The following is a 115,343-nucleotide window of genomic DNA, read 5'->3' as shown; positions in this document are numbered from 1 at the left end:
TCGAGCAGCGCGCGGCTCGCCTGGGTATCGTCGGCGGCGGCGCGGGCCGATGCAAGTTGCGTCTGCGCCCGCGACACATCCATGCCGGACGCCAGGCCGCCGTTGTGACGGCTTACGGTCAGCTTCAGCGCACGCTTGTAGGTGTCGATGGTGTCGTTGAGCAGCTTGGCGCGCTGATCGAGGCCGCGCAGTTCGAAATAGGTCGACGCGAGGCTCGCCTGCAGGCTGAGGCGCAGCGACGCGAGATCGTCAGCGCTGGCTTCTTCCAGCGAGCGGCCCGCGCTCACCTGATTGCGCACCTTGCCCCACAAATCAAGGTCGTACCCTATGCCGACATCGGCCGTCGCCGAGTTGTAGGTCGTGGGCTGATCCGTGCCGCGCAACGGCCGGTTATCCGATTGCCGTTGCCGCGAGACATCGGATTCAGCGCCAATGGTTGGGAACAGTCCGGAGCGCGCTTCCTGAAGGTCCGCGCTCGCCTCATCATGCCGGGCAACCGCTGCTGCCACATTCGGATTGGCAGCAGCGATCTTTGCTTCGAGCGCGCTCAATACCGGATCGTGATACATGGTCCACCAGCCGTCACGCGGGATACGATCGGCGGGCTTTGCGAGCTGCCACGGGCCCGATTCCTTGAAAGCGGTGGGAATCGCCGTGGCAGGCACCTTGTAGGTGGGCGCAAACGAACACGCGTTCAGCGCGGCAACGCAGGCCACCGCGACCAGGAGACGACGCTTAACCATGCGCATGCTCCGGCTGTCCGGTCGCTGCGGCGGCTACCGCTGTCGTTGCACTGCGCACGAGTTCGCCTTCAGCAAGCGAGTCCGGCGGGTTGTTGATGATCCGGTCGCTCGCCGACAATCCCGATGCAATCAGGACATGAGTGCCGAGGTCCGTCGCAATCCTCACGTTCTTCAAATGCACGTGATTGTTTGGATCAATGACGGCAACCTGCATATTGTTGGTCCGGAAGATCAGCGCGCTCGCCGGCACCAGCAATGCGCTGCCCGTGTTCGGCAGTGCAAAGTGAACCTGAGTGTATTCACCGGGCAGCAAGAGGCCTGACGCATTGTCCACCGATAACTGCACTAGCAACGTGCCGGATGCGGGCGTGATGGCGTCGTCGGTATCGACGAGTTTTGCGTCGAAGGTCATGCCCTGTCGTTCCGGCACGGTCAGCTTCGCGGTGAGTCCCGGCTTGATCGCTGCGGCGTCGCTTTGCGGCACGTTCACATAGAGACGGAGGCGGCGCGCGTCGGAGACGGCGAACAACTCGGGGCCGGTGCCGCCGCCCGCATCGATCAACGCGCCAATATCGGTTTTGCGCGCAGTCACAATGCCGTCGAAAGGCGCTGTAATGCGTTTGAATGATTCGAGCGCTTCGAGGCGCGCGACGTTGGCGCGGCTGGCATCGACGGTCGCCTTCTTCGCGATCAGGTCGCTGGTCTTTTCATCGGCGTCCTGTTGCGAGACCGAGTCCTGCTTCAGCATCTGCGTCCAGCGTCGCGCAGTGGTCGCCGCGAGGTTTTCGTTCGCCACCGTATTGGCAAGATCGGCGCGTGCCTGTTGCAATTGCTGATCGAGATCGGGTGTATTGATCAGGCCAAGCAACTGCCCCGCTTTAACATGCGTGCCGATGTCGGCGTACCACGTTTGCAGATAGCCCGACACGCGGGCATAGATCGGTGCATTGACGAAGGCCGCGAGTTGCCCTGGTAGTTCCAGCGACTGCTCGGCTGCGGGCAACTGGGGTGTGACGGTCGCCACCGTTGGAACGGCCTGCGCGTCAGTCCAGGTCGTCAGGTCGCGCTCAGCGTGCGAGCGGCTGACGATACCGTCGGTCACCACCCCCGCGGCAATCAACGCGACGATCACGCTGACCAGCTTCAGATGCCGCAAGCGCTTGGGCGAATTGATTTCAATTTCAGTGGACATGCGATTCTCCTGATCCGGAAAGTTGGTGATCCTCTTGAATCTTGTCATTGCGATGCACGAGGCTGAACACGACGGGGACGAAAAGCAGCGTGGCGATCGTGGCGCACATCAGGCCGCCGATCACCGCACGCCCGAGCGGGGCGTTTTGTTCGCCGCCATCGCCAAGACCCAGCGCCATCGGCAACATGCCGATGATCATCGCGAGCGCGGTCATCAGCACCGGGCGAAACCGCGTGAAACCTGCTTCCATCGCGGCGACCAGTGCGTTGCCGGTAATGGCCAGCCGTTCGCGGGCGAAAGTGACGACCAGAATCGAATTCGCCGTGGCCACCCCCATGCAAAGGATCGCGCCCGTGAGTGCAGGAACGGACAGTGGCGTGTGCGTAATGAACAGCATCCATACAATGCCCGCGAGTGCCGCTGGCAACGCGGTCACGATCACAAACGCATCGCTCCAGGAATGGAAGTTCACCACGATCAGCAAGTAGATCAGCACGATAGCCGCGACCAGCCCGAGGCCCAGTCCCATGAACGCGCTGTTCATGGTTTGAACCTGGCCTCGCACGGTCACTTGCGAACCCTTCGGTATGTCCTTCGTGGTCTGGTGCACGATCGCGTTGATCCGCGCCGCAACCGCGCCAAGATCCCGGCCTTGCGTGGTCGCATAGATATCGAACAGGGGCTCGATGTTGTAGTGCGAGACGACCGCATCACCCACGCCACGTTTGATCGTCGCGATGCCACCGAGAATCTGCGCTTCGCCAGTCTTGCCGGTGACCATCAGGTTGCCAAGATCGTTGAGCGAGGACATGCGATATTCCGGCGTTTGCGCCACCACCGCGTACGACACGCCGTTGAGCGGGTTGAGCCAGTAAGTCGGCGCCACCTGGCTCGTGCCCGAGAGATTGGCCACGACCGAGTTGGTCACGTCGCCCTCAGTGATACCCAGTTCGTTGGCCCGTGTCCGGTCAACCGAGACAGTGAATTGCGGATAGGTTGTCGCCTGTTGAATACGCGTGTCGGCAATGCCCGGAATCAGTTGTACCTTGCGCAGAAGTTGCTGGGCATACGCGTAGTTGCCGGCTCGATTCGGACCCGCGACCTGAATATCGATTGGCGCCGGTGAACCGAAGTTGAGAATCTGCGAAATGATGTCGGCCGGCAGGAACGAGAAGGTCACACCCGGATAGGCACGCGGCAGCAGCTTGCGCAATGTCTTGACGTATTCGGCGGTTGGCGCGTGGTCCTCGTTAAGCGAGATGAGGATATCGCCGTCCGATGGTCCCATCGTGCCGCTGTTGTTATAGGTTATGTTGATGCCGCTGTTGGGCAAGCCGATATTGTCAATGACCGCCCGCAACTGGTTCGGCGGAATAGTCCGGCGAACCGTGTTTTCCACGTGATCGAAGAGGTCTGCGGTCTGCTCGATCCGCAAGCCGACCGGACCCCGCACATGCAACGCGATTTCACCCGAGTCGATGTCCGGAAAAAAGTTGCGCCCCAGATAAGGTGACAATAAAAAAGACGCTGCGACCACCGCGAGGAAGCCGATGATGAAAAGCTTGCGGCTGCTTAGCGCCATTCCCAGCAGGATGCGGTAGATGCCACGCAAGCGCCCGAACAGGTGTTCAAAACCGCGCTGGAACCGGACCAGTGGATTTTTCGAAGGCGCATGATGCGTCGTGCCGTGCGGGTCCATGCTCGCGGCAAGCTCACCGGACGCATGACCACCTGACACGTGCGGCCGCAGCAGGTACTGCGCCATCATTGGCACGAAGGTACGTGAGAGCACGAACGAGGCGATCATCGCGAAGATCACGGCCTCGGCCAGGGGCACGAACAGGAAACGTGCAATACCGTCGAGCAGCAGCATGGGTACGAACACAATGCAAATGCACAGCAGCGAGACCAGCGCGGGCGTCACGATCTGCGCGGCGCCGTCGAGGATGGCGTCCCTGACGGGCTTGCCCTGTTCCAGATGCCAGTTGATATTTTCAATGGTGACCGTCGCATCGTCGACGAGAATACCCACCGCTAGCGCGAGTCCTCCGAGGGTCATTACATTGAGCGTCTCGCCCATCGCGGACAGCGCTGCAATAGCGGCCAGCACGGCAAGCGGGATGGACGACGCAATGATCAGCGTGGAGCGCCAGCTTCCCAGGAACAACAGGATCATGAGCGACGTCAGGGCAGCGGCAATGATGCCTTCGCGCGCCACGCCGCTAACCGCGCCCTTCACGAATACGGACTGATCGCCCATGGTCTCGAGCTTGAGTCCGGGCGGCAAGGTCTCGCGGATCAGCGGCAGCTTCGCCTTGACGCCCGCGATAATGTCTAGTGTGGAAGCCGAACCGTTTTTAAGAATGCTCATCAGCACGGCGCGGTGACCGTCGAGACGCACGATATTGCTTTGCGGAGGATTGCCGTCGCGAACGTGGGCTATATCGCGGATATAAATGGTTGCGCCGTTGATCGTCTTGACGGGCAGGTTATTGAGTTCGTCAAGTGCAAGCGGGCTGTTGTTCAGCTTGATGTTGTATTGAAAGTTGCCGATCTTCTCGGTCCCCGCCGGCACGATCTGGTTCTGCTGCGCCAACGCGTTCGCCACGTCCGTGGCGGACAACCGGTCCGCCTGCAATGCGTTCGGATCGAGGTCGATCTGCACCTCGCGCGTCTTGCCGCCATACGGCGTCGGAATCGCCACGCCGGGTACGCTCAGCAGCGCAGGCCGAATGAAGTTGGTCGCGTAGTCGGCCAGCTTCTGCTCATCGAGCGTGTTGCTGGTGAGCGCGATCTGCAGGACCGGAACCGTCGACGCGTTGTAGTTCAGGATCTGAGGAGGCGTAATGCCTGGCGGCATTTGCTTGAGTACCGTCTGCGAGACGGAGGTGACCTGAGCAGTCGCCGTCCTGATGTCGACAGTCGGCTGGAAGAAGATTTTGACGATGCCATAACCGCTGAACGACTGCGATTCAATATGCTCGACATCGTTGACAGTGGTCCCAAGCGTACGTTCGTAGTACGTGACAATCCGGCCTGACATGTCGTCCGGCTGAAGCCCCGCGTAGTTCCAGATCACACTGATGACGGGAATGCGGATATCGGGGAAGATGTCCGTCGGCGTACGGAGTGCCGCGAGCGGACCGACCAACACGATCAGCATCGCCAGCACGATGAACGTATAGGGCCGAGTCAAAGCTAATCGGACAATTTTCAACATTGAGAACGGCTCCGTTCAGGGGCGCAGGGTTCGCGCTGACTGAGTGACTGAGTGACTTGATGGCGTAGGGACATCGGACTGATTGCCCGATGAAAGCGCCGGTGTCAGTCATTCTGGAAGGATCGGGTTAACACCCACGCGCGGGAAAAATGAAACTAGTTTTAGTTTCGGCAAGAGGGGAGGGAACGACAAAACTCGAGCACGGTCACGAGGCGTCAACTACCTCGTGACCGTGTTCGATGTTGAAGAAATTAGTCCAGCAAGTAGCCGGATCCGCGAATAGTGCGAATCGTTGGGCGGCCACTGGAGTCATCCACTTTCTTTCTCAGACGCCCCACGTGGACATCGATCAGGTTGGTGCCGGGATCGAAACGGCAGCCCCATACGCCTTCGAAGATCATGGTGCGTGTCAGCACTTGCCCAACGTGACGCATCATGAATTCGAGTACGCGAAACTCGGTCGGCTGCAGGTCGAGCACGCGACCGTGAAGCGTGGCGCGGCGACGCACGAGATTAAGTTCGAGACCATGCACGCGCAAGACTGTTTCGTCGGATGCGGGTCCGGCCTTGCGTCGAAGCAAGGCTTCCACGCGGGCGCGCATTTCATCGTGAGAGAACGGCTTGGTCAGATAGTCGTCACCACCGGCACGTAGTCCGCGCACGCGGTCATCCACGTGACTCATTGAACTGACGATCAACACAGGCGTGTCTATGCCGACACCTCGCATGGTCGTCACAATCGTGAGGCCATCCAGGTCCGGCAACATGCGATCAAGCGTGACGATGTCGTAACCACCGCCAATGGCCTTGGCGATACCGTCGCGGCCGGTGCGGGCAACCTGGACCGTATAGCCCGGCGCGGACAGCGCGCGCAAGACTTCCTGCGCCATCAGTTCGTCGTCTTCTATGGCAAGGACTTTCGGCATTACAACGCGTTCCAGAATGGGGGAGGCACGGAATCCACGGAGTGGACGCTAAGCGGCGGCACGCAGCCCCACCGTGTTATCGGGCGCACGATACTGACTCACCGAGAAGTCGATGAAATGCCGGACCTTCGCCGCGAGATAGTTGCGCCCCGTATAGAGAATGGACACTTGGCGCACACCACCTGCAATCTGAAACTGGCCGAGGATGGGGAGCAAGAGACCCTTCCCCAGATCGTCCTTCACGAGCGGTACTGGCAGTAATGCGATGCCCATGTCCGCCAGTGCCGCGGAGCGAACTGTTGCGCTGCTGGTTGCATGCAGCGCGTTACCCGTCGCCACGCGATACACGCCGTTCTGATCCGAGAATTCCCAATTGCGTGCGGAGCCGTCCGAGATCGACAGCAGATGATGATGCGCAAGCGCCGCAGGATTCACGGGCGTGCCGTGTTGAGAGAGGTAGCCGGGTGAGGCGACTGCGACCTCCTTGAACGCTGTCAAATGACGGCACACCAGTGACGAGTTGGGCAGGTTGCGATCCGCGGAAAAGCCAACATCGAAACCGCCTTCTATCAACTCTATCGGCGAGTCATAAGTCGTCACGTCGAAGCCAATGCGCGGATACGCTGCGCGATACGCCGCGAGCAAATTGCTCAAGCCACATGCGGCGTACGTGGTCGACGCCGCTACGCGTAGCGTTCCGCTGAGATCACGGGTTGAGCGTACGAGTCCTTCTTCAATCGTATCGAGTTGCTGAATGATCGTGCGGCAACCCTCCACATAGGCCTGTCCTGCTTCGGTCAGCGAAAGCCGGCGCGTGGAGCGGTTGAGGAGGCGCATGTTGAGGTGCGCTTCCAGCATGCTGATGCTGCGAGTGACGGCGGCCGCGGACATGCCGAGTTGCTTGGCGGCCAGGCTGAAGCTGGCGAGATCGACCACGCGGGTGAACACGCGCATTGCTTGTAGCTGATTCATGACGGGCAGCCTGTATCGATTTGACTGCACGCATGATCTGCTTGGCGACGTAACAAGGACACGCCCGCTTTATTAAGTCTTTTTTATCTTTGTCGGCTGTTCTTAATGTAACCACGGGACATCATCAATCAACGGCGTGGCGCATTCGATACACGCCAACCCATCGATGATGGAAATGCCACAGAACAAGAGTGTCGCGCGAACCTAGCGCACGTCTGCGTTCGCGCGCATTGCCAAAGCCTTGTCCACTGCGTGCTTGCGAAAACTGAAAATCAGTCATTCAGTTCGACCACGCTGGCTGGCGCCACTCGCTCCGTAGACTTCGGTGCTCCGAGGTCAGGGCCGCACTCAAGGTTGCATGTCCTCTCGCTCGCAGCGTGGTTCGCTCCGCTTAGGCGCCCGGCTTGTTGCAATGCCCAGGTCACGCAGCGCTGCAAACGGCCTCCTGGCCCGGAACCCGTTATCTATGTGGAGTTCAAGATGAAGAAAGTTCTGTTGGCTGCAACTGTTTCCGGCCTTTTCGCCGTAGCCGCTCATGCACAAAGCAGCGTCACGCTGTACGGCGTGATTGATGCCGGCCTGGTGTATGCGAACAATTCGCACACGCCGGGAGCGGCCTCGTCGGGTCAATCGTGGGGTGTGGGTAGCGGCAACGTCAGCAACACGCTGTGGGGCTTGAAAGGCAGCGAGGATCTGGGTGGCGGCATGCACGCCATCTTCAAGTTGGAAGATGGTTTTAATGTGAACAACGGTGCGTTCACGCAGTCGAATGAAATCTTCGGCCGTCAGGCGTATGTGGGTTTGCAATCCAATCAGTACGGGTCGGTGACGCTTGGCAAGCAATACGATTCCACGGTTGATTACCTGGCGCCGCTGTCGGAAGCCGGCCAGGGCCTGGGCAACAACCTTGCCGCGCATCCATTCGATAACGACAATCTCGACAACAGCTTCAGCATCAGCAACGCGGTGAAATTTTCGAGCGTTGATTACGCCGGTTTCAAGTTCGGCGGCTTGTACGGCTTTTCGAACAAGGCGGGCGCGTTCTCGGACAATCGCGCGTATAGCGCAGGCGCGTCTTACTCCAATGGCCCGTTGAGCATTGCTGCGTCGTATTTGCAGATCAACAATCCTGGCCAGGGCGATAACGCGAACGGCGCGGTGTCCGGCGCGAACAACACATCAACGTTTGTCGCTGCGCGGCAACGTACGTTCGGCGGCGGTGTCAACTACGCATTCGGTCCGGCCACGGTTGGCTTCGTATACACCCATACGAAGCTTGACGGGCTCGATGCAATCAACATGAACGACGGTTATACGGCGTTGTCGGGCAACAGCCTGCGTCTGGACAACTATGAAGTGAACATGCGCTACGCGTTGACACCGGCCATGAGTCTCGAAGGCGCTTACACGTTCACGAACGGCTCGTTCAACACGGCGGCCGGCGATGCCAAGCCGAAGTATCACCAGTTCTCGCTGCTTGCTGACTATGACCTGAGCAAACGCACGGACGTGTATGCGGAAGGTGTGTTTCAGCACGCATCGGGTGGCGATGGCACGGTGCTGGGCGACGCGGCGATCAACGGCCTGAGCCCGTCTTCGACGAACAAGCAAGTAGCAGTGACGGTTGGTATGCGTCACCGGTTCTAAGTTTCAAGGTTTGAGTTGGGCATGGGCGACGCCGCGTGGTTTCATGCGGCGTCGATTGTCTTTCATGGATGGATATGCGACGTGGATAGAAAAGCCTCAAGGCCAGCCGACAATAAAATCGGCCAGCCTTGAGGTTTTTCTATTGTGTGCGCACAGCAAACCTCCCGCCGGCACGCATGGTCAACTCGGTATCTGGCTCACCTCAAACCTCTGTGGCACAGGCTTGACGATAGCGTCCTGCAGCCGCTCGAGACTGGATTGAGGAATCGCGAACCCAGCCCAACCCAAGCCCGTATGACGCAATAGCAAAACGACCCCATCGAACAGCGGGTTCTTGTCGAGATACCAGCACGGATCAATTTCTATCACATAGTTATGCGTGCGCGACGGTTCTTGCGGCAAGGCCGGCAGCAGCCCCGAACGAATGTGGCCGAGCCGTTCGATCAGCAAGTCGATGTCCTGGACATCGAGGATTGCCGCGTTCGAGCCGATATCGAAGCGTATGGCCTGACGCCCGGAATCCTGGACCGCCTCGACTTGTAATGTTTGATACATCGCGAAACTCCCAATGTGTAATCGGTCCATTCATTATGGAATTCCGGGAGTCGTGAAGTCTGAAACAATGCTATCGAAGCATGAAATTTTATTTATGTTGGATCGTAGCGTGGATGTTCCGGGGGCAGCGGTCTGTTGATATATAGAGTAATGCGAACTAATTGGAAATCCAGAAGCTGAGCGAACTTCGAAACAATATGTTGCTGCTTAACGCCGCAAGGTGAGCGCCCAGTACACGGGCGCTCACCAGCGGCGTTACATCGGCGGGCAAAGTGACTTCGTTCCCCCATCCATCAACGCGCGGCACGGCAAAGCGAGGCGTGCCGCCTTGACCAGGAGTACCATCTAGGCCTCTCTTATGGTCAGCTCGGCTTTGATCGCGCTCGCCGGGTCTGCACGGTCCGTCGTCAACCCGAGCGCCTGACGTTCGAACAGCCGCCGATACAAACCGTTGTGAAGCTGGATCAGCTTTTCATGGCTGCCTTCCTCCGCAATCCTGCCCTTGTCGAGCACCAGCAGCCGGTCCAGCGCACGTACGGTTGAAAGCCGGTGAGCAACCACGAGCGTCGTGCGGCCGACCATCAACCGCTCCATGGCCTGCTGGATCAGCACCTCGCTTTCACTGTCGAGGCTCGACGTTGCTTCGTCGAGGATCAGGACGGGCGCATCGGCGAGGAACGCGCGAGCGATGGCCACTCGCTGGCGTTCACCACCCGACAGCTTGATGCCGCGCTCACCCACGAGCGTTTCATAACCCTGCGGCAGCGCCGCGATGAAATCGTGGGCGCTGGCCTGCCTTGCAGCCCGCTCGATTTCCGCGCGAGTTGCACCCGGCCGGGCGTACGCAATGTTCTCCGAAAGTGACCGATGAAACAGCACCGGCTCTTGCTGAACGATCGCTATCTGACCACGCAAGGACGCCTGAGTGACATCGGCAATGTTCTGCCCGTCGATCATGACCCTGCCACCCGAGACGTCATACAGCCGCTGGATCAGCTTGATCAGCGTCGTCTTGCCTGACCCGGAGTGCCCGATCAACCCGACGCGCTCTCCCGGCGCAATCCGCACCGAGAAGTCGCGATAAAGCGGCTTCGTGTGGCCGTCGTAACTGAAGGTCACATGCTCGAAGCGGATCTCGCCTTCACGAATAGCGATAGGGCCGGCGTCCGGTTTGTCTTCCACGCCCAGGGGCTGACCTTCAAGCGACACCAGCTCTTCCATGTCGTTGACCGAGCGCTGCAGATTACGCACGTGCATGCCGACTTCGCGCAGATAACCCTGCAACATGAAGAACATGGTCAGCGTGAACGTAATGTCGCCTACGCTGGCCTTATCGGCTTCCCACAGCAACAGCGCAGCACCCAGGATTGCCGCCTGCATGACCACCAGCATGCCGCCTTGCACACCGCCGTTGATCGTGCCGCGCGCCCACGTGCGCCGCGTCCGGTGGCGCCACTTGCCGATCACACGCGCAAGCCGCGCTTCCTCACGCGTTTCCGCACCGAAGGCCTTGACCACGGTGTTGCAGCTAACTGCGTCGGCCAGCGCGCCGCCCATGCGGGTATCCCATGCATTACCGAGGCGCGCAGCGGGCGCCACAAAGCCGAGCGACAGCGCCACTGTCACCCCAATGTAGAGCAGCGACCCGACGCCGACCACAACACCCATGACGGCCCAGTGCATGCCGAGCAGCACGGTCGCGCCGACCAGCATAACGAGTGACGGGAGCAGGGCGATGAGCAATGTGTCATTGAGCAGGTCGAGCGCCCACATGCCGCGCGTGATCTTCCGCACGGTCGAACCGGCGAAGCTGTTGCCGTGCCAGTCAGCGGAAAACCGTTGCACGCGATGAAACGCGTTGGCGGCAATTTCGCTCATCATCTTGAGTGTCAACACGATGATGTTCATGAACACGAGCTGACGCAGCAGCGTGCCGGCCAGCCCGAGACAAGCCAGGATGCCGAACGCCGTTGTAGCTGCGTGCCATGCCAGCTCCTTGCCGACGGCGCCGGCGGCGAGTGCATCCACGAGCCGGCCTGCGAAGAGCGGCGTAAGGACGTCGGCGAGTGCCGACATCAAGGCGAGCACGACAATGGCGACGATGCGCCAAGGCTGTTTGCCCCAGTGAACCACAATGAAACCGAGAACGTCTTTGAACGCCCGTCCGCCGAAGTCGAGTTTTTTTGTGTAAGCCATTTGCTACAGCCCGAGGCGCCAAGCGCGACGAAGCTTTTCCGGTCGAGAGACATGAGAGCGACAGTCAAAGCGCGCCTGCACGAGCGGGCGAACCGATAACGGACTGTCTGGAAGTTGCGCGGGCTGCTGTGCCTGCGCTGATGGCGACCTAAACTGGCCGGCGCATCGAGCAAGGGACGGCGCGTTTGAATGTGAGCATCTTTTCGCCTCCCTTTGAGAAATGAAACTTGAGTGGTGTGGGACCTGAAGCAGAACCTGAAGTGGTGCCGGGCGGCTATCCACGTCTGAATATTATCAGGCGCTTATGGCGCTTGCCAACCCTTTTCGGCCACGCACATGTTGTCGGGCCGATACAGCGCGAGCGAGCGCACTACAGCCGCCGCACGATCGGGCCCGATGCAGAATGTCCCTGCGCTGCAGGGACATTCACGCAAACACAGGACGCGTGCCGAGCCTTCAGGCTCAGGCGAATCCGCCGAAAACATCGTTTAATTGCTTGCCCGATGCAGCGCCCGCGAGGCCATCGAATGACCCCGCTTTCATTTGTTCGGCGGCCGTCAGCACGGCCTGCCACGCAACCCGCGCCAACCCTCCGCCAACACTGATTCGACGCACGCCAAGGTCAGTCAGTTCGGCGACGCTCAGGCCGGGCCGCATCATGAGTACGTTAAGCGGCTTGGGCGCCACGGCACGCACCATGACTGCTATATCGTCCTTGTCGACCACCCCCGGCGCGTATAAACAGTCGGCACCTTCGGCCGCAAAGGCCACGAGTTTGTCGATGGACTGACTGAGCGCACCCGGATCACTGAGCAGGATTTCGGTGCGTGCGACCAGGATGACATCGTCGCCGGACCGGTCGATCGCCGCACGGGCCGCGCGTACGCGCTCGACCGCAAGCGCGGTCTCGTAGAGTCCGAACGGGGCCTCCACGTCGCGGTCTTCAATCGACAAGCCAGCCACGCCCGTCTGGATCGCGAGGCTCACATTGGCCGCGAGGCTGGCCGGGTCGGAAGCGAAACCGGACTCGAAATCCGCGTTGACCGGCAGGTCCACGGCCTCGCAGAGGGCACTCAGATGTTGCAGGACGTCGGAACAATTCATCGCGTAGTCGGACCGGCCTGTCGACCACGCGAAGCCTGAACTGGTCGATGCCAGCGCGGCAAAACCGAGGTGCTGCAGCATCCGCGCGCTGCCGGCATCCCACGGGTTGGGCAACACGAAACAACCTTGCTGGTGAAGCGCGCGAAAGGCAGCGCGTTTTTCGGCGACAGTACGGGTCATCGGAACCTCATCGTGTGTGGGCGGATAAATTGGGGTTGAAAGAGCACGCGTCCGCTCAAGTCTTGAGTGCTGGAAACGTCGTGGGTCAGCGCTCGCGCATAGGCGATACGGACGCGACTACGAAAGCAAAACGTTGATACGCAAGCTCATACGGGTCTTTTCCATGTTCGTCATGCGCACCCAAGATCTCAAGCGGACCGCGCGTTAAATTCCCATTCCCGCAGCTTCCATCCCGGCAATGTCTGGCTGGGTCAGCACCGCTTCGCCGGCTACCGCGCGAGCAATCAGTGCATCGGGCGGCGCGACGGGAATTCCCTGCGCCTGGTACCAGGCATCGTCGTAATAGGTGTTGCTATAACGTTCACCGCTGTCGCACAGCAGGCTGACGATGGAACCCTGTTTGCCCGCCTGCTTCATGCGTTCGGCCAGATACAGCACACCGACGAAATTGGTCCCGGTCGAGCCGCCAACGCGACGCCCGAAGCGCCCGGCCAGATAGCGCATTGCAGCAAAGGACAACGCGTCGGGCACCTTGAGCATGGCATCGATACATGTCGGAATGAAGGAGCGCTCAACGCGCGGACGGCCGATCCCTTCGATCTTCGATCCGACATCGAGTGTCAGGCTGCTGTCGGGCGTGCCCGCCAACGTGCTTTTGAAGTAATCGAAAAATACCGAATTTTCGGGGTCGACGCAAAGAATGCGCGTGAGATGCCGCCGGTACGCGACGTAGCGGCCCAGCGTGGCCGTCGTGCCGCCGGTGCCGCCGCTGGACACGAGCCACGCTGGCACCGGGTATTCCTCGTCGTCCATCTGCTTGAAGATCGACTCGGCGATATTGTTATTGGCCCGCCAGTCGGTCGCACGTTCGGCGTACGTGAACTGGTCCATGAAATGACCGCCGGTTTCCGCCGCGAGCCGATGCGATTCCGCATAAATGTCGGCGGGATTCGCCACCAGATGGCAGCGCCCGCCGTAGAACTCGATCGCCTCGATTTTCATCCGGGAAGTGCCCGCAGGAATCACCGCGACAAACGGCAAGCCGAGCAACCGTGCGAAATACGCTTCGGAAATCGCGGTTGAACCGCTCGACGCTTCAACAATCGTGCTGTGCTCGCGCAGCCAGCCATTGCAAAGCGCATAAAGAAACAGGGAGCGCGCCAGACGATGTTTCAGGCTGCCGGTCGGATGACTGGATTCGTCCTTGAAATAGAAACGGATGTCCGGATAACCAGGCAGGTCGAGCGGAATCAGGTGGGTATCGGCGGAGCGGTTGAAGTCTGCTTCAATCTTGCGAATTGCTTCACGGGTCCAGTCGGAACGCGGCATGGAAATTCCCACCCAGTGGCGGCTAACAGCGGAGCGCCGCGCGACTCCGGCTCAAGCGCGTGGGCTATTGGATCGTGCTCGGGGCATGCGTTGCGTGTAACGCCCGGTTTGCCCCGGCTCGATATGAAGCCATCGTACACGAGAGCGGCAGCCCGGTTTTCACAATCGCGACTGACTGGTTTTTCGTGTGCTCTTGGTCGGCCGAGAGAGGCGGCAGCATGTCGATTGAGCGGAAACGCTGGACAGAAGACCTATTTGAGTCGCCCGTCGTTAACGGTGATCGTGAGACATTTCAGCAATGTGAAGCCTACTCGTTCGTCGATAAAGTGTTCGGGAGCGGCAGTCTCGTCCCACGCATTGACAGTGCGCTCAGCAGCAGCACCGCGCCCATCAGCATCGCCAGATATACCGCAACCATCGGCCAGTACAAGTCTGTCATTTCCTTCTCCTCGTCGTTGCACAGGACGTTTTTGCCTTGTTATTCACAATTACGGCACGCCGGCAAAAATCTTGACAAGACCGCTTGGGGGCGTTGCGTTGGTCGTGCGTTCACCATCGGCACGATGATTCGTATGAGGATCAGTGTGCGTGGATGGCTGGCTTGCAACGAACTTTCATTCGGAGACCGAGTTCGAAACGGCAATGCGTGTTCAGCAATTTCTCCAGGAACACACGATCGCCACACTGGCGAACTGATTCGTGAAGAAATACTCCGAAACGAGTAGGATGACGAAGTGTTATTGCCATCAGCTCACTCTTGCCGGATTAGAAAAATTGGTCTGTTTAGATCTTCAAGTTTCGATATCGAATTTGGTGCTACCGTGCGATCGTAAAAAACCTCGCGTCAACCGGCTAGCGCAAAGAGTACGATGATCGAGGGACGGGGCCGATCGAAACAGCCTCGCAAGGCGCGTCTCGTTTCTTCGAATAACGCCCTGATATCAAACGCAAAATTGCTGCAACTCCACATTCCACCAATTGGAATTGTGAAATCGCAATATTTCCATTGAGTGGATGGTCCACAATTCGCATACTGTCCTGCGAAGGGGCGCTCGAATCTCCCGGGCGTCGACCGCAGATCCAGGTTTGGAAACGAAACCCTGTAGCGACCACGTCATTCGCGTCAGTCATTGTTCATCGCACAGCCGGGCAGTATCGATACAAGTCCCGATACAAGTCCGATCGAGCCTTGGCGCAGTTTCAGATGTCGTCAAGTCCAGAACGCCTTTTATCAAGCTTGTTGCCTGTCGTTCAGTTGTTGTGACGCGGGGCAGCAGAATCGCACGGACAGCGCCCCCTGTATCAAAGCACGCACCTCGAATCAACGAACTATCTCAAGGACCACACCATGTACAAGACCTATGGCTATGCCGCGCATTCCGCCAAAGAGCCGTTTGCTCCCTTCGCCTTCGATCGCCGGGATACCGGTCCGCACGATGTCCGCATCGAGATCCTGTATTGCGGCGTGTGTCATTCGGACCTGCACACCGCGCGCGGCGAATGGGCGGGTACGGTGTACCCGAACGTGCCGGGACACGAAATTGTCGGCCGGGTGACCGAGGTTGGCTCTGAAGTCACGAAGTTCAAGGTCGGTGCGCTGGCGGGTGTCGGCTGCATGGTCGATTCGTGCCGGACATGCCCGTCGTGCCAGGAAGGCCTCGAGCAATATTGCGAAGGCAGCGGTTTTGTCGGCACCTACAATGCGCCCGACAAGCACACGGGTGGCGTGACCTACGGCGGTTATTCGAAGTCGATCGTCGTGGACGAAGCCTTCACGCTGCGTGTCCCCGAGAACCTTGAACTCGCCGCCGTGGCGCCGTTGTTGTGCGCGGGGATCACCACCTACTCGCCGCTGCGTCACTGGAATGTCCAGGCTGGGCAGAAGGTTGGTATCGTCGGCCTGGGCGGGCTCGGTCATATGGGCGTGAAGCTCGCGGCTGCATTCGGCGCGCACGTGGTGTTGTTCACCACATCGGCTAGCAAGATCGAGGACGCGAAGCGTCTGGGCGCGCATGAGGTCGTGATCTCGAAGGATCCTGAGCAGATGGCTAAACACGTCAACTCGTTCGATTTCATCCTCAACACCGTTGCTGCCTCGCATGACCTAGATCAGTTCACCGCACTGCTGAAGCGTGATGGAACGATGACGCTGGTCGGCGTGCCGGAGCATGCGCATCCGTCGCCGTCTGTCGGCAACCTGATTTTCAAGCGTCGTCAGCTGGCTGGTTCGCTGATTGGCGGCATTGCAGAAACACAGGAAATGCTCGATTTTTGCGGCAAGCACGGCATCACTTCTGACATCGAGATGATCCGCATGGACGAAATCGACAAGGCCTATGAGCGCATGGTTAAAAGCGATGTGAAATACCGCTTTGTGATCGACATGGCGTCGTTGAAAGAAGAGGCTTGAGCACGGTCTAGCTGAGTTAAAACTGAAACCAGCGGTTCTCAAACCGCCGGTTTTGGCGCTAGTCCTCATTTCTTGTCCTCAGAAATGAGGACGCGCAGTGCACGTTAATCAGTTAAGTTGTCGTCAAGAGCCGGGGGCTTCACGTCTACACCGAACTCCGATGGTCAAGCGAACGTGCCATAGAATGCCCGCGCGTTTCGCCATACGAAACTGAGAGACTAAGACCCGCCTTGTGCGGGTCTTTTTTTGGCTCGTCGCTTAGTTAAGTCCCCGTCTGCGGGTCTTAATGCCCGCCGTCGGCCTTGCGATTCTCGCTAGTCGACGCACCGCTGTAGTCATACGGAGGCGACATGTTGTCCAGCGGATTGTTCGGCACCACGCTGCCGCCCAAGCTGCGGATCACCGCGCACACCGCATTTATCCCCGTTTGCAGCGCGCCTTCCACCCATCCGCCGGTAAACGAGCAACTGTCTCCAGCGAGATAGATGAACGGGTCCGTCGCGGGTTGCAAGCAGTCCTGGAACTGGAAGAACAACTGCTGGCTCTGGGCATCGCCACCGGCAAAATTCAGCTTGAACGCGCCGTAATACCCTTGCTCCAGATCCCAGTCCACGGTCTTTACAAAGGTCTCATAGTCGTTATTGATCGGCACGACATGCTGCGCAAACGCGGCATTGGTCTGTGCCAGATCAGCCACAAGACGCTGCACGCGCTGCTGATTGTTTCCGAGCGCAAGCTGCTTGATCGCGTCGTCTTCCCACGCATAACTGAGCAGCACGACGCCCGGCGCATTGGGGTCGGCCGGCGCGTAATCGAGGCAATACACGCCCCGTACCAGCGTATCGGTCTGGATATTCGCGGGCAGGTTTTCATCGAGCCAGAATTTTCGCTGCGTCATCACAAACACTTTCGACGAGCTGGTCAGGTGCACATCATTCACCGCTGAGCACTGCTGCGCCGAGAGCGCCGACGCGGGCGCGGTCAATGCCATGTCGATCTGCATCGCGCGCGTGCTGGCCGTCACGATCACGCGGTCAGCGAACTGGACCGAGCCGTCCGCCAGCGTGAGCATCACGCCCTCGCTATTACGGGTCACGCGTGACACCGGCGTGTTCACGACACGCTGCGCAATCGAGTGACCTCCGAACGCTTGCGCGCCAAATGCGTCTGCCAGCGATTCAATGCCAGCCGGAATGAACAACTGATCGGTTTCGAGTTCATCGACCATCAGGCGGACGATTTCCAAAAAGGCGACCGGGTACATCGGCCCGAGTCCGCCCGATCCAACGCCAAGCGCGCCAAAGAGCTCGTAGTCGTCCGGATTGCGCCATGGCTTGCCGCCGGGAGGATTCGCGCCGCTAAAAAGGGTTTGCAGCGCGCTATAGAAGCTCTGGTTACCGAACATGTCGATATATGCCTGCCACGCGTTTCGTGCCGCCCCTAACTGGCCGTTGCGCAACAGTTCGGTGATGGCGACTGGCGCGAGCAAGGCCGGTCCGGAGGAGGGCGTGAAGCCGTCGCTGATGAACGCGCTCCAGCCGGCATGGACGGTCGCGAACATATCGGGCGGATTGCCTTGGGCCGGCCACGTGTAGGTCTGTCCTTGATAGCCGAGATTGGTCAGCACTTCGCCAGGATCGGGGAAATTCGAGTTTGCCTGGATGCCGAATCGATCGAGGTAATGGAACAGGCTGTATTCGCTGGGAGGGAAACGCATGGCGCCGAGTTCGGCCAGGAATGCCGGCGCCTGGTTCGTAAAGGGAATACTGTAAGCGCGCCCGCCAGTGCGCCCGGACGCTTCATACAACACGACGTTCGATGCACCGGCGCGCAGAAGTTCATACGCCGACACGAGGCCGCTGATACCCGCGCCAATAATCGCGATCGTCGGATTGCCGGCCCCCGGCAGTTTGCCCAGCGAATCTGGCGCCGCTGCCAGCAAAGCGCCATAGTCGAACAGGGTATCGATATAACCGAAAGTGGGTTGAGCGGCTGGAGTAGTTTCGCCGGCTGCAATAATCGGCTTGCGGCGGCGTAGATTCGGAATGATGGCCATGCGTTTCCCCGTTTAATAGACGTTGATAGACGTTTAGTCGATATTTAATAGACGTTTGGTGGAAGTACTTTCGCGTTGATATAAGCCGGAATCCCATGCCGGCGGCCTGATCTGGTTCTCTGCCGCCTCGTCATGCCTTCAAACAATTGGCCCGTCAGTTGAAATGACGGCGAACTATTTAACGGCACGGATAGAAGAGACTTGAATCGGAAATATCGTGCGTGTAGTCTGCGGGGCTAGATCAAAAAAAATATGGAGGCTTGCGCGTGGAGAAAACGTCTGCGAGCCATTGAACCGGGACCTACCAGCATGTCCGTGATATGTATTTGACGAGCCGAGAAACCGGCCTGGTTTCCGATATCTTCGCCGTGCTTGCCGATTCGCTTCCTGAGCAGTTAATGCGGCAGGAAGTGGGTGTTCGCATGCTCAGCTTGCTGCGCGCGGATCATCTCGGGTCATATGTCTGGGACGAGACGAAGAAGGAATTCGTCAACCGGGTCTCGTTCAACATGTCGGAAGACAATCTGTCCGAGTACGAGAAGTACTACCAGTATCGCGATACTGTGACCCCCCGGCTGCAGAATTTCCGGGCTGCCGTTCGTGTGACGAATGTGATTCCGCAAGGCGAATTAATGCGGACTGAGCTGTTCAACGACTTTCTGCGTCGTGACGGTTTGCACTGGGGCATGAATGTGTATGCGTGGACCGGCGATGAGAATATTGGCGACTTGCGTATCTGGCGCGGTAAACATCGGGAAGATTTCTCCGATCACGACCTTGCCATGGCTGAATTCATTCGCCCCGCTTTTACCGCTGCACTTGCGCGAGCACGCACCGCAGCCGGCATGACAGAGGCGTCTGGACCGCAAGCCAGGCTGATTTCAGAGGACGTGCTGAAGAACCTGACGGCGCGCGAGCGCGATGTAGTCGGCCTCGTGGTGGAAGGGTTGCTCGACAAGGAAATTGCATTCCGTCTGGGCATTTCTTATACGACGGTCCGTACGCATATTGACCGCTCTTTCCATAAGCTCGGTGTTGGAAGCCGCTCCAAACTGATTCGCGCCGTTCAGACAAACCGGCAGCAGTAGGGCGCGCGGGTGACAGGGTTTTTTATCAATGTCCTGTATTTTGAAATAATCTTCGCTTAGCGCTGCGCCAAGCCACGCGCTGCCTGAATGGGAGTGCGAAGACCGTTGAATGAAGGTTGAATGACGGTCAAATAAGCGCTTCAACAGAATCCCGTTCGTTTGCAATATTCCCCTTAGCCCAATAACGGACTCTTATTGCACTGGCCCGGTGCGCTTGTCCGTTCTCGTTTATCGTTTTTTCCTCAACACAATCAATAGACGTTATTGCCTGGCGTAAATCCTCAGAATTGAGGATTCGCCAGCGGCGAAGTCACGGTAATGTCGGCTACTTTGCTACTGGAGCGCGAGCCGTGAGCTTTGACCAGACCTTCCAAGCAGCCCCCCGACATCCATTATTGGTCGAGCAAGAGATCGCGCATCTGGAGCGGCTCGTTCCGCGCTGGAACGACGATGGCGGTATTTCGGTACTCGGCCAGGCGTATTGGCGCAAGCGTGTCGTTGATCTGGCGCGTGGTTCGGAGTTGACGCCAACCCAGCACGCGACCGTGCAGCGAATACTCGAATGCGTAAACACGGCAATTTGATCGTGACGCAGAGAATTGGGCAATGAGCTGTGCCGTAAGTTGAGTTGAACGCTTGAAGGATTGAAAGGGCCGTCGCACGCAAGCGTCAATTGCCGGGCTTTGGTTTTATGCCTTGGCTTGGTGATTCGCAGGCGTTGCGCATAGATACATCGATAACTAAAAAAATTCCTGATTGTTACTCCAGCTTCCATCGCATCAACCTAATGAGAGAGGGATGAATATGGAAATGCAATACCGAGGATCAACCATCCGACCCATGGTCGCCCCCGTCAAAGGCGCCTTCGATTCATTCGTGATCATCCGGGACGAGCATGGAAATCAACGCTCGCATGGCACGCTGGGCCGCTTCGCTTCGCATAATGCCGCGACGAACTTTGCGGTCGTCTGGGCAATAGCGAATGTGGATGGAGATGCAACACCGCGAGCGCCGTTCGAGATTACCTGACGACGTGGGCTGGTGTAATCCGAGTGTCGATACCGGCCCGGCTCTACGAACCCGCAGCCAAGCGACGCGTGCGGCCGCGTAAGTAAAGGTTGTTGAGAATCAGCGCCGCGCCCGTCATGCAAGCGCCCGCAATCTGCAGGTGAGTCGGGATTAATCCGCTCATCGCCGACACCACGAATGTTGTCACGGGCAGTACATCCATGAACAACACGCCATTGAGCGGGGTAAGAATCCTGTTGCCCATGTTCCAGAACAGGATGGCGATAAAACCCGCGACGGGTCCCATATAAAGCAGGTGCGGGACAATGTCGATCAGCATTGCCGTGGTCGGCACCGGCACGACGTGAAGCACGTATAACAGCCCGTTCAGCCCGATAATCGTAGTCAGGCCCAGCAGCGTGGTCATGGTCGTGTATTTGAGCGCGGACCATCTTTTGAAGGCCGACGCACTGAACGTATAGATCACCCAGCACAGCGCACCCACAACGATCAACGCGTTCGCCGAGTAGTGCTGAGGCTCGCTCAGGAGCACCGCAATGTCGCCTTTTGTCACGACCAGCGCCACCCCGGCAAACGACATCAGGATAAACAGGAACGAATACAGCGGCGGCAGGATCTTGCGCGCGATCGAATTCACGATCAAGCCCATCATCGGCTGGGTTGCCATCATGATCGATGCAGTGAGTGCGCCGTCGCTTCCGGCGAATTGCTGTCCGAGAAAAACAAAAGAACCGAATCCACAAAAGCCGATTGAACCCAGCAACCACGCGAGCGCAATAGGTTCGCCCTTGAACCGGAATGCGCTCGGGCCTTCTTTTACGCGCAACAGAACGAGAAACGCGCTGCCGGCGATCATGTAACGCAGCGACGTGAACGTGAATGGATCGACGTAGCGAAGTGCGCTTGTCATGACGGGAAACATGATGCCCATCAGGACTGTCGCGCACACGCAGAGCAACACACCTGTCATGTATCCGGGGCGCACAGCAACAACGGATTCGCTTTGCACGGCGGCCGGGCTAACCGCGATAGCCGCCTGATGCTCGATTAGTTTATTCATGACCTATCGTTCAAAAATTAGGGAAAAATTTTTAGAGCAGCGCGCGCAAGGTCATATCGACAATGCCGGCCAGCTTCTTTTCACTTGTTTCGACCTTGCCCAGCACCCGCATGCCTTGCACGATGCACAACAGATAAGTACCGGCAGCGTTTTCGTCGAGATCGGCGTTGAAGTCTCCCGATTGCTGGCCGCGCACCACGGCGGCGGTGAGTTGAGCACCAATGCGCTGGAGCGTGGTTTCGATATAAGGCCGCAATACGTCGTCTGCCGGAAGCAGTTCAAGTGCTGCATTGGTGATGAAACAGCCATGGCGTCCGGCCAGGTCGGCGCTGAGCCGGGTGTAATGAAGCAGCGCTTCGCGCAGGCATTCACGCGGCGGCAGATCGGCGGCCAGCCGCTCTTTGAGGCGGGCAACCGCACCGTCGGCATAACGTTCGAACGCAGCGATCAACAAGCCGTGCTTGTCGCCGAATGCGCCGTACAAGCTGCCTCGCAGCAGGCCCGTTGCATCGCATAAGGTGCCCACCGAGGTCGCGTGATAACCGCCTTCCCAGAACACGCGGCCAGCAGATTCGACGACTTCGTCGAGGTCGAACTCACGCGGGCGTCCACGTTCTTGCGAGCGATCGGCAGGTTGCGGCAGAGAGGAATTTTTTGTCATGCGTGGATATTATGACCTATCGTTCAATAAATCAAGGCAGCGTTTTTGTGGCTCAGGCTCGGACTCTCATCGCTGCAGGACTGCACAGACCGACCCGGCGAATTGCACGGTGACGGTCTGCTCGTTTCTCGTCTGCCGCTGGACGAGGCCGATTTCACGCGTGAAGGTCTCGTCGCCCAGCGACAACGCGCGCACGGTTTTGGGCATATGCAGCGCGGACGATTGCGGGATCAGCGCAACGCCCACCCCATGCGCCACGAGCCCGACGATTCCCTGCAGTTCATCCAACTCGACCACGTCCTGCACCGTGACGCGAATTCTTCTGAGAAAGCGGTCGACGAGACGGCCTCCAAACGAGCTTCGGTCGTATCGAATGAAAGGCTCGGACTTGAGCAGCGCGCGCCACGGCTGATCCGCCAGTTCGCGCGGGACCAGCAGGACGAAACTTTCAGTGAGCAGGGTGCGCCAGTGCAGTTCGGACGGCAACGCGAAAGGCGGTTTGATGATTACCGCGACGTCGATCTCGCCGGAGTCCACCTGCGCAAGCAAGTTGAGCGACACGCCGGGAATCATGCGGATTCGCCAGCCGGGAGACGTCTGCCGGAACAGGTCGATGGCGCTAACCAGAAACGACGCCTGCGCCGAAGCAATGGCCCCGACCCGCAGCAAACCGGACTGTTCCGCCGTGCCGCCGCGCGCCGCCAGGCGGGCGTAGACCGACAACAATTCCTCGGCGGACTCGACCGTCTGCTTGCCCGCGGCATTGAGCGTGGCCGAGCGCCCGGTCCGGTCGAACAACGGAAAACCCAGGTCTTCCTCCAGCCGCTGGATCTGTGCGCTGACAGCCGATTGCGTCAGCCCGATATGCGCTCCGGCGCTCGCGAACGTCCCGAAACGCACTACCGCCAGGAAGGTTTTTAGCTCTCGCATCATGATTTTATCGACCGCTTGAGTGGTGCTTTCGCAGGTTTTGATTAATCAATTTTATTGATGCTGAGCTAAAAAAACTATCGCTATTCAACTATTCTGGTTGATCCTAAACTGTGTTTCCCTGGCGCGACGTCCGGGACAAACCCTGTGCGCGTAGTCAACCACATTCCGTTCAACCGATATCCGAGCCTCCCATGAGCGACACCCCTGCTGCGATTTCCCCTTTTCATCTCGCCTTTCCGGTCCATGACATTGCGGCCGCTCGCGGGTTTTATGGCGACCTGCTCGGCTGCCCGGAAGGCCGTAGCTCCGCCGACTGGGTGGACTTTAATTTCTACGGGCATCAGATCGTCGCCCATCTTGCGCCGGACGAAATTGGTCATCGGAAGACGAGCAAGGTAGACGGCGATGCAGTCCCGGTCCGGCACTTCGGCGTAGTGCTGCCGATGGATCAGTGGCAAGCGACATCGGACAAACTCACGGCGGCAGGCGTGGAATTCATCATCGAGCCGCATGTGCGCTTCAAGGGCGAAGTCGGGGAGCAGGCGACCATGTTCTTCCTGGACCCGTCGGGCAACGCGCTCGAAATCAAGGCGTTTGCGAACATGGCTTCGCTGTTTGCGAAGTGATAGCGGCGGCCATGTCGGCACTTAGCGGACCCATGCACTGAAATGCAGGGTCGCACACAATGTACTGTGCGAAACGCCGCGCAGATTACTGAGGCTCGCAGACCACGTTGAACCTGACGAGTGTCGTCGATCCGAACGTGTTGCTCAAGGCGACATCTGCGGCATCACGGCCTCGGGCCATCAACACGCGTCCGGTGCGCGGCGCGTTGTTACGCGGATCGAATGTCTGCCACGTGTTGCCCAGGTACACCTCGATCCACGCGCAAAAATCCATGGGTGCGTAGGGCGGCGGCAGACCGATATCGCTGATATACCCCGTGCAGTAGCGGGCCGGAATATTCATCGCGCGGCATAACGCGACCGCCAGATGCGCAAAGTCCCGGCACACGCCTACTCCTTCCCGATACGCTTCGAACGCCGTCTTGGTCGGACGCGCGCAGTTGTAATCGAAGCGTATGTGCCGATGAACATAGTCGCAAATAGCCTGCACCCGCGCACGTCCAAGCGGGGTGTGGCCGAACATCTGCCAGGCGGCATCGGAGAGCAGATCGGTCTCGCAGTAGCGGCTGCCGAGAAGGAACTGCATGCACTCGTCGGGCAGTTCTTCAACGGCATGCTGATAACCGTTCGGCTCAACCAACTCCGGATACGGCGGCACATCGATCAATCCCTCGGTCGACAGCGTGAGCCACCCTGGCGGCGCCACCAGCCGGCTGCACAGATTGCCAAATGAGTCGTGATACTGCGAGTAGGGCACTGGCGGGTTGACCCTCAGGATGTCCGGCACAAGGATGCTCTGCGCGCGCGACGCGTGCATGTTCAGCATGAGCAGCATCGGTGTCGGCTGCACGCATTCGTAGACCAGTTCGTAACCAACGCGGAGCTTCATCGGACTGACCTTTTTTAGATTGGAGCGCTTGGGTTGAGGCGTGAACGGCCGGAGTCAAAACCATAAAGTTAAAATACATCGAACTCCTGATCAAACCATGATTAACCGGCTGCGGCCGCCGGCTGGTCCTGCGGGTCTTGCTTGATTTCCTGCTGCACCTCAGGCTTTGCCTGTTGCTGAGCGCCTGCATTCGCAATCACCTTATGGACGAAACGCAGCTTGGCGACGACCTTCGGCGAGAGCGTGAACGGGTACGCATCGGCGAGGCCGAGACTTCGGTTCAAGCTGTTCAATGCATACATCAATGGAAACCATTGCTCCATCAGCGTATTGAAGCTGGTGTTCTCGACCGGCTCGATTTCAGTGAGCGACGGTTCGTTGTCGGACTTCGGATCGAGCTTGAATCCACAGGCCGCGGCGGTGTCCACTGTATCGACGATATGCAGGTAATGAGCCCACGTCTCAGCCCAGTCTTCCCACGGATGCGTGGTGGCGTAGGCGCTCACATAGGACTGGTCCCAGTCGGCGGGCGGTCCATTGTCGTAATGCGCTTGCAGTGATTGGGCGTAGTCGGCCCGTTCGTCGCCGAACATCTCGCGGAACGGCTCTTCCCACTGCGTATTCGCCACGAGCCGATCAAAATAGTAGTGGCCTATCTCATGCCGGAAATGCCCGAGCAGGGTCCGGTACGGCTCGTGCATATCGGCGCGCATGCGTTCACGCAACGCGTCGTCGGCTTCGGCTATGTTCATCGTAATGAGGCCGTTGTCGTGACCGGTCAGAACCTTCGCCCCCATGTTGCCGTCTTCGAGAAATTCGAACTGCAAACCGGTTTCGGGATTGGTCCGCCGTGAGTCGGTGTTCAGCCCGAGTGCCGAGAGCGCAAACAGCAAGCGCCGCTTGGCCGTCTCCAGTTTGTACCAGTAGACCCGGTTGTTTGGCTGCGTGAGATTGGGGATGGTCTGCGTCAGGCTGCACGCCGGGCACAGCACGTCCGGCGAGTCGGCCGGGATCATCCAGTTGCAGACATTCTCCAGCGCGTAGTTATTGCACTGCCGAAACAACGCGCCATTAGCCGATGGATTCAGCGCACGCCATAGCGGAATACCAGTCGTATCGCCGGCCGGCTCGAACGCGCAAACTTCGGACAATTCAGGCACGAAGCCCAGCAACGCCGCGCAGGATTCGCATCTCACGTTCTCGAAAAAAACGTGATGCTGGCAACGGCCGCAATGGAAAGTTTTCATATTGAAGAGATAGGCTGAAACACAGGGCGTGGTGGCTGGATGGACCGTATCAAGCAAGCCACGTGCCGCCGCAGGAACGGTCCGGCCCAGACGGAAAGGGCGTTTTGCGCGCTAGTTTGGTGCATCGACGGACACTTGAAATGGCTTAAAACGCAGTAATGCGTGCATGGAAGTTCCCAGCAGCCTTGCCCGATGGCGCGCGCAGCCAAACGGCATGGACCTTGCTTTTGAAGATTGCCAAAATTCGTCCAGGAGTCAGGTGTGTCAATCCGTGTCGCGTTGAACCATGTCACGCACTACCGTTATGACCGCCTAGTCGGCCTTTCACCGCAGGTCGTGCGCCTGCGGCCCGCGCCGCATTGCCGTACCCCGATCGTTTCCTATTCGATGCGGGTCGAGCCAGCCGAACACTTCATCAACTGGCAGCAGGACGCGTTCGCCAACTATCAGGCACGGCTTGTCTTCCCCGAGAAAACGCGGGAGTTCAAAATCACGGTCGACCTGGTCGCCGAGATGGCGGTGTACAACCCCTTCGACTTCTTCCTCGAGCCCTATGCCGAGAAATTCCCCTTTGCATACGAACCCGAACTCGCGGCAGAACTTGCGCCGTATCTGATCAAGCGCGAAGCAACGCCGCTGCTGGCCAAGCTCGTCGAGAGCATCGACAAAACGCCTCAAGCCACCGCCGATTTCCTGGTCGGGTTGAACCAGCGGTTGCAGCAGGACATTGGCTACGTGATTCGCATGGAACCCGGCGTTCAGACGCCGGAGGAGACGCTCGACAAGGCGCTGGGATCGTGTCGAGACACAGGCTGGCTGCTCGTCGAAACCTTGCGTCAGCTCGGGCTGGCGGCGCGTTTCGTGTCGGGTTACCTGATCCAGCTCGCCCCCGACCAGAAGTCCCTCGATGGCCCGAGCGGCACCGAAGTCGACTTCACCGACCTGCACGCGTGGTGCGAGGTCTTCCTGCCCGGCGCGGGATGGATCGGACTCGATCCGACCTCCGGGCTGCTGGCCGGCGAAGGCCATATCCCCGTTGCCTGTACGCCTGAGCCGGGGAGCGCCGCGCCTATCTCCGGCGCGGTCGATGAAAGCGAAGTCGAGTTCGAGCACATCATGCAGGTGCAGCGCGTGCTCGAAACGCCGCGCGTGACGAAGCCGTACACGGAAGAAGTGTGGGCCGCCGTGCAGAAGATGGGCGCGCAAGTCGACCAGGAACTCATCGACATGGACGTGCGCCTGACGATGGGCGGCGAGCCCACGTTCGTCGCCGTGACCGACCGCGATGCCGCGGAATGGAACACCGACGCACTGGGCCCGACGAAGCGCGGTTATGCCGTCTCGCTGATGGACAAGTTGCGTGCGCGTTATGGCTTGGGCGGCTTCCTGCATCTCGGGCAGGGCAAGTGGTATCCGGGCGAGCAGTTGCCGCGCTGGGCCATGTCGCTGTTCTGGCGCGCGGATGGCGAGCCGATCTGGGAAGACCCCAAGCTCTTCGCAGACGAACGCGATCCGGGCCGGTACACGGCCGAAGATGCACGGCGGTTTATCGAACATCTGGCGAACAAGGTCTCGCTTGATCCTTCGTATATCCAGCCCGGTTTCGAAGACACGTTCTATTACCTGTGGCGTGAACGCCGCTTGCCGGTGAACGTCGACCCGTTCGAATCCGAACTCGACGACGAGATGGAACGCATGCGCTTGCGTCGTGTGTTCGATGCGGGTTTGTCCGAGGTAACGGGCTACGTGCTGCCTATTGCACGCGAACGCGATGTCCCCATGCAAGCGCCAACGTGGGTCAGCGGCCCCTGGTTTTTCCGCGATGGCCGGATGTACCTGATTCCCGGCGACTCGCCGATGGGGTATCGGCTGCCGCTTGAATCGCTGCCTTGGGTGAGCGCGGGGGACTATCCGTATCAGCATCCGCACGATCCTTTCGGGCCGCCAGCGCCGTTGCGCCAGGCGATGGAATTGCGCATGCAATATCGCGGTGAGCCGGTGGCCGGGGATAGCGCAGAAGCAGGAGCGGGCACGGGTACGGGTACAAGTGCGGTTTCAGGCACCGGACGCGCGCCCACAAGCGGGCCCATAACCTCAACCCGCGAGCCATCGCGCGGCGAGTCCGCGTCGTGGATCCGCCGTACCGCGTTATGCGTCGAAGCACGTGATCCGGCGCGTGCGGCAGGACCTGACGTCGAAGCGAAATCGTTTGGCAGCGGCAAGAGCCTGCTGCATGTGTTCATGCCGCCGCTGACTGAACTCGATGACTACCTCGACCTGCTCGCGGCTATCGAAGCAACAGCCGCCGATCTGCGTATGAAGGTGGTGATCGAAGGGTATCCGCCGCCACGCGATGCCCGTCTCAAGATGCTGCAAGTGACGCCGGACCCGGGCGTGATCGAGGTGAACATTCATCCGGCGTCGAGCTGGGATCAACTCGTCGATCACACCGAGTTTCTGTATCAATCGGCGCACGAAAGTTATCTCAGCACCGAGAAGTTCATGACCGACGGCCGGCACACCGGCACGGGCGGCGGCAATCACTTCGTGCTGGGCGGCGCGACACCTGCCGACAGCCCGTTCCTGCGTCGCCCCGACTTGCTCGCCAGCCTGATTGCGTACTTCATCAACCATCCGTCGATGTCGTATCTGTTCTCGGGATTGTTCCTTGGACCGACGAGTCAGGCGCCGCGTGTCGACGAGGCGCGCAACGACCAGTTGTATGAATTGGAGATTGCGTTCAAGGAGATCGAACACCAGCTCGAACGTCTGGGCGGACGCGACAGCGCGTTACTGCCGCCGTGGCTGATCGACCGGACGTTGCGCAACCTGCTGATCGATGTAACCGGCAACACGCATCGCGCGGAATTTTGCATCGACAAGCTGTATTCCCCCGATGGCCCCACCGGCCGCCTCGGCCTGCTCGAACTTCGCGGCTTCGAAATGCCGCCGCACGCGCGCATGAGCCTCGTCCAGCAATTGCTCCTGCGAGCGCTGGTCGCGCGCTTCTGGGACAAACCCTACACCACCCGCCTCACGCGCTGGGGCACGGAACTGCATGACCGTTTCCTGCTCGGCACGTTTATCGAAATGGATTTCCACGATGTGATCGCGGACCTGAATGAAGCCGGTTATGCGTTCGAAACTGAATGGTTCGCGCCGCATTTCGAGTTCCGTTTCCCGCTGGTGGGCGCGGTCCAGACGAACGGTATCGACCTGACGGTGCGCAGCGCGCTGGAGCCGTGGCACGTGATGGGCGAGCAGGGGTCGCCGGGCGGGACGGTGCGCTACGTGGATTCGTCGGTGGAGCGCATGGAAGTGCGGGTGCTCGGTCTCAACGATAACCGCCATGTCGTGACGGTCAACGGCGTGCCGTTGCCGTTGCAACCTACCGGGCGGGTCAGCGAGCATGTCGCCGGCGTACGTTTTCGGGCATGGTCGCAGCCGACGGCGCTGCATCCGTCAATTGGCGTGGATGCACCGCTTACCTTTGACATTGTTGACACCTGGAGCAACCGGTCCATAGGCGGATGCCGGTATCATGTAGCCCATCCGGGTGGCCGCAATTACGTGACCTATCCGGTCAACGCATACGAGGCGGAAAGCCGGCGGCGCGCGCGCTTTTTCAGAATCGGCCATACGCCTGGGCGCATGGTCGTGGAAGAACCGAAACGCAGCCTGGAGTTTCCTTTCACACTCGATCTGCGCCGACGGTAACCTCATCAACTTCAACGGTAGCTGCTCAATTTGGCCTTCCAATCAACGCTTCCGTTTGAAGCAATCGCGAACCGCGCGAGTGTGTCGTCACACCTTCGCGCGGTACCGGTCCGGGAGGGCCATTGGGACGAACTGCGCGACGCGGCGGGCCAGTTGCGCGCGCCGTGGCGGCAATTCTTCGAGCTGCTCGGCGACGACGGCATAGCCGGCCTCGACCGTGCCACCGCATCCATTGCGCAGCAAGTCCGCGATAACGACATCAGTTACAACGTCTACGCCGACGGCGGCGAGCCCCGGCCGTGGGCGCTGGACCTGCTGCCGTTTCTTATCGAAGAGGGCGAGTGGTCGGTGATCGAGCGCGCGGTGACCCAGCGCGCGAAGTTGCTCAACGCCATAGTCGCCGATATTTACGGGCCCCAGACGCTGCTTCACGATGGCCTGCTGCCGCCCGCGCTTGTGTATGGACATCCAGGATATCTACGCTCGGTGAAGGGGTTCGTGCCGCCCGGCGCGCAGTATCTGCAGCTTGTTGCGGTGGACCTGACGCGTGCCCCTAACGGCGCATGGACCGTGATGGCGCACCGGACGGAAGCGCCTTCCGGACTCGGCTATGCGCTGGAAAACCGGCTGATCGTCTCCGACGTATTCGCCGAGGCGTTCCGTTCGATGAAGGTCCAAAGGCTCGCCCCGTTCTATTCGCAACTGATCGCGGCACTCGTCCAGGGCGGCCGGGCGATGATGTCGGGTGAAGGGTCGCCGCACATCGCGCTGCTGACCCCCGGGCCGTTCAGCGAAACCTTCTTCGAGCATGCGTTCCTCGCGCGTTATCTTGGCGTCACGCTGGTCGAGGGCAAGGACCTGACCGTACGCGACGACATGTTGTTCCTCAAGACATTCGCCGGACTGGAACGGGTTCATGTCTTGATGCGCCGTCTCGACGATGCATTCTGCGACCCGGTCGAATTGCGCGCTGATTCGACTATCGGCGTGCCGGGTCTGTTGCAGGTCATGCGGGCCGGCAACGTGATGGTATCCAACGTGCCGGGCTCGGGTTTTGTCGAATCGCCGGCGCTGCACGGTTTCCTGCCGGCCATCTCGCGGGCGCTGCTCAACGAGCCGCTGGAACTCGCCAGCGTACCCACGTGGTGGTGCGGTGAAGAGGCTGCGCGTGAAGCGGTGCTGGCACGTCTGGACAAGGCCTTCGTCATTCCCACCTGGCCGGGTTTGCCGCTCAACGGCGGCGGCCCGCGCGGGTTCGGTGACGGCCTGCAACCGCTGGCCGGCTGGCGCACGCGGATCGACGCCATGCCGGACGCGTTCACCATCCAGAATCTGTTCCCGAGTTCGCACGCGCCGCGTTATGAAGACAACACGCTGACGGGACGGCCATCGGTGTTGCGCGTTTATGCGATTGCGAATATCGATGGCGGCTGGTCCGTGATGCCGGGCGGATTCACGCGGCTTGGGGCGGAGCGGCAGCCGTCGGTATCGATGCAATTCGGCAGCAGCAGCGTCGACACCTGGGTGCTGTCGAGCAAGCCGGGTTCGACCTTCTCGCTGCTCCCCACGCCGATGAAACCAGCGGACCTTGCGCGCAAGCATCGGACGGTATCGAGCCGCGCGGCAGAAAACCTCTTCTGGGCCGGCCGATACGGAGAGCGCGCCGAGAACAACGTGCGCTTGCTGCGCGTGATCCTTTCGTCGATCGACAGCAACGACTCCGAGGGTATGCTGGAGACCTTGGTGGACCTGGCGTGGCAATGCGGCCTGCTACCCCCCGGCACGCCGCTGCAAGGGCACACGGCGCGTGGGCTCGAACGTTTGCTGGTCGCGAACATTGGAGAGAACGGCGCCGCGGCGAGTATCGGCCAGAACCTCGCAAGCCAGGTGCGCGCGAGCAGCGAGATTCGCGGACGTCTTTCAACCGATCACTGGCGCACGATCCTGGCCGCGCGCAACGATTTCCGCGATGCCATCCAGCAGTTCAAACCGGGGCCGGGCGTGGAGCGCTATGACCGCGTGAAGCTCACACGAACGCTTGAAACACTATCGACGCAATTGCTTGCCATCAGCGGCGCGCAGGGCGACCGCATGACGCGCGACGAAGCGTGGAAGCTGGTGTTCGCGGGACGGCATATCGAACGCGTATGGACCATGACCACCTTCCTGCGCGTGGCCGCCGAACACGGTCAGATGACAACGCCCGCCGGGTTCGACCTGCTGCTGCAATTGTTCGACAGCACGCTGACGTATCGATCGCTTTACCCCGGACGTTTCGAGGTCCCCGCATTGATCGACTTGCTGGTGGTCGAGCCGAGCAACCCGCGCGGTTTGTATGGCGTGTACTCGCGCCTATGCACGAAGCTCAACGAGATCTCGGTGGCGGCCGGCAACACAAACCACGGCGCATTCAGCGACGCAACGCTGTTGCTGAAGTCGCTGCGAGGGCTCGAGCAGCTCTGTACCACCGACGAAGACGGCAACTACGGCGAACTCATCCAGGCTTGCGAGGCGCTCGGCGATCACGTGAGCGCCGCTGCGCATGAAATCAGCGCGCGTTACTTCAGCCACGCGAATACGCAGGCATTGCAGGTGTCGTCGTGAAGATTCCGAAAACCGTGCTGTGGGTGTCGCACCGGACGACCTACCGCTATTCAACGTACGTGGAGACGGCTCAGCATCTCGCGACTATCCGGCCGCAGAACTGCGCATGGCAGCGGGTGATATCGCACACCGAAAGCATTGAGCCGAAGCCGCCGTACATCAATCATCGCGTGGATACCTTCGGTAACGACGTGCTGTATTTTTCGCTCGAGTCGCCGCACCGGTCGTTGCAGATGGTCAGTGAAACGACCGTTGAACTGACGCCGCGATGGGCGTCGCTCGATCCGGCGACCACGCCCGCATGGGACGAAGTCGCAGACGGTATGCGTTTCAGCGCTCATTCGCCGTTTCGCCCCGAGACCGAGTTTTGCTTTGCGTCGCCGAACGTCAGTCTCGGTCAGGATCTTCGGGATTACGCACTAAAAAGTTTTCCTGCGGGCAAGCCGCTGGCAGAAGGGGCGATCGACCTGATGCACCGGATTCATGCGGACTTCAAGTACAAGCCTTTGGCTACGTCTTATGACACGCCTGCTCATCGGGCGTTTGAAATGCGCCATGGCGTCTGTCAGGATTTTGCGCAGGTGATGATCGGATGCATGCGTTCTCTCGGATTGCCGGCGCGGTATGTCAGCGGGTATCTGCGTAACGATCCCGCGCCGGGGCAGGAGAAGCTGATCGGCGCGGATGCGTCGCATGCGTGGGTGTCGGTGTTTTGCCCCGGCAGCGGCTGGATCGATCTTGATCCGACCAACGATGTGCTCGCCGATCTGGAACACGTGACGCTTGCCACGGGCCGGGACTATAGCGACGTGTCGCTGTTGCGCGGGATGATTCTCGGCGGCGGGTCACATCGGATAGATGTGGGCGTGACCGTGCTGGCGCTGGACGCCGAGTCCGATTCGGACGCTGATTAAGCGACCTTGCGCGCTCGCATTAAACGTACTGCGAGCGCTCCTCTCATCAATGCCCAACCGTAAATAAGCGCACGGCGTCGTCGAGCACGTCCGCTCGTTCGGCCAGCCGCTGCGCAGTGGCCGCAGCCTGCTCGACCAGTGCGGCATTCTGCTGTGTCGAGCCGTCCAGATGCGCGACCGCCTGGTTCACTTGACGAATGCCCTCGGCCTGCTCACTGCTCGCATTCGCCACCTCGCCGATGATCGTCGCGACCCGCAGCACGGCGGCATCGATTGCGCGCATCTGGCTGGTCGTACGCGACACCAGGTCGGTCCCTTCCGCGATCTGCGCCACGCTCGTTTCCACCACCGCCTTGATCTCCTTCGCCGACGCCGCGCAGCGTTGCGCCAGGTTGCGCACTTCGGTGGCGACCACTGCGAACGAGCGGCCCGCTTCGCCTGCACGTGCTGCTTCCACCGCCGCGTTCAGCGCGAGGATATTCGTCTGGAACGCGATGCCGTCGATCACGCCGATGATGTCTGCAATGCGCTGCGAAGCCGTGTTGATGCCGGCCATGGTCTGCTCGACCTGGATAGCAATCTTGCCGCCGTCGCTGGCTGCGTCCTGGGCGTCCTTCACCAGATCCAGCGCGCGTACACTCGCGTCCGCGTTGCCTTTTACCGTGGTGGTCAGTTGATCCATGGTCGCGGCGGTTTGCTGCAGCGATGCCGCCTGCAACTCGGTCCGGCGCGACAGATCCATGTTGCCGCTCGAAATTTCGCGCGTGGCATCCATCATCCCGCCGATCTGCCCGCGTACATCGAGGACCATGGCCGACAGGTTCGCCTTGAGCTGGTTCAGTGCGCGCTGGACGTCGCCGAGGTCGTCGCGGGCGCCGGTTTCCATCGCTGCCGTCAGATCGCCGGCCGCCATGCGCGTCGCGAATCGGGACATGGTGCGCACGGGTGCGCCGACGTGATGTGAAACGGTCGCCCAGCCGATCGCGCTCACCAATGCGCTTACGCCGAAGGCGATCCACAAGGGCAGTGGTGGAAGTCCCCGGTACGCGATCGATCCAGTCGCGAGCACCGCCATGGGTCCCGCGGCATAGCCGATCGCAATGCGCGACGCGACCGGCATGCGCGCCAGTTCCGCGAGCTTGCCGGCCAGCCCGGTGCGTACAAGCGCGCCTTGTTTGAGACGCAGTGAACCCATTGCACCGGTGCGCATCCGCGCATACAAGGTAGATGACTCCGCCACTTCGTCGCGGCCCGGCTTCACGCGCACGCTGAGAAAACCGACCGTCTTGCCATGCTCGATAACCGGAGTCACGTTCGCGCGAACCCAGTAGAAGTCGCCATTCTTGCGGCGGTTCTTGACGAGGGCGGTCCAAGGGCGGCCTTGCTGGATCGTCGCCCACATGTCGCCGAACGCTTCGCGCGGCATATCAGGATGGCGGATCAGATTGTGCGGCTGGCCGATGAGTTCTTCTCTCGAATAGCCGGAGACTTCGATAAACGCAGGATTGCAGTACTTGATGTTGCCTGAAAGATCCGTGGCCGAAACGAGCATGTCCGAAGCCGGAAAGTCGTACTCCTGCTGCGAGACGGGCTGATTATTTCGCATTGATTGTGTCCTTTCTCCGATCTGGAACGTGACGCGAGAACGGTTGTCGCTTCTCGCGTTACAAGGACATAACGGCGGTTAACCACTTTTACTTTAGGGTTTTTACACTTAAAAGTGAGTACGGGTATTCATTCGCGGGGATAAACGCATTGTTATCGCCTATTCAGGCGGCGTGCCCTCGAACGCTGGCGTTTGCTCGGCGAAAACCGAGAACGCCCGTAGCTTGGGATAGTCCGCCTCGACAACTATCTTCGGCACCATCATCTGCGTAAATCTCCAGGCGACAGCGACCGTCACGCCGGCCTGTCCAAGCCGCCTTGCGTCGATAGGGAGGGTTGCCAAAGCCATCTCCGCTTCGAGCTCCGCGTATGCCGCGAACAACTGAGTCGTGACACGATCGATCCACGGCTCATGCTGTTTTTCAGGGGGACGCAGGTTGCGTTCATAGACAATCTGAACCGTTTTCTCACACGCCGCTAACGCAAGGCCCGTGAGTCTGGCTGCCCGCAAACGATCCTCCGCGCGGTCCGGCGCCGGCATGATCGATGGGTTGGCAATGCTTGATACATAGTCGAGGATCAGCGTGGAATCCATCAGGTTTTGACCATCATCGAGGATCAGGGTGGGCGCCTTGACGACCGGGTTGAGGTTGCGAAATTCCTCGAAATCACGGAACACGGAAACCGGGCGATGTTCGAAATCGAGCTCAAGCAGCTTGAGGCAAATAGCCACTCGACGCACGTATGGCGAGTCCAGCATTCCGATCAGTTTCATTGGCTTCCCGTTAGAATATCTATCACGTGGGTGTCTTCACGCATGCTGCTAATAGCGCCGGTACAAGGCGATAAGACAACCGTTTGCATCAGGTTATCCAGTTAACCAATGCATGAAAAGCGACATAAACAAACGTCTTCGGTAAGCAAAACTTACATGAACAATATCCCGCCTTTGACCGCGCTCCGATGTTTCGAAGCGGCTGCCAGGCTCGGCGGCGTCACGCTCGCTGCGCGTGAACTTCACGTGACACACTCGGCAGTCAGTCAGCAGATCAGGATTCTCGAAGACACCATGGGCGTTGCGCTCTTCGTACGTGAAGCGAGAGGATTGCGGCTGACGGAAGAGGGGCGTCTCTATGCGCTTGAGATACGCTTGGCGCTGCGCGACATTGCCAACGCAACGCTTTTGGCGCAGGCCCGGCCTCAAGAGAGCGAACTGGTCATCGCCACGCTGCCGTCGTTTGCGTTGCACTGGCTGCTGCCGCGCTTGACGAGTTTCCGCGAGCGCCATCCGTATTACCGAGTGCGCTTGCAGACGAGTCTTGAGATACAGGACATGCGGCACGGTCCCGCCGATGTCAGCATTCGAATGGGACAAGGCCACTGGCCCGGTCTCGCCCAGAAAGAGTTGTTCAGCGATGAACTGCTGGTCGTGGCTGCGCCGCATTTCAACGGCGGCCAGCTTCCTCGCTCGGCTGAAGAGGTTGTGGCGTGTCCATTGATACGAAGCACTGATGCACCCTGGACCGACTGGTGCCGGGCAGCCAATGTGCGTGAACCCGGCAACGTGAGCGGACTGTTCGCGAACGATTCGAACATCGTATTGGGGGCGGTGATGCTGGGGCAGGGCATTGCGCTTGAACGTCGCACGCTTGTTGCAGATGCGCTTGCTCGCGGCGAGCTCGTTCAGATCACCGGCATACACGTGCCGTACCCCTATCCGTATTGGCTCGTCTGGCAGCAGCGTGAAGCGTTGAGCGTGAAGCAGTCGCATTTCATGGAATGGATTGATGCCGAAGTGAAGCGCTATCTAAAGCTTGCCGCTTGATGTCGAACCGCGCGTTCCCGATACTCCGACAACCTCCATCGCAGACCTGAACGATGAAGAAAATCGAAACGATAGTCCTGGCAGCCGATCTTGCGGGCACAGCCGTGTTCGCCGCCGAAGGCGCAATCAGCGCCATGCAGAGTGGACTCGACCTGCTCGGCGTGATGGTGCTGTCGTTTGTCGTGGCGCTGGGCGGCGGCGTGATTCGTGACCTGCTGATCGGCGCGACGCCGCCTAATGCAGTTCGCGACTGGCGCTATCCGGCGCTTGCGTTCCTGACGGGCTTGCTGACGTTCATCTTTCATGGCAAGGCCCGCACGCTCTCGCCGAACTTGCTCATGGTGCTGGACGCCGCCGGGCTGTCGTTGTTCGCCGTCGCGGGCGCGCAGAAGGCGCTGAGCTACGGCATCGGGCCTTTCATATCGACGCTGATGGGTACGATCACCGGCGTGGGCGGTGGCGTCATACGCGACATCTTGCTGGCGCGCGTGCCCATGGTTCTAGTCGCCGATATCTACGCGAGCGCCGCGTTCGCGGGAGGGGTCGTCCTGGTCGTCGGCCGCCGCTTCGGACTTTCGCCGATAACCGCCGCGCTCCTGAGCGGCGCCGCGTGTTGCATCTTGCGCGTGGCGTCTGTCACGTATGGGTGGCAGTTGCCGAAAGTCGCACCTTGGTGAAGGCGCAAGACACGTCTTAGCTGTCTTGATCTTTACCCGCGATCATTGCGGGAATCTCGGCGACCAGTGCGTCAATAGCGCGGCGTGTCTTCGACGACAGGTAGCGTGTTTGCGGCCACACGGCGTGAATATCCTGCGGCTGCGTTCCACAGTTATTCATCACCGTCACCAGTTCACCTGTCTTCTCGTAACGCGACAGCAGCCAGCTTGGCAACCAAGCCAACCCAAAGCCTTCGATAGCCGCCGCAGCGATCGCCTGCACATCGTCCAGACTTACTTGCCGCCGAATGTTGACCTGCCGCACCTGGCCGTCAATATCCCGTAGCTGCCACGGCGACGTGGCGCCCGCGCGCGAGTAAGCAATGCCGGCATGCCCGTCCATTTCTTCAAGGCTTGCAGGCAACCCATGCCTCGCAACATACGACGGCGCCGCGCCGATGCTCGAGTACTGCACGCCCAGGCGGCGCGCGGCGAGGCTCACGCTGTCGCGTAACTCGCCGATGCGAATGGCGAGATCGAACCCTTCTTCCACCAGATCCACCGCGCGGTCAGTGAACGAAATGTCGATCTGCAATTGTGGATGCCTCGACGCGAGGCGCAGCAGCACCGGCGCCACGCAGAGATGACCGAAAGCGATGGGCACGCTGACGCGCAAACGGCCGCGCGGTTCGCGCCTCCCGCTTTCCAGGTCGGCCTCGGCTGCATCGAGTTCGGCCAGCGCCCGCACGCACCGATCGTAGTACGTCTGCCCATCTTCGGTCAGGCTCTGGCTGCGCGTGGTGCGATGAAGCAGGCGCACACCGAGACGCGATTCGAGCCGTGAGATCACCTTGCCGACGGCTGAGCGCGTCAGGTTCAACCGTTCGGCAGCCAGCGCAAAACTGCCGGAGTCAACCACCTGCACGAACGTGCTCACGCCGTGGAGCTTGTCACTCATACCTGACCTTTATTGGTTCCACCAAGGATTCATTAAGAGGAAAGCAATGAATCAATGACGACTTCGGTTCCCTCTATATTACCTTTTCACCCGCAAGCGCCATGCGTTGCCTGCATTGCTTTTAGCGCGGGTCCATTCAATCTTCCTGTCGGAATCAACATGCCGAGTTATCGAATCGATCTCAGTGGTTTATCCCGTGTGTATTGCAAGTCTGCACACCCACGTTTCACGTCGATATGCGGGAGGCGCGGGTAGCCGGTGCTTCTGGCTACCCCTTGATATTCATGACACTCACTCATCCCAACAAAAATTCCATCGCACTGGCTGGTATTTGCCTGGCTTCGCTTATGTTCGGTCTCGAAATATCCAGCGTGCCGGTGATATTGCCCACCCTTGAAACAGTATTGCGGGGCAGTTTCAAGGAAATGCAATGGATCATGAATGCGTACACCATCGCGTGCACGACAGTCCTGATGGCGACCGGGACGCTTGCAGACCGGTTTGGCAGGAAGCGCATTTTCATGATCGCCATTGTGCTGTTTGCGATCACCTCGCTGATTTGCGGGCTCGCGCAGAGTGTTTCCGTATTGATCGTGAGCCGCTTTCTTCAAGGCATGGCCGGCGGGGCAATGCTGATTTGCCAAGTGGCCGTGTTATCGCATCAGTTCCGGGCGGGACAGGCCCGTACCCGGGCCTTTGGCGCGTGGGGCATCATATTTGGCATCGGCCTCGGTTTTGGGCCGATTATGGGCGGAATCATTGTCGCGGTATCGGATTGGAAATGGGTGTTTCTCATTCACGTTCTGATCGCGATAGTGACGGTGATTCTTGTGTTCAAGGGGGTTCAGGAATCCAGCGACCCGCAGGCGAAAAAGCTGGACCTGTTGGGAATGATCACGCTTTCGCTATCGGTTTTCGGTCTGGCCTATTTCATCACGCAAGGGTCCGACCTTGGTTTTACGAGTATCAAGGGCATCGGGATCATTGCCGCATCTGCGGTCAGCCTTATCCTTTTCATAATCGCGGAAAAGAACAACGCTCATCCGATGTTCGATTTTTCCGTGTTCCGGATACGCAATTTTTCGGGCGCGCTATTTGGATCGATGGGCATGAATTTCAGTTTCTGGCCATTCATGATTTATCTGCCGATTTATTTCCAGAGCGCCCTCGGATATAACAGCGTGACTGCCGGTTCAGCATTGCTGGCTTATACGCTTCCCACGCTTGTCATACCGCCATTGGCCGAACGTCTTTCGCTTCGATATCGCCCGGGTGTCGTCATTCCACTTGGCCTGTTTACGATCGGTACCGGCTTTATCCTGATGCGGGCCGGTAGCGGCGCCGTGCATGCCAGTTGGCTGACCATGCTGCCCGGCTGCCTGCTGGCCGGCATTGGATTGGGGCTCACTAATACGCCCGTGACCAACACGACGACCAGCGCGGTGCCGAGCACGCGCGCAGGCATGGCGTCGGGCATCGACATGAGTGCAAGGCTCATCTCGCTGGCCGTCAATATCGCGTTGATGGGGTACATCCTGATTGAAGGCATCTTGTCGGACTTGAGGAGCACGTTTTCCGGGTCGCTCGATGGACGGCAGTTGAGATCGCTGGCCGAACGAATAGCCGCAGGCGATGCTGTGTCGCAAGCATCGCTGGATTCGTCAGGAACGGTTGTTCATGCGGCGCTTGTGCATGGGTTCGGACTGGTCATGCTGTATGGCTGGATCGGCGCATGGGTACTGGCCGTGGCCAGTTTCGTGATGTTCGGCCCGAGGAGACAGGCGCGGGAAACCAGTCCAGTGGTTTGATGAAAGGTCGGTGCTTCTTTGCTGACAGGCGAAGATAGCACCAAGAATTTTAAGCCCGGCCACTAACTCTTAAGTCTCTGTTTACCTATCATGTAGATGTGGGTGCAGAGGACGTGGGAGGGCATCATGGATCAGTTTGTGAATACGGTAATGGACATTATTGGAACCGCGTCTCGACTAACCCTGCACGGTTCTGCCATCGATTTGATCAACGTCCTGATCGGCCTCGGCGGCCTGGCGTTGGTGGCAATTATCCTGTTAATTAACGAGTCGAAGCGGCCCGGAGAAAAGCGCGAGAGCACAGGCGGTCATGTCCGGCATTGGTGGATGCATCATCGGCATTGAGCAGACCTTGCGCCGGTCGAGGAAGCGTTGGATTCGCCAAGTAAGCCGCCTGAAACAATACTCAGGATGCCTACTGTTGTTGAAAAAACGCGCGCGGCGCAAACGCCTTGTCGAGGGGCGATGCATGCCGCGCGCCGGCTCTTACGCGTCTAGTCAGTCAGCAGAAGCAAGCCAGAACGATCCTTCCATCACGCTGACGCATTTGCCGCCAATGCGGATCCTTGTCTTGCCGTCGTCAGCCTCCACAGTGGCGATCAAGACGCTCGGCCGCCCCATATCCACACCCTGACCCACTCGTAACACGAGATTCGACTGACCCCTGACCTTGGCCACGAGTGCCGCCATGGCCGCGGTTGCGCTGCCGGTCGCCGGGTCTTCCGTCATGCGGGGCGTGAACATGCGGGCTTGCAAATCGCAGCCGGTGCCTGTCTCGTCCGGGCCGGCATCGCGCGTATAGGCGTAGATCGATGTCGCGCCGTCGATGGGCAGAAAGCCTTTGTAAGCGATCGGGTTAGGTGCACATCGGCGGAGTGCATCCCGGGACGCAAGCTCGACCACGACAAACGGAAGGCCGACCGAGGCGACTTGGGGTGGGTGAGCGTTCGTGAGGATATCGGCGGAATCGAGGGAAAGACATTGCGCTACGCGATCCGGCGGCACTTGCGACAGCAGGCTTAGCGGCTCCGGCGTAACGAGTTCGGCGCCAATCAGCTTTCCGTTTTCTTTCAGTTGAGTGACCGGAACCAGGCCCGCGGCTTCCTCAAACACGAGTTGATCCGGCAGGGGTGCCTGACTCGACGCCGCCCTTGCAGCCAATACAAACGCCGTACCAATGTTCGGATGTCCGGCGAAAGGAATCTCGCGGTTCGGCGTAAAAATTCTTACCCATGCCGTGTTGGCGGGATCGCGGGGCGGCAAGACAAATGTGGTTTCGCTATACCCGAATTCGACCGTGATCGCCTGCATCTGCTCCTTCGATAAACCCTCGGCGTCCAGTACGACAGCGACCGGATTACCCGCGAATTTCTGGTCCGTGAATACATCTGCCGTGACGTAGCGACGGTTCATGAATGCCTCCCTCTTTGATGGCGCTGACCAATGGTGAATCACTATTATTGCGCGAGGGACTGTCCGTGCGCCCTGTACACATAGACGACGATGGACCGGCCAGTGGCGTGGACAGATGCATTCACTTTTGACCGCTCTTCAGATGCTCCAGCCGATCCACGATTTCCTTGGGCAAGCGTCTCGCTCGCGCAATGTCCACGGCATCGCGGCCTGCGGAATCCACTATCGACGGATCTGCGCCGGCTTTAATCAGGAGATCCAGCGTCTTCAGCCGCTTGAGCCGGGCGGCGTAGAAGATCGGCGTCTCACCATGCGCCCTGAGATTGAGTTCCGGTTTTGATTTAAGCAGGGCGCGACAGACAAGATCATCGCCGCGCCATACTGCCGCCCAAAGCGAATAGTTTGCGTTCGCCCCTCGCTGCAAGAGGAATTTGACCAACGGCAGGTTTTCGCCACGGGCGACGGCGTACCAAAGCGGCGTTGCCCGGAAATCACCTTCATCCTCGTTCATGGGTACTTCCCGTTCAAGCTTTGCGCCGGCGTCGAGAAGCGTTGTGACGGTTTCGATGCCGTCAGACTCGGCGAGTTCAGGGACGCTGTCGGGCTTGATTGCGCAAGCGCGATGGAGGGCCGTACGTCCTTGGGGATCGCTTGCCTCAACAAGCTCCGGCGCGAGGCCAAGGATCGCTGCGACGGTGGCGGCATCCCACATCGTAGCCGCAGCGAAAAGTGATGTCCTGGAAGGCTTGGCCATTGCCGAATCCTGTCGTTGACTGTCTTTCACTAACTTTGACTACTGTCTGCACGGCGCACCGCCATGCCGGCGAAGTAACTTTAGCCCCGCGAACTCGTGCCGGAGCGTGGCAATCCGCAAGCGAAGTCTACGCCTCGTAAAAACCCCCTTCATTCATTCCGCAGCAATCCCCGTTTGCGCAACATGGGCTCGGCGCGTGGGTCGTGGCCACGAAAAGCGCGGAACGCCGAACCCTGTTCGCGGCTGTCTCCCGCGCTATACACGTATCGATGCAGCTTGTCCGCTAACGCCGGATCGAATGCATTGCCGGCTTCTTCGAATGCGTCGAACGCATCGGCTTCCAGAACCTCCGCCCACATATAAACGTAATACCCGGCGGCGTAGTATTCGCCGCTGAAGATATGGCCAAAGTGAGGCAACCGGTGGCGCATGCCCACCTCATGCGGTACGCCGAGACGTTCCCGCTCGGCGAGCTCGAACTCGGCTATATCGATGCCCTCAGGATCGTTCCGCAGATGCAACGCCATATCGATCAAAGCCGACGATGCGTAGGCCACTGTCTGAAACCCCTGGTTGAAATTCTGCGAAGCCCGGATACGTTCGATCAGCGCAGCCGGGATAGGCTCGCCAGTGGTCACATGAAGCGCATGCTTCGCGAGCACTTCCGGCACCGTGGCCCAGTTTTCCATCAACTGGGAAGGCAGTTCCACATAGTCTTGCGGCACATTGGTACCCGACAGGCGACCATAGTTCACATCCGACAGCAAGCCATGCAAGCCGTGGCCGAACTCATGAAACAGCGTGCGGACATCGTCGAAACTCAGCAGCGTTGGACCATTGTCGGTGCGGGCGAAGTTGTTGTTGTTCACCACGACAGGTGTAACCGTGCCGCCATTACGCCTCTGCTTGCGATAAACATGCATCCACGCACCGCCCTGTTTATTGGGCCGGGCATAGTTGTCGCCAAGGAAGATTCCCACCAGTTCGCCCGCGCGGCGCACTTCCCACAGGCGCACGTCCGGGTGATAAAGCGGCGAGCTCATTTGTTCTTGGGTTTGCTCGACAAACTGCAGCCCGAACAAGCGGTCCGCGCAATCGAACATGGCGGCTAGCATCGCGTCCAGACTGAAGTACGGTTTCACTTGCGCGTCGTCGAGTGCATAGCGGGTGACGCGCACCTTCTCGGCAAGGTAATACCAGTCCCACGGTTCGATGTCGGTGGGCTCGCCCAGCGAAGCAGCCTGCGCGGCCAAAGCCTGACGCTCCTGTTCAACGCTGATCTTCGCGGGTTCCCATACTTGACTAAGCAGCGCGTGGACCGCAGACGCGTTACCCGCCATGCGATCGGCAAGCGCGTAGTCGGCGAAATTGGCGTAGCCCAGCAGACGTGCTTGCTCTTGCCGCAGCAAGAGTATCTCGCGAGCGATCGGCCGGTTATCGCGTGCAGGGTTTTCTCCGCGACTGGTCCACGCGCGCCATGCCGTCTCGCGCAAATCACGACGGGTGGACCATGTAAGAAAGGGCTGCACCAGCGACCGTGAGAGCGTGATTACGTGACCCTCCGCACCGCGTTCCTTCGCTGCGCCGCGTGCGGATTGGCGCAGGAAATCGGGCAATCCAGCCAGGTCCGCTTCCGATGTCAGCGGCAACTGATAACTGGATTCGTCCGCGAGTATGTTTTGCGCGAACTGTGTTTGCAGATTCGCGAGGCGCGTGGCGATGGCCGCGAAACGCTCGCGGCCGGACCCTTGCAGCGTGGCGCCCGTGCGGACAAAATCGGTGTGCATGCGTCGCAACAACCGCTGCTGCTCTTCACCAAGATCCAGCACGGCGGCTTGCTGATGGACTGCGTCCAGTCTCGCGAAGAAGCCGGCGTGCATGGCGACCTTGCTGTCGTGCGCGGCCAGCAGCGGGGCCATCTCGCGTTGCACGGCCTGCAACGCGGCCGGTGATTCGGAGGCGCACAGGTTTTCGAAAGCGAGGCGCACACGATCAAGCGTCGCGCCGGCTGCATCGAACGCGGCGACGGTGTTGTCGAATGTGGGCGTAGCCTGATTGTCAGCAAGCGCATCTATTTCCGCCAGATGCTGCTCGAAGAGCACGGCGAATGCGGGTGCGAAGTGCTCGGGCTGGATCTGCTGAAAGGGCGGCAATGCGTAAGGCGTTTGCCAGTCTCGTAGCAGCGGGTTGCCGTTGTCGGTCATGTCGGTCCGCCTTTCAAGTATTGATGGTCACGAAGTGAACATCCGAAGTGGTCATGATAAGACATCGCACCTCAAGGTATCAGCGCCGGGTGTTTGAAAATCCGGGCAGCGCGCACGGCTTAAAAGTTGGATCATGCATCCTGCGGCGTATCTCGTCGTATGGGACACCGCCTCGACCGCTTCCGCCGCGCGCGGGCTCGTGTCCGCGCAGGACGATCAGGCGGGAAAATAAGGCAGAAAGCAGCGAGTGCTACTTTGGATAATTGACAATGCAAACCATTATTGTGTCGAGCTGGCAGGAGTTCATGAGTCTCACCATCGAGCTCGAAGGCTGGGCGTTTCGCGGTCAGCAGGATGCGCGATGGCCGTTGCAAAGTTCGTTATCGCGCTACCTGTCCGCATTCGTGCCTGATCGCTCAGCGTGGCGGATTCAGGAGCAACGCGCCATTCGCATCTTCAGGCGCAAGGCGCATAACTATCTCTCCGATGTCCGCGCGCTGTCCGATGACTTGCGTTGCCTCGGGCTGATGCAGCACCACGGCGCGCCGACCAGACTGCTCGATTTCACCAAGTCGCCGTTCGTTGCCGCGTTCTTTGCGCTTGAGCGCGCCGTGACTGACGCGGCTGTTTTCGCAGTCAACACTCCGGCGTTATGGACGGATCGTGCCGTGCCTGTTTCAGCGCCGCATCTTGTACGAGAGATGATCGACCCGCGCTTGCCCGGAAATTTCGAAAAGTTTTATCTCAGCGATGAAAACCCGGTGATGTGGTTTGGCGAACCCGCCGAGATGGATCAACGGCTGATCGCGCAAGCCGGCACGTTCGTATTGCCCGGCCTGCTGCATCAGACACTCGACGTGATCCTCGATCAATACACCTGCAGCGACGAATTGCTGCGCAAGATCGTGTTGCCGTCGAAATTACGCGACGAAGCCATGCGTTCGTTGTACAGGATGAACATCACGAACGCATCGCTTTTCCCGGATCTTGAAGGACTGGCACGGTCCATTGCGCTGGAACTGGAGATCGTGTGGCCGGCGCAAGTGGTGAAGGCGCGTGATTGATTTCGACTCCATCGGGGGAGCGGAAATGTCTGTTTCACCTTGTATCCCGGCATTTTTGACACAGTAAATAAATTACGCAACGGAGAGGTTCACAAGCGAGCCGGTCGACTTCACGGGACATTCCCGCGAGCGTCAATTGATACCCGGCGATGACTCCAAGGTCGTAAGCACTTTCAAGCGCACGGACAATATCGGCCGGCTTCACAGCAACGCGGACGTCGGGCCATTTCGCGTCAAGTGCGAAGGGCCCGACGTGGAAACAATCCGTCGCGATCTTGTCCAGGCTGATAAGACGTTCGTCAATCAGAGCAGTCATTTTTCTCTCCCTCATTTTCATTTCATGCACGTCGATAATTCGATGAAAAGAACAGTAGTGTCGAAATATTAGGCACGAATGAGCGGCTCTCGATAACAACATCTCGGGACCATGTTGGTCATCTAATTCTGCGCTCATTTTTCGCTCGCATGATTCGTTCAACAGAAGGGCGGATTGGGTCGCAAAAGCACGCAGGCTGACAGCCGAACGCGCTGCGAGGCCGCCACCGAATCAGGGCGATGAACCGAAAAATGGACCAGTCATGACAAGTACCAGCGAAACAAAAGGGCGGCTTTATCTCGATGCATTACTCGACGAGCTGCATATGCGCTCTGATAAACCTGTGCTCCGTTATCTTCGTACCGACGTGACTGGCGGCGCGTTGCGTCGCTCTATCTTTCGCTATGCACGTGCCCTCAGGGGGCTCGGTATTTCCCGGGGCTCGTTGGTCGCATTGCTCGCGGCGAATTGTCCCGATGCACTCGCTATCCGCTACGCCGCGAATCTCCTTGGTGCCACGACACTGTTCATGCCTGCGCTCGCAAATAGCGAACAGCAGAGGGCGCTTATTGCCAGAATCCAGCCTACGATCCTGGTCGTGTTCGAACAAACTGTTCACTTCGTCCCTGAAGGCGTGACTGCGCGCATCGTGCCAGTGGATTTCGGCGCCGATACCTTGCGGCTCGATTGGCTCGCAACAGCACAGTCGGATTTTCCAATGCACAGCCTCGCCATGCCCGACGAGCTCGCGGTACTCGTATCGTCAGGCGGCACGACCGGCGTGCCTAAATGCAGCCGGCGGTCATTCGCCACGTACTCGGCAATGGTCACGGCGGAGCGGGCGGAAGACAAGCGGCAACTCATCAATGGAGCGCTCGTCTACATTTCACAAGTGCTCGTGGACTCGACCTTGATAGGCGGAGGTACGGTCGTGCTCGACCACCACTACGACCCTGCAGCGACGCTCGAGATGATCGAGTTGGAACGCATCACCGACTTGCTGCTCGTCGAGCCACAACTCTTCGAAACGATGGATCATCCGGACGCGTGCTGGCGCGACCTGTCGTCGTTGCGCTCGATTGCGCACGTCGGGGGCTCGGCGCCTGCGGTTCTGCGACATCGCGCAATGAAGCGTTTCGGCCCAGTGCTCAAGCATATGTACGGCGCAAGCGAGGCGGGTCTGGTGAGTGTTCTTGCTTCGGACATGTATGAGCAGACCGGCAATCTGCCGTTCAGCGCGGGACGCATTATCAATGGCGTCGAGGTGCGTATTCGCCGCGCGAATGGACTGCATGCGGATGTTGGAGAAATCGGCAGCATCGAGGTTAAATCGCGTTCCGTGGCGCAAGGCTATTACGGGCAACCGGAAGCGGAGCCGCTCAAGTTTTGCAACGGCTGGTGCCTGATGGGCGACATCGGCTGCATCGACGAGCAAGGCAATTTGCATGTCCTTGGTCGTGCGTCCGATGTCGCTGTGGTCGATGGTATTCGTGTCAGCCCGACCAAGATCGAAGAAATTCTCTGCTGGTTGCCTGATGTGCGCTATGCCGCCGCGTATGCGCCAGGAAACGGGTCAGCGGGACCCACATGGAACGCGTTAGTTGAGCCACGGGCAGGAAGGCGAGTGGACGTCACGCGGTGCGCAAGCATTCTGCAAACCGTGTTTGGCAGGTCCATTTCGAACCGGGTGCGCATTGTCGTAGTACATCGCGTGCCGCAAACCGAACAGGGCAAGGTGAACCGGGCGGCAGTCGAAGCCGTGCTCCAGGATGGCCCTCGCCATGGAACGAGCCCTATGGAATCCGATAGGGAATCGCGTCGACACGAAAACGTAGCGGACGCTTCTCTGTGAATTGCCGCGATGAGCGGGAACCGGTCAGCGATGGACCACGCGGTTTCCGGCGCTAAAGGATCCTCACTCCCAGTGAAGTAATTCAGCGCTAATTCTTCGACGTCACTATTGCATCCATGTACTCACCGGATACCACCATCATGAAACGTTTACAACTTGTGTGCGCGGCAACTCCCTTGTGCCTGGTTGCCCTGGCTTTGACCGGATGCGCTGTCATTCCGCCCTCCGGCCCGACCGTGGTCGCATTGCCGCCGAAAGGGGAGTCGCTGAGCACGTTCCAGCAACAAGATTACGCGTGCAGGGATTATGCATTCCGCTCTGACAATGCCCCTCAGTCATCGGCAGCGGCGGCCAACGACGGTGTACGCACCGGAGCAATAGGCACAGTAGGCGGCGCGGCAGCAGGCGCACTTTTCGGCGCGGCAGCAGGCGATGCCGGTATAGGTGCCGCCATTGGCGCGGGCGCTGGTCTGCTGCTTGGCGGCGCTGTGGGTGCTAACGGTGCTCAAGCCACATCGGCCAGTCTGCAAGCCCGCTACGACGCCGCCTATTCGCAATGCATGGCGTCCAAGGGAAATCAGATCACGCACCCGGCCGCCTATGCGACTGCACCCATGTATGCACCGCCGCCTGTCCTTGTGCCCGCGCAGCCCGTCTATGGCTATCCGCAACCTTTCGGCTACTGGTAATAGCGACACCAATGCGAAGTCCACTGTATGCGATCGATGGCGGCGACATAATTTCCCCCTAACTTACCGCCTATACGATGTATCCAGTCAACGTGGTATCAGCTCCGGGCAATCATCCTTGAACCCGGGATATTGATTTATCAACAAGCGGGACTCTACTGCCACGAAGGTGGCAAGAGCCGCGACACCATCTGGAGAATGTTATGAAGCGCCTTGTTATTGCGACTGCAGTTTTGGCCAGTCTTTGTGTATCCCCCTTTGCTCTTGCCCAAACCGCAAAGCCCATCACGCCCGCACAAATGAGCTGCGGAGATTTCCTCGCTGTAAATGACGCCTACAAGCCGGCGCTTGTCTACTGGGTCTCAGGCGTCGACAAGCTGGGCGTAAGCGAAACCGTCACATCGGTTGTCGATGTCGCCACCCCGGTAGCCGCGATCGTCGGCGAGTGCACGCAGACGCCGAAGGCATCGTTGGCGAGCAAAGTGAAAGACCTGTACAAGAGCGGCCGAATCGCGCTGTTCAAACACAGCTAAGCAACGGCTGCACTTAATTTTTCAGGCTCTTTTGAAAACGGTGTGGGTAACGGGGTTCAGCGAGCGTTTTCGTTGAAGCGGGAGAAGTCGAGTTTTCCAGCGACGAGGAAGAGGACTGTGCGCATGGTCTCAAAGCGCGCATATCCGCGAGCCTTGCGCTTTGCCGCTTGAAACAAACCATTGATGGCCTCGATATAACCGTTGGTCTGACGAGTCTGAGTCCAAGCAACGATTCCGTCGAAATGTCTGCGAATCAAGCTGACGACATCCTTCATAGGCTCGACCTTGGAGCGCATGACGTTGGTGCACCACTGATGCAGCATCTCGGAGACGACGTTGATTTGTTTGCGCTCGAGAATGTCGCGCAATTGTTCTCGGTAAAGCCAGGCTCGCGCGGTGCGATTGGTCGTATACTGACTAACCAACGCTTCAAGGTCGGTGAGTTGTGCGAGGTTCAGTTTGTCGGCGTCCTTGAGCAAAGTCCAACGCATGCCTTTAAGCTGAGGGTCGAGTTTCTGCTGCTGCCGACGGACTGTGTCGAGTGCCTTGGAAGCGTGTGCGACGACATGGAATTTGTCAAAGGTAACGCGCGCTTCGGGGAGATGTTCATTGACGCCCTTGATGAAAGCCGGCGACATGTCGATGCTCACCGAGCTCACTTGCTCGGGCGAGCCGCCGTGCTCGCTCAGATAAGTTGCAAAACGCTCTATCGTGCTGGCATCCTTGCCCATAGTGACGAACGCGACCCGCCGCGCCTGCATGTCGGCGACCAGCGTCAGATACTCATGACCGCGACGGTACGAAGTTTCGTCAATCGCCACCGCCGTCACATCCGACAGGTCGGCCGCCGCGAGTGCCAACTCTACATACCGCGAACAGATGGCATGTACTCGATGCCACGACAGGTTGACCGCGCGTGCAACGGCGGCGAACGGCATCTGCTGCGCGAGCATCAGCACGAGCGCCTCGAACAGCAGCGTGAAGCCGTTGAGCTGTCCGACCCAATCAGGTTCGACCAATCGTACCGAGCCATCGGGCAAACGCACACGCGGAACCCGCACTTCCAGAAAACACTCGTGCTGGAAGAAATTCAGATGCCGCAGACGCTTGCTTTGTGTATCGTGCACAGGATGCTCGCCTGCGATTCCGGCATAGGGAAATCGGCTGCCTGCAACGAAGTCAACGGCGATGTTGAGCTGCCGCTGAGCAGCATCGAAGTCAACACTTCGGACATACCAAGGAGCGGTGATACCGAGGGCGGATTCGAACAATTGATTCGTCATAGCAGATTGGCTTTACATGGGTGATTCCCGCATTCTGCCGCAATCACCCATGACTCATCTTACTGGGAGAGCGCACCTCAAGGGTTCGCTGCGCCGGGCTCACGCCCGCCCTTGACCCGCCAAACCCACCCACTACAAATTCAAAAGAGGCATTTTTCACCGCTTTATGTTTGTTGTGTCATTCCCATCAGGACGATAGACCATGAAGATAAGCTATCCTCATAAAGTTGAATTGATTAATGCATCGAAAATCGGCATTGAACATGTTGATATGGCAATCGAAAAATTGAAGGCGGAATGTCCCGATGCGTTCCATACGGACAGCACGCTGGGAAAGCGCAGATTCCATCATAGACCGGCATCGGACACGCCTTGTGTCGGTTTTGTCGCCGATCTGGATTCGTAAGTGGGTCGTGACGGGTAGCTGCTTGGTACCCGGACGCGCGGGAGCATTAACGCGCGCTTGCGGCCAATCACCGTATCTACGCTTGGCACCGCCCACATGCTGGGCGGCTTCGCTTTTCCACATTCCCACGCCTGAAGTGTCTTTTGGACCATCAGGTTCAACGCCTGTCAAACACGCCTGATCGGGCGCCATCAGGCTTAGTCTGTTGCGCCGCCGGTCACATAATCTTCAGCCTAATTGCCTGGATGGTTCGACGCGGGTGTCCGTAAGTGCATTTAGCCTTCACAACCGAACAAGGCCGTTTGCGCACGAATGCGGTCTATGGCCCAGATGTGGCTAATTTTGGCCCATGCACCACCATCGGGACGGGACCGCTCAGGTCCAATCGTTGGCAGAATAGTTCTGTCCTTTCTCACAGTTTTTCCAGAAGCGAAAGCGCCCCCATGAGTGTGCTGGATGGACATGGCCCAACAATGAGCCAACCATGACCCGAAATCCAGTCATCACTTCACCACCCGGCCTCGGCACAACGAATGCGAGTGAGACGCTGTCGGGCGCCGACATTATCCTGCGCGTACTCGCCGAGCAGGGCGTCGACACGCTGTTTGGATACAGCGGCGGCGCGATATTGCCGACCTATGACGCGGTGTTCCGTCATAACGAAAAGAACGCGGCACATGCCGAGCGACAAATCAAGTTTGTCGTCCCCGCCAATGAACAGGCCGCGGGTTTCATGGCCGCCGGTTATGCGCGGGCCAGCGGAAAAGTCCGCGTCTTCATGGTCACGTCAGGTCCCGGTGCGACCAACGCATTGACGCCGATCGCGACTGTTACGGCGATTCAATACCTGTCGTCCTCATTTGCGGACAGGTGCCGCGTGCTGCGATTGGCAGCGATGCATTCCGGGAAGCGCCCGTCTTCAACATCATGTCGGCGTACGCTAAGCACGTGTTTCTCGTCACCGACCCAACGAAGCTCGAGCAGACACTGCGAACCGCGTTCGAACTGGCCCGCACCGGCCGGCCGGGACCGGTTGTCGTGGATGTGCCGAAAGACGTTCAGAACTGGACGGGACCCTATCATGGGCGAGGGACGCTGCATTTTCGCGGCTACTCCGATCGACTCCGGATGGTGGCGAAAGATGCGCGTCTGGGCGGGGAAAAAATCGCGGCCTTCTTCGCTCTGTTACGGCAGAGCAAGCGGCCACTGCTCCATGTCGGTTACCGGATCGAGGCTGAGGCACATATCAATGGGAACGGGATCGAGTTGAACTGGGAACCGTCGGCCAATTCAACTGTTCCTGCAGCCGTTTTGCGTTACCGATCCGCACGCAAAAGAGTGTCATCATCGACAATGCCTTGCTGCACAATATGTTCGCTCAAGATAGCTACCTCACAAGCGGAGCGACTCGATCCCTGTTCTGCTTATGGCCAGCAGCGACGTCAGCAGCATTCCAAGCAGGCCAATGGCGAGGCGAAGTGGTAACTCGGGTTGTGTGATCGTTTGCGCTAAAGGAGCCTCTGCCTCGCGCGCAGGAACTTGCACCGCCGATCCGGCCGCCTTCGCTGCCTTGCGGTCTGGTGATGCGGGTGCTTGCGCCATCAATCTGCGGAATAAACGTGCCGTCTTGGCCGGTACTGCTGGTGTTAGTCCGTCTGCCCAACGCAATTATTCGTCGCCGGGAATTTCCAATATCGTTTTGCCACGGTCCGGCGAAGACCATGCGTTGAGGCGGAGTTTCCGTGGGAAGAGACGTTGCCGGGGTGATGCGTCCACGCGACTGCATCTGAAAATTTGCCCGGCTTCCGATCAATGCGGTTTGATTGCCACCTTGAGCACACCGTCACGCTGATTTGCAAAGAGGTCGTAAGCGGCGGCGATGTCGTCGAGTTTGTAGTGGTGGGTCACTAACTCTCCCAAGTCGACACGGCCAGACGCAACGACGTTCAACAAGCGGCGCATGCGCTCCTTGCCGCCCGGACATAGCGCCGTGTTGATCTTATGATCGCCGAGACCCGCTGCAAATGCCGACAACGGGATTTTCAGATCAGACGAGTACACGCCAAGGCTGGAGAGCGTGCCGCCCGGCTTCAGAATGCGCAGGGCCGATTCGAATGTTCCCTGCGTGCCTAGCGCTTCGATCGACGAGTCGACGCCGCGACCGTTGGTCAGTTTCATGATTTCATCGACGACATCGCAGCTCTTGAAATTCAGCGTGACGTCGGCGCCCATTTTCTTGGAGACCGCGAGCCGCTGCTCGTTGCCGTCCACCACGATGATCGTGCTGGCGCCGAGCAACCGCGCGCCTGCGGTGGCGCACAAGCCAATCGGGCCCTGCGCGAACACGGCGACGGTGTCGCCTATCCTGATGTTGGCGTTCTCCGCCCCCTTGAAGCCGGTCGACATGATGTCCGGGCACATCAACACCTGCTCGTCCGTCAGGCCGTCCGGAATTGGAGCGAGGTTGGCCTGGGCGTCGGGCACCAGCACATACTCGGCCTGCGTACCATCGATAAGGTTGCCGAAACGCCAGCCTGCCGTCGCCTTGTAGCCGTGGCATCCGCACAGCCCGCTGGCGACGAGGTAGCTGCCGTCTTGTGAGGGGTAGCCGTCCATCGCCGCGTACGAGTTGAAGTTGGGGCAGATCGCGCCGGCGATCACGCGCTGGCCCTCCTGGTAGCCGACCACTGCGCTGCCGAGCTTTTCGATAATGCCCACTGGTTCGTGACCAATCGTGAGCCCCTTGGCAACGGGATATTCGCCTTTGAGGATGTGGACGTCGGTGCCGCAGATGGTCGTAGTCGTGATGCGCATCAACGCGTCGTTAGGGCCAACATCGGGAATCCGCTTTTCAGTGACTTCGATACGGCCGGGTTGGACGAACACAGCTGCTTTCATCATGGAGGGCATGGCGTTTTCCATTTATTTATAAGGGAGTCGTACGCAAACAGGCGATACAACCAAGCAACTTATGCGCCAGTTGCTGGGCATTTTTGTGCTTCTTGCTGCCACGGTATGAAGCGCAAGGTCAGGTCACCCATCGACCGCAGATCGTCTCACTGATGGACGCTTTCACCTGTCGCAAAATCGGTCACATCATCCAGGTGCCGCCGCATCATCTGTTCCAAATTGGAACGCTTTCGGTAACCGGTAATCACCAGTTGATGATGGTGGCGTTCTTGTCTCAAAGCGCTGAAACAGCGAGCCGGGAGATGGCCAGCATGGTCGATTCTTTGCAGCGAACAACGCATATCCCGCTCACCAATTAAGAAGGATTCCATATGATCAACTGAGCCGAATGAAAGCGATCCGTTGGCAGCGGTCAGTGATCCCCGCCCTACGGACGGCTTTCCAGCGACCTCGGGGAATCGAACGAAACGTCGCGCGAGCGTTCCGAACAAACATAAGATTCCAATTTGGCATTACCTCCGTACTTTTCATCGCTTGTAGTGAACGCCTGTGAATCGCCATAATTTTTGTCATGGTCCGCTTGGGCCGCGGCATATCAAATGACGTTCACAGGAGTCGAAGCATGGTTCAACGGTATCAGCTGTTCATCAACAACGAGTGGGTCGACCCGGTATCGGGCACATGGTTCGACTCGCTTGACCCGTTCTCGGGCGAGCCTTGGGCCGAGATCCCGCGGGCAGACGAAGCCGATGTAAGCCGCGCGGTCGAGGCCGCTTCGGCCGCACTCGAAGGACCCTGGGGCCGCATTTCCGCCACGGACCGCGGCTTGCTGCTGCACAAGCTCGGCGCGCTGATCGAGAAACATGCTGACGTGCTGACCGAAGTTGAAAGCCGCGACAACGGCAAGCTGCGCAGTGAAGTTGGGGGACAAGTCCGCTACATGGCGAAGTATTTCTATTATTACGGCGGCCTGGCGGACAAGATCCAGGGCGCCGTGATCCCGATGGACAAGCCCAAGGTATTCAACTACACCCGCTACGAGCCGCTAGGTGTAGTCGCGACCATTACGCCCTGGAACTCGTCGCTGTTGTTGACCGCGTGGAAACTCGCGCCTGCGTTATGCGCCGGCAATACGGTGATCGCGAAGCCGTCCGAGTACACATCGGCATCGCTGTTCGAACTCGCGAAGCTGTTCGTTGAAGCCGGCTTCCCGCCGGGCGTCTTCAACGTGCTGACCGGTTTCGGCAAGGAAGTGGGCGAACCGCTTGTAATCCATCCGAAGGTCGCGCGGATCGCATTCACGGGCGGCGACGCCGGCGGGAAGGCCGTCAACGTGCTTGGTGCACAGCACTTCAAGCGCGTGTCGCTGGAGCTGGGCGGCAAGTCGCCCAACATCATCTTCGACGATGCCGACCTGACCCGCGCGGCCAACGGCGTGATCACCGGCATCTTCTCTGCCGGCGGCCAGACCTGCATGGCGGGTTCGCGCCTGTTGCTGCAGGAAAGCATTCACGACGAGTTTGTCGAACGCCTGATCGCGATCAGCAGCAAGGCGAAACTCGGCGACCCGTCTCTGCCTGACGTCCAGGTGGGACCGGTCGCGACCCGACCGCAATTCGACAAGGTCATGGAGTACATCGGCATTGCGAAGGCAGAGGGCGCGCGTTGCGTGTTCGGTGGCAACTCTCGCTCCGGAGAAGGATTCGGCGCGGGCCAGTTCGTGGAGCCGACCATTTTTGTCGATGTGACCAACGACATGCGCATTGCGCAGGAAGAAGTGTTCGGCCCGGTGCTCTCGGTGATCAAGTTCAAGGATGAAGAGGACGCGATCCGCATCGCCAATGACATCCGCTTCGGCCTCGCGTCGGGCGTGTGGACCCGCAGCTTGCATCGCGCCATGTTCATGTCTGAGCGCCTGAAGGCCGGCACCGTCTGGGTGAACAACTACCGCTCGACGAGTTTCACGACGCCGTTTGGCGGCTACAAGCATAGTGGCATCGGCCGCGAAGGCGGCATCGAAGCGGTCAAGGAATATCTCGAGACCAAGAGCGTGTGGATTTCAACCGATCTCGACATGCCGGATCCGTTCATCCGCAAGTATTAAGGCTGCGCAGAACGCGGCGCGGGATGATATGAAGAGACGTGAAACCTCGCGCCAACGAAGGACCCGAAGGAGACAGGAATGGAAATAACGAAAGGGCAACGACACTTCGACGTGCTGGTGATCGGCAGCGGCATCGCCGGGTTGTCGGCGGCGGTCGCAGCGGCGGCCGCAGGAGCGAAAGTCGCCATCATCGAACGCGCTAACGAAGAAGAATACGGCGGCAATACACGCTGGACCGAAGCATACTTTCGCATGAAGAGCGAAGCCGAAGTGAGCGACGACTTCGAGGAACGGCTTATCTCGAACGCTGGCGACAATCTCGATCCCAACATAGTGGAAGCCATGGGCGGCGAGTACGCGTCATGGCCGCCGTATGTCAAGGCGCACGGCATGCCGGACCCGGAACTGGTGTTCGCGCTGTCGAGCCACGCCGCGCCAACCGTCGCGTGGCTACGGACTTTCGGCATCCGTTTCGACACACTGCCGACGTACTTCGTCACCGCCGCGGCGCCGCGGCTGATGCCGGTCGGCGGCGGCCTTGCAATGATCGAAGCATTGCTCGTGCAGGCGAAGAAACTGAACGTCGAAGTGTTCTACGAGACCACCGCGCGACAACTCGCGCGCGCGAACAGTGAAGGTGATCTGAGTCTTCAGGCGACCGGACGAGATGGCGATGCGCTTGCCTTTGCTGCGTCTTCGGTGATCGTGGCGTCGGGCGGCTTCCAGGGCAATCCGGAAATGATGACGCGCTATCTGGGGCAGGCGGCGAAGTTCGTGCGGCCCGTTGCGCGCGGCGGCTACTACAACAAGGGCGAGGGCATCCAGATGGCGCTCGCGGCGGGCGCCGCGCCGGCCGGTGACTTCGGCTCTTATCATGCGGAACCGCTCGATCCGCGCTCGGGTGCGACCGAAGCGCTGGTGATGAATTTTTCTTACGGTGTGCTCGTCAATATGTTCGGCAAGCGGTTCGTCGATGAAGCGCCCGGCCCGGTCGATGTCCACTACGACCACATCTCGCGCGCGTTCGGCGAACAGCCGAAGGGCCGCGTATATGTCGTGTTCGACAAGAGTATCGACGACGTACCGAACTGGAAGCGCAGCATCCGCACGGATCAGCCGGCTATCCAGGCCGACACGCTCAAGGCGCTGGCAGAGGCCTGCGAGCTGCCGGTGGACGCATTCATGAAGACCATCGACGCGTACAACGCGGCTTGTCCCGAGGGCAGGTTTTCGCCGCTGGAAGTGGATGGACTCGCGACACAGGGTCTGGAGATACCGAAGTCGAACTGGTCGCGTCCGATCAAGACCGGACCGTTCTTCGCCTACCCGATCATCCCGGGCATCTGCTTCACCTATGGCGGCGTGAAGACCAACAAGAGCGCACAGGTGATCGATGCCGACGGCCGGCCGATTCCCGGCCTCTACGCGGCAGGCGAGGCCGCCGGGCTCTACTACCAGGTCTACACCGGCGCGACATCCGTGATGCGCGGCGCGGTGTTCGGCAAGATCGCCGGCGAGCACGCCGCGGCACGTGCCGCAGCCCGGCAGGCATGGAACAGCGACCTGAGCGCCGAATGAAGCACCGGAATGACGCCTTGCAAGGCGATGACAGCAACGGAGACGGAAATGAAAGTGGAAAGAACAATAGGGGCGTTAGCCGGAGCAGCACTGGCGCTGTTCAGCGCAGCTGCCATCGCGCAGCCGGGGATGTCGGGTGATGTGGTGAGGATTGGCGTGCTGACCGACATGAGCGGCACGTTCTCGGACTTTGCGGGCAAGGGCGCGGTTGAGGCCGTGAAAATGGCCGTGGAAGATTTTGGCGGCAAGGTGAACGGCAAGCCGATCGAGGTGATCTCGGCCGATCACCAGAACAAGGCCGACATTGCCGCGAGCACGGCGCGTGAGTGGATCGACGAGAAACACGTGGACATGCTCGCGGACAACTCGGGCTCGGCCACGGCGCTTGCCACCATCAAGATCGCCAACGACAAGAAGCGTATCGCGATCGTCACCGGTGCAGGCACGACGCGGATCACCAACGAGGATTGCACGCCTTATAGCCTGCATTACAACCACGACACTGCGTCGCTCGCGAACGTGTCGGGTAAGTACATCGTCAAGCAAGGAGGCGACACCTGGTTCTTCCTGACCGCCGACTATTCGTTCGGTTACTCGCTGCAAAGCGATACCTCGGCGGTTATCACGGCCAACGGCGGCAAGGTTGTCGGCTCGGTCAAGCATCCGTTCAACGCGTCGGACTTCTCGTCATTCATGGTGCAGGCACAGGCGAGCCACGCGAAGATCATCGGCCTGGCGAATGCGGGTTCCGACACGATCAACGCCATCAAGTCGGCGCGCGAGTTCGGCTTGCTGGGCGCAGGCAAGCAACAGCTTGCAGGGCTGCTGGTGCTCATCACCGACGTGCATGCGCTTGGCTTGCAGACCGCGCAGGGCCTCTACATCACGGAGGGCTGGTACTGGGACCTGAACGACGAAACCCGCAAGTGGTCGGCGCGTTATTACAAGCGCATGGGCAAGATGCCATCGGCGATCCAGGCGGCGGACTATTCGTCCACGCTTCACTATCTCGAGGCAATCAAGGCTACCGGCACCGACGACTCAGCGACGGTCATCAAGAAGATGGAAGACACGCCGGTCAACGACATGTACACGAAGAACGGCGTGATTCGCAAGGACGGCCTGCTGGTCCACGACATGTACCTGATGCAGGTGAAGACGCCGGCGGAGTCGAAGAAGCCCTGGGATTACTACAACGTGCGTGCGGTTGTTCCGGGCAACGAGGCTTATCCGTCGATCGCGAAGGGCAGCTGCACGTTTGCGAAGCAGTAGGCTCCCGCGCGCATCCAGCCCTCACGAACTTCACGAACCCCTATCGAGCGAGCGTGGCAATGCAGGATTTCATCCTGAAGACCGAGCGTCTGACGAAGGTCTTCAAAGGCTTTACGGCAGTTGAAGCGGTCGATCTTCATATCGAACGTGGTCACATCCATGCGCTGATCGGGCCGAACGGCGCGGGGAAAACTACCTGCTTCAATCTGCTGACGAAGTTCCTTGCACCCACCTCGGGACGAATCCTGTTCAATGGTCAGGACATCACCGCCGAGCCGGCGGCGCGGATCGCTCGCCGTGGCATTGTCCGCTCGTTTCAGATCTCGGCGGTGTTCCCGCACCTGAGTGTGCTCGCGAACGTGCGGATTGGTCTGCAACGCTCGCTTGGAACGTCGTATCACTTCTGGAAGAGCGGCCGCAGCCTTTCCCGTCTCAACGATCGTGCGATCGCGTTGCTCGACGAAGTGGACCTTGGAAGTTTCGTGGACACGGTTGCTGTGGACCTGCCTTATGGCCGCAGGCGTGCGCTTGAGATTGCCACTACGCTCGCGATGGAACCCGAGTTGATGCTGCTCGATGAGCCGACTCAAGGCATGGGCCACGAAGACGTCGACCGGGTGACGTCATTGATCAAGAAAGTATCGGCGGGCCGAACGATCCTGATGGTCGAGCACAACATGAAAGTGATCGCGGGTATTTGCGATCGCATCAGCGTGTTGCAGCGGGGCACGGTGCTCGCCGAAGGCAGTTACGACGAAGTGTCTTGCAACCCTCAGGTCATACAAGCGTACATGGGATCGGCAGTTGAGGCGCTTGAGGGAACGCAGTGATGAGCAGCGTGCAAGAGAGACCGGTCGCAGCCCGGATACACGAGGACGTACGAGCGGCCGACGAGGCTTTGTCGATCACCAGCCTGCATGCATGGTATGGCGAGTCGCACGTCCTCCACGACGTCAATCTCACGGTGAAGCGCGGCGAAGTCGTGACCTTGCTGGGGCGCAACGGCGCTGGCCGCACCACCACCCTGCGGGCAATCATGGGCCTGGTTGGCACGCGCCGCGGCTCGATTCGCATCGACGGCGAGGAGACAGTCAGCCTGCCGACCTACAGAATCGCGCGGCGCGGCGTGGGATATTGCCCCGAGGAGCGGGGTATTTTTTCGTCGTTGACGACCGAGGAAAATCTTCTGCTTCCGCCGGTTGTATCGACGAAGCACGGGAGCATGTCGCTCGACGAGATCTACGCGATGTTCCCCAACCTCGCGGAGCGCCGGCACAGTCAGGGCACGCGGCTCTCGGGCGGCGAGCAGCAGATGCTCGCGGTGGCGAGGATACTGCGCACCGGCGCGCGATTATTGCTGCTCGACGAGATATCGGAAGGCCTTGCTCCCGTGATTGTCCAGGCGCTCGCTCGGATGATCACCATGCTGAAAGCGCGCGGCTACACCATCGTGATGGTCGAGCAGAATTTCCGCTTTGCGGCGCCGCTCGCCGACCGCTTCTACGTGATGGAGCACGGCCAGATTGTGGAGTCGTTCGCCGCCGCCGAGCTCGATTCGAAAGCGCAAACCCTCAACGAACCGCTCAGCATCTGACCATGGAAATTTTCGGCTTACCCATTCAGGCGCTGATGAGCCAACTGCTGCTCGGCCTCGTGAACGGCTCGTTCTACGCCATGTTGTCACTCGGTCTTGCGGTGATCTTCGGCCTGCTCAACGTGATCAATTTTGCGCATGGCACGCTCTACATGCTTGGCGCTTTCCTCGCCTGGATGGGCCTCAATTACCTGGGCATCGGTTACTGGTGGATGCTCGTGCTGGCGCCAGTCGTCGTAGGTTTGTTTGGTGTTTTGATCGAGAAAACCATGTTGCGATGGCTCTACAAACTCGATCACTTGTACGGGCTCCTGCTGACCTTCGGGCTCACGCTGATGATCGAAGGATTGTTCCGCTCGGTCTTCGGCGTGTCGGGCCAGCCGTACCCGGTGCCCGACGCGCTCGACGGCGTCACCAACCTGGGCTTCATGATGCTGCCCAACTATCGCGCGTGGGTGGTGGCGGCATCGCTCGTGATCTGCTTCTCGACCTGGTTCGTGATCGAGAAGACGCGCCTTGGCTCGAGCCTGCGCGCCGGCACGGAGAACCCGAAGATGGTGGAAGCGTTCGGCATCAACGTGCCGCTGATGGTGACGGCAACCTATGGTTTCGGCGTGGCGCTGGCCGCCATTGCCGGCGTGCTGGCCGCGCCGGTGATACAGGTGTCGCCGTTGATGGGATCGAACGTCATCATCGTCGTGTTCGCGGTCGTGGTGATAGGCGGCATGGGGTCCATCCTTGGCTCGATCCTGACTGGTCTCGGGTTGGGTGTGATCGAGGGGTTGACGCGGGTGTTCTATCCGGAACTGTCGGCGACCGTGGTGTTCATCGTGATGGCGATCGTGTTGATCGTGCGTCCTGCCGGTCTGTTCGGTAAAGAGAAGTGAGGCGGGTGACATGAAGAAGCGTTGGGGTTATTGCCTGCTGCTCGCGGCGGCGTGCGTTGCGCCGACCGTGCTGTATCCGGTCCTGTTGATGAAGATTTTGTGCTTCGCGTTGTTCGCCTGCTCATTCAACTTGTTGGTGGGTTATGCCGGGCTGTTGTCGTTCGGTCACGCGGCGTTCTTTGGGGCGGCGGGCTATGTCGCAGGCTACGCGCTCAAGTCCTGGGGCGTATCAACAGAAGCCGGGCTCGCGCTGGGCACGTTGGCCGGCGCATTGATCGGGTTGGTGATGGGCGCACTCGCCATCCGGCGGCAGGGCATCTACTTCACGATGATCACGCTCGCGCTTGCGCAGATGCTGTACTTCGTATTCCTGCAGGCGCCGTTTGCAGGAGGCGAGGACGGCTTGCAAGGCATTCCTCGCGGCAGGCTCTTTGGCTTGGTCGACCTGTCGAATGATCTCGTTCTTTACTTCGTCATACTGGCGATCAGCGTGGGGGCCTTCGCGCTGATCATGCGCACGATCCACTCTCCCTTTGGCGAAGTGCTGCGCGCGATCCGGGAAAATGAGCCACGCGCGATCTCGCTTGGCTACCAGGTCGACCGCTACAAGATGCTTGCGTTTGTATTATCCGCGGCGTTGTCGGGCCTCGCCGGCGCGATGAAAGCCATGGTGCTCGGTTTCGAGACCCTGACCGACGCGCACTGGAGCATGTCCGGCCTCGTAGTGCTGATGACGCTCGTGGGTGGCCTGGGCACGCTGTTCGGTCCCATTGTGGGCGCGTTGATCATCGTCCTGCTGGAGGACAAGCTCGGTGATATCGGTAACTGGCTTGCCTCGGTGACTGGTGTAAACTGGTTCGGTACGTTGGGCGACTCGGTCACCATCGTCACGGGGTTTATCTTCATTGTCTGCGTGCTTGCCCTTCGCAAGGGTATCGTGGGCGAGATACTGGCGCTGTTCAAGCGTATTGAAACAGCGCGGCAGCGAGAAAAATTTCCCCGTCGGCGCAGCGATCATGCCCATCAATAAAGGTCGCTGGTGTCAAGCTTGGCGAGCTGCGAGGTGAAAGGCATTCCAATGCGCACCGCGCCGCGTATCGCGTTACGTACGGCAGCGGCCTTGTCTACGAGTCTATCGGGCAGGGAAGTGATGCGCAGAAAAATACCGAGTACCAGCATGCTGATCGCGTTCGAGTCCGCGGCGCGCCACCTGAGTTTTACCCATGCAGCAGAGGAGTTGTCCGTTACCGAAAGCGCGGTCAGCAAGAAGATCGCGTTGCTTGAAGAGTACCTTGCCACCCCGCTTTTTAGCCGCGTCAAGCGCCGCCTGCAACTGACCGATGCGGGCAGGACCTACAGCGCGCTCGTCCAGCAGAGTCTCGACAAGCTGGAGATGGATACCACGCTCGCAATGGGCTATGACGCCGGGCGCATCACGCTCGATCTTGCCGTGCTGCCCACGTTCGCCCTCAAGTGGCTGATGCCACGCTTGGGAGAGTTTGCGGCACTGCATCCCGACATCACGATCAACATCATCGCGCGTGAGGAGCCGTTTCTCTTTTCGGAGGAGGCGTTCGACGCAACGATTCATTTCGACCATCCCGTTTGGGCCAATGCGACCACAACGTATTTGTTCACGGAAGAACTCATCCCCGTTTGCAGCCCGGATCTCATTGGCGGGCTTCGTTGCGCGAAGGCGTCGGATCTCGCGGATTTCGTGCTCATGCACAAGACGGGGAGACCCGAGGCGTGGTCCCGTTGGTTCGAGCTGGCGGGCGCGCCCAATCCGAAAGCATTACGCGGTCCGCGTTTCAGCATGTATGCGTTGCTGATTGAAGCGGCACGCGCGAAGGCGGGTGTGGCGCTCGTGCCCCGCAGCTATGTGCAGAACGAGATCGCGTCGAAGGAATTGACCGTGCCTTGGGAGATGCTGGTGCCGGGCGCCAAGGACTACTACTTCGTGGTGCCGGAGCAAAAGGAATCATCGCCGGCTATTCGTGCCTTTCGCGACTGGCTTCTCGATGCTTCAAAGCAATATCGTGGCGAACTGAGCGAGCTTGCGAACGAAGCTTAACCACCGATATCGATTCCGCCCGCGGGAACGTACTGGCGCAGCTTGACGTGCGCGTTGACGCTACGGCGCAATGCCCGGCAGCGTTCACCTGACTGCGAATTTCTGGTTAAGGCACAAGCACAATTTTCCCCGGCGCGTGCTTTCGACCCTCGAGCATCTCATGGGCAACACGCGCCTGCGACAACGGGAAAATTTCTCCAACCCGTGTTCGGAGCGCTCCCGTTTCAAATAACTCTGAAAGTGCAAGGAGCGTTGAAGTCGTGACGCTAACCAGCATGAATTTCGCACGTATCTGAGCTGCCGCCGCGCGTTCAGCGTTCGGCTCGGCGGCCGCCGACACTACTTGTCCCCGAGGTTTGACGGCGTCAAAGGAACGATTAAGCGCGTCACTGCCGATCAGGTCGATCACGACATCAAACGAGTGCCGATATTCGTCGAATGATTGCTCGCGCACATCAATAACCTGATTGGTACCGAGAGCCATGACGTAGTCCGTATCTCGACGCGATGCACTGGCTAACACGAAGTCGCCGGTGCGGTGGGCGAGTTGAACGGCAAAAGCGCCGACGTTCCCGGCGCCGCCTAAGACGAGCGAAACGCAGGCGAGGGCGCTCGTCGAGCGACTCGGGCCGCGCGTCATAGCGGTCCAGGCCGATGTCACCGATGAAGCGTCGGTCGCACGTCTTTTCGACGAAGCTCAGGCGAAAAGCGGCCGCCCGGTGCATGCCGTGGTGAACAACGCACTCGCCAATTTCAGCTTCGATGGCGATGCGCGTCCGAAGATCGGCGATATCGAATGGGCGCGCTTTCAGCAGCAGATCGATGGTGCGCTCAAGGGCGCGCTCCACACGATTCAGGCCGCGTTGCCTGCGATGCGGGCTGCTGGTTTCGGCCGAATCGTCAATGTGGGGACCAATCTGTTCCAGAATCCCGTCGTGCCTTATCACGATTACACGGCGGCAAAAGCGGCGTTGCTTGCGCTGACGAGAACCGCATCGAACGATCTTGGACCCGATGGCATTACCGTGAACATGGTGTCGGGCGGCCTGCTGCGCACCACCGACGCCAGCAGCGCAACGCCCGAAGCCGTGTTCGATATGGTCGCGGGATTCACGCCGCTGCGCCGCGTCACGACGCCCGCCGAGTTCGCTGACGCGGTGCTGTTCTTCCTCTCGCCGTGGGCACGTGCGGTGACGGGCCAGAACCTGGTCGTCGACGGAGGACTGGTCAAGGGCTGAATCGCCAGTGTTTCCATGCAGCGACTCGGGTCTGCCGATTGCTTCCTTAGACGCGGCCCGACTCAGCTACAAAACGTTTCTGACTGCGACCTGCTTGATCCACTTGCTTCATGATGGCCTTTAAAAAATTCCTAGGTCCACCGAGCATTGATTCGCTCGGCTATTAGCGATACTCTTAAATCGGTCGTGATCGCTGAATGCTGGTCAACCCGGAGATAACCGTATCGTGAAGCGAGCATGGGCTTTCTCTTGCATCCTCGCCTTGAGCGCGATCCTCGACGGATGCGGCAAGGATGGATCGCGAAACGCTACTCAGGAACCGGCCTCATCCGCGAGTGAGGCGTCGGCGCCACTTGGGCAGGCCGCGAGCGCCACACCCGCCGCATCGGGAACATCGGCTGCGCTGGCCACCATCGCTAAGGCGCAGTTGCCGGCGGAAGCAGGCGAAACACTGCGTCTGATCAAGGCAGGCGGCCCTTTCCCTTATGGCGAGGACGGCGTGTTGTTCCGCAACAGCGCCGCAATGCTGCCGCAGCATCCGCGCGGCTATTACCACGCTTACACAGTTCGCACGCCTGGTGCGGCGGATCGCGGACTACGCCGCATCGTGTGTGGAGGACTGCGCAAGCAGACTGGCGACTGCTACTACACGGACGATTACTACGTCAGTTTCAAACGCATTGTAGGATAACTTAAGCTAATTAAAATCGCCCCGGGCCTCCTGCAGAGCATGCGCCGGGGCGTTGCGTTTTAGATAAGCGAGCTACAGGTGCCCTTGCCCAAGTAGTACCGAGTCACCCTTCTGAACGTACGCCTGCAGCAAATGATGCGCAATGGCAAACGGCTTGGGCGCCGACAGCCCGTCCGCATGCGTTCCCGCGAGCATCGCCGCAGCCTCCTGGCGCGAAAACCAGCGGGCGTCTTCGAGTTCGTTCGTATCGACGACAATGTCGGTATCGCTCGCCTGCGCAAAGCAACCAATCATCAGCGATGAAGGAAACGGCCACGGCTGCGTCGCGAAATAGACAACCTGCGCACACTTCACGCGAGCCTCCTCCAGCACTTCGCGGCGCACGGCTTCTTCTGCCGTCTCGCCCGGCTCGACGAAACCCGCAAGCGCCGAGTACATGCCCGCGGCGAATTGGCGCTGGCGTCCGAGCAGACACCGGTCGCCGTCTATCACCAGCATGATCACGACGGGATCCACCCGCGGAAAATGGCGTGCGTCGCAAACATCGCAGATGCGTTGCCAGCCCGCTGCCGTAATGCGGCTTGCAGCGCCACAGTTCGCACAGAAGGAATGGCGTCGATGCCAGTCGAGCATCGACTTCGCCTGGGCCATGATTCCAAGTACACCCGCATCGACCAGGTCTTGCAGCGCGAGCGAGCGAAGATCGATGCGGTCATAGCCCCGGGCAGGCGAAGCGTTGTCTGGGGCCGGGTCGAGTTTGATGCCTAGCGCGAAGCGTCCAGCGCCGTCGGTGTCTACTCCGAGGAATACGCTATGAAGCGGCAGGCCGAAGGCTGCGGTCTCGCTGGGGAGGAACCACGGGTCACGTTCGCCGCCTCGCTTAAGCAAGGGGATGTCGCCATCGAAGATGAGAAAGCGCGTGGCGGTGTCGCTGCGCAGTTGCTCGATAAAGGCAAGGTCGTCCCGCTTGTCGGAGCGGCGGTCGAGCGGATTGAAGTTAAAGCCGATGGACGCAGAAAGGGCGGTCATCACGGTCCACGTATGGGTGGGAGGAGCCGCAAGTATGGCACGGGGTTTGGTCCGTCGCTTGGGGCTCCCGTTGACGTCGACGGGCAGGACGCCAGCCATTTCCCAGCCACTGGCTGGAAGTGCACCGACGTTTAGCCACCCTGTCACCGCGGAGCACTTCGCCAGGCTGATGACAACGCGCTGTTTTGAATTTGCACCGACGTAGCTAGCCGAACTTAATGCCGTGTCGGTAGGCATCACGGCCGTACATCAAAATCTTGACGTGCCTTCTCTACCGCATCCAGATTGTTGGCCGCCCAGACCCAGACTCCACAAAACGCAGCGCCGAGTGTAATCCCGAGGTCAGTGAGTTTGTATTCGACCTTCGGCGGCACGACCGGATATACCGTGCGTATCACCAGGCCGTCACGCTCCATTGCGCGCAAGGTCTGCGTGAGCATCTTCTGACTGATTCCCTCGACCAGTTCGCTAAGCCGGCTAAAACGCAGCGGCGATTTCTCCGCGAGTACGTCGAGGATCAACATTGTCCATTTGTCGGCGACCCGGCCGATGAGATCCCTGACTAACGACACAATTCGAGGATCAAGATCGATTGGCGGTGTCAGGCTCGCGTAGTACTGCGCGGCGGCGATCTGTTCCTTGGTGAACTCCGGGACTCGCTCCATCTTTACACTCTCCATTTGGTAAGTATGCAACTTTCAGGTGCCTTCTTCCCAGTAGAGAGTATGCGGGTCAAACTACGCTCGTGTTCACCAAAAATAGGGAGTGACCTAATGAAAATGATCGGCAGAACCATATTGATTACGGGCGGGACGAGCGGGATCGGCATCGAGTTGGCGCGGCAGTTGATTGCTCTGGGCAATACGGTGTTGGTCACGGGTCGGGATCTCGACAGGCTGGAAGATGCACGGCGCGCCGTCCCCGGACTCCATACTTTTCAGAGCGACGTTAGCGATCCAGCGAGTATCGAGTTGCTGTACAAAACCGTGTGTGACCGGTTTCCTGCTTTGGACACGCTGGTGAACAACGCGGGAACCATGCGTAATATCAAACTGAATCGGCCGCATCAGTTGGGTGACCTGACTACTGAAGTCGATGGAAATCTGAAGGGACCCATCTGGATGGTCCAGGCTTTCCTGCCTTTGCTTTTGAAGCAAAAAAACAGCTTGATCGTGAATGTGTCTTCAGGTCTGGCGTTTATTCCTTTCCCCGCAGCTCCTATATACAGCGCGTCAAAAGCCGCGCTTCATGCCTATACGCAATGCCTGAGGGCGCAGTTAGCCGACACCTGCGTGTCCGTCGTCGAATTGGCGCCCCCGGGTACCGAAACACCGCTATTTAGGGGCGAGTTTGCAGAGGAAATGAAAGGCGAAAAAGGCATGAAGGTCAGCGTGCTCGCGAGCCGTGCCATTGCGGGTATCGAAGCAGGGAAAATCGAAATTCGCCCGGGCGTGAGCAATGTATTGAAAATCGCGAGCCGCGTTGCGCCGCACCTCATGTTCCAGCAAATGGTAAAGCTCGGGCGTCCGAAACCGTCGGGCGTTTGAGCACGTCAGCACGTTAAACCAGGGCGAAGGGTTTAACGGCCTAGCGATCGCCGACAGTTGCTCCAACGCGGCGCACGGGAGTATCGTGAATCAAACACGCCGCGCTCAAGGAGTCCACCATGAACGACACCCAACGACTCGCCGCCTTGCGCATCGTTTTGATCGTGGTGGGGCTGATCTGCGTGTTTGCAATCTGGCCGCTGATGATCTTGTGGCCCGCAGGTTGGACGTGGCACAGCGGGCATTCCGATTACCCGCTGATGATCGTCAGTATCTACGCGACGCTCGGCGTGTTCCTGCTGATCGCGTCGCGCGATCCGATGAAACATCTGAGCCTGATCTGGTTCACGGTGTGGTCGAGCGTCGTGCACGGCGTGATCATGGCCGTGCAGTCTTTCGGCGTCGAGATGGACGGGGCGAACCATGTCGGTCATTTATTCGGCGATGTTCCCGCGCTGTTTATCGTCGCGGCGGCACTGGCTTTCTTCACGCCGCGTGGCGACAAGGCGCGCTCGCTCGCATGACGTTGTAGCTCAGATCGGTCAGGTGGATACAGTTCCCACATAGCTATCGAATGCGGTCACGAGATGCTGGATCGCCTGTTCGAGGTCATCTGCCGGCGTTTCTGCAGACTGACCCAACTGCAGCGCTTTCCTCGACGTCAGGGCTTCCAGCAGTTTGGCGGTCATTTCATCGTATCGATTGGCGCGCTCCCGGTCATGTGCGTCCGGTTCTCCGCTCCGAAGGACTTCGATCACCGCGGCGGCGCCGCAAACCACCCGCACGGCGACAATCAGGTTCCGCAGTTGTTCGAGCCGTGCAGATCGCCGCTGGCCCTCCAGGAGCATGCGTTCTCTCGCCACTTCAAGCCGTGAGCTGGCCAAGCCGGCTTCGCGCTGCAGACGATCAAGGGTAGCGGTCGATCCTCCGGCCATCCGAAGGACAGCGGACGCGAATGCCATGTTGGCCGAAATCGCGGCTGAGATCACGGCATTCAGCGCGTTACTTTCCTTCGGCGGCCAGAAAAGAAAGCTTGCCGCCACGCCTACGCAGGCGCCGACGAATTCATTGGTAAGGCGAGCGACGATCAGCCCTTGCGCCGGATGGATGAAATCCGACATCAGCATGAACATCGGCGTGAGGAAGACGACGAACAGACCGTAGTTCACCAGCCTCAATGCAACGGTCGCCGCTGCAAGCGGCAAGATTGCCAATGTCACCGCGACCGGACCCAACAGACTCGCCAGAAGAACAGCGGCGATCGTTCCACCGATCAGGCTGCCGCATGCGCGCTCCAGCACACGCAACCATGTATTGGCGGAAACCGGTTGGGTCACGACGATGGCAGCGATTGCGCCCCAGTATGCAAACGTGACACTCAGCGATGTACCGATCATGTAAGCGATCACCGATGCCACAGCCACCCTCAGCGCATGCATCCACACCAGCCTTTCAATCTTGAGCGCGGGAGCGGCGGCAGGCGCAGGCGTCTCGGGATCGATTGCGAGCCTGTGCTGACGATCCGCGAGGCCGGCGATGGCCTTTGCCGCAAAGGCAACGGCCATCGCCGTCGGGTCCGTCCGCTCATCCGTCTGTCGCAACAACGCGTTCGCCTGCGCGATCAGCGCATCGGGAATGGGCAGTTCATGCCGTGCTCGCGCGGCCACGCTTTGCAGCAACCGTCGCAGGCCCTGGCGCAATTGCCGCGACTCGTCGTGGACGGTAATGGCTGCATTGCGCCGGGCATGACCGATAGCGATCAGCGCCGAAAACACCCTGCCGGCAGCGTCGACGCCCGGGCCCAGTTCGGGGCCGTTGCGAACATCATGCGCCGCCAATGCGCGCCCGCGCTCGATCGACATGCGCACTCCGCGCCGATAAACGCTATTGAATTCGGTCCAGCCCTCCGCATCCATTCCAGGCCGCGAATCCAGCGACTCCAGAAACCCGGCCATGTCCTCGAGCCTGCCGAAGATCGTCGCGAGCGCGAAGCCCGTGGACTGTGGGAACGGGACAGGCCAGAGGAAGATGCAGAACAGCATGGTCCAGCCTGACCCGAGCAAAAAATAGCCACCGTGAGCGAGTGCAGCGGCAAGCGGTTCGGGCGACGCAACGCCGATCACCACCGCGAGCGACGCAATCAGCCCTGCCTGCGCGGGCATGGGCCCGAGCGAGGGCTTGTAGGACCGTGTCAGTCCACACAGGAAGACCAGGATAAAGAGGGTGACAATGCTGACCGCGTAGCCCCAATGCGCGGCATAGGACGCCAGCGGCATGACGACAACGCCCATGGCCGTGAAGATGGCCATCGCCTTCAGGCGCTGTGATTTGGATCCTTGCGGATCGCAAAGACAGTTCCAGAATGCCGCGACGGCGCCGAAAGCGATATCGGAATGACCGAGAATCGCTGCGGCGCAGAGCATGGGCGCCATCGCAAGTGCTGCGTGTATGCCTTCCGCAATCCCGATGCGCTCGGGCGTGATGGCGAACACATGACCTTCCGTCCGCAGGGTCCGACGGCTTACCAGAGACACGAGCTTAGCTATTATCGTCATCGGACTTTTGCTGTTCACGAACGTTGATTGCTGAGGGACAAGGCCAAAATAGGAAGCCATTCGCGACCCAATGCACAGTGCTTGTCAAATTCCCACGCGGGTAAGAGTCCAACCTCTCGATAGCTCTCGATCAAGATATCAAAGAGCTTTATATCGGAACGGCTTCGGGCCATCAACTGCGCGCCTGAGACCGCGGCGAATGTGGCGCGGACCCGTTTCTGACCATTCCTGCTGCCACAAGCGTCCTTCCAAGCCACGCAACGTTGACCTCGACAAAGGCCTGGACCTCCTTCTGCACGACCTCCGGCAAATTGTCATATTCGGCGCATCCGGAGTCGATGACGACAACGCTTCCGGCGCCATGGGGCGCTGGCGTTCTGACTTGACCGGCGCATTTTTTCGAAATCGAGTCTAATTACGAAACGACCGGCAGTTACGCCCTCTGCTCATTCCGCACTTTCAACAGGAGTTGCACGATGGAATATGTGAAACTTGGCCGCACAGGCCTCGATGTATCGCGTCTATGTCTTGGCTGCATGAGTTATGGTGTGCCCGAACGCGGCCCGCACCCATGGTCACTGGACAACGATGCCGCACGCCCCTTTATCAAACAGGCGCTTGATCTCGGTATCAACTTCTTCGATACGGCCAACGTCTATTCGGACGGCACCAGCGAAGAGATCGTTGGCCGGGCGCTAAAGGATTTCGCGAAACGCGACGAGATCGTGCTCGCCACTAAAGTGAACAGCCGGATGCGTCCGGGGCCGAACGGCGCGGGGCTGTCGCGCAAGGCGATCATGGCGGAAGTGGACGCGAGCCTGAAGCGCCTCGGCACCGACTACATCGATCTGTATCAGATTCATCGCTGGGATGACACGACGCCGATCGAAGAAACAATGGAAGCGTTGCACGATGTCGTCAAGGCGGGTAAGGCACGTTATATCGGTGCATCGACCATGTATGCGTGGCAATTTTCCAAAGCGCTGCATGTTGCCGAACGCCACGGCTGGACTCGCTTTGTGACGATGCAGAACTACGTGAACCTGCTGTATCGCGAAGAAGAACGCGAGATGTTGCCGCTGTGCGAAAGCGAAGGCATCGGCGTCATACCGTGGAGCCCGCTCGCACGGGGCCGTCTGACGCGCGACTGGAACAGCAGCAGCGCACGCTCGGAGACCGACGAATTCGGCCGCACGCTGTATGCGGCCACCGAAGAGGCAGACCGTCAGATCGTCGAACGGGTGAGCGAAATTGCGACGAAGCGGGGCGTGCCGCGGGCGCAGGTCGCGCTTGCGTGGGTGCTGCAGAAAAAGCCGGTCACGGCGCCTATTGTCGGCGCGACGAAGCTGCATCATTTGAACGACGCGGTCGCAGCCCTTTCACTCAATCTGACAGCGGACGAAATCCAACTGCTCGAAGAACGGTACGTGCCGCATGCGGTGACGGGTTTTAGATAAATAGCGGCGCTTTTCGCTTTCCATCAGCTCGCTGCGAGAAGGGGCGTGGTGGCTTTCTCTGCTGGATTCGTGCCCGGCAGAGAAGCCACCAGCGGGTCACGCCTGTGTTCCCATCCAAGTTCAAAAATGGTGCGCCCGCACGATCAGCCGATGCATATCTTCCATGCGAAATATTGAAGCTGAGCGAAGGCTTCATCGCAGCATTGCCTTCATGGTTTGCGGGTAGGCCGGGCGTTCTTCCTTCGCCGATGGACGAGCACGCCGCAGCCGATCGCAACCAGTATTGCCGCCAGCACGCCGCCGCTCATGCCCGTCGTGCTGCGGGATTCGAGGGCGCTCGATGTCGCCGACGCCCCCGATGAAGCGGACGAGGCCACGGTCGCCGAGGCCTGACTTGCAACAGGCTGCGGCAGCGCAACGCCCGCGGCGCTTCCCCGCTGCACGACAGATGGATCCGATGTAGCCACTGCAGCGGACGAAGGCGTAGGTGTCGCATCAGGGTCGGGTCCAACGAGAGCTGACGCGTTCGTTGATGGAACATCGGGAGGCATTGCCGCAGCCGACGTTGTCCCGGCCGCCTGAACCAGGGTGTTCCACTGAGCAAATACTGTGTCAATACAGTGGACGTCGGTACAGGCATTGCGTGACTGTCTCCACCGCGATAGCTGGCCAGCCGAAAGTTTCCCGGCGCTTAGCAGGCTCTGCTGCTGCGAAACAATATGCTCGTATTCATTGTTCAGGATGGCATGGTCACAGATGGCACGCTCAGCCGGTTGCTGCGTGGTCGCACACGCAATATCGTTCGCCCGTGCTTCGGCTGCACTTAGCGCAAGCAGCGCCAGTAACCATGTCGAATGTCGCATTAGACGCACTGCTTCTCCCTAGTCATTCGTTATCGGCACTACTCGCCAGCTTGCGCACGCTAGCTAGATTTTAGGCAGGACTGCACGGATATGTGCAGCAAAAGCGGCGACTAATGCAGAAGGCCGAGCGCGATCAAAGGCGATAGTAATGCCAAGTGCAGGCAACATTGGCAACTTGTACTTTGGTCCGAGAATCCGCAAGTCAGTTGGGACGGCCGTGCGGGTCAGCACGGCAAGCGCCTGGCCCGATCTAACCACTGCCAGCAAACCGGTCAGGCTGCCGCTGGCATAGGCGATGCGATAGCGGCGGCCCGCCGCATCTAGGCCGCGCAGCGCGTTGATATGGTCCAGCCCGTCCGGATCCGAGAGCGCAAGCGGCAGCGGCTCAATCTTGAGGGTAGCGGCCGATTTTGCAATCCAGACCAGCGGCTCTATACGAATACTTTTTTCGTCTGTAGCACCTTCTATGATCGAGACCAGCGCAAGCTCGATTGCGTGCTTGTTTAGCCTCTCGTGCAACCGGGGAGTAGAGGCACAGACGACCTCGATCAGTACATTCGGATGATCGTTGACGAAATCACCGATCAGGTTCGAGAGAAAAGAAGACGCATATTCATCCGGGCAGCCGAACCGGATAACGCCAGAGAGGCCTTGTCCGGTCAAGTCGGTAATAGCCTCATCATGTCTGCTCAGGATCTCCTGCGCATGCGCCAGCAGCCTGTCACCTTCCTGCGTAAGCGTCACACCCCTGCCGCCGCGATTGAGCAATGGCTGGCCAATGATTTCCTCCAGCCGCTTGATTTGCATGCTGACAGCTGCTTGCGTACGACCAATGCGGGGCGCCGCCGAGTTCAGGGAGCCGGCGTGAGCAATCACGACGAAAGTGCGAAGAAGATCTATATCAAGCGTAGCCGGCACCGTATAAGCCCCATTAATACGTCGTATAAGAAGTATTAGTTTTGTTCAAAAAACGCGTCCACCTATTATGACCTGATCGACAGGGAAGAGGTCGATGGTACTCAAATTTCACTGCCCTGATTGTGGGAAAGAGGCCGGGCGCAACCGGGCGTTACGGCGGGGTATTTTCACGGCAGGATTCGACCGCGCTTCATGCAAATCGTCAAGGAGACGACAAGTGAAACAAACCACTCGCAATCGAGCTCTCATCGCTGTCGTGATGTCTGCGGCGCTATGGCGCGCAATCCCGGATAGCCAGGCGCAGACATCGGCGGCGAGCGCCGCCGAACCGGGAACAAGACTCGTGAAAATAGGGGTCGCCGGGCCGTTGACGGGAGGACTGGCGCATTTTGGCAAAGACAATGAAAACGGTGCGCGGTTAGCCCTTGAAGAGATCAACAAGACGGGACTGACCATCGGCGGACAGCGCATCACGCTGGTGCTCGACACGCAAGATGATGCGGCCGATCCTAAAACGGGAACCCAGGTTGCACAAAGGCTGGTCGACGACGGGGTTGTCGCAGTCGTCGGTCACTACAACTCCGGCGTTTCAATTCCTGCCTCCAGAATTTACAGCGACGCGGGTATAGCTCAGATATCTCCCTCATCGACGAATCCGGATTACACGTTGCAGGGCTTCAAGACGACGTTTCGGCTAGTTGCAACGGATGCTGCGCAGAGTCCTACGCTCGCCGCTTACGCGGTCAAGAACCTGGGTATCAAGCGCCTGGCCGTTGTGGACGATGCTACACAGGCAGGCAAGGGCCAGGCTGATGAATTTGCTAAGCCGGCAAAGGCCGCTGGCGTGAGCATTGTTGCACGGGAAGCCACGACTTCCACGGCGACCGATTTCAGGGCCATTCTCACGACCATCAAGGCGTCCCGGCCGGACACCATCTACTTCGGTGGCACGGACCAGGGCGCCGGTCCGTTTGCCAAGCAGGCGGTCAGTCTCGGCATCAAAGCGAGAATTCTTGGATCTGACGGCATCTGTACCGAAAAAATGGCTGAACTTGCCGGCGATGCCGCGCAGAACGTGGTGTGTTCAGAGGCCGGCATGCCGCTTTCAAGAATGAGTCAAGGCGCTGCCTTCAATGCGAAGTACCAGGCGCGTTTTGGTCAACCGCTCGTGCTCTACGCACCATTCACGTACGACGCTGTTTATATCATCGTGGATGCAATGAAACGCTCGAACTCAGTGGACCCGTCCAAGGTTCTCGACGCAATCCACAAGACTGACTATGCCGGAATTACGGGGCACGTCATGTTCGATGCAAAGGGCGATATCACGGAACCGGCTATCTCTATCTTTGACTTTAAAGATAACAAGAAGACGTTGCTGGATGTCGTCAAGATGTAGTGCGCATTGCAAGGCATGAGGTCACCAACGATGACGGATAACATACCCATACACTGGGACTGAACGGAGATTTTCATGGCCGCCTCACCGCTTCATCCCGCACCATCGCCTAAGTCCGCACCTTCCACGATCGCCCTGGAAAACCACAGCCCCACATGGGCCGAGGTTGACCTGGATGCGCTGACTCGCAACTATGATCGGCTGAAAACGTTGATTGGAGCCGGCAAGCAAATCATCGTACCCGTCAAGGCGAATGGCTACGGTCACGGTGCGACGCGTATCGCTGCATGCTTGGCAAGACGCGGCGCCTACGCTGTGCAAACGGCGTCGGTACGAGAGGCCGTGGCGATACGCCGATCGGGAAATGGGGTAAAGATCATTGCCTATCCTGTCAATCTCGCGGAGGACGTGCACGCATTACTGCAGAACGACATTGTGCCGACAGTGGTCGATATGGCAGGCGCCCGGATCGTATCGGCTGCGGCGACACGGCCAGTCGCCATATGCGTCAAGGTCGATGCCGGTCTCCAGCGACTTGGCGTGCCGCTGGACGAAGCCGAAGACATCATCATGAAAATGGCCGGACTGCCAAACGTAATGGTGGAGGGCGTCTATACCCATGTGCCTTTCGCTGACCTGTCGCAAGCGGACTGGGCAATAGGCCGTGTCCGCGCTTTTGAGGTGCTTGTTAAAAGGCTGCTGCAACGAGGTTTGGAATTGCGCGTCACGCAAGCCCGTGCAAGCGCGCACGTGATTGCGAATATCGAGGACAGTCTTACTGCGGTGTGTGCGGGACACTTCCTGTATGGCTTGCGCTCTTTTCCGGCGGACAGTGCGGTCAATCTTCCGTCGGAACCCGTCCTTCGCGCGATTAAAACGCGCTTGATCCAGGTGCGGCCAATTGGCGGCAGTCCAGCGAAAACTCATGGCGATCCGTACGGCGCCAATTTCGAGGGCGTCACACGAACTGGCGTGCTTTCGGTTGGCCGGGCCAATGGTATTCTGCGACCGCTTCATGACAAGGGTGCTTACGTCCTGGTCGCTGGTCGACCTTCTCGTGTTATTTCTGTCACCCTTGAATATACCGTTGTTGATCTGTCCGGCCATCCCGACGCCTTGTCGGGCGACACCGCGACCATCCTTGGCGACGACGGCGAAGCAGTGCTGACTATCGACGATGCAACCAGGGCTGCGGGCTGCTCACCCCTGGATTTCAGTATTGGGCTACGCGACATTGCATTGATTTATCGAGGAGGCGAGTGACCTCTTTCACCTTCCCCTCATGAAGGGCTAGGGCGCCAGACTCGGCGCCCCGGATGCACGGCGGCAGCTTAAGCAGTAGCTTCTCGTTTCGGCAGTTCGGACGTATCTGTCAGGCATCCATCGGTAAGCGCCGCGACAGGCGTGAAGTCTCGATGATGGATATGTTCTGGTCGCTTGTCCTTCGTGCAGCGATTGTCCACCGGATTCAGGATCAGCGAGAAGATGGCGCGCGTCCAGGGCGAGAGGTTTGGGGGCGAACCATGAATCAGACTGTCGCCGAAAATTAGCGCCGTGCCTGCCGGTCCTGTAGCTGAAACAAGATCCCGCTGCTCCCCCACATTCTTGACGATCTCGGACGGCACTACCCACAAGGGGTGGCTTGTCGTGGTGGTGTCGTAGAAAGCCTCCGAAGACCCGACACGATGTGAGCCCCTGATGAAGTACAGAGGCCCGTTGAATTCGTTGACGTCGTCAAGGAAGACGTGCAGGTTGAGCGCCAGTGGTTGTGGTACGCCGTCGTCGCGATGATGCGTGGCGAAATCCTGATGCCACTGCCACATTTCTCCAGTGATTGCTTCTTTGACGTTGATCTTCGATTGTTGGACATAGAGATTCGGGCCAGCAATCTGTTGAGCGGGTTCCACGAAGCGCGGGTGCCGGACGAGCTTCCCGAAAACTTCGTCGCGTAGATGAAGGCCAAACGCGGTGCGCACTACATCGCTACTTTTTTCCTTGACGTTCGCTGCGGTGTCCTGAAGAAACACGCGGTTCATGGCCGCACGCAACACCTCGACCTCGTCGACGGAAAATAGCTGCGGGAGAATAAGGAATCCATCCTCATTGAACTGTCTAAGTTGCTCTTGGGTTAACTGCATGGTTGACGCCCCTGAAGAAAACGGTAGTGGCAGGCGAGGCAGGCTTGTGACTTTTATCCTGGCGACGCTTCGATATGCAATCAGTTGATATGCATCGATTGGAGGATAGTCGCCGGGACGATTGAAGAGAAACTAATACTTCTTAACACGGCTATTAGTGGGAGTTATTGGCGGGTCGAATGGGAAGGTGTTTTCGTTCGCGCGCGGGGAATGGGCTTTTTAGGTTGGCGGTGGCGGGTAGTGCAGGGGTTGGATTTGACGACCAAACGAACGCGCAAGCGGGAGTTCCTCGACGAGATTCCGTGGACCGGACGGCGTTATCCGGTTTGATGGACCCGGATCGATTGCGCCCATCGTGCTCGCGAGTGGGCGCTTCGTGTTCGACGACGTTCTTCCCCTTATTGATCAACTATGAAGCCGTCAAAATGCGGCCGCATCGAAATCGGTTTGGATAATGGCGGCCGGATTCTCTGTGCGTCCGGCAGCAAGGCCATGCCGAGTCCGGGTCCGTTCGGGATATCGACAAAACCGTTGTTCGGCAACGGCACCTTGTCGACAATATTGCTGCCCAGATGTTCCGGCCGTGATTCGAAGATTCCAGCTTCGAAACCCGTCGCGTATTCCTGGATCGCGAAGTTGGGGATTGCGGCGTCGAGCTGGAGGCACGCGGCCAACCCGATAGGCGAGAGCGGGTTATGCGGAACGACCTGGATGTGGTGCGCCTCGGCCATCGCTGCAACCTTGCGGGCGCCGGTAATGCCGCCGCACAGACACAGGTCGACGCGCGCGTATTCCACTCCCCCTCGGGCCATGAGTGTCTGGAATTCGTAGATGCTGGAGAAGCGCTCTCCGGTCGCAATCGGAATATGAATTTTCTCAGCAACGCGCGCCATGCCATCGGGTCCTTCCGGACGGATCGGATCTTCGATGAACATCGGATGCGTGTCCTCGATACCGCGCGCGAACACAATCGCCTCGGCCGGCGTAAGTCGTCGATGCAGCTCGATGAGCAAGTCGACCCGATCGCCCACGACTTCGCGCATCTGATGCACATTACTGATCGCGTCGCGCATTTTTTTGATGTGCGTCTTGAAGTAAACCTGGTCATTGCCTTCATCGAGGAACGGATTCAGGTGGCCAAATGCATTGAAGCCGACTTCCATCTTCGCCTGGCACTCCACCAGGATCTTCTCGATGCTGCTTTCGTAAATGTGCCCGTAAATACGCGCTTTAGTGCGCACCGGACCACCCAGCAATTGATAGATCGGTACATTCAGCGCGCGACCCTTGATGTCCCAGAGCGCAATGTCGATGGCAGAAATCGCGGCGTTAATCGCCAGCCCCTGGAAGTAGCTGAAGCGATGCATCACGTTCCAGTGATGCTCGATCGCAAACGCGTCCTTGCCGACCAGATACTCGGCGAAACGGCGGATCGCCGCGCCCGACGCTTCAATATGTCCCCATGCGCCGGCCTCACCATAACCGGTAATGCCTTCGTCGGTATCGACGCGGACAAACATGAACTGGCCAACATGCAGTGGTTCGACTTTAGTGATCTTCATTGAAAACTCCTTCTTGGATTTTGGTTAGTACCGTGTCGCCTGCACTGTGGCGGCGTCGTTTTCAGAGGCTGCAGGATCAGCGCCTGCCGAAGGTTCATCGAGATTGCGGCCACGCGTTTCGGGTCCGAGGAACACAGACACGGCCGTGATCACGCCAAGTGCCACGACGTACCACGCGACCAGATGCGGGGAACCAGCGCCAGCGGAAAGGAGACCGACCGCGATCATCGGCGCGATGCCGCCCGAGATGGGTGAGGTGACCTCGCGGGCGAGCGAGAAGCCGGTGTACCTGACACGCGAGGGGAACATTTCGGCGAGCCACGGGCTTTGCGCCGAGGTCATCATCGTTTTTGCTACTGATGAAACCAGGAAGAGTCCCGCATAGATCCACACGATGTCTCCGCTCTGCAGCATGCGAAAGAACGGGAAGATCGCAAGCCCGGAGATCAGAGCACCGCCAATGTAGACCGGCTTGCGTCCCACCAGATCCGAGACCCAGCCAAAGAATGGCACGGTGACGAATTGCAGCGCGGTGCTGAACATCAGGGCCGTCACAATGACATCGCGTGACATATGCAGTTGCTGCGTGACATAGACGATCACGAACGATTCGTAGATATAAGCAAGCGAGTTGTCGCCAAGACGCGCTCCCCAGGCGCACAACATGGGCCGCAGTGACGTACGAAAAACTTCCCGGATCGGTGCCCTGACCACGGCATTGCGTTTCTGGAGGTCGAGGAACGCAGGGGTTTCCTTGAGCGAACTACGTAGTACAAGGCCGAGGATCACGACTACCGCGCTCAGCAGGAAGGGGACTCGCCAGCCCCATTCCTCGAACGCACCTTTCGACAAGCTCGACGAAATATGGAAGGTGGCAAGCGACATCAGCAGACCGAGTGCAACGCCCACATAGGGCAACGATCCATAGAGACCGCGCCGCTTGGGCGGCGCATATTCGATCACCATCAGCACGGCGCCGGCATACTCCGCGCCGGAGCCCAGGCCCTGCAATGCGCGCAGCACGCACAAGAGAAGCGGAGCCCAGACGCCGATCATCGCGTAGGTCGGCAGGAGGCCCATCAGCGTCGTCGAGCCGCCCATCAGAAGCAGAGTAATGATCAGCACTTTCTTGCGGCCAATCCTGTCGCCGAGCCGCCCGAAAATCACACTGCCGACAGGCCGGACGAAGAACCCGATCGCGAAGCTCGCGTACGCGAGGAGCGTCCCGGTCAGATGATCGTATGAAGGAAAGAACAGCTTGTTGAATAGCGTGGCGGCCGCCGTCGCGTAAAGGTAGTAGTCGTACCATTCAACGGCCGTTCCCACGATCGCGCTCAGGATGGCGTTGCGGACCGCGCGGCGTATTTCGGGCGACTGCCGGTGTGTGCTTTGCAAGGCAACCTCTATTCTTTTATCGAAGGCCGCGCACGGGGCGCAGCGTGTCTCCATCGGCCGCGAACCGTGCCGCTCGCAGTGTTTGGCGCTTTTTTCAGTGGCACACTGACGCGACCTCTCATGGGCCGGGCTTCAGTCAGTCTTTCGCAGCGCCACTTTTTGATACGCTTCGCGACTACGCCCGTTTGCTGCGTTCGCGACAGGGTTCCATCTTCCGAATTATCGTCTGGAAACGTTTCCGGAAACGTTTCCAGACGATAATTCGAGCAGTAAGAGGTTGTCAAGAATTGATTGGGGAAATTTCGAGATGAGCAACAAGACGGGGGAACCCGCCATCGTGAAGTCCGGCATCAAGGCGGTGGCCGAACTGGCGGGCGTGGGAATCGCGTCAGTGTCGCGGGTGCTTTCGGGACAACCCGGCTCGAGCCCGCAGATGACGCAGCGCGTGCTGGACGCGGCTCGCCAACTTGGCTACGCGCCCAACGTCCTCGCGCAAAGCCTGCGCCGGCGTGCGACGCATTCCGTGGGGTTTGTTGGCTCGGATATCAACAATCCCCTGGTTGCCTCCATCGTCAGCGGTGCGGAAAGCGTACTCAGCGTGGCCAAGTATTCGGTCCTTCTGACCAATTCAGGCGGCGACCCGGGCGTCGATGCGCAACGTATCGATGTATTGCTTCAACGTCAGGTCGACGGGCTGATCGTGTTGCCCGCGCTCGAAGACGACCCGGCTACGCTGGCTGCGTTGCGCGGCGCGCAAGGGCCGGTCGTGCTGATCGATCGCACCTTGCCTGCCGACATCGGCGCGCATTACGTGTTGTCGGATCACTTTCGGGGAATTGGCGATGCCAGCCGTTATCTGCTGCAGGCGGGTCACAGCAGGATCGGTCTGGTCGTGGGCCTCGACGTGCGGCCGACCCGCGAACGTATTCGCGCGGTGGAAGCCGCCTTCGATAGCCTTGGCATCGAGCGAAACCTGATCGTTCATCGAGGGCGTTTGTCACCGGAACACGGGGAGCAAGCCATGGATGAACTGCTTTCCGGCGATGCTCCGCCGAGCGCGGTGATTTTAGGCGGCAATCAATTGCTGGAAGGGGCGCTGCACGTGGTGCATCGGCGAGGGCTGACGCTGGGCGTGGATCTGTCGCTGGTCAGTTGCGACGATCTGCCATTGTGCCGGCTTCATCACCCGCCCATTGCGACGGTGATGCGGGATACGGCACTACTGGGCCGCCGTGCCGCCGAATTGCTGCTTGCTCAGCTTCGTGAGCCGGGCGTAACCGAACCTGTTCTGTTGCCCACGTGGTTCGAACCGCGGGAGAGTTGCGGACCCTTCGCGACGCCATCGATCAAGGTCGCTCAACTACGAGGCTTAAAAAAGCGCGCGAAGTAGGGGCCACGAAGAAGCCCGGATGGTGTGATTCAGCCTGATCTCCGCGCAATTCGGGGCTTGCGAGCGACTGCGCAGAGCGACGCACGGGAAGTTACTCGACCCACCGGGCTCGGGACAGCATATCGTCAAGCATTTCAATCCAATGCCGAACCGGAGTTTTCGATGCAGCGGCAAGATGGGAAATGCATCCAATGTTGGCAGAAACGATCAGTTCCGGTCCCGTCGCCTCGAGGGCAGCCACTTTGTCATTTCGTAGTTGCGAAGCCAGGGCGGGTTGCGAGATGGAGTAGGTCCCCGCGGAACCGCAGCAAAGATGCGCATCGGCAGGAACGCGTACGTCGATATCAAGCGAGCGCAGCAGGCCTTCCACAGCCCCCTTTATTTGCTGTCCGTGCTGCAGCGTGCAGGGCGGATGGAAGGTAACGCGGCGTCGTTCCGGTGAAGCGATCAAGGGCCGTAGCGTGTCCACATACCCTGGAAGCAGTTCAGCGAGATCTTTGGTAAGCGCGACGATCCGGTCGGCTTTTTCAGCATAGACCGGGTCGTCGCGCAACAGATGGCCGTATTCCTTCACCGTCGCACCGCAGCCGGACGCATTCATGACGATGGCTTCAATGCCCTGTTCGACGTAAGGCCACCACGCGTCAATGTTTCTGCGTATATCGTCAAGCCCGGAATCCGAATTGGAAAGATGCAGGCGTATGGCGCCGCAACAACCCGCGCTTGCCGGCGCGATCAGTTCTATGCCAAGCGCGTCGAGCACTCGACGGGTCGCAACATTGATGTTCGGGGACATCGCAGGTTGCACACAGCCCTCAAGAAAAAGCATTTTTCTTGCATGATGTCCGATCGGCGTGGGCCGTGGAACCTGACCGACAGGAATCTTTGCCTGAAGACTTGCACTCAAGAGCGGCCGGGCAAGGCGTCCAAGTTCCATGGCCGCAGCAAACAAACGACGCTCAGGTACGAAGTGAGCGAGCGAGTAGCGCAGCAAGCGCTCCTTCATGGGCCGCTCGACCTTGGTCTCGACGATACGCCGGCCGATATCGAGCAGGCGGCTGTATTGAACCCCCGATGGACACGTCGTTTCGCAGTTGCGGCATGTCAGACACCGGTCGAGATGCAATTGGGTCTTTCTCGTAACCGGTTGCCCTTCAACCATCTGCTTGATCAGGTAGATGCGCCCTCTGGGCCCATCGAGCTCGTCTCCGAGTAATTGATAGGTGGGGCAGGTGGCCGTGCAGAATCCGCAATGCACGCACTTCCCAATGATGGCCTGCGCATCGTCCCCGTCCCGTGTTCCAACCATGAAATCAGCCAGCTCGGTTTGCATACGATCACATCCCTACGAACATGCGTCCGTGGTTAAACACGCCCGCTGGATCAAACGCGGTCTTGAGACGTTTGTGAATGCCTGCCACGGGTGCGGACAGCGCGGTGAAAACATCGATACCGTTCTTCGCGTATCGAAACTGCGTTGCATGGCCGCCTGCAGCTACCGCGGCTTGACGCAAGGCGTCGTCATCGGCCGACGCAAAGAGCCAACGTTGGCTTCCGCCCCATTCGATGAGTTGGGAATCGGCATCGCGAAGTAAAGCGGGCTCGGTCGTGGAAGGAACGCAAAGCCGCCACAAAGCGGCGCCGGCCGGAGCCTTCTGGAAAAAAGCGGCGCTTTGTTCACGTAGCGATTGCCAGTACATTGCAGCCGCCGGATTTTGCATGGATTCACCGCCCAGGGTCGAGCAAGCTGTGCGCACTGCGGCCGTGGCTCCCTCCAGGCGAATCGTCAGCATTCCTGCGTGCCATGCACTGGCGGTGATGGGTAAAGGTTGACCAGCCCACTCGTTTAACTTGCGCACGGCGTTGCGTGCGCCCATCTCTTGTCTCAGCGTCGCGGATGCAGGAGGTATCGGCAATACCTTGACCGAGATGTCCAGCAACAATCCCAATGTGCCCAACGATCCAGCCATCAGCCGGGCCACATCGTAGCCCGCCACATTTTTCATGACCTGACCGCCGAATTGGAGAAACTCCCCTCGACCGGTGAGAATCGACGCACCCAGGAGGAAGTCACGTATTGCACCAACACTCATGCGTCGGGGTCCGGAAAGACCGGTTGCAATACAGCCGCCGAAGGTGGCGCCCGGTCCGAAATGAGGCGGTTCGAAGGCCAGCATCTGCTGACGTGCCGAGAGCAACTGTTCAATTTCCGCGAGCGGTGTGCCGCTTCTTGCAGTAATGACAAGCTCCGCCGGGTCATACGCGACAACACCACGATACGCACGGGTATCGAGCACTTCTCCAGTAGTGGCCGCGCCATACCAGTCTTTCGAGCCTCCGCCGCGGATGCATAGGCGATGGCCGTGTGCATAAGCGTCTTCGATTTTCTCCCTGAACTGTTCCTGGACGCCTGCAACCGGGACGTTAAGCGTCTCCGTCTTCGTGATCTTCACATCTGCGGTCACATCGTTCATCAAAACCTCGGGATCTCGGGATGAGGCAACAGGCCACCGCGCACGTGCAGCCGGCCGTATTCCGCGCATCGGGCCCGGGTGGGGATGCCCTTATCCGGGTTAAGAAGCCGTTGCGGGTCGAAGGCGTGTTTGACGGCGAAAAACATATCGCGCTCGCCGTCGGAAAACTGGACGCACATTGAGTTGATTTTCTCCACGCCAATGCCATGCTCGCCCGTGACGGTGCCACCGAGTTCAACGCACGTCTCCAGAATATCCGCGCCGAATTCCTCGGCGCGATGCCATTCATCGCGGTCATTGCCGTTGAACAAGATCAATGGATGCATGTTTCCGTCGCCCGCATGGAAGACGTTGATGCAACGCAGTTGGTAGCGCTTTTCCATCTCGCGGATACGCAGCAGGAGTGGGCCGATTGCGCGGCGAGGGACCGTCCCGTCCATGCAGTAGTAATCAGGCGAAAGCCGTCCCGCGGCAGGAAATGCGTTCTTACGCCCGGACCAGAAGCGAAGCCTTTCTGCTTCCGAAGTCGAAATTTCGATACGCGTAGCACCTTGCGCCTCGAGCAGTGTGGTGAGCCGTTCGATCTCCTCGGCGACTTCCTCTGGCGTTCCGTCCGACTCGCAAAGGAGGATTGCGGCCGCGCTCGTGTCATAGCCGGCATGCACGAACTCCTCTACAGCTTGCGCCGCGGCGCGATCGAGCATCTCAAGTCCTGCCGGGATGATCCCGCTTGCAATGATCGCCGCCACAGCCGCTCCCCCAACTTCGACATCATCGAAACTCGCCATTACGACCTGCGCGACCTGAGGCTTCGGGATCAAGCGGACGGTCACCTCGGTCACGATCGCGAACATGCCTTCGCTGCCAATTAGTACTGCCAGCAAATCGAGGCCCGGGGCGTCGGGAGCACGAGAACCGAACTCACAGATTTCACCGTCCATCGTAACGGCGCGAACGCGCACTACGTTGTTGACGGTGAGGCCGTACTTCAGGCAATGCACCCCGCCCGAGTTCTCCGCGATGTTGCCGCCGATGGTGCACGCGATCTGCGATGACGGATCAGGAGCGTAATACAGCCCGAACGGTGACGCTGCTTCGGAAATCGCGAGATTGCGCACCCCGGGCTGCAGGGTGGCCGTGCGGGCGTAAGGATCGACATTAATGATCTTGCGCATGCGCGCAAGCGAGAGCACGACGCCTTCGCGAAGCGGCATGGCGCCGCCCGACAACCCGGTGCCCGCGCCACGTGGCACTACCGGAATGCCGTGGTGCGCACACAGCCTGAGGACCGCCTGAACATGCGCCTCCGACTCAGCCAATACGACTCCCAGCGGTAACTGCCTGTACGCGGCGAGACCGTCGCATTCGTAAGGCGCGACATCCTCCTTGTCCGTCAACAAAGTACAGCCAGGCATCTCGCGTCTCAATTCCTGCGCAAACGCGTCGATGCGTCGAGCCCGGCGGCCAAGCGCCATTGATTCGCTGTCGTCCGGCGAAATACTTCTGTCAGGTAGATACCCTGGATCCGCTATCAATGGGGCCGCCCCGTAAGGAAAAGTGCTTGATAAACAAATGTCGCTTGACGTGCATCATCGACATCAGTCTAATATGTTAGTGGGATATAAGCAATATATGGAGTGGATATGGACGTTGCAGCGGTGGGAGAAGGCGCCGCGATTGTCGTGGCCGTGCATGGCATTCAGGGAACGCGATCTGTCTGGATGCCGATCGCCCGGGAATTGCACCAGGAGGCGATGTTCGTATTGCCCAATTTGAGGGGCAGAGGCCAAGCTGCACGCGGCTTGTCGGCTGAAGACTACGGTCTCGGCGCATTTGCCGATGATCTTTCAGACGCGATCGATTCCGAAGTTCGGGGACGGCCTTACTGGTTAGCGGGCTGGAGCATGGGTGTATCGGTTGCGCTTGAATACCTGTCGCGCTCAACCATGCGGCCGCCGGAGGGTGTCATTCTGGTTTCCGGAACGGCCGCGATACGCGAGGTCCGCTGGTTCAGGGCAGAGGACGAAGAGTCGCTGCTACAAGAGATTGCAGCGCGGGAACAGCGCCTTGAGTTGAAGGAGGCAGCAGACCACGACGCGGTCGCGTGGACCTGGCAGGCGATTCGATCAACTGATCAACGAGCCATTCTCGAACGGCTTGATCTCCCGGCGCTGATTTTGCACGGCGCCCAGGACACCGACTGTCCGGGTTCATGCGCGGATTCGCTCGCTCAACACATCCACGGTGCTCAACGGCAGATGTTTATCGATGCCGGGCACACCTTGCCCGTCACACACGCCGACCTGGTCGCGAAAGCCATACGCCGCTTCGTTGACCATTAATTTCTCCACGGAGTTCATATGCGAACAGAAGACCTCATTCATTTTTGCCCGCCCGGAAGGTTGATTATCGGTGCTGGCTCACGCGCGCAGCTTCCAGCCCTGGTCGCCCACCTTGGATACCGCAAAGGCGTGCTCGTGACCGACAGGTTCTTTGTGAATTCCACCCCGTGGGTAGACGAGTACGTGAAATCGGCTTCCCTGCTCGGAATCGAAACGATCGTATTCGATGGAGGCGAGCCGGACCCTACCACCACACTCTGCAACAGCGCCACGCAGTCGGTGCGGAAAGCCTTGAAGGGCGCGGCGCCCGATCACGTCATCGCGCTGGGTGGCGGGAGCAACATCGACCTTGCCAAGGCGCTCTGCATCACCCTGCCATCCGGAAGACCGGTGCGGGACTTTGTCGGCGGCCTGAGCTCGGCGGACAAGCCGATTCCATTGATCGCGCTTCCTACGACCGCCGGTACCGGTTCGGAAGCGACTCCCGGTGCGATTTTGCTCGATCCGAACAACGCCACCAAGGTGGCCGTCATGGACAACTCGCTGCGTCCGCACATTGCCCTCATCGACCCCGAGCTTACGTACACCTGTCCACCGCGCGTGACCGCAGACGCAGGGATCGATGCCTTGACGCATGCGATCGAGTCATATCTGACGCTGGACTCCGCGCAATACGATCGAAACGGTCATCCTGATCCCGGATACAGCGGTCGCTCGTCTCTGACCATGCTGTTCGCGCGCGAAGCCATCTCGCTGTGCGCGCGATTCCTGAAACGTTGCTATGACCACGGCGATGACGTCGAAGCACGTACCGGCATGTGTTACGCGAGCATCTATGCAGCCTTGTCGTATGGAAGTGCCGGCCTGAATGCCGTGCACGGCATTGCTTACGCAGTTGCCGGCCTGACGCATCGCTCGCACGGCACCACGAATGCGGTGGTCCTCCCGTACGCGATGGAAGCGCTTGGTCCACATCGCTTAGTGGAGATGGCTGAGATCGCGCAGATCTTCGGTATCTCCGGCGAAAACCCCGAGGACACGTCGCGCGAGTTATGTGAATTTTTACGCGACCTCGTCGCCGACCTGGGTATCCCTACAAATCTCAGAGACCTTGGAGTCGGAGAGGGTTCACTCGATGCGCTGACCCGCGACGGACTCGCCGTGACGCGTCTTGCGAAGTCATTTCCGGTGCCCGATGTCGCCCAGGCGTACAGCCGGATTGTACGAAACGCCTATCGCGGCGATCTAGGGAAATTCCCTATAAAAGCAGCTGATAAACTACTTGATCCAATCTCATATTCAACTAATATATCAGTACCGGCTAACGCAACAGGAGACAAATCATGATGACCGAGCGACAACGAAAATTCCGTGAGAACTACAAGGCAAATATCAGTCCGATGTACAACGGGCTCCTGCACATTTCGGTGATGTATTTGACCGGCGCTGCGGCGATCTACTACTGCCTGTCGCATCTGAACGCGGCGCGGTGGGAGTGGCTTCTCGTTATCCCGATTTTTCTTGCAGGCAACTTTGTCGAATGGGGCATGCATCGCTTCGTGATGCATCGTCGCATTGACGTTTTTGCCCTGCGGTCGATCTACGAGCGGCACACTCGTGAGCATCATCAGTACTTCTCGGACATTGAACCGACGATTGATACGACGCGCGAGTTTCGCATCGTGTTTTTCCCGTGGCGCGTCCTGATCACGCTTGGTGTTGGAGGTACGATCCTGGGTTTCGCGGCTTCCCGTCTGATTGACCTGAACGCGGGATACATCGTCTTTCTGACCATGGTCGGGCAGTATCTGGTGTATGAGACGTTCCACTACTGCTGTCACGTTCACGAGAACTGGTTCGTCCGGAATATGCCGTTTATCAACACGATCCGGCGCCACCATACTGCGCACCACAATATGGGGATCATGATGAAGTACAACATGAACCTCACCTTTCCCATTGCTGATTGGGTGCTGGGCTCAAGCGACTTGCGTCGCGGTTTGCTTGGGACGCTTTTCAATGGATATAGCGACAAACACGTCAAGGCAGAGCTGCGGCCAGTGATTGCCAAATTCAGAAATGACCACTCGCGTGTGACGCTCGACGGTCCTGATCTCTCCGAAAACGAACGTCAAGTCATGACAGCAATTTGAATAAGCGGCCTCGATAAGCGGACTCGTTTGCGGGGCCGCTTGTAGTACCTGCATCAACTGCTGAATGACCCTCGCTCGATAATGCGCGATTGGAAGCGGATGGCCAAATTATAAGTATAACGAATCAATTGATTCCACAAAAACCTGCTCGACAGGCTGGAGAGAGACAATGGAAATGCATAACCCTGCCGTAGTCAACGTGAGAGACGGCGTAGCCGCGCGGCTGGAAAGGTTGCCCCTCACGCAATATCAGAAGTTGATTTTCACTGTTATTGCGACCGCGTGGCTGTTCGATTCAATGGATCTCGGCATCATGACGTTCGTGCTGGGCTCGATCAAGGCGGAGTTCGGCCTGAGTGCGACACAGGCCGGGATGCTCGCCAGTTCCAGCTTCCTTGGCATGCTGATCGGCGCGGCGATCGCGGGTATGCTGGCGGACCGGTTCGGGCGCAAGCCGGTGTTCCAGGTCAGCATGATATTTTGGGGAGTAGGGAGTCTGCTGTGTGGCTTCGCACCAAGCGTCGGATGGCTGATGGTGTTCCGGGTACTGCTTGGATTCGGAATGGGAATGGAGTTTCCGATCGGTCTGTCGATTGTCTCGGAAATTGTCCCAGCCAAAAATCGCGGCAGGTATCTCGCTGTCCTCGAAGGGTTTTGGCCGATCGGGTTCATCACCGCAGGCATTGCCACTTATTTCCTGCTGCCCATGATTGGCTGGCGAGGCATCTTCATCGCGCTTGCCGTACCGGCGGTCTTCGTCTTCGTTGTCCGGCGTTATGTGCCGGAATCGCCGCGTTGGCTGGAAAGCGCGGGCCGGGTGGTGGAGGCCGATTCGGTGGTTGCAGGTATCGAGGCGAGTGTGAGGAAATGCTTGCGCGGAAAGAATCTGCCACCTGTTGCGCCCGTGTCGTCTGCAACTGTCTCCGAAGTTCCCCGTGCGGCACGATTCGTACAACTATGGACTGACGGATATGCACGCCGCACTATCATGACGTGGTCCCTGTGGTTTTTTGCGCTCCTCGGGTACTACGGCCTGACAACGTGGCTAGGCGCGCTGCTTCAGAGTGCAGGTTATGAAGTGACCAAGTCGGTGTTCTATACGATCATCATCTCCCTCGCAGGCATTCCTGGATTCATGTTTGCCGCGTGGCTACTGGAGGCGTGGGGCCGCAAACCGACGTGTGCGCTCACGTTATTAGGCAGCGCGGCGTTTGCGTATCTGTACGGGCAGGCGGCGGCCACGCATGCGCCGTTAATTCAGTTGATCGGCGCCGGCCTATGCATGCAGTTCTTCTTTTTCGGAATGTGGTCGGTGCTTTACGCCTACACACCGGAACTGTATCCAACGCGCATTCGGGCGACCGGATCTGGCTTTGCATCTTCGATCGGGCGCCTTGGCTCTTTGCTGGGCCCGTCCATCGTTGGAATGGTCTTGCCTTATACGGGTCAATCAGGTGTTTTCACCCTCGGTGCAATATCTTTCGTGATCGCGGCAGCCGTCGTGGTGATCCTGGGCGTGGAGACCAAAGGGCGGCCGCTCGAGGCTCTTTCGCAATAGCCGCATGCTCGCCACGCAAGAACACTGCGAAGCAACTGCTATACAATGCGGATATCTGATGAACGCATCTGCAGGTGTACCCATGGCTGAACAAATCGTTGCCCGAAAGGCCGCCGCTCAACCGAAAACGCTGCGTGCGCGGCCGTCGACGTCCGCACGCGCGCCCAAAGCGGGCAACAAGCGGCCCGGTGCCAAAGAGAGCTTGACTGAACAGGCTTATGCACAGATCGAGGAGGCCATAGTGACGCTGCAGCTTGCGCCGGGCTCTACGGTCTCCGAGCTCTCGCTCAGTGAAATGACGGGTATCGGCCGCACGCCAATTCGCGAGGCGATTCAGCGCCTGGCGCGGGAGCACCTGATCGTGATCATGCCCCAGCGCGGCCTGCTGGTTCCCGAGATAGACGTGAAAAAGCAGCTCAAGCTGCTCAGAACGCGCAGGGAAGTCGAGCGCTTGATTTGCCGAAGCGCTGCCAAGAGCGCCACGCCCCAGGAGCGCGACGTTTTCGCGCAATTGGCGGAAGAGTTCGAGGAAGCGTCGAAGGCGAATGATGATGTCAGCTTCGTGCGACTCGATCGCGAATTCAATGAGCTATGCTTGATCGCCGCGCGAAATGAATTCGCCGAGGCCGCAATGCGCCTGATGCACGGCTTGGCTAGACGGTTCTGGTATGTGCATTACAGGGAAGCGGCCGATCTTCCCGAGATGGCGCGTCTTCATGGCGCGGTTGCCAAGGCGATAGCCGAAGGCAACGTCGATGCGGCCGGGGACACACTCGACGCCTTGCTCGACAACATCGAGGCCTTTACGCGCGCGACGCTCGTGGAGTTTTAACGTTCGGTTGCCCTTCCGAGCCTCATCATGTTTAGGCGCCAGCTTGCCCCTATGCGCGATCCGTCGATCGGTGATCGAGTGACGGTTCGCTCTGATGCCTCGCTCAGCCAGAGCGCGTATGAGTTGCTCGAAGAGGCCATCGTCACACAACAGGTTGCGCCCGGTTCGAGCGTCTCCGAGGCACAGTTAAGTGAATTGATCGGCATGAGTCGCATGCCGACCCGGGAAGCTGTGCGCCGTCTCGCGCGTGAAAACCTTCTCGAAGTGCGACCCAAGTGCGGCATTACTATCCGGCTCATCGACCCGAACGTACAGTTGCGGCTTCTCGAGACGCGCCGTGAGGTTGAGCGCCTGATGGTGCGACTCATCGCACGAGAATGTGATGCAGCTGCAAAAGCCACGCTGCGGGCGTTGTCCGCCGACTTTGAGACCGCCGCTATACGTTCGGACGTCTTGCTTTTCGTTCATGCAGACAAGTCGTTTAACGAACTCTGTCTTTCCATCTGTGGAAATGAATTCGTTGTAGGCGCGATGCGGCTCATGCAGGGGCCGTCGCGCCGTTTCTGGTTCCAGCGCTCGCGAGACGCTGAGATTCTGGTTGAATCCGCCACGTTGCATGCGGCCCTTGCCGCGGCCATTGCAAGTGGTGACCCCGACGCCGCCGCTCACGCCAGTGATCGCTTGCTTGATAGCGCAGAGCGCTTCGCTCGACGCGCGACTGAAGAAACCGGCGACGCGCTTTCTGTCCGCTAATCAGTCTCCTTTGTGCTTCCAATTCTAGGGTAAACATCGTTTGACCGACGATGGGACTTAGGTACACTCGTTACTGATAAATATCAGTAACATATAAGTTGCTTAGCAGATGTGTGGCTGATTTTGCACAGCCGGTGCAGACGGAATGCCAAACCAAGGGAAAAGTCATGAAGCGGGATGTCCAAGGGCAGTGGAACCGGCTGGCTCTGAGCAAGTCGGCACGGCTCGAACGCGCCAGCACAGTCGTTGACGGGAAGCTGGTCGCGCCGGAGGCAATGGTGCGGCTCCTTGAGGCAGTGCTGGAACCTGAAGACCGGGTTTGCATTGAAGGCGACAATCAAAAGCACGCGGATTTTCTTTCGGCTTGCCTTGCAAAGGTGAATCCAGAAATCGTCCACGACCTCCACATCGTGCAGTCGAACATCGCGCTGCCACAGCACCTGGACGTGTTCGAGAAGGGCATCGCACGCAAGCTCGATTTCTCCTACTCGGGACCGCAAGGCGTGCGCATGGCGAACCTCGTGGAGCAGGGGAAGATCAAGATCGGCGCGATCCATACCTATCTCGAACTGTATGGCCGCTACTTTTGTGATCTGACGCCGCGTGTGAGTTTTATCGCTGCGCAGAGCGCCGATCGTCACGGCAACCTGTACACAGGACCCAACACGGAAGACACGCCGGCCATCGTTGAAGCAACGGCATTCAAGAACGGCATTGTCATTGCACAGGTTAACGAAATGGTCGACACGCTTCCGCGCGTCGATGTTCCAGCGGACTGGGTGAACTTCGTGGTGCGCTCGCCGAAGGCGCATTACATCGAACCCATCTTTACGCGGGATCCGGCCGCGATCACCGAGATCCAGATCCTGATGGCGATGATGGTCATCAAGGGCATCTACGCGCAGTACGGTGTGACCAGGCTGAACCACGGCATTGGCTTCGACACGGCTGCCATTGAGCTTCTTCTGCCTACCTATGCCGAGAGCCTTGGACTGCGCGGCAAGATTTGCAACTACATGTCGGTCAATCCATGCCCGACGTTGATTCCGGCGATTGAATCGGGCTTTATCCAGTCAATCCATTCGGCGGGCTCCGAACTGGGTATGGAAAACTATGTGGCTGCGCGACCGGATATTTTTTACACGGGTCCCGACGGAAGCTTGCGTTCGAATCGCATCTTCTGTCAGCTGGCGGGTCACTATTCCGACCTGTTCATCGGCTCTACGTTGCAGATAGATCTTCAAGGAAACAGTTCGACGGCGACCAAGAGCCGGATGACGGGCTTTGGCGGTGCACCGAATTTCGGCTGTGATTCCCGGGCGCGTCGTCATACCAGCGAAGCGTGGCTCAAGGCTGGCCGTGAAGCTTCCCGCGCGGGCGCCATGCCGCGCGGGCGCAAGCTGGTCGTGCAGATCGTCGAGACGTTTGGGGAGAAGATGCAGCCGACCTTCGTCGAGCGGCTCGACGCATGGGACCTGATGGATCGTTTCGGTATGGAACTGCCGCCTGTCATGGTCTATGGCGACGATGTCACGCACCTCGTGACCGAGGAAGGTATTGCCAACCTGTTGCTGTGTCGCAGCCCGCAAGAGCGCGAGCAAGCCATCCGTGGCGTAAGCGGCTTTACGCCGGTGGGTCTGGGCCGTGATCGTCAGGCAGTCGAGAACCTGCGGGATCGCGGCGTCATCCGGCGACCCGAGGACCTTGGCGTCAATCCGCTGCACGCAACGCGTGACCTCCTCGCGGCACGCTCGATCAAGGATCTCGTGCAATGGTCGAACGGGCTGTACGACCCGCCACGGCGCTTTCGAAACTGGTAAGCAGTCCGGAAAAACTATTGGAGTATCGAAATGGAGCAGTTGCGATTTGCTTATGACGGTCTGACGGCGGGCAACAGCGGCGCCTATGCCATTGCCGGGGTGGTGGCGTCGGGCGATCTGGAAGTCCTTGTGGAGCGTGAAGAGCTCGGCGGACGATGTGAGGTCATCATTCGCACGTCCGTTCAGGGCTTTGAGAAGACCTGGAGCGCCGTGGCGCAGAGCTTCGTCTCCGCCCGGGCCCTGGCCAACACGCGCATCACGATCAACGACAGCGGCGCGACGCCGGCGGTGGTGAACCTGCGACTCGCTCAGGCGGCGCGAACACTTGACGAGGGGAACGCATGAATGCCGACGACCTGTTCGCCGCCAGCGCATTGCGGCGGAGCTATCTCGAGTCGACGGCGCGGGCGCGCGCGCATGGCATGTGCGACGACGACAGTTTCATCGAATGGCTCGACCCGCGGGCGCGCCTGACAAGCCCGCATCTGGAGGCGCTCGATGTGCCGGTGTCTTTCGATGACGGCATTGTTATTGGAGAAGGGCGGCTGAAGGGCGAGCGGATCTTTGTCGCGGCACAGGAAGGGCGTTTCATGGGCGGCGCTGTCGGCGAGATTCATGGTGCGAAGCTGACGGGGATGCTCAAGCGTGCCGCGCTGGAAAAGCCTGCGGCGGTGCTGCTCCTGCTTGAAACAGGCGGCGTGCGGCTGCACGAAGCGAATGCCGGGCTTGTCGCGATTTCGGAAATCCAGCGCGCAGTGTTCGACGCGCGCCATGCCAGGGTTCCGGTAGTCGTGCTGATCGGCGGCGGTAACGGCTGCTATGGCGGCATGGGCATCGTCGCGCCCTGCTGTGATGCCATCGTCATGAGCGAACTGGCCCGTTTGTCAGTGTCGGGACCCGAAGTCATCGAAACAGCGCGCGGCGTGGAAGAGTTCGACGCGAAGGACCGCGCGCTGGTGTGGCGCACGATGGGAGGAAAGCACCGCTACCTGCTTGGCGAGATCGATCGGCTTGTCGACGACGACCTCCCTTCGTTCAAGGAAGCGGCGGCGGCATTCCTGCGGCGCCCCGTCGCGTTCGATCTTGACGCGGTCGTCGCGGAGCATGCGCGGTTGACCGAGCGCATCGAGCGATTTGGCGAATGCGAGGACGCGGTCGATATCTGGGCCGCGCTCGGTGTTGCGAACCCGGAAATGATTCCCTCACTCGAGCTCGAACAGTTCCAGGAAGCCGTTGCGCAATCACGCACTGGGAGCGCTCATGAAATTAGCTGACCTGTTGAACGCGCTTTTCCCCGCAGGACACGATGTGACGGTCAACGCGGATGTCGTCCAGGGCCTTGGCCGGTTGGACGGGCGAGACATCGCATTGATCGGTACGACCGGACACGCCGCGATTGGCGTGGAGACCGCGTTGAAGCTTGCCGCTCACGTGCTGCGTGTGATTCAGGAAAAGCCGGGCATGCCCATTCTCTTGCTCGTCGACAACGCTGGACAGCGCCTGTCGCGTCGGGACGAGTTGCTCGCGAACAATGGCTATCTCGCGCATCTCGCCAAATGCCTTGAGGTAGCGCGAGCGCGCGGTCATCAGGTGTTGAGCCTTGTCTACGATCAGGCGATTTCAGGTGGATTCCTGGCGGCCGGAATGATTGCCGACCGGACATACGCGTTACCTGAGGCGCTGATCTACGTGATGAACCTTCCCGCCATGAGCCGCATTACCCAGATTCCGCTGGAACGTTTGGAATCCTTGTGCACGACGTCGGCGGTCTTCGCGCCCGGTGTGCCGAGCTTCTTCAAGCTTGGCATTGTCGAAGGCGTTTGGGAGGGCGATTTGTCGGGCTCGCTTCGTGAAGCACTCATGGATCACTCCAAGGAGGATTTGAGGAGTGAAACCGGGTTCGCCCGCGGCGGCCGCACGCTCGCGGCGGGTGTGGCGAGACGAGTGCAGGAAGGACGCACATGAATCCTGCAGCCTCCATGTTGTCGAGATCGCCTGCGCGCCGGTTCACGCGGGTGCGTCAAGCCGGCGATGCCTTCGCGTGCGAAGTCGCGCGCGCTGCGATTCACGCGCTCTATGAGGAGGTCATGATCGGTCCCAAGCCGGGACTCGTCACGCGTATCGACAATGGCAGTCATCGCGACATGAATGCTTCGACCTTCGTACGCAGCCTGTTCTCGCTGCGGCACTATTTTGCGGATGTGACGAGCTGCGGCCAACAGCACGCGTCATTCCCTGTCTTGCAGAATTTCGGCGTGGCCGCCGAGCACCGGATGCTGAAAGCGACGCGCGGTGTCAACACGCATCGCGGGGCCATTTTCAGTCTCGGCTTGCTGGCGGCAGCGGCAGGCAGGCTTTATGCCGAAGGCACGGGTCTCGACGTGCAGGCGCTCTGCAATGTGATCAGCCGCTCCTACGGCGCCGATATTCTCGCGAGCGCGAATGTTGCGCCGCCGAGCCACGGAAAGCGGGCGGCGGCTCAATACGGTATTGAAGGTGCCCGGGAGGTGGCTGCGGGGGGTTACCAAATATTGGTTCGGATAGCTGTGCCAACTTTCGAGGAGTCCCTCGCGTCCGGCTGTCCGCGTTCTGTCGCCGCCGTACAGTCACTCTTCGCAGTGATGGCCGTGTTTGACGACACCAACGTGTTTCATCGAGGCGGCCGTGAAGGCATCGACTGCGTCAAGCGCATGAGCCGTGCGTTTCTGGACGAAGCCGGCGTATTTTCGCCTCATTGGCATCAGGACGCCATGGCGATCCACGCAAGATTTGTTGAGCGCAACCTAAGCCCCGGGGGCGCCGCCGACATCCTCGCCGCCACGCTCTTTGTGCACGCGTTACGGGGGCTTTGACGTCATGGGCCTCGCTATCCTCTGTTCCGGGCAAGGTGCACAGCATCCTGGCATGCTTGCGGCCTTCCGGGCGGAGACGCTCGCACGGGATGTCATCGACGAAGCCAGCGAGTTCATGGATATGGACCTCTGGGACCTGGATACGCAGCCCGCGAGCGAACGGCTTTTCCAGAATGCGCTGGCGCAACCGCTCATATGCGCGGCGGCGCTCGCCGCCTGGCGAGGACTTTCGACTCGCGTGCCGGAGCCGGTATTGTGCGCGGGTTACAGCATTGGCGAGCTGGCGGCCTACGGTTGCTCTGGCGCATTGTCGGTTGCCGAAACGATCGGGCTTGCCCGCGCGCGCGCCGTTTTGATGAACGGCTGCAAGGACGCGTGCGGCGGCATGTTGGCGGTACGAGGGCTCCTTGAATCGCAACTGGGCAGAATTTGTAGCCGCTTCGGCGCCGAGATCGCGATTGAAAATGGCGAGGATCATTTCGTCATCGGAGGCTCCCGTGCAGCACTCGGACAGATCGCCTTGCTCGCGGCCCAAGAGGGTGCGAACACCGTCCGCATGCTGCAAGTTTCAGTCAGTTCGCACACGTCCGTCATGGAGCCCGCCGCGGCCGCGTTCAAGGAGCGATTGCGCGGCGTTGATGCGAAGGCTCCAGCATTTCCGGTGATCGCGGGTGTCAGCGGCGCGGCAGTGACCAGTTGGGCTGCAGCGGTTGACTCTCTGGCCGATCAACTGAGCCGGCCGATCCGCTGGAGCATGTGCATGGAAGCCGCGGTCGAACGGGGTGCGACCGTGTTTCTCGAGCTAGGCCCCGGTGCGTCGCTGGTGCGCATGCTGCAAGAAAGCCATCCTGACCTTGACGCACGATCACTCAGTGATTTCCGCTCAATTGACGGTGCAGTGCGCTGGGTCGAACGAGCTCTGTTCTGATTTGTCGTCTGCATTCATGCCGGGCGGCCACGGTGGTACTTCGCAAAACTAAGTATGAGAGGAGACACTCATGTATCAAGCGAAGCTTCAAGAGCCCAAGGTGGCGCATGCCAGAACCCGGTGGCTGCAATTGCTGATTGGCGTACTTTGCATGGGCCTCATCGCCAACCTGCAATACAGCTGGACCCTTTTCGTCAGGCCGATGCACAACACGATGGGTTGGCCCGAACATAGCATCCAGATAGCGTTCACTATTTTCATCATCGTCGAAACCTGGCTTGGGCCGGTCGAGGGAATGTTGGTGGACAGATATGGGCCTCGTCCCGTGGTCGCAGGCGGAGCGATATTGATCTTTATCGCCTGGACGATGAACGCGTATGCCAATTCTCTGCCAATACTTTATATAGCCGCCGTAATCTCGGGTGTGGGTGCGGGATCCGTGTATGGCACGTGTGTCGGCAACGCATTGAAGTGGTTCCCTGAAAAGCGTGGTTTTGCGTCGGGACTCACCGCGACCGGGTTCGGAGTGGGGGCTGCGCTGACGGTGATTCCGATCGCCAATGCAATCAAGGCGCACGGTTACCAGAGTGCGTTCCTGACTTTTGCCGCGATCCTGGGCGGGTCGATTTTGGTCCTGTCCATGTTCCTGGTGCGGCCCGCGCCGCCTAGGCGTGGCAAAGCGGCGCCCAGCCGTTTCGTGGAAACTCGACACGATTTCACCACTGGCCAGATGCTGAGAACGCCGGTGTTCTGGTTGATGTATGTGATTTTTGCCGCAGTCAGTACGGGGGGGTTGATTGCAACGGCGCAACTGGGATCCATCGCGCGCGATTTCGGCATCGCGAGAGTACCCATCGCCATTCTTGGCACGACGATTCCTTTGCTCACGCTGACGCTTTCCATCGACAACCTCGTCAACGGTCTTACGCGTCCCCTTGGCGGATTTCTTTCAGATCGATTCGGGCGAGAGAACGTGATGCTCGCCATCTTTCTTGGCGTAGGCGTCGCACTTCTCGGGCTCGCGCAGTTTGGACATTCTCCGCTTGCTTTCTTGATCTTTGGGCCGCTGATCTTCCTCTGTTGGGGAGAGACCTATGCGATCTCATCAGCACTCGCTGGCGATACCTTCGGCAACGCCCATGTCACGGCGAACGCTGGAGCTTTATACACGACGAAGGGCGTTGCTGCACTGTTGGTACCGCTCGGCAGCGTGATCAAGGAAATGACCGGCGACTGGACAACGGTTCTCCTTTGCTGTGCGGCGGTAAGCATAGTGGCCGCGCTCGCATCGAAATGGCTACTGAGTCCTATGCGGCGCTCGTTTATCGAGCGTAGTAATTTGCTCGACGATCCGGGCCAGAAAGTTGACGACCCGCAATACGCAGACCAATCGGCCCGTGTGGACGCGGCGCATTAAATTTGGTGCCAACGGATTGCAAAAAAGACCTAAGCGGGAGACCTCATGACCATCGGCCTTGCGGCAATCAGCTTGCACGCATGCGCGGGCAATTCAGCCACTACGGGCATGCCAAGCGTGAGGCCGGGCGTTTCGCGCTGCGTCGTGGCGGCGGTTAATGTGAAACCTGCGCAGTCAATAGTCGCTTCCAGCGTCGCGCCGACATCACGGATAAACGTAACCGTACCTGAAAGATAGTTAGGACCGCTAGTGGTCGAGACATGCTTCACGCAAACATCTTCGGGACGAATCAGCAGGCGGATGTCGGCCGCAGAATTGGGCACCCATGCGCCATCAGCCACGACAATCGCCTGGCCGCCCGGCAGCCTCACGCCGCCGCGACCATCCTGCGTAACCGGCAGGATATTGCCGAGCCCGATGAAGTCCGCAACGAATTCACTGACCGGGTTGCGGTAGATATCGAGCGGCTTGCCGACCTGTGCAATGCGGCCTTTTTCCATCACGACAATTTCATCGGCCATCGTCATTGCTTCGCGCTGGTCGTGCGTAACCATGATCGTCGTGATGCCGAGGCGCTTCTGCAGCAAGCGGATTTCGACCTGCATCGATTCACGCAGCTTGGCGTCAAGCGCAGAGAGCGGCTCGTCGAGCAGCAACAGTTTCGGCGACGACGCTATCGCACGCGCGATCGCCACGCGTTGACGCTGCCCCCCGGACAGTTGCGTGACCGGCCGGTTCGCCATGTGCGGCAGCTGGATCAGTTCGAGCAGTTCGGCCACGCGTTCCCCTTGCGCAGCCTTGCCCATTTTTCGCAGCCGCAACGGGTACGCGATATTTTCAGCGACGCTCATGTGCGGAAACAGCGCCAGCGACTGGAACACCATGCCGAAGTCGCGCTGGTTGGCCGGCAAATGAGTGATATCGCGGCCGGCGAAAGTCACGCTGCCGGAACTCGGTGTTTCAAGCCCCGCAATCATGCGCAGCAAGGTCGTCTTGCCGCAACCGGACGGCCCGAGAAAGCAGACCAGCTTGCCGTCCGGAACGCTCAGGTCGACGTGGTCGACGGCGTACGCGGCGTTGAAGCGCTTGGTCACGGCCTGGAGTGTCAGATGAGTCATGAGGATTCCTTGGATGCTTGCGTACCTGGAGCGCTCATAGCGCAACACCTTCGTCGCCGATCAATTTTTCAAGCAGCCATATCAGCGCAAAGTCGATGGCAACAATAAACACCGCGAACGAAAACACGGTCGGGTCGAGCGACGACACCGTGCGGCTGTAGAGCCATACTGGCAATGTCATGGTGTTGATGCCGTACAAAAAGAACGTCACCGTGAACTCGTTGAACGAGATGATGAACGCGAACAGCATGCCGGCCAGGATGCCGGGGCGCATCAGCGGCAATACCACGTCGAACATCGCGCGGCGCGGGCTCGCACCCATCACGCAGGCGGCTTCCTCGAACTCCGGACCAATCGATGCCGCCGACGCCGCGCAGTTCTTCACCGTAAACGGCAGCGCGAGAATCACGTGCGCAATGATGAGCCGGAACACGCCGAGTTCAACGGGCAACACGTTGAAGACCAGCAGCAGCGACAGCCCGAGCATCACCAGCGGATAGACGAGCGGCAGCGCCACGAGCTGTTCGACGGCCGACTTGCCTCGAAAGCGGTATCGGCTTAACGCATACGCGGCGGGCACCGAGACGAGCGTCGCAATGACCATCGTCGATACGGCGACGATCAGGCTCGTCGTCAGCGCGGTGCCCATGGAAAGCACGTCGCTTGCATCGGGCGCGACGACACTGTGCCATGCCGCGCGATACCACTGGAGGCTGTAGCCGGGCGGCGGAAATTCCAGCGTGTCCGAGGCGCTGAACGACATCAGGATCATCGTGAGGATGGGCAGCGCGGCAAGGAACAGCACGATGGCCGCGAGCAGCGCCGCGGGCCTGCCAAGCCGGCCCGGCATGGTTGCGGGCAGGAGCCGCGCACGATTGACTGGAGTGCTCATGCGGACGGCTCCTTGAGACGTTGGGTGCGGCGCACGAGGCTCTGCGAGATCGCCATGACGGCGAGCGTGGCGACCATCAGCACGACGCCGGAGGCAGAGGCTGCCGGCCAGTTCAAGAGCGGCGAGACTTCGTCGTGCACCAGCACGGCGAGCATCGGCACGCGCCGTCCGCCCAGCAACAGCGGCACTGCGAACGCGCTGGCGTTGTAAGCGAACACGAGCAGGGCGCCTGAAACCAGCCCGGGCATCGCAAGCGGCAGCATGATGTGGCGCAGCGTCTGCCAGCGCGTGGCGCCGAGCGTGGCGGCGGCTTCCTCGTACGAGAGCGAGACGGCGCGCATTGCGCTCGACAGCGGCAGCACGGCGAGCGGAAACGCGGTCTGGATCAACCCAAGCAGCACACCATGCTCGCGATAAAGCCATTGCATCGGACGCTGGATCACGCCGCTAGCGAGCAATGCGTGATTGAGCAATCCAGCCGGGCCGAGGATCACGAGCCAGCCATAGCCTTGCAGCAGCAGATTGACGAGCAACGGCAACAGCACGCCCGCCAGCAACAAGCGCCGGGCGAGCCGCGACTCTATGCGCGCCATGGCAAGCGCGACCGGGATCGCCAGCAGCACCGCACACACCATGCTTTGGAACGCGAGGCGCAGTGTCAGCCACAGCGCCTTCAGGAAATACGAATCGGCGAGGTTCGCGTAGTTCTGCACCGTGAACCCGTGCCACTCGTCACCCTGTGTACCGAAGCTCATGCGCAGGACCACGAGGGCCGCCGCCCCGAGCACCGCGAGAAACGCGAGGATCGGGGCGAGCAGCAGCCACGGCCGCGCGCGGGCGAGCGCGGCTTCGGATCCGGGGGCAACCGGCTGGTCCGGGGCCCCGGGGCCGGCGCGCTGCGTAGAAAGCTCGGCCATCGTGGTCACGCCGAAAATATCTCGGTGTAGCGCTTGATCCACGCAGCCTGTACAACAGCAAGTGATTTGTCGTCGTGCAGGACGGATTTCTCCGCAATCTGCTTCGGGCTCGGCACGAACCGCAGGCTCTCGGCGGGAATGACCGCCTTCGAATTTACCGGGCCGTTCAGCACGTCGGCGGCCATCTTGCCTTGCACGCCGGCATCGAGCGAATGATTGATGAACGCGTGAATCAGGTCGAGATCGCCGGGATGCGATTTTGGAATCACCGTGAACATCAACTGCGTGGCGAAGCCTTCCTTCATGCCGTACGTCACGCCCATCTTGTATTCGGGCTTCCTGATCTGATCGGGAAAAAACGCGGGAGAATAAATGCCGCCAATGTCGAGCGAGCCCGTGCGAAACAGGTCGGCGACCTGGTTCGGATTCTCGCCGAGCGTCATCACCCGGTCCTTCAATTCCGCGAGCTTCTTGAAACCTGGATCGATATTCTGCTGCGAACCGCCCGACATTTTTGCGGCGATGATCGCCAGATCGACCGCCTCTGCAAACTCGGGTGGCGGCAGGAACAGGCGGCCGGCGTACTTCGGATCCCACAGCGCTTCATACGACGACGGCGGCGTCTTGATGGTCGACGTGTTGTAAATCAGGCCGTCGGACCACAACAGGTAGCCGACACCAAAACCGTCCGCGCCGGTTCTATACCGCGCCTCCACTTCTTTGAGATTTGGCAGCTTGTCGAGGTCGGGCTTGATGAGCAGGCCCGCATCGCCGAGACCTGAGGCGCCCACGCCCGCGAGCGTGATGACGTCGTAGGTGGGACGGTCGCCCGCGGCTTTCACCTTGGCGACCATGCCGGAAGTACCGTCAGCGCGATCCGCGATCACCTTCGCGCCGGTTTTTGCTGAGAAGGTCGCAGCGATGTTGTGCAGTGCGGCAGTGCCTGTATCGTCTGACCAGGTCAGGAGGCGTAGCGTCTTGCCGGAGAAGTTGTGTTCCTGAGCCCTGAGATTGAGGAACGGAGCCGGCAATGCGGACGCTGCGAGCGCTGCGCCGATCGTCTTGACGGCTTGCCGCCGTCCTGTGCTGAATTTTTTCATCGCCGACTCCGTGGATATTAAGTGAGATGTCCGACCTATGCGCCGGGCGAACGGTCGTACCCGTCCGGCTTTGTCCGCGCACGAAAATCTTAGGAGCGCAAAATGGCCATCACAACTGATATATCGTCATGTCTGCCATGATTGAAGCACATGGCTCAGATGGAGGGATGTGGCCGGCATACCGTTAGTATTCAACGTCTGCAACCGGAAACCGATAGGCCGTCAATAGCTGCTCGAACGTAACGGGTCGTCCCCACAGGAAGCCCTGTATCTCGTTACAGCCGGCCAGGCGCAAGATTTCCAGTTGCTCCTGCGTTTCAACGCCTTCAGCCGTCACGCTCAGGTTTAGTTGGTGCGCAAGCGAGATAACCGCTTCAACGATGGTCCTTGACGCAATGCTCAAAGCGATTTCATCGACAAACGATTTGTCCAGCTTCAGGATATTAGGCTGAAACCTGGCCAGGTATCCCAAGCTGGAATACCCGGCGCCGAAGTCGTCGATTGCGATTTTTATGCCCATCGCCTTGATGCGCTCAAGCATATCGCGCGCTCCGTCGAAGTCGCCAACCAAAGCCGATTCGGTGATTTCCAGCGTGAGCTTTCTTGGGTCTACATCGCTCGCTTCAAGCGCCTCGATCAGCGTGGGAATCAGTCGGTTATCGGCAAGCTGCTTGCCTGACACGTTGATGGACATCGACGTGTTCGTCATCCCGCCTTCACGGAAACGTCTAAGATCGGCAATCGCCTGCCTGATCACCCAGTGACCCGTATCGACAATCAATCCGCTCTCTTCAAGCAACGGAATAAACGCATTGGGAGGGATCAGCCCAGACCTGGGATGCTGCCATCGGATGAGCGCCTCGAAGCCCAGCATGGCCCCTGTTGAAGCGTCGAACTGCGGCTGATAATGCAGTACAAAAAGATTGCGCTGCACCGCATCGCGCAACTCTCCTTCGAAAAAGGCCCGGGACAGTTCCTGTTGCTCGCTTTCGCCATAAACTTGCGACGTATTTCGTCCCGCGCGCTTCGCGGAGTACATGGCAAGATCGGCGCTTGTATATAGCGCTTCAGGGGTATCGCCATGTTCGGGAAAGAGCGCGACGCCAATCGAATAAGTGATCGATATCGACTGGTTGCCCACCCTGACCGGCATCAGGCACGCGTCCTTCAGGCTTTGGCAAATTTGTTCCACCGCGTGCTCTTCGTGAAGCCCTGGAACAATGACGGTGAACTCATCACCCCCCGCGCGAGCAACAATACTGTCAGGGGCCAACACACCCAAGATCCGAGTCGCGATCGCCTGCAAAACCTTGTCCCCGACAGAGTGCCCGGCTATGTCGTTCACAGCCTTGAAGCGATCGACGTCGAGGAATACAAACGCAAAAGGTTGTCCGTCGTCACAGTGCGCCTTGAGCGCCGCCGTCATGGCACTGCGGTTTGCAAGTCCCGTCAGGCTATCGAAGTGAGCCATTGCGTGCAGTTGCATCAGCCGCTCACGCTCGCTCGTGGCATCGACGCAAACGCTGACCACTCTTTCCACAACTTCATTTTCAACGACCGGATAGATATCTGCCCTTACCCAACGTGTCCGTCCTCCCGACAGATGCAGGCGAAAATAGCTTTGCGTGGGTGCCATCGAACCCACTGCCTGCTTCATCTTCACTCTTAGTTCGACCAGGTCGCAAGGCTCGACGCGGCGCGACCAGATCGTATTGTCCTTCATGATCTCGGCTACGGGCATTTCCCACATGCGCTCGAACGCGGAACTCACGTGATGCAGATGCTTGAAATCCGGACTGGCAGACCAGAAGACGGCGTCTACATGTCCTTCCATATCTCGCTGAAGTTTGGCCGACGCGCTCAGTTCATTGATGAGCGAGGTCTCTGCTGTGATGTCACGCGATTTGCATAGGACTGCGACCACCTCGTGATTGCGTCCGAAGACAGGAGCAAACGCGGAAGTCCACCATTTCAAGTTTCCAGCGAGCGAGTTGCAGGGCCCCGAAAAAGTGACGGCCTCACCGCCCCGTGCTCGCGAAAAAGCAGCTCTGGCGTCAGGGCCTTCCCAAAATGCGAGCCAATCCTGACCGATAAGCACGTCGTCAGGAGAAGCCTCGACAAGCACCATGCCTACGTTTGAGATGAAGAGGATGCGCCCTTCCACATCAAGTAACTTGATGCAGTCCTCCGCCATGCCAAGAAGGTTGTGAGCGAGTTGCTGCGAGGAGGTTTCTGCCCGGCTCAATGCGCGCATGCGCCAAATCAAGGTACCAGCAAGCATGCACGCGACGAAACAGATGAAAGCGCCAATCTGGGGTGACGTAACGAGGGCAGTGGTTGCGGCGACCAGACTCACGGCAACGATCGGAATGGCTGCAAGAAGATCCTTCTTGCGGTCAACCGGATCAATGCGTTGCTTAAACTCCTTCAGCAACTCGATTGCAGGAATGTTCGCCATTTGTTCGCTCAGGTTTTTATTAAGCCTTTAGTCTGCAGCGCCGAGTGGTCCTTGCTGATGAAAGGCTCATCCGTCCAGAAAACACATCTTGATACGATCAATCAATCGCTTACTCTACGCTACTGAAATTATCGGATGCTGTCATTTCGGTTGAATTCTCGCGGTGCGCGGGGATTGACGTTGGCTAGCCTAAGCCGGCCGAAAGCGGACGTATCCCTATGTCGAGGACGATGATCCGGCCCGATTTTTAACCCGCGATGGCGAATCTAGATACAGATGAATCCGGCTGTGGGTGACTTAAGGCGTAGTTACATGGGGCTTACCGTCGCGCATATTCATTCCAGGAGGAGTCCATGTTCGAGCGATGCAAATGGTTGAACGAGCCCGGCGAGTGGGCTTTGAAAAGCGGTCGCTTGTGGGTCAAGACGGACCCGGAAACCGATTTTTGGCGCGAGACATACTACGATTTTATCCATGACTCGGGGCATTCATTCGGGATCCGAACCAAGGGTGATTTCTCGGCACAAATTCATGTGCGTGGAGACTTCGCGTCGCTTTATGACCAGGCTGGATTGCTGATTCGCGTTGACGAGCGCAACTTGGCGAAGGCCGGCGTGGAGCTTACGGATGGCGCTTTGATGATGAGCAGCGTCATCACGCTTGACCAGTCGGATTGGGCGTTGGGATCGCCGATCGCGACGGCCGACGGATTCTGGCTGCGCGCGACGGTCGAGCGGGGAGCCCTGAGAATACAGTTTTCTATCGATGGCATGACGTGGCCCATGTTACGGCTGGCGCCGTTTCCCAAAGCGGCGAGTTACTTCGTAGGAGCTGCTTGCTGCAGCCCGAAGCGCGGCGGTTTGACAGTCGAGTTTTCCGAATTCCTCCTGATGCCGCCGCAACAGAAGGATCTACATGATCTGACATAAACGCATTGATTTGGTCCGCAGGCTGGAGCTTAGCGGCCTCAGGCGCCACCCTGTCGCGTACGCAGTTCGACTGGACGATCCGGGCTCATTGCCTCCTCTGCGAGCCATGCGGCTACTTCGGCCATTGGCGCGTCGCTGCGAGCGCGTCGCGGTGACACCACATAGTAGTCGGAGCCTGTGCGCAAGACCTGCGGCACCACTTGCACCAGGCGGCCGGCGGCCAGGTCAAGCGCGACGAAGAACGGACTGGCGAGCGCGAACCCCTGGCCCGCGATCGCCGCATCGATCGCCAGGGCGGTCTGGTTGAACCGGATGCCCTTCGACGGAGAAAGCGTCACGCCTGCCTGCGCGAGAAACGCCGGCCACGAGTCGTGTGCGTCGTGTATCAGTGGACTGTTTGCCAGCTGTTCTGGCGCAATGGCCGCCGCTCCGGCAAGCAATGACGGACTACCCACCGCGATCAGGGTGTTCTCGAACAGCAGTTGCGTCTCGACGCCCGGACCAAACGGCGGGCGCCCATAACGGATCGACAGATCGACGCCGTCCGTGTGAAAAACGGACACGCGGTCCGTCGCCAGGACGCGCAAATCGATGTCGGGATGGCGCGCGGTGAAGCGAGGCAATCGCGGCAAGAGCCACTTCGCTGCGATCGTCGGAGCCACGCTGATCGTGACGTGCTGCTCGCCGGGACGAAGCAAGCGCGTGGCTTCGGCGATCTCTTCCAGCGCGCGTCGTACCCGGCCGGCGTAGGCACCACCGGCCTCGGTCAGCGCCAGGCCACGCGAATGCCGCTCGAATAGCTTGATGCGCAGATCGGCTTCGAGTGCGCGCATCAGCTGCGCCACGGCCCCTTGCGTCACATCGAGTTCGTCAGCGGCAAGCCGGAAATTCAGACACCGCGCCACGACCTCGAAGACGCGAAGCGCTTTCAGCGACGGAAGCCCGTGCAGGGGGATATTCATTAGCTGACTGTAGATTTTCTACTGAGTGGATGTAGGTGTTCGGGCTCGACTGATCGCCGTCTTGTGACTAGTCTATCAATCGACAAGCGCCAGTGCCATTTGGCATCAGCGCGGTACCAAAGGACAGAGAGGACATATCGTGACAGTAGAAAAGGTTGCCATCATCACGGCAGGAGGCAGCGGCATGGGCGCTGCTGCGGCGCGCCGGCTTTCGAAGGACGGCTACCGGGTCGCCGTGCTGTCTTCCTCGGGCAAGGGCGAAGCCCTCGGCCGCGAGCTGGGGGGAATCGGGGTCACCGGATCCAATCAATCAGAAGCGGATCTGCGAGGCCTCGTCGATCAGGTGCTGGCGCGTTGGGGACGCATCGACGTCTTGGTCAACAGCGCGGGGCATGGCCCTCGTGGCGAGGTGCTTGCAATGTCCGACGACGACTGGCACCGAGGCATGGACGTCTATTTCCTCAATGTCGTCCGTGCATCGCGGCTCGTGGTGGAGACGATGAAGCAGCAGAAGTCGGGCACGATCATCAACATCTCGACGGCGTGGGCCGTCGAACCCTCCGGCATGTTCCCGACCTCCGCCGTGTTCCGGGCGGGCCTGGCTGCCTTCACGAAGATTTTCGCGGACACCTACGCAGCGGACAACATCCGCATGAACAATATCCTCCCCGGCTGGATAGACAGCCTTCCCGAAACTGACGAACGCCGGGAAAGCGTGCCAATGCAGCGCTACGGCCGGAGCGACGAGATCGCTGCGACTGTCGCCTTCCTGGCTTCCGAGGGGGCGGGCTACATCACCGGTCAGAACCTGCGTGTCGATGGCGGCGTGACGAGATCCCTGTGAAGAAAATCACGTTTCGGCAGGACCATATGGGGTATCCATGCACGCTCTAGTCTTTCATCAATTCGGCGATGCCGACGTCCTCCGCTACGAAGCGGTGCCAGATCCCGTTCCGGGCTCCGGGCAGGCGCTGGTGCGCATGCGCGCCATCGGCCTGAACTTCGCTGATGTTTATCGGCGCAAGGGGAACTACCACCTTGCCGGGGCGCCGCCGTGGATCCTCGGCTACGAGGGCGCTGGCGAGGTCGTCACGGCGCCTCAGCGCAGCGGCCTGCAGCCCGGTCAGCGTGTGGGTTTCGCCGACAGCCCATTCGCCAACGCGGAACTCTGCGCGGTCGATGTGAGCCGCCTCGTCGCGTTGCCGGATGAAATTTCCTTCGAGATGGCCGCCGGCAGCCTGCTCCAGGGCCTGACCGCGCAGTACTTGTGCCGCGACAGCGTCGCGTTGCGCGCCGGGGATTGGGCCGTTGTGCACGCAGCGGCAGGAGGCGTGGGGCTGCTCCTCGTCCAGATCCTGCGGCACTTGGGGGCGCGCGTCATCGGCATCGCTTCGACGGAGGCCAAGCGGAAAGCCGTGCGCGATCTCGGCACGGAGTTTGTGATCCCCACCGAGGGTTGGCTTGAGGCCGTGAAGTCGCTCACGGGCGGGCGCGGCGCGGACGTGGTGTACGACTCGGTAGGCACGACGCTGCGCGAGAGCTTGGACGCCGCGCGCACCGGTGGCACGATCGTTTTCTACGGCATGGCGGCGGGCGATCCGGCGCCCGTGGACCCGCGGCTGCTCATGGACCGGTCGCTGGCGCTGGTCGGCGGTGACCTGTGGAACGTGCTCACCACGGCTGAAGAGCGCCAGACGCGCACCACGGAATTGTTCAACTGGATCCGGTCGGGCGACGTGACGCCGCGCGTTTCGCGAACGTACGCGTTGCGAGACGGCGCGCAGGCCCACCGGGAACTTGAAAGCCGCCAGAGCATCGGCAAGATCGTGTTGCTGCCTTGAAATCGGCGTGAGATGACACGTACTCATCTGGACGACGTGCTGAGTGGTCCAGTGCAATGCGGTGGAATTCGTTTTTAGGCAGAGATTGAATTCCTCCGCGCTCTACAGCCGGCTTGACGCGCTCCTCGACCAGACGGTCAGGCGGCGCTGGCGATCGGCGCCTCGAGAAGACAGCCAAACTCGCGGGCAAAGTCGACAGAGACGCGCGCATGGACTGCGCCCTGCTTATCAAAAAACCGCTGCGTCCCGCTAAGCGTGAACACACCTTCATGCCAGACGTTCGGGTGGATGTAGAGACCCTGCTGGCCATTGAAGCGAAAGCACACGAATTTCTCGGGTGTAATGTCGTCCCCGGGCAACGCGAGTGGAATGTAGAACGGACGATGGTCGAGAGGAAAGAAAAGTTGTCCGCCGTCGGGGTGATAGTTCGCATGCCAAAGTAACATGAGTTCCGGGGCATTGGCGTTGTCGTCGCGCGCTGCTTCAGGCTCCTTCGCGTATGCAAGGATGTAGTTCCCGCCCACGGCCTCGTTTCGGCCGTAGAGAATATCCCCGCGCCATTCGCTCACGAATGTCCCTTCGGTCGTGCCTGCCTCATCACCGGTTCCGGGGTCGATTGGCCTTGTCCCCACTGCCGGCCATTGCACGATCTCGATCGAGCACTCGCTCGGGTCTGTCACAAGCCTGCCGAATCCATCAAGTGTGGCGGGAGTCGCGTCGACCACAGGCATCGACACGCGTCGGAGGCCACGGGGAAGGGCGGGGTTGAGGTAGTCGATTTCATGGGTCATCGGTACAGTTTATACGAGTCGACAATTTGAACGAAGGTGGGGCATTGTTCGATTTTTTAAACGTCGCACGCGTCCCAAGGAAGCCGCTGGCGCCTGATCCAGCTTTGTCATGCCTCAACGAACAGCGTCACGCGGTCAGAATGGCCTTCGTGCCGTCCCGGCCCTCATAAGTCATCGCCGCGTCGATTTGCTCATAGACGAACGTTTCGCCAATCCGGGTCCGGTATAGCCGATCCTCGATCACCGGTTCGAGCGCCCGCAACGCGGCCCCGAGTCTTCCCCGGTCCTTGACGGTCGCGCTGTCGAAGTTGCTGAAACGCCGGATGACGAGGTTCTTCATCATGACCAGCGCGCTCGGGAACGACACTGGCGACGCCGCGTCCAGAAAACCGTAGCACCAGATTGTCGAATTCACCGGCAAGGCCGTTGCCACGTCGCTGAGCAACCGGCCGCCCACGCCGTCGAACACCGCCGTCGCTCCCAGTTTCGCTGAGAGTTCGGCGAGCGTCGCCGTGAACCCTTCATGGGTCACGATCACATGTTCGATACCCGCGGCATGCAACGCGTCGCGCGCTGCGTCCGTGCGAACGAGGAAAGCTGCCGGCAAGCCGCGTTCGCGGGCAAGCGCGGCGATCGCGTTGCCGGTCGCCGAATTCCCTGCCGTGACAAGGATGCCCCGATGCCCCGCCGCGATAATCTCATCGATAAACGCGTACGCCGTCATCACGTTGACCAGCGAGCCGCTGTAATCCAGGGCCGACACATGGTCCGGCAAGATCAGGCAGGTGGTGTAAGGCATCTGCGCCCGCTCCGACCATAGCCCTATGCTTTCCGCGCTGCGTCCAAGCGACCGGTAAATGGCGACCTGTCGACCGGCGTACCGCGATGGCACCCCGTCTCCGACCGCGATAACGGTACCCGCACCCGATGCCCCCCAAACGTCGTGCCGAACGGTAGGCAGCGCTACTCCCAACGACGCGGGCTGTTTGAGGAAAGTCTTGTCGCCGTGATTGATCGCGGATCCTGCCATTTCAATCAGCACATGGCCCGCTGCCGCCTCGGTGGGCGTCGGCACCTCGCGCACTTCCAGGTCTCGCGGGGCCGTTACACAAATCGCTTTCATCGTTTAACTCCTTGATTGGAAAGCGCTACCTTAAGCGTCCTGATCCATTGCGAAAACGGCTGTAACGGGCATACCATTGATTCCAATTCGGAATTGATGAAAGGGGAGCGGAACAAGTGGATCGACTCGACGCAATGCGGCTCTTCGTAAGGCTGGTCGAAAGTGGCAGCTTCACGGCCGTGGCGCGTGCCGAAGGGATGGGGCAGCCCGCCGTGAGCAAGCAGATCCGCGCGCTCGAACGCTATCTGGGCGCGCAACTGCTTGCACGCACGTCGCGCCAGGTGAGCGTTACCGAAGCGGGGCAAACGTTCTATTCCTCGGCGAAGACGCTGCTGGAAGATGTCGATCTCGCCGAGTCATCGGTGGGCGACAGGCAGCAATCGCCGCGCGGCTTGATCCGTCTGAGCGCGTCGCCCGCGCACGGACGCCTGTGTATTACGCCGCTGCTGCCCGAGTTCTTCCGACGTTATCCGGACGTGGAAATCCAGATGTCGGTCTCGGAGCGTCAGGTCGATCTGATCGGCGACGGGATCGATCTCGCGATCCGTCATGGCCGCATGCAGGATTCTTCGATGACCGCGAGGAAGCTTTGCGACTCGCCTTTCCTACTCGTCGCAAGCCGCACTTACCTCGCGACGCACGCGATGCCGACGTGTCTCGACGATCTCGATGCGCACGACTGCGTGGTCTTCGCCCATGGGCGGGAACGTCGTCCGTGGGTATTCGGGTCGGGTGACGAGACGGTCGCCTACACGCCGCGCGGACCGTTCATGACCGGCGACGCCGAGCAAATTCGCGCGGGCATATTGTGTGGACTTGGCATCGCGCAGGTACCAGCGTGGGTCGTCGCGCCGGAGATTGCCACAGGCGAAGTGCAGGTGCTCCTGCCGCAGCTCCAGCGTGAATCTGTTCCCACCTACCTGGTTCATCCCGCCGGCAGACGAGTGCCAGTGCGTGTCAAGCTGCTGATGGACTATCTTCAGGCGGCTTTTGCATTGGCCGTCTGAATTGACGACAAGAAAAGGGGCACAGGATATGCGTTACCGACTTGCGGCCGGGGGTCGTTTTTTGAATCAACGCGTGCCGACGTTATCCGGAAGAATCGGATCACTTGCCGCACTTCTTACAAGGAAAGGTTCATGCTAAAAATCCATCACCTTGGTCACTCACAGTCGGAACGGATCGTCTGGCTCTGTGAAGAACTCGAGGTTCCTTACGAGCTCGAAAAATACACGCGCGACCCGGTCACGCAGCTGTCACCGCCGGAACTCAAGGCGCTGCATCCGCTCGGCGCCGCACCGCTCATTGAAGCCGATGGGATCTTGCTTGCCGAGTCGGCCGCGATCGTCCAATTTGTTCTCGCCCGATACGGTCACGGACGCCTGCAGCATGGGCCCGATCATCCCGATTTCGCTGCCTATCTTTATTGGTTTCACTTCGCCAATGGCAATCTTCAGCCGGTAATGGGCCGATCGATGTTCATTGGGCGCTGCGGGCTGGCACGGGACCATCCGATCCTGACGTCGGCGCAGGGACGACTGGACAAGGTGCTCGCGCTGATCGAAGCGCAGCTTGCACAGAACGACTATCTTGCTGGCAGCGCGTTCACCGCGGCAGACATCATGAGTGTCTTTTCGCTGACCACGATGCGTCTGTTTCATCCGCTTGATCTGAAGCCATATCCTCACTTATTGGCGTATCTTCAGCGAATCGGCGAACGAGCCGGGTATCAGAGGGCGATGGCCAAAGGCGATCCGGACCTGACGCCGGTGCTGACATGACATGACATGACATGACAGCGCGGCGATTCGCTCTTCATTCAACTTACCTTTGCGAGCACTTATGCATCTTCTTCACGTAATTGGTTCGCCGCGCACAGGGCGCTCAGCGTCCCGGCAGGTCGCTAACGCCTTCATTGACGCATGGAAGGAGGGACATCCGGACCGGACCGTCGACGAACTGAACGTTTGGGAAATCGACCTGCCTGTTTTCGACGGGCCGGTGCTCGAAGCAAAATACGCGGGCATCGAGGGCCGGCCGCTCGATCCCGTGCAGGCTGACGCGTGGCGCGCCGTCAGTACGCTTGCTGAACGGTTCCGGCAGGCAAACGTCATTCTCTTCAGCGTACCGATGTGGAATTTCGGCATCCCGTATCGGCTCAAACATCTGATCGATGTCATCTCGCAAAAGGACGTGCTGTTTACATTCGACGAAAGAGGATTGAACGGCCTGCTTGGCGGAAGGACGGTCGTCACGATCGCGGCGCGAGGCGTTCAGCTTGGGGCGGATTTTCCACAGGATCAGTTCGACTTTCAGACCGCTTATCTCACCATGTGGTCGCGCATGGTTGGGATCACCGACGTACGTGTGATCAGCGTTGAAAAAACGTTGGCAGGCCCCGAGCAGGACCATGCGTCCCGCAATGAGGCCAGCGAAAAAGCTCGCGAGCTTGCCCGCGATTTGTAAGCAGGGAATTGCCGTACTTCTGTTCGCTTCAAGCATGCATGTCGTCATTAACGGCAATGAGCTTGAATTGGACTTTGACCCCAGGACGTCGCTTCTGGAGGACCCTCACACGCCAATGGGCGCGCGCGGCGTTGGCGAGATCGGAACCACGGAGCGGGCGCGGCCATCGCGAACGCGGTTTTTAATGCCACCGGCAAGCGAATTCGCGATCTTCCAATCACGTTGGATAAGGTGATTCGTTATCCGAAGAGGCGCAGCCGGTCGTCCGCGATTCGCCATGGCAGCTTCCGAACTGGAACTGCCACGGGGCTGACTCAGGCGGCGATCTTCTGCTCCCCGGCAGCCTGTTCACGGATGCGACGAGCTTCGTCGCGCAGGAACTGCTGGTAATCGTCGAGATCGCCGTCGAAGGGCTCGACGCCACCATCGGTGACGAGCCAGAACTCATCACAGACCGCGCGCAACAGGGACCGGTCGTGACTGACCAGCAACACCGTGCCTTCGAATTCGTTGAGTGCCATGCCCAGCGCTTCGCGTGTGGCCAGGTCGAGGTGGTTGGTCGGCTCATCGAGCAGCAGCAGGTTGGGGCGCTGCCACACGATCATGCACAACACGAGCCGCGCCTTTTCGCCGCCGCTCATCGTGCCGACCTTCTGATGGACCATGTCGCCACCGAAGCTGAAAGTGCCGAGGAAGGTGCGAAGCGATTGTTCGGTGCCACTCTGACCGGGGGCACGCATGTTCGGCGGCGTGTCCTTGGCAAGGCGGATCATGTGTTCCATCGGCGTGTCGAGTGGGCGCAGCACGTCGAGTTCCTGCTGTGCGAAGTAGCCGATGTTCAGCCCTTTGCCTTCGCTGATCTCGCCCGCAATCAGGGCCAGCTCGTGCGCCACCGTCTTCACCAGAGTGGACTTGCCTTGACCGTTGGCACCGAGAATGCCAATTCGCTGTCCGGCCAGCACGGATCGGTTGATGCCCCGCACGATGACCGTGGGCGGCGTGTCCGGCGGTGCGTCGGTCGGCGCCGGGTAGCCGAAGCTCGCGTCCAGCATCGACAACAGCGGGTTCGGAACGTTAAGCGGTTCCTTGAATTCGAAGGTGAACTCCGCGTCGGCAAGCACGGGGGCGATCTTCTCCATGCGTTCGAGCGCCTTGACCCGGCTCTGCGCCTGCTTCGCCTTTGAGGCCGTGGCCTTGAAACGGTCGATGAATTTCTGCAGGTGGGCGATCTTGTCCGCCTGCTTGGCCATAGAGGCCTGCTGCAACAGCATCTGCTCAGCGCGCATGTCTTCGAACTTGCTGTAGTTGCCGCCATAACGCACCAGCTTGGCGTTGTCGACGTGCACCGTCACCTGCGTCACCGCGTCGAGGAATTCGCGATCGTGACTGATCACGACCATGGTTCCTTGATAGCGCTTGAGCCACGCTTCGAGCCAGACCAGCGCGTCGAGGTCCAGGTGATTGGTCGGTTCGTCGAGCAACAGCAAGTCGGACGGGCACATGAGCGCGCGCGCCAGTTGCAGTCGCATGCGCCAGCCGCCGGAGAAACTGTTGACCGGCTGGCTAAGCTGCGCAGCGCTGAAGCCCAGGCCCTGGATCAGCGCCTGGGCACGTGCGGGCGCATCGTGTGCACCAGCGTCGTGCAGGGCCATGTAGGCGTGCGCCATGCGCATGCCATCGTCGCTGGCCTCGGCAGCGGCTACTTCGGCCTGCGCGGCCAGCATGACGGTATCACCCTCGATTACAAAGTCGGTCGCACTCTGCTCGGTCTCCGGCATGTCCTGCGCAACCTGGCCCATCTTCCACGCAGTGGGAATCGAGAACTCGCCGCTGTCTTCGTGCAGCGTGCCGTTAAGAAGGCCGAAGAAGGATGACTTGCCGGCGCCATTGCGGCCGACAAGGCCAATTTTTTCACCGGGGGTGAAGGTGACGGACGCGCTGTCGAGTACGACATTGACGCCGCGGCGCAGCGTGACATTACGGACGGAAATCATAGGGAGCTACTTCGAAGAGGACACGCATGATAGCCGACCGACGTACAGCGCTGTTTCTTTTCTGGCCGCACGACTGAAGAGCCGCTTGCGTTTTGCGGCGTCCCTTGGCCACAAAGTGAGGCGGGTACTGGCGCTCAGCGCCGTTCAGTTTGTGGGGCCAGAAGCAGACGGTGAGTGACGGCTTTTTGGGCGTGCGCCAGCCTTGGCAAGTGGCACCACTCAAGCCACTTCAACGGACTGGACTGAGGGGCAGATCACATTGGCAGTATCTCTGCAGCGATGTAACGCCCCGGGAGTTGTCCTCAATGTTCGCCGAAATAATGCGATAAACGCACTTGCGCTGTCGTAATTAAGCTTA

At 59.6% G+C, this 115,343-nt stretch carries 99 protein-coding genes and 3 pseudogenes (1 of these 102 running past the window's edge); 55 read left to right on the top strand and 47 right to left on the bottom strand.

What is annotated here, in order from left to right; genetic code table 11:
• The 5 genes from ACSQ83_RS22740 to ACSQ83_RS22720 all read right to left on the bottom strand — a co-directional run.
• Positions 1-743 carry the 5' portion of an efflux transporter outer membrane subunit gene (locus ACSQ83_RS22740; protein WP_436229694.1) on the bottom strand. It extends 673 nt beyond the left edge of the window, so 743 of the gene's 1,416 nt are visible here — the first part of the coding sequence; the start codon lies at positions 741-743; its stop codon lies beyond the left edge, outside the window.
• Positions 736-1,935 carry an efflux RND transporter periplasmic adaptor subunit gene (locus tag ACSQ83_RS22735; RefSeq protein ID WP_414967297.1) on the bottom strand — a complete coding sequence of 400 codons (1,200 nt, stop codon included), beginning with the start codon at positions 1,933-1,935 and terminating at the stop codon, positions 736-738. Before ACSQ83_RS22735 ends, ACSQ83_RS22740 begins: the two co-directional genes overlap by 8 nt.
• A complete protein-coding gene (locus ACSQ83_RS22730) occupies positions 1,925-5,155 on the bottom strand; it encodes an efflux RND transporter permease subunit (RefSeq protein WP_436229693.1) in 3,231 nt (1,076 codons plus the stop codon). Before ACSQ83_RS22730 ends, ACSQ83_RS22735 begins: the two co-directional genes overlap by 11 nt.
• A 251-nt stretch (positions 5,156-5,406) precedes the next feature.
• A complete protein-coding gene (locus ACSQ83_RS22725; protein WP_414952458.1) occupies positions 5,407-6,081 on the bottom strand; it encodes a response regulator transcription factor in 675 nt (224 codons plus the stop codon).
• Positions 6,082-6,129: 48 nt separating this feature from the next.
• Positions 6,130-7,053, bottom strand: coding sequence for a LysR family transcriptional regulator (locus tag ACSQ83_RS22720; RefSeq protein ID WP_414952459.1), 924 nt, complete (start codon positions 7,051-7,053; stop codon positions 6,130-6,132).
• A 480-nt stretch (positions 7,054-7,533) separates the two neighbouring features.
• On the opposite strand from ACSQ83_RS22720, the gene ACSQ83_RS22715 reads away from it, so the two are divergent.
• Positions 7,534-8,700 carry a porin gene (locus ACSQ83_RS22715; RefSeq protein WP_436229692.1) on the top strand — a complete coding sequence of 389 codons (1,167 nt, stop codon included), beginning with the start codon at positions 7,534-7,536 and terminating at the stop codon, positions 8,698-8,700.
• Positions 8,701-8,880: 180 nt separating this feature from the next.
• Here ACSQ83_RS22715 and ACSQ83_RS22710 read toward each other — a convergent pair whose 3' ends face one another.
• The 5 genes from ACSQ83_RS22710 to ACSQ83_RS22690 all read right to left on the bottom strand — a co-directional run bounded on the left by ACSQ83_RS22710 (position 8,881) and on the right by ACSQ83_RS22690 (position 14,503).
• Entirely contained in the window at positions 8,881-9,255 is a 375-nt protein-coding gene (locus ACSQ83_RS22710) for a hypothetical protein (RefSeq protein WP_414952461.1), read from the bottom strand.
• Between the two features lie 345 nt (positions 9,256-9,600).
• A complete protein-coding gene (locus ACSQ83_RS22705; RefSeq protein ID WP_436229691.1) occupies positions 9,601-11,451 on the bottom strand; it encodes an ABC transporter ATP-binding protein in 1,851 nt (616 codons plus the stop codon).
• Between the two features lie 462 nt (positions 11,452-11,913).
• Positions 11,914-12,735 carry an isocitrate lyase/PEP mutase family protein gene (locus tag ACSQ83_RS22700; protein WP_414952463.1) on the bottom strand — a complete coding sequence of 274 codons (822 nt, stop codon included), beginning with the start codon at positions 12,733-12,735 and terminating at the stop codon, positions 11,914-11,916.
• A gap of 204 nt (positions 12,736-12,939) precedes the next feature.
• Positions 12,940-14,064 (bottom strand): PLP-dependent cysteine synthase family protein, encoded by a 1,125-nt coding sequence (locus tag ACSQ83_RS22695; protein WP_436229690.1) that lies wholly within the window; start codon positions 14,062-14,064, stop codon positions 12,940-12,942.
• Between the two features lie 307 nt (positions 14,065-14,371).
• Positions 14,372-14,503 carry a hypothetical protein gene (locus ACSQ83_RS22690; protein WP_436229689.1) on the bottom strand — a complete coding sequence of 44 codons (132 nt, stop codon included), beginning with the start codon at positions 14,501-14,503 and terminating at the stop codon, positions 14,372-14,374.
• Positions 14,504-15,412: 909 nt separating this feature from the next.
• Between ACSQ83_RS22690 and ACSQ83_RS22685 the strand changes: the two genes are divergently transcribed.
• On the top strand, positions 15,413-16,474 hold the full coding sequence (locus ACSQ83_RS22685; protein WP_414952466.1) for an NAD(P)-dependent alcohol dehydrogenase: 1,062 nt from the start codon (positions 15,413-15,415) through the stop codon (positions 16,472-16,474).
• Between the two features lie 283 nt (positions 16,475-16,757).
• On the opposite strand, the gene ACSQ83_RS22680 is transcribed toward ACSQ83_RS22685, so the two are convergent.
• Positions 16,758-18,530 carry an FAD-dependent oxidoreductase gene (locus ACSQ83_RS22680; protein ID WP_436229688.1) on the bottom strand — a complete coding sequence of 591 codons (1,773 nt, stop codon included), beginning with the start codon at positions 18,528-18,530 and terminating at the stop codon, positions 16,758-16,760.
• A 320-nt stretch (positions 18,531-18,850) separates the two neighbouring features.
• Here ACSQ83_RS22680 and ACSQ83_RS22675 point away from each other — a divergent pair, with 320 nt between their 5' ends.
• From ACSQ83_RS22675 to ACSQ83_RS22665, 3 genes are all read left to right on the top strand, one after another.
• A complete protein-coding gene (locus ACSQ83_RS22675) occupies positions 18,851-19,618 on the top strand; it encodes a response regulator transcription factor (protein WP_436229687.1) in 768 nt (255 codons plus the stop codon).
• A gap of 350 nt (positions 19,619-19,968) precedes the next feature.
• Entirely contained in the window at positions 19,969-20,202 is a 234-nt protein-coding gene (locus ACSQ83_RS22670) for a hypothetical protein (RefSeq protein ID WP_436229686.1), read from the top strand.
• Positions 20,203-20,416: 214 nt separating this feature from the next.
• A complete protein-coding gene (locus tag ACSQ83_RS22665; RefSeq protein ID WP_414952470.1) occupies positions 20,417-20,647 on the top strand; it encodes a hypothetical protein in 231 nt (76 codons plus the stop codon).
• 43 nt (positions 20,648-20,690) lie between these two features.
• Here ACSQ83_RS22665 and ACSQ83_RS22660 read toward each other — a convergent pair whose 3' ends face one another.
• From ACSQ83_RS22660 to ACSQ83_RS22650, 3 genes are all read right to left on the bottom strand, one after another.
• Entirely contained in the window at positions 20,691-21,707 is a 1,017-nt protein-coding gene (locus ACSQ83_RS22660; RefSeq protein ID WP_436229685.1) for a DMT family transporter, read from the bottom strand.
• Positions 21,708-21,738: 31 nt separating this feature from the next.
• Positions 21,739-22,368, bottom strand: coding sequence for a TetR/AcrR family transcriptional regulator (locus tag ACSQ83_RS22655; protein ID WP_436229684.1), 630 nt, complete (start codon positions 22,366-22,368; stop codon positions 21,739-21,741).
• Positions 22,369-22,434: 66 nt separating this feature from the next.
• On the bottom strand, positions 22,435-23,301 hold the full coding sequence (locus ACSQ83_RS22650; RefSeq protein ID WP_436229683.1) for a LysR family transcriptional regulator: 867 nt from the start codon (positions 23,299-23,301) through the stop codon (positions 22,435-22,437).
• Positions 23,302-23,492: 191 nt separating this feature from the next.
• On the opposite strand from ACSQ83_RS22650, the gene ACSQ83_RS22645 reads away from it, so the two are divergent.
• The gene (locus tag ACSQ83_RS22645; protein ID WP_414952474.1) at positions 23,493-23,927 is read left to right on the top strand and encodes a VOC family protein; all 435 of its coding nucleotides are present in this window, start codon (positions 23,493-23,495) and stop codon (positions 23,925-23,927) included.
• 85 nt (positions 23,928-24,012) lie between these two features.
• On the opposite strand, the gene ACSQ83_RS22640 is transcribed toward ACSQ83_RS22645, so the two are convergent.
• Both ACSQ83_RS22640 and ACSQ83_RS22635 read right to left on the bottom strand, forming a co-directional pair.
• Positions 24,013-24,816, bottom strand: a complete 804-nt coding sequence (locus ACSQ83_RS22640) for a transglutaminase-like domain-containing protein (RefSeq protein ID WP_414952475.1) — start codon at positions 24,814-24,816, stop codon at positions 24,013-24,015.
• Positions 24,817-24,917: 101 nt separating this feature from the next.
• Positions 24,918-26,063, bottom strand: coding sequence for a zinc-binding metallopeptidase family protein (locus ACSQ83_RS22635; protein WP_436229682.1), 1,146 nt, complete (start codon positions 26,061-26,063; stop codon positions 24,918-24,920).
• Between the two features lie 261 nt (positions 26,064-26,324).
• On the opposite strand from ACSQ83_RS22635, the gene ACSQ83_RS22630 reads away from it, so the two are divergent.
• Genes ACSQ83_RS22630 through ACSQ83_RS22620 form a run of 3 tightly spaced genes read left to right on the top strand, consistent with a single transcriptional unit; the run spans position 26,325 to position 33,298 of the window.
• A complete protein-coding gene (locus ACSQ83_RS22630) occupies positions 26,325-29,780 on the top strand; it encodes a DUF2126 domain-containing protein (RefSeq protein ID WP_436229681.1) in 3,456 nt (1,151 codons plus the stop codon).
• A gap of 30 nt (positions 29,781-29,810) precedes the next feature.
• Positions 29,811-32,384, top strand: a complete 2,574-nt coding sequence (locus ACSQ83_RS22625; protein ID WP_414952478.1) for a circularly permuted type 2 ATP-grasp protein — start codon at positions 29,811-29,813, stop codon at positions 32,382-32,384.
• Positions 32,381-33,298 (top strand): transglutaminase family protein, encoded by a 918-nt coding sequence (locus tag ACSQ83_RS22620; RefSeq protein ID WP_414952479.1) that lies wholly within the window; start codon positions 32,381-32,383, stop codon positions 33,296-33,298. Before ACSQ83_RS22625 ends, ACSQ83_RS22620 begins: the two co-directional genes overlap by 4 nt.
• Positions 33,299-33,344: 46 nt before the next feature.
• On the opposite strand, the gene ACSQ83_RS22615 is transcribed toward ACSQ83_RS22620, so the two are convergent.
• Both ACSQ83_RS22615 and ACSQ83_RS22610 read right to left on the bottom strand, forming a co-directional pair.
• Entirely contained in the window at positions 33,345-34,904 is a 1,560-nt protein-coding gene (locus ACSQ83_RS22615; RefSeq protein WP_436229680.1) for a methyl-accepting chemotaxis protein, read from the bottom strand.
• A 159-nt stretch (positions 34,905-35,063) separates the two neighbouring features.
• Complete coding sequence (locus ACSQ83_RS22610; protein ID WP_436229679.1) at positions 35,064-35,678, bottom strand: glutathione S-transferase; 615 nt, start codon at positions 35,676-35,678, stop codon at positions 35,064-35,066.
• A gap of 156 nt (positions 35,679-35,834) precedes the next feature.
• Between ACSQ83_RS22610 and ACSQ83_RS22605 the strand changes: the two genes are divergently transcribed.
• Together ACSQ83_RS22605 and ACSQ83_RS22600 are read left to right on the top strand one after the other, a co-directional pair.
• The gene (locus ACSQ83_RS22605; RefSeq protein ID WP_436229678.1) at positions 35,835-36,728 is read left to right on the top strand and encodes a LysR substrate-binding domain-containing protein; all 894 of its coding nucleotides are present in this window, start codon (positions 35,835-35,837) and stop codon (positions 36,726-36,728) included.
• Positions 36,729-36,781: 53 nt separating this feature from the next.
• Entirely contained in the window at positions 36,782-37,405 is a 624-nt protein-coding gene (locus ACSQ83_RS22600; RefSeq protein WP_414969823.1) for a trimeric intracellular cation channel family protein, read from the top strand.
• A 16-nt stretch (positions 37,406-37,421) separates the two neighbouring features.
• Here the strand turns inward: ACSQ83_RS22600 and ACSQ83_RS22595 are convergent, their stop codons facing one another.
• Positions 37,422-38,342 (bottom strand): LysR family transcriptional regulator, encoded by a 921-nt coding sequence (locus tag ACSQ83_RS22595; protein WP_436229677.1) that lies wholly within the window; start codon positions 38,340-38,342, stop codon positions 37,422-37,424.
• 284 nt (positions 38,343-38,626) lie between these two features.
• On the opposite strand from ACSQ83_RS22595, the gene ACSQ83_RS22590 reads away from it, so the two are divergent.
• Together ACSQ83_RS22590 and ACSQ83_RS22585 are read left to right on the top strand one after the other, a co-directional pair.
• Positions 38,627-40,150 (top strand): MFS transporter, encoded by a 1,524-nt coding sequence (locus tag ACSQ83_RS22590; protein ID WP_436229676.1) that lies wholly within the window; start codon positions 38,627-38,629, stop codon positions 40,148-40,150.
• Between the two features lie 126 nt (positions 40,151-40,276).
• Positions 40,277-40,495, top strand: coding sequence for a hypothetical protein (locus ACSQ83_RS22585; RefSeq protein WP_414952485.1), 219 nt, complete (start codon positions 40,277-40,279; stop codon positions 40,493-40,495).
• A gap of 153 nt (positions 40,496-40,648) precedes the next feature.
• Here ACSQ83_RS22585 and ACSQ83_RS22580 read toward each other — a convergent pair whose 3' ends face one another.
• From ACSQ83_RS22580 to ACSQ83_RS22570, 3 genes are all read right to left on the bottom strand, one after another.
• Positions 40,649-41,563: a PhzF family phenazine biosynthesis protein gene (locus tag ACSQ83_RS22580; protein ID WP_414952486.1), complete on the bottom strand. Its 915-nt coding sequence runs from the start codon at positions 41,561-41,563 to the stop codon at positions 40,649-40,651.
• A 121-nt stretch (positions 41,564-41,684) separates the two neighbouring features.
• Positions 41,685-42,317 carry an ankyrin repeat domain-containing protein gene (locus ACSQ83_RS22575; protein WP_436229675.1) on the bottom strand — a complete coding sequence of 211 codons (633 nt, stop codon included), beginning with the start codon at positions 42,315-42,317 and terminating at the stop codon, positions 41,685-41,687.
• A gap of 149 nt (positions 42,318-42,466) precedes the next feature.
• The gene (locus ACSQ83_RS22570) at positions 42,467-44,521 is read right to left on the bottom strand and encodes a M3 family metallopeptidase (protein ID WP_436229674.1); all 2,055 of its coding nucleotides are present in this window, start codon (positions 44,519-44,521) and stop codon (positions 42,467-42,469) included.
• Between the two features lie 269 nt (positions 44,522-44,790).
• On the opposite strand from ACSQ83_RS22570, the gene ACSQ83_RS22565 reads away from it, so the two are divergent.
• The 4 genes from ACSQ83_RS22565 to ACSQ83_RS22550 all read left to right on the top strand — a co-directional run bounded on the left by ACSQ83_RS22565 (position 44,791) and on the right by ACSQ83_RS22550 (position 48,975).
• Positions 44,791-45,585: an FRG domain-containing protein gene (locus ACSQ83_RS22565; protein ID WP_414952489.1), complete on the top strand. Its 795-nt coding sequence runs from the start codon at positions 44,791-44,793 to the stop codon at positions 45,583-45,585.
• 578 nt (positions 45,586-46,163) lie between these two features.
• Positions 46,164-47,753, top strand: a complete 1,590-nt coding sequence (locus tag ACSQ83_RS22560; RefSeq protein WP_436229673.1) for a class I adenylate-forming enzyme family protein — start codon at positions 46,164-46,166, stop codon at positions 47,751-47,753.
• A 137-nt stretch (positions 47,754-47,890) separates the two neighbouring features.
• Positions 47,891-48,442 carry a glycine zipper family protein gene (locus ACSQ83_RS22555; RefSeq protein WP_414952560.1) on the top strand — a complete coding sequence of 184 codons (552 nt, stop codon included), beginning with the start codon at positions 47,891-47,893 and terminating at the stop codon, positions 48,440-48,442.
• Positions 48,443-48,645: 203 nt separating this feature from the next.
• Positions 48,646-48,975, top strand: a complete 330-nt coding sequence (locus ACSQ83_RS22550) for an HdeA/HdeB family chaperone (RefSeq protein ID WP_436229672.1) — start codon at positions 48,646-48,648, stop codon at positions 48,973-48,975.
• A 56-nt stretch (positions 48,976-49,031) separates the two neighbouring features.
• Here the strand turns inward: ACSQ83_RS22550 and ACSQ83_RS22545 are convergent, their stop codons facing one another.
• The gene (locus ACSQ83_RS22545) at positions 49,032-50,258 is read right to left on the bottom strand and encodes an ISL3 family transposase (RefSeq protein WP_436229671.1); all 1,227 of its coding nucleotides are present in this window, start codon (positions 50,256-50,258) and stop codon (positions 49,032-49,034) included.
• A 202-nt stretch (positions 50,259-50,460) separates the two neighbouring features.
• On the opposite strand from ACSQ83_RS22545, the gene ACSQ83_RS22540 reads away from it, so the two are divergent.
• A complete protein-coding gene (locus ACSQ83_RS22540; protein WP_414952493.1) occupies positions 50,461-50,664 on the top strand; it encodes a hypothetical protein in 204 nt (67 codons plus the stop codon).
• Positions 50,665-51,148: 484 nt separating this feature from the next.
• Positions 51,149-51,885 (top strand): annotated as a pseudogene (locus ACSQ83_RS22535) (thiamine pyrophosphate-binding protein); the annotation flags it as partial.
• 588 nt (positions 51,886-52,473) lie between these two features.
• On the opposite strand, the gene ACSQ83_RS22530 reads toward ACSQ83_RS22535, so the two are convergent.
• A complete protein-coding gene (locus tag ACSQ83_RS22530; protein WP_414952494.1) occupies positions 52,474-53,574 on the bottom strand; it encodes an NAD(P)-dependent alcohol dehydrogenase in 1,101 nt (366 codons plus the stop codon).
• Between the two features lie 152 nt (positions 53,575-53,726).
• Between ACSQ83_RS22530 and ACSQ83_RS22525 the strand changes: the two genes are divergently transcribed.
• From ACSQ83_RS22525 to ACSQ83_RS22490, 8 genes are all read left to right on the top strand, one after another.
• Positions 53,727-53,933 (top strand): hypothetical protein, encoded by a 207-nt coding sequence (locus tag ACSQ83_RS22525; protein ID WP_414952495.1) that lies wholly within the window; start codon positions 53,727-53,729, stop codon positions 53,931-53,933.
• Positions 53,934-54,196: 263 nt separating this feature from the next.
• On the top strand, positions 54,197-55,678 hold the full coding sequence (locus ACSQ83_RS22520; protein ID WP_414952496.1) for an aldehyde dehydrogenase: 1,482 nt from the start codon (positions 54,197-54,199) through the stop codon (positions 55,676-55,678).
• A gap of 78 nt (positions 55,679-55,756) precedes the next feature.
• A complete protein-coding gene (locus ACSQ83_RS22515; RefSeq protein WP_414952497.1) occupies positions 55,757-57,256 on the top strand; it encodes an FAD-dependent oxidoreductase in 1,500 nt (499 codons plus the stop codon).
• Between the two features lie 48 nt (positions 57,257-57,304).
• Positions 57,305-58,528 (top strand): ABC transporter substrate-binding protein, encoded by a 1,224-nt coding sequence (locus ACSQ83_RS22510; protein ID WP_213769179.1) that lies wholly within the window; start codon positions 57,305-57,307, stop codon positions 58,526-58,528.
• A 59-nt stretch (positions 58,529-58,587) separates the two neighbouring features.
• Positions 58,588-59,358 (top strand): ABC transporter ATP-binding protein, encoded by a 771-nt coding sequence (locus ACSQ83_RS22505; RefSeq protein WP_414952498.1) that lies wholly within the window; start codon positions 58,588-58,590, stop codon positions 59,356-59,358.
• A complete protein-coding gene (locus tag ACSQ83_RS22500; protein ID WP_436229670.1) occupies positions 59,358-60,122 on the top strand; it encodes an ABC transporter ATP-binding protein in 765 nt (254 codons plus the stop codon). Before ACSQ83_RS22505 ends, ACSQ83_RS22500 begins: the two co-directional genes overlap by 1 nt.
• A gap of 2 nt (positions 60,123-60,124) precedes the next feature.
• Positions 60,125-61,009, top strand: coding sequence for a branched-chain amino acid ABC transporter permease (locus ACSQ83_RS22495; RefSeq protein ID WP_436229669.1), 885 nt, complete (start codon positions 60,125-60,127; stop codon positions 61,007-61,009).
• A 10-nt stretch (positions 61,010-61,019) separates the two neighbouring features.
• Positions 61,020-62,039 carry a branched-chain amino acid ABC transporter permease gene (locus ACSQ83_RS22490; RefSeq protein ID WP_414952501.1) on the top strand — a complete coding sequence of 340 codons (1,020 nt, stop codon included), beginning with the start codon at positions 61,020-61,022 and terminating at the stop codon, positions 62,037-62,039.
• On the opposite strand, the gene ACSQ83_RS22485 is transcribed toward ACSQ83_RS22490, so the two are convergent.
• Positions 62,033-62,188: a hypothetical protein gene (locus ACSQ83_RS22485; RefSeq protein WP_436229668.1), complete on the bottom strand. Its 156-nt coding sequence runs from the start codon at positions 62,186-62,188 to the stop codon at positions 62,033-62,035. The genes ACSQ83_RS22490 and ACSQ83_RS22485 overlap by 7 nt on opposite strands.
• Between ACSQ83_RS22485 and ACSQ83_RS22480 the strand changes: the two genes are divergently transcribed.
• Positions 62,187-63,083: a LysR family transcriptional regulator gene (locus ACSQ83_RS22480; protein ID WP_414952503.1), complete on the top strand. Its 897-nt coding sequence runs from the start codon at positions 62,187-62,189 to the stop codon at positions 63,081-63,083. The two genes, ACSQ83_RS22485 and ACSQ83_RS22480, sit on opposite strands and share 2 nt — an antisense overlap.
• A gap of 106 nt (positions 63,084-63,189) precedes the next feature.
• Here ACSQ83_RS22480 and ACSQ83_RS22475 read toward each other — a convergent pair whose 3' ends face one another.
• Entirely contained in the window at positions 63,190-63,723 is a 534-nt protein-coding gene (locus ACSQ83_RS22475; RefSeq protein WP_436229667.1) for a zinc-binding dehydrogenase, read from the bottom strand.
• Between ACSQ83_RS22475 and ACSQ83_RS22470 the strand changes: the two are divergent.
• A pseudogene (locus tag ACSQ83_RS22470) lies at positions 63,674-64,321 on the top strand (3-oxoacyl-ACP reductase); the annotation flags it as partial. The gene ACSQ83_RS22475 and the pseudogene ACSQ83_RS22470 sit on opposite strands and share 50 nt — an antisense overlap.
• Before the next feature lie 226 nt (positions 64,322-64,547).
• The gene (locus ACSQ83_RS22465) at positions 64,548-65,012 is read left to right on the top strand and encodes a ribonuclease (protein WP_436229666.1); all 465 of its coding nucleotides are present in this window, start codon (positions 64,548-64,550) and stop codon (positions 65,010-65,012) included.
• Positions 65,013-65,084: 72 nt separating this feature from the next.
• Here the strand turns inward: ACSQ83_RS22465 and nudC are convergent, their stop codons facing one another.
• The gene (gene nudC, locus ACSQ83_RS22460; protein ID WP_436229665.1) at positions 65,085-66,041 is read right to left on the bottom strand and encodes an NAD(+) diphosphatase; all 957 of its coding nucleotides are present in this window, start codon (positions 66,039-66,041) and stop codon (positions 65,085-65,087) included.
• Positions 66,042-66,277: 236 nt separating this feature from the next.
• Entirely contained in the window at positions 66,278-66,706 is a 429-nt protein-coding gene (locus ACSQ83_RS22455) for a winged helix-turn-helix transcriptional regulator (protein ID WP_436229664.1), read from the bottom strand.
• Between the two features lie 24 nt (positions 66,707-66,730).
• Here ACSQ83_RS22455 and ACSQ83_RS22450 point away from each other — a divergent pair, with 24 nt between their 5' ends.
• Together ACSQ83_RS22450 and ACSQ83_RS22445 are read left to right on the top strand one after the other, a co-directional pair.
• Positions 66,731-67,588: an SDR family oxidoreductase gene (locus tag ACSQ83_RS22450; RefSeq protein WP_436229663.1), complete on the top strand. Its 858-nt coding sequence runs from the start codon at positions 66,731-66,733 to the stop codon at positions 67,586-67,588.
• 119 nt (positions 67,589-67,707) lie between these two features.
• Positions 67,708-68,112, top strand: coding sequence for a DUF6632 domain-containing protein (locus tag ACSQ83_RS22445; protein ID WP_436229662.1), 405 nt, complete (start codon positions 67,708-67,710; stop codon positions 68,110-68,112).
• 18 nt (positions 68,113-68,130) lie between these two features.
• On the opposite strand, the gene ACSQ83_RS22440 is transcribed toward ACSQ83_RS22445, so the two are convergent.
• Both ACSQ83_RS22440 and ACSQ83_RS22435 read right to left on the bottom strand, forming a co-directional pair.
• A complete protein-coding gene (locus tag ACSQ83_RS22440) occupies positions 68,131-70,143 on the bottom strand; it encodes an FUSC family protein (RefSeq protein WP_436229661.1) in 2,013 nt (670 codons plus the stop codon).
• A 95-nt stretch (positions 70,144-70,238) separates the two neighbouring features.
• Positions 70,239-70,468, bottom strand: a pseudogene (locus ACSQ83_RS22435) (TetR/AcrR family transcriptional regulator); the annotation flags it as partial.
• A gap of 151 nt (positions 70,469-70,619) precedes the next feature.
• On the opposite strand from ACSQ83_RS22435, the gene ACSQ83_RS22430 reads away from it, so the two are divergent.
• Entirely contained in the window at positions 70,620-71,600 is a 981-nt protein-coding gene (locus tag ACSQ83_RS22430; protein WP_414952510.1) for an aldo/keto reductase, read from the top strand.
• A gap of 209 nt (positions 71,601-71,809) precedes the next feature.
• Here the strand turns inward: ACSQ83_RS22430 and ACSQ83_RS22425 are convergent, their stop codons facing one another.
• Positions 71,810-72,463, bottom strand: coding sequence for a hypothetical protein (locus ACSQ83_RS22425; protein WP_436229660.1), 654 nt, complete (start codon positions 72,461-72,463; stop codon positions 71,810-71,812).
• A 63-nt stretch (positions 72,464-72,526) separates the two neighbouring features.
• Positions 72,527-73,381, bottom strand: a complete 855-nt coding sequence (locus ACSQ83_RS22420) for a LysR family transcriptional regulator (RefSeq protein ID WP_414952512.1) — start codon at positions 73,379-73,381, stop codon at positions 72,527-72,529.
• Positions 73,382-73,640: 259 nt separating this feature from the next.
• Between ACSQ83_RS22420 and ACSQ83_RS22415 the strand changes: the two genes are divergently transcribed.
• Both ACSQ83_RS22415 and alr read left to right on the top strand, forming a co-directional pair.
• Positions 73,641-74,780 carry a branched-chain amino acid ABC transporter substrate-binding protein gene (locus ACSQ83_RS22415; RefSeq protein ID WP_436229699.1) on the top strand — a complete coding sequence of 380 codons (1,140 nt, stop codon included), beginning with the start codon at positions 73,641-73,643 and terminating at the stop codon, positions 74,778-74,780.
• Positions 74,781-74,855: 75 nt separating this feature from the next.
• Entirely contained in the window at positions 74,856-76,043 is a 1,188-nt protein-coding gene (gene alr / locus ACSQ83_RS22410; RefSeq protein ID WP_436229659.1) for an alanine racemase, read from the top strand.
• Positions 76,044-76,111: 68 nt separating this feature from the next.
• Here the strand turns inward: alr and ACSQ83_RS22405 are convergent, their stop codons facing one another.
• The 3 genes from ACSQ83_RS22405 to ACSQ83_RS22395 form a co-directional block, all read right to left on the bottom strand.
• Positions 76,112-76,918: a phytanoyl-CoA dioxygenase family protein gene (locus ACSQ83_RS22405; RefSeq protein ID WP_436229658.1), complete on the bottom strand. Its 807-nt coding sequence runs from the start codon at positions 76,916-76,918 to the stop codon at positions 76,112-76,114.
• A gap of 398 nt (positions 76,919-77,316) precedes the next feature.
• Positions 77,317-78,480, bottom strand: coding sequence for a mandelate racemase/muconate lactonizing enzyme family protein (locus tag ACSQ83_RS22400; protein ID WP_414952515.1), 1,164 nt, complete (start codon positions 78,478-78,480; stop codon positions 77,317-77,319).
• A 24-nt stretch (positions 78,481-78,504) separates the two neighbouring features.
• Positions 78,505-79,875 (bottom strand): MFS transporter, encoded by a 1,371-nt coding sequence (locus ACSQ83_RS22395; RefSeq protein WP_436229657.1) that lies wholly within the window; start codon positions 79,873-79,875, stop codon positions 78,505-78,507.
• Positions 79,876-80,182: 307 nt separating this feature from the next.
• Between ACSQ83_RS22395 and ACSQ83_RS22390 the strand changes: the two genes are divergently transcribed.
• Positions 80,183-81,265: a LacI family DNA-binding transcriptional regulator gene (locus tag ACSQ83_RS22390; RefSeq protein ID WP_436229656.1), complete on the top strand. Its 1,083-nt coding sequence runs from the start codon at positions 80,183-80,185 to the stop codon at positions 81,263-81,265.
• Positions 81,266-81,356: 91 nt separating this feature from the next.
• Here the strand turns inward: ACSQ83_RS22390 and glcF are convergent, their stop codons facing one another.
• Genes glcF through ACSQ83_RS22375 form a run of 3 tightly spaced genes read right to left on the bottom strand, consistent with a single transcriptional unit; the run spans position 81,357 to position 85,214 of the window.
• Entirely contained in the window at positions 81,357-82,598 is a 1,242-nt protein-coding gene (glcF, locus tag ACSQ83_RS22385; RefSeq protein WP_414952518.1) for a glycolate oxidase subunit GlcF, read from the bottom strand.
• A gap of 4 nt (positions 82,599-82,602) precedes the next feature.
• Positions 82,603-83,739: a glycolate oxidase subunit GlcE gene (gene glcE / locus ACSQ83_RS22380; RefSeq protein WP_414952519.1), complete on the bottom strand. Its 1,137-nt coding sequence runs from the start codon at positions 83,737-83,739 to the stop codon at positions 82,603-82,605.
• The gene (locus tag ACSQ83_RS22375) at positions 83,739-85,214 is read right to left on the bottom strand and encodes an FAD-linked oxidase C-terminal domain-containing protein (RefSeq protein WP_436229655.1); all 1,476 of its coding nucleotides are present in this window, start codon (positions 85,212-85,214) and stop codon (positions 83,739-83,741) included. The genes glcE and ACSQ83_RS22375 overlap by 1 nt, the downstream gene beginning before the upstream one ends.
• A 168-nt stretch (positions 85,215-85,382) precedes the next feature.
• On the opposite strand from ACSQ83_RS22375, the gene ACSQ83_RS22370 reads away from it, so the two are divergent.
• The 13 genes from ACSQ83_RS22370 (at position 85,383) to oxlT (ending at position 98,394) form a co-directional block, all read left to right on the top strand.
• On the top strand, positions 85,383-86,081 hold the full coding sequence (locus tag ACSQ83_RS22370; RefSeq protein WP_414952521.1) for an alpha/beta fold hydrolase: 699 nt from the start codon (positions 85,383-85,385) through the stop codon (positions 86,079-86,081).
• A gap of 18 nt (positions 86,082-86,099) precedes the next feature.
• Entirely contained in the window at positions 86,100-87,428 is a 1,329-nt protein-coding gene (locus ACSQ83_RS22365; RefSeq protein ID WP_436229654.1) for an iron-containing alcohol dehydrogenase, read from the top strand.
• Positions 87,425-88,234: a fatty acid hydroxylase family protein gene (locus tag ACSQ83_RS22360; protein ID WP_436229653.1), complete on the top strand. Its 810-nt coding sequence runs from the start codon at positions 87,425-87,427 to the stop codon at positions 88,232-88,234. The genes ACSQ83_RS22365 and ACSQ83_RS22360 overlap by 4 nt, the downstream gene beginning before the upstream one ends.
• Positions 88,235-88,409: 175 nt before the next feature.
• A complete protein-coding gene (locus ACSQ83_RS22355; RefSeq protein ID WP_436229698.1) occupies positions 88,410-89,792 on the top strand; it encodes an MFS transporter in 1,383 nt (460 codons plus the stop codon).
• Positions 89,793-89,874: 82 nt separating this feature from the next.
• Positions 89,875-90,624 carry a GntR family transcriptional regulator gene (locus tag ACSQ83_RS22350; RefSeq protein WP_436229652.1) on the top strand — a complete coding sequence of 250 codons (750 nt, stop codon included), beginning with the start codon at positions 89,875-89,877 and terminating at the stop codon, positions 90,622-90,624.
• 27 nt (positions 90,625-90,651) lie between these two features.
• The gene (locus ACSQ83_RS22345) at positions 90,652-91,377 is read left to right on the top strand and encodes a GntR family transcriptional regulator (protein WP_436229651.1); all 726 of its coding nucleotides are present in this window, start codon (positions 90,652-90,654) and stop codon (positions 91,375-91,377) included.
• A gap of 167 nt (positions 91,378-91,544) precedes the next feature.
• On the top strand, positions 91,545-93,197 hold the full coding sequence (gene mdcA, locus ACSQ83_RS22340) for a malonate decarboxylase subunit alpha (protein WP_414952526.1): 1,653 nt from the start codon (positions 91,545-91,547) through the stop codon (positions 93,195-93,197).
• A gap of 30 nt (positions 93,198-93,227) precedes the next feature.
• Positions 93,228-93,542, top strand: coding sequence for a malonate decarboxylase acyl carrier protein (gene mdcC, locus ACSQ83_RS22335; RefSeq protein ID WP_436229650.1), 315 nt, complete (start codon positions 93,228-93,230; stop codon positions 93,540-93,542).
• Positions 93,539-94,471, top strand: coding sequence for a biotin-independent malonate decarboxylase subunit beta (locus tag ACSQ83_RS22330; protein WP_436229649.1), 933 nt, complete (start codon positions 93,539-93,541; stop codon positions 94,469-94,471). Before mdcC ends, ACSQ83_RS22330 begins: the two co-directional genes overlap by 4 nt.
• On the top strand, positions 94,458-95,162 hold the full coding sequence (locus tag ACSQ83_RS22325; protein ID WP_414952529.1) for a biotin-independent malonate decarboxylase subunit gamma: 705 nt from the start codon (positions 94,458-94,460) through the stop codon (positions 95,160-95,162). The genes ACSQ83_RS22330 and ACSQ83_RS22325 overlap by 14 nt, the downstream gene beginning before the upstream one ends.
• The gene (gene mdcB / locus ACSQ83_RS22320) at positions 95,159-96,049 is read left to right on the top strand and encodes a triphosphoribosyl-dephospho-CoA synthase MdcB (protein ID WP_436229648.1); all 891 of its coding nucleotides are present in this window, start codon (positions 95,159-95,161) and stop codon (positions 96,047-96,049) included. The genes ACSQ83_RS22325 and mdcB overlap by 4 nt, the downstream gene beginning before the upstream one ends.
• Before the next feature lie 4 nt (positions 96,050-96,053).
• On the top strand, positions 96,054-96,977 hold the full coding sequence (locus ACSQ83_RS22315; protein ID WP_436229647.1) for an ACP S-malonyltransferase: 924 nt from the start codon (positions 96,054-96,056) through the stop codon (positions 96,975-96,977).
• Positions 96,978-97,047: 70 nt separating this feature from the next.
• The gene (gene oxlT, locus ACSQ83_RS22310; RefSeq protein WP_414952532.1) at positions 97,048-98,394 is read left to right on the top strand and encodes an oxalate/formate MFS antiporter; all 1,347 of its coding nucleotides are present in this window, start codon (positions 97,048-97,050) and stop codon (positions 98,392-98,394) included.
• A 29-nt stretch (positions 98,395-98,423) separates the two neighbouring features.
• Here oxlT and ACSQ83_RS22305 read toward each other — a convergent pair whose 3' ends face one another.
• From ACSQ83_RS22305 to ACSQ83_RS22285, 5 genes are all read right to left on the bottom strand, one after another.
• The gene (locus ACSQ83_RS22305; RefSeq protein WP_436229646.1) at positions 98,424-99,512 is read right to left on the bottom strand and encodes an ABC transporter ATP-binding protein; all 1,089 of its coding nucleotides are present in this window, start codon (positions 99,510-99,512) and stop codon (positions 98,424-98,426) included.
• A gap of 34 nt (positions 99,513-99,546) precedes the next feature.
• Positions 99,547-100,404 (bottom strand): ABC transporter permease, encoded by an 858-nt coding sequence (locus ACSQ83_RS22300; protein ID WP_414952534.1) that lies wholly within the window; start codon positions 100,402-100,404, stop codon positions 99,547-99,549.
• A complete protein-coding gene (locus ACSQ83_RS22295; protein WP_436229645.1) occupies positions 100,401-101,321 on the bottom strand; it encodes an ABC transporter permease in 921 nt (306 codons plus the stop codon). Before ACSQ83_RS22295 ends, ACSQ83_RS22300 begins: the two co-directional genes overlap by 4 nt.
• A 5-nt stretch (positions 101,322-101,326) precedes the next feature.
• A complete protein-coding gene (locus tag ACSQ83_RS22290) occupies positions 101,327-102,421 on the bottom strand; it encodes an ABC transporter substrate-binding protein (RefSeq protein ID WP_436229644.1) in 1,095 nt (364 codons plus the stop codon).
• Positions 102,422-102,605: 184 nt separating this feature from the next.
• A complete protein-coding gene (locus ACSQ83_RS22285) occupies positions 102,606-104,879 on the bottom strand; it encodes a putative bifunctional diguanylate cyclase/phosphodiesterase (protein WP_436229643.1) in 2,274 nt (757 codons plus the stop codon).
• Between the two features lie 353 nt (positions 104,880-105,232).
• Here ACSQ83_RS22285 and ACSQ83_RS22280 point away from each other — a divergent pair, with 353 nt between their 5' ends.
• Entirely contained in the window at positions 105,233-105,808 is a 576-nt protein-coding gene (locus ACSQ83_RS22280) for a DUF1349 domain-containing protein (protein ID WP_436229642.1), read from the top strand.
• 38 nt (positions 105,809-105,846) lie between these two features.
• Here the strand turns inward: ACSQ83_RS22280 and ACSQ83_RS22275 are convergent, their stop codons facing one another.
• A complete protein-coding gene (locus ACSQ83_RS22275) occupies positions 105,847-106,770 on the bottom strand; it encodes a LysR substrate-binding domain-containing protein (RefSeq protein WP_436229641.1) in 924 nt (307 codons plus the stop codon).
• A 139-nt stretch (positions 106,771-106,909) separates the two neighbouring features.
• On the opposite strand from ACSQ83_RS22275, the gene ACSQ83_RS22270 reads away from it, so the two are divergent.
• Both ACSQ83_RS22270 and ACSQ83_RS22265 read left to right on the top strand, forming a co-directional pair.
• The gene (locus ACSQ83_RS22270) at positions 106,910-107,614 is read left to right on the top strand and encodes an SDR family oxidoreductase (protein ID WP_436229640.1); all 705 of its coding nucleotides are present in this window, start codon (positions 106,910-106,912) and stop codon (positions 107,612-107,614) included.
• A 37-nt stretch (positions 107,615-107,651) separates the two neighbouring features.
• On the top strand, positions 107,652-108,611 hold the full coding sequence (locus ACSQ83_RS22265; RefSeq protein WP_436229639.1) for a quinone oxidoreductase family protein: 960 nt from the start codon (positions 107,652-107,654) through the stop codon (positions 108,609-108,611).
• Positions 108,612-108,748: 137 nt separating this feature from the next.
• Here ACSQ83_RS22265 and ACSQ83_RS22260 read toward each other — a convergent pair whose 3' ends face one another.
• Both ACSQ83_RS22260 and ACSQ83_RS22255 read right to left on the bottom strand, forming a co-directional pair.
• Positions 108,749-109,402, bottom strand: a complete 654-nt coding sequence (locus ACSQ83_RS22260) for an ureidoglycolate lyase (RefSeq protein WP_436229638.1) — start codon at positions 109,400-109,402, stop codon at positions 108,749-108,751.
• 127 nt (positions 109,403-109,529) lie between these two features.
• Positions 109,530-110,525 carry a zinc-binding dehydrogenase gene (locus tag ACSQ83_RS22255; RefSeq protein ID WP_436229637.1) on the bottom strand — a complete coding sequence of 332 codons (996 nt, stop codon included), beginning with the start codon at positions 110,523-110,525 and terminating at the stop codon, positions 109,530-109,532.
• Between the two features lie 116 nt (positions 110,526-110,641).
• Between ACSQ83_RS22255 and ACSQ83_RS22250 the strand changes: the two genes are divergently transcribed.
• From ACSQ83_RS22250 to ACSQ83_RS22240, 3 genes are all read left to right on the top strand, one after another.
• The gene (locus ACSQ83_RS22250; protein WP_436229636.1) at positions 110,642-111,532 is read left to right on the top strand and encodes a LysR substrate-binding domain-containing protein; all 891 of its coding nucleotides are present in this window, start codon (positions 110,642-110,644) and stop codon (positions 111,530-111,532) included.
• 132 nt (positions 111,533-111,664) lie between these two features.
• Positions 111,665-112,306 carry a glutathione S-transferase family protein gene (locus ACSQ83_RS22245; RefSeq protein WP_436229635.1) on the top strand — a complete coding sequence of 214 codons (642 nt, stop codon included), beginning with the start codon at positions 111,665-111,667 and terminating at the stop codon, positions 112,304-112,306.
• Positions 112,307-112,367: 61 nt separating this feature from the next.
• Positions 112,368-112,991, top strand: coding sequence for an FMN-dependent NADH-azoreductase (locus tag ACSQ83_RS22240; protein ID WP_414952546.1), 624 nt, complete (start codon positions 112,368-112,370; stop codon positions 112,989-112,991).
• 314 nt (positions 112,992-113,305) lie between these two features.
• On the opposite strand, the gene ACSQ83_RS22235 is transcribed toward ACSQ83_RS22240, so the two are convergent.
• Positions 113,306-114,985 carry an ABC-F family ATP-binding cassette domain-containing protein gene (locus ACSQ83_RS22235; protein WP_436229634.1) on the bottom strand — a complete coding sequence of 560 codons (1,680 nt, stop codon included), beginning with the start codon at positions 114,983-114,985 and terminating at the stop codon, positions 113,306-113,308.
• Between the last annotated feature and the right edge of the window lie 358 nt (positions 114,986-115,343).

This window comes from Caballeronia sp. LjRoot29 (assembly GCF_964252755.1).
Taxonomy (GTDB): Bacteria; Pseudomonadota; Gammaproteobacteria; order Burkholderiales; family Burkholderiaceae; genus Caballeronia.
The sequence above is the reverse complement of the archived record's forward strand: the minus strand, read 5'-3'. Positions and strand labels throughout refer to the sequence as shown.

Bases quoted from the DNA above. Each gene is read 5' to 3' on its own strand.
- glcF (WP_414952518.1), bottom strand. From the start codon at position 82,598: ATGCAAACCGAGCTGGCTGATTTCATGGTTGGAACACGGGACGGGGAC.
- ACSQ83_RS22665 (WP_414952470.1), top strand. From the start codon at position 20,417: ATGAATATGGAAATGCAATACCGAGGATCAACCATCCGACCCATGGTC.
- ACSQ83_RS22635 (WP_436229682.1), bottom strand. From the start codon at position 26,063: ATGAAAACTTTCCATTGCGGCCGTTGCCAGCATCACGTTTTTTTCGAG.
- ACSQ83_RS22580 (WP_414952486.1), bottom strand. From the start codon at position 41,563: ATGAACCGTCGCTACGTCACGGCAGATGTATTCACGGACCAGAAATTC.
- ACSQ83_RS22565 (WP_414952489.1), top strand. From the start codon at position 44,791: ATGCAAACCATTATTGTGTCGAGCTGGCAGGAGTTCATGAGTCTCACC.
- ACSQ83_RS22640 (WP_414952475.1), bottom strand. From the start codon at position 24,816: ATGAAGCTCCGCGTTGGTTACGAACTGGTCTACGAATGCGTGCAGCCG.
- ACSQ83_RS22285 (WP_436229643.1), bottom strand. From the start codon at position 104,879: ATGGCGAACATTCCTGCAATCGAGTTGCTGAAGGAGTTTAAGCAACGC.
- alr (WP_436229659.1), top strand. From the start codon at position 74,856: ATGGCCGCCTCACCGCTTCATCCCGCACCATCGCCTAAGTCCGCACCT.
- ACSQ83_RS22235 (WP_436229634.1), bottom strand. From the start codon at position 114,985: ATGATTTCCGTCCGTAATGTCACGCTGCGCCGCGGCGTCAATGTCGTA.
- ACSQ83_RS22715 (WP_436229692.1), top strand. From the start codon at position 7,534: ATGAAGAAAGTTCTGTTGGCTGCAACTGTTTCCGGCCTTTTCGCCGTA.
- ACSQ83_RS22720 (WP_414952459.1), bottom strand. From the start codon at position 7,053: ATGAATCAGCTACAAGCAATGCGCGTGTTCACCCGCGTGGTCGATCTC.
- ACSQ83_RS22600 (WP_414969823.1), top strand. From the start codon at position 36,782: ATGAAGAAAATCGAAACGATAGTCCTGGCAGCCGATCTTGCGGGCACA.
- ACSQ83_RS22660 (WP_436229685.1), bottom strand. From the start codon at position 21,707: ATGAATAAACTAATCGAGCATCAGGCGGCTATCGCGGTTAGCCCGGCC.
- ACSQ83_RS22655 (WP_436229684.1), bottom strand. From the start codon at position 22,368: ATGACAAAAAATTCCTCTCTGCCGCAACCTGCCGATCGCTCGCAAGAA.
- ACSQ83_RS22545 (WP_436229671.1), bottom strand. From the start codon at position 50,258: ATGACGAATCAATTGTTCGAATCCGCCCTCGGTATCACCGCTCCTTGG.
- ACSQ83_RS22275 (WP_436229641.1), bottom strand. From the start codon at position 106,770: ATGAATATCCCCCTGCACGGGCTTCCGTCGCTGAAAGCGCTTCGCGTC.
- ACSQ83_RS22595 (WP_436229677.1), bottom strand. From the start codon at position 38,342: ATGAGTGACAAGCTCCACGGCGTGAGCACGTTCGTGCAGGTGGTTGAC.
- ACSQ83_RS22245 (WP_436229635.1), top strand. From the start codon at position 111,665: ATGCTAAAAATCCATCACCTTGGTCACTCACAGTCGGAACGGATCGTC.
- ACSQ83_RS22365 (WP_436229654.1), top strand. From the start codon at position 86,100: ATGCGAACAGAAGACCTCATTCATTTTTGCCCGCCCGGAAGGTTGATT.
- ACSQ83_RS22325 (WP_414952529.1), top strand. From the start codon at position 94,458: ATGAAATTAGCTGACCTGTTGAACGCGCTTTTCCCCGCAGGACACGAT.
- ACSQ83_RS22550 (WP_436229672.1), top strand. From the start codon at position 48,646: ATGAAGCGCCTTGTTATTGCGACTGCAGTTTTGGCCAGTCTTTGTGTA.
- ACSQ83_RS22405 (WP_436229658.1), bottom strand. From the start codon at position 76,918: ATGCAGTTAACCCAAGAGCAACTTAGACAGTTCAATGAGGATGGATTC.
- ACSQ83_RS22455 (WP_436229664.1), bottom strand. From the start codon at position 66,706: ATGGAGCGAGTCCCGGAGTTCACCAAGGAACAGATCGCCGCCGCGCAG.
- ACSQ83_RS22495 (WP_436229669.1), top strand. From the start codon at position 60,125: ATGGAAATTTTCGGCTTACCCATTCAGGCGCTGATGAGCCAACTGCTG.
- ACSQ83_RS22520 (WP_414952496.1), top strand. From the start codon at position 54,197: ATGGTTCAACGGTATCAGCTGTTCATCAACAACGAGTGGGTCGACCCG.
- ACSQ83_RS22500 (WP_436229670.1), top strand. From the start codon at position 59,358: ATGAGCAGCGTGCAAGAGAGACCGGTCGCAGCCCGGATACACGAGGAC.
- ACSQ83_RS22375 (WP_436229655.1), bottom strand. From the start codon at position 85,214: ATGGCGCTTGGCCGCCGGGCTCGACGCATCGACGCGTTTGCGCAGGAA.
- ACSQ83_RS22700 (WP_414952463.1), bottom strand. From the start codon at position 12,735: ATGACCCGTACTGTCGCCGAAAAACGCGCTGCCTTTCGCGCGCTTCAC.
- ACSQ83_RS22475 (WP_436229667.1), bottom strand. From the start codon at position 63,723: ATGACGCGCGGCCCGAGTCGCTCGACGAGCGCCCTCGCCTGCGTTTCG.
- ACSQ83_RS22680 (WP_436229688.1), bottom strand. From the start codon at position 18,530: ATGGCCATCATTCCGAATCTACGCCGCCGCAAGCCGATTATTGCAGCC.
- ACSQ83_RS22515 (WP_414952497.1), top strand. From the start codon at position 55,757: ATGGAAATAACGAAAGGGCAACGACACTTCGACGTGCTGGTGATCGGC.
- ACSQ83_RS22675 (WP_436229687.1), top strand. From the start codon at position 18,851: ATGTATTTGACGAGCCGAGAAACCGGCCTGGTTTCCGATATCTTCGCC.
- ACSQ83_RS22415 (WP_436229699.1), top strand. From the start codon at position 73,641: ATGTCTGCGGCGCTATGGCGCGCAATCCCGGATAGCCAGGCGCAGACA.
- ACSQ83_RS22510 (WP_213769179.1), top strand. From the start codon at position 57,305: ATGAAAGTGGAAAGAACAATAGGGGCGTTAGCCGGAGCAGCACTGGCG.
- ACSQ83_RS22690 (WP_436229689.1), bottom strand. From the start codon at position 14,503: ATGACAGACTTGTACTGGCCGATGGTTGCGGTATATCTGGCGATGCTG.
- ACSQ83_RS22390 (WP_436229656.1), top strand. From the start codon at position 80,183: ATGAGCAACAAGACGGGGGAACCCGCCATCGTGAAGTCCGGCATCAAG.
- ACSQ83_RS22370 (WP_414952521.1), top strand. From the start codon at position 85,383: ATGGACGTTGCAGCGGTGGGAGAAGGCGCCGCGATTGTCGTGGCCGTG.
- ACSQ83_RS22305 (WP_436229646.1), bottom strand. From the start codon at position 99,512: ATGACTCATCTGACACTCCAGGCCGTGACCAAGCGCTTCAACGCCGCG.
- ACSQ83_RS22425 (WP_436229660.1), bottom strand. From the start codon at position 72,463: ATGCGACATTCGACATGGTTACTGGCGCTGCTTGCGCTAAGTGCAGCC.
- glcE (WP_414952519.1), bottom strand. From the start codon at position 83,739: ATGAACGATGTGACCGCAGATGTGAAGATCACGAAGACGGAGACGCTT.
- ACSQ83_RS22610 (WP_436229679.1), bottom strand. From the start codon at position 35,678: ATGAAACTGATCGGAATGCTGGACTCGCCATACGTGCGTCGAGTGGCT.
- ACSQ83_RS22615 (WP_436229680.1), bottom strand. From the start codon at position 34,904: ATGCGAAATAATCAGCCCGTCTCGCAGCAGGAGTACGACTTTCCGGCT.
- ACSQ83_RS22575 (WP_436229675.1), bottom strand. From the start codon at position 42,317: ATGGCCAAGCCTTCCAGGACATCACTTTTCGCTGCGGCTACGATGTGG.
- ACSQ83_RS22355 (WP_436229698.1), top strand. From the start codon at position 88,410: ATGCATAACCCTGCCGTAGTCAACGTGAGAGACGGCGTAGCCGCGCGG.
- ACSQ83_RS22695 (WP_436229690.1), bottom strand. From the start codon at position 14,064: ATGCCGCGTTCCGACTGGACCCGTGAAGCAATTCGCAAGATTGAAGCA.
- ACSQ83_RS22585 (WP_414952485.1), top strand. From the start codon at position 40,277: ATGGATCAGTTTGTGAATACGGTAATGGACATTATTGGAACCGCGTCT.
- ACSQ83_RS22400 (WP_414952515.1), bottom strand. From the start codon at position 78,480: ATGAAGATCACTAAAGTCGAACCACTGCATGTTGGCCAGTTCATGTTT.
- ACSQ83_RS22685 (WP_414952466.1), top strand. From the start codon at position 15,413: ATGTACAAGACCTATGGCTATGCCGCGCATTCCGCCAAAGAGCCGTTT.
- mdcC (WP_436229650.1), top strand. From the start codon at position 93,228: ATGGAGCAGTTGCGATTTGCTTATGACGGTCTGACGGCGGGCAACAGC.
- ACSQ83_RS22315 (WP_436229647.1), top strand. From the start codon at position 96,054: ATGGGCCTCGCTATCCTCTGTTCCGGGCAAGGTGCACAGCATCCTGGC.
- ACSQ83_RS22540 (WP_414952493.1), top strand. From the start codon at position 50,461: ATGAAGATAAGCTATCCTCATAAAGTTGAATTGATTAATGCATCGAAA.
- ACSQ83_RS22480 (WP_414952503.1), top strand. From the start codon at position 62,187: ATGCTGATCGCGTTCGAGTCCGCGGCGCGCCACCTGAGTTTTACCCAT.
- ACSQ83_RS22265 (WP_436229639.1), top strand. From the start codon at position 107,652: ATGCACGCTCTAGTCTTTCATCAATTCGGCGATGCCGACGTCCTCCGC.
- ACSQ83_RS22590 (WP_436229676.1), top strand. From the start codon at position 38,627: ATGACACTCACTCATCCCAACAAAAATTCCATCGCACTGGCTGGTATT.
- ACSQ83_RS22525 (WP_414952495.1), top strand. From the start codon at position 53,727: ATGGACGCTTTCACCTGTCGCAAAATCGGTCACATCATCCAGGTGCCG.
- ACSQ83_RS22490 (WP_414952501.1), top strand. From the start codon at position 61,020: ATGAAGAAGCGTTGGGGTTATTGCCTGCTGCTCGCGGCGGCGTGCGTT.
- ACSQ83_RS22240 (WP_414952546.1), top strand. From the start codon at position 112,368: ATGCATCTTCTTCACGTAATTGGTTCGCCGCGCACAGGGCGCTCAGCG.
- ACSQ83_RS22735 (WP_414967297.1), bottom strand. From the start codon at position 1,935: ATGTCCACTGAAATTGAAATCAATTCGCCCAAGCGCTTGCGGCATCTG.
- ACSQ83_RS22570 (WP_436229674.1), bottom strand. From the start codon at position 44,521: ATGACCGACAACGGCAACCCGCTGCTACGAGACTGGCAAACGCCTTAC.
- ACSQ83_RS22560 (WP_436229673.1), top strand. From the start codon at position 46,164: ATGACAAGTACCAGCGAAACAAAAGGGCGGCTTTATCTCGATGCATTA.
- ACSQ83_RS22330 (WP_436229649.1), top strand. From the start codon at position 93,539: ATGAATGCCGACGACCTGTTCGCCGCCAGCGCATTGCGGCGGAGCTAT.
- ACSQ83_RS22350 (WP_436229652.1), top strand. From the start codon at position 89,875: ATGGCTGAACAAATCGTTGCCCGAAAGGCCGCCGCTCAACCGAAAACG.
- ACSQ83_RS22445 (WP_436229662.1), top strand. From the start codon at position 67,708: ATGAACGACACCCAACGACTCGCCGCCTTGCGCATCGTTTTGATCGTG.
- ACSQ83_RS22295 (WP_436229645.1), bottom strand. From the start codon at position 101,321: ATGGCCGAGCTTTCTACGCAGCGCGCCGGCCCCGGGGCCCCGGACCAG.
- mdcA (WP_414952526.1), top strand. From the start codon at position 91,545: ATGAAGCGGGATGTCCAAGGGCAGTGGAACCGGCTGGCTCTGAGCAAG.
- nudC (WP_436229665.1), bottom strand. From the start codon at position 66,041: ATGACCGCCCTTTCTGCGTCCATCGGCTTTAACTTCAATCCGCTCGAC.
- ACSQ83_RS22650 (WP_436229683.1), bottom strand. From the start codon at position 23,301: ATGATGCGAGAGCTAAAAACCTTCCTGGCGGTAGTGCGTTTCGGGACG.
- ACSQ83_RS22725 (WP_414952458.1), bottom strand. From the start codon at position 6,081: ATGCCGAAAGTCCTTGCCATAGAAGACGACGAACTGATGGCGCAGGAA.
- ACSQ83_RS22645 (WP_414952474.1), top strand. From the start codon at position 23,493: ATGAGCGACACCCCTGCTGCGATTTCCCCTTTTCATCTCGCCTTTCCG.
- ACSQ83_RS22280 (WP_436229642.1), top strand. From the start codon at position 105,233: ATGTTCGAGCGATGCAAATGGTTGAACGAGCCCGGCGAGTGGGCTTTG.
- ACSQ83_RS22360 (WP_436229653.1), top strand. From the start codon at position 87,425: ATGATGACCGAGCGACAACGAAAATTCCGTGAGAACTACAAGGCAAAT.
- ACSQ83_RS22485 (WP_436229668.1), bottom strand. From the start codon at position 62,188: ATGCTGGTACTCGGTATTTTTCTGCGCATCACTTCCCTGCCCGATAGA.
- mdcB (WP_436229648.1), top strand. From the start codon at position 95,159: ATGAATCCTGCAGCCTCCATGTTGTCGAGATCGCCTGCGCGCCGGTTC.
- ACSQ83_RS22530 (WP_414952494.1), bottom strand. From the start codon at position 53,574: ATGCCCTCCATGATGAAAGCAGCTGTGTTCGTCCAACCCGGCCGTATC.
- ACSQ83_RS22730 (WP_436229693.1), bottom strand. From the start codon at position 5,155: ATGTTGAAAATTGTCCGATTAGCTTTGACTCGGCCCTATACGTTCATC.
- ACSQ83_RS22710 (WP_414952461.1), bottom strand. From the start codon at position 9,255: ATGTATCAAACATTACAAGTCGAGGCGGTCCAGGATTCCGGGCGTCAG.
- ACSQ83_RS22260 (WP_436229638.1), bottom strand. From the start codon at position 109,402: ATGACCCATGAAATCGACTACCTCAACCCCGCCCTTCCCCGTGGCCTC.
- oxlT (WP_414952532.1), top strand. From the start codon at position 97,048: ATGTATCAAGCGAAGCTTCAAGAGCCCAAGGTGGCGCATGCCAGAACC.
- ACSQ83_RS22505 (WP_414952498.1), top strand. From the start codon at position 58,588: ATGCAGGATTTCATCCTGAAGACCGAGCGTCTGACGAAGGTCTTCAAA.
- ACSQ83_RS22290 (WP_436229644.1), bottom strand. From the start codon at position 102,421: ATGAAAAAATTCAGCACAGGACGGCGGCAAGCCGTCAAGACGATCGGC.
- ACSQ83_RS22450 (WP_436229663.1), top strand. From the start codon at position 66,731: ATGCAACTTTCAGGTGCCTTCTTCCCAGTAGAGAGTATGCGGGTCAAA.
- ACSQ83_RS22705 (WP_436229691.1), bottom strand. From the start codon at position 11,451: ATGGCTTACACAAAAAAACTCGACTTCGGCGGACGGGCGTTCAAAGAC.
- ACSQ83_RS22430 (WP_414952510.1), top strand. From the start codon at position 70,620: ATGGAATATGTGAAACTTGGCCGCACAGGCCTCGATGTATCGCGTCTA.
- ACSQ83_RS22345 (WP_436229651.1), top strand. From the start codon at position 90,652: ATGTTTAGGCGCCAGCTTGCCCCTATGCGCGATCCGTCGATCGGTGAT.
- ACSQ83_RS22255 (WP_436229637.1), bottom strand. From the start codon at position 110,525: ATGAAAGCGATTTGTGTAACGGCCCCGCGAGACCTGGAAGTGCGCGAG.
- ACSQ83_RS22605 (WP_436229678.1), top strand. From the start codon at position 35,835: ATGAACAATATCCCGCCTTTGACCGCGCTCCGATGTTTCGAAGCGGCT.
- ACSQ83_RS22300 (WP_414952534.1), bottom strand. From the start codon at position 100,404: ATGAGCACTCCAGTCAATCGTGCGCGGCTCCTGCCCGCAACCATGCCG.
- ACSQ83_RS22440 (WP_436229661.1), bottom strand. From the start codon at position 70,143: ATGACGATAATAGCTAAGCTCGTGTCTCTGGTAAGCCGTCGGACCCTG.